Annotated in this window: 77 protein-coding genes (2 of these 77 cut by a window edge); 29 read left to right on the top strand and 48 right to left on the bottom strand. The window is 34.9% G+C overall.

All coding sequences use genetic code 11. The features are described 5' to 3' along the window. The 7 genes from ACNC7R_RS10810 to ACNC7R_RS10780 form a co-directional block, all read right to left on the bottom strand. Positions 1 to 852 carry the 5' portion of a GntR family transcriptional regulator gene (locus ACNC7R_RS10810; protein ID WP_417941100.1) on the bottom strand. 159 nt of this gene lie to the left of the window's left edge, so only the first 852 of its 1,011 coding nucleotides appear in the window; it begins with the start codon at positions 850 to 852; its stop codon lies off the left edge, out of view. Between the two features lie 225 nt (positions 853 to 1,077). Beyond that, positions 1,078 to 2,103, bottom strand: a complete 1,026-nt coding sequence (locus tag ACNC7R_RS10805) for a glycoside hydrolase family 43 protein (protein ID WP_417941099.1) — start codon at positions 2,101 to 2,103, stop codon at positions 1,078 to 1,080. A 30-nt stretch (positions 2,104 to 2,133) separates the two neighbouring features. Next, a complete protein-coding gene (locus ACNC7R_RS10800; protein ID WP_417941098.1) occupies positions 2,134 to 3,567 on the bottom strand; it encodes an MFS transporter in 1,434 nt (477 codons plus the stop codon). 529 nt (positions 3,568 to 4,096) lie between these two features. Next, positions 4,097 to 4,591: a hypothetical protein gene (locus tag ACNC7R_RS10795; protein WP_417941097.1), complete on the bottom strand. Its 495-nt coding sequence runs from the start codon at positions 4,589 to 4,591 to the stop codon at positions 4,097 to 4,099. A gap of 199 nt (positions 4,592 to 4,790) precedes the next feature. Beyond that, entirely contained in the window at positions 4,791 to 6,197 is a 1,407-nt protein-coding gene (locus tag ACNC7R_RS10790; protein WP_417941096.1) for an efflux transporter outer membrane subunit, read from the bottom strand. A gap of 18 nt (positions 6,198 to 6,215) precedes the next feature. Continuing rightward, positions 6,216 to 9,383 (bottom strand): efflux RND transporter permease subunit, encoded by a 3,168-nt coding sequence (locus ACNC7R_RS10785; protein ID WP_417941095.1) that lies wholly within the window; start codon positions 9,381 to 9,383, stop codon positions 6,216 to 6,218. A 5-nt stretch (positions 9,384 to 9,388) separates the two neighbouring features. Then, entirely contained in the window at positions 9,389 to 10,543 is a 1,155-nt protein-coding gene (locus ACNC7R_RS10780) for an efflux RND transporter periplasmic adaptor subunit (RefSeq protein ID WP_417941094.1), read from the bottom strand. A 266-nt stretch (positions 10,544 to 10,809) separates the two neighbouring features. On the opposite strand from ACNC7R_RS10780, the gene ACNC7R_RS10775 reads away from it, so the two are divergent. The 5 genes from ACNC7R_RS10775 (at position 10,810) to ACNC7R_RS10755 (ending at position 14,964) form a co-directional block, all read left to right on the top strand. After that, positions 10,810 to 11,853, top strand: a complete 1,044-nt coding sequence (locus ACNC7R_RS10775; RefSeq protein ID WP_417941093.1) for a sensor histidine kinase — start codon at positions 10,810 to 10,812, stop codon at positions 11,851 to 11,853. Further along, positions 11,853 to 12,584, top strand: a complete 732-nt coding sequence (locus ACNC7R_RS10770) for a LytR/AlgR family response regulator transcription factor (RefSeq protein ID WP_417941092.1) — start codon at positions 11,853 to 11,855, stop codon at positions 12,582 to 12,584. The genes ACNC7R_RS10775 and ACNC7R_RS10770 overlap by 1 nt, the downstream gene beginning before the upstream one ends. Next, positions 12,572 to 12,895, top strand: coding sequence for a DUF3861 domain-containing protein (locus ACNC7R_RS10765; RefSeq protein WP_417941091.1), 324 nt, complete (start codon positions 12,572 to 12,574; stop codon positions 12,893 to 12,895). The genes ACNC7R_RS10770 and ACNC7R_RS10765 overlap by 13 nt, the downstream gene beginning before the upstream one ends. A gap of 216 nt (positions 12,896 to 13,111) precedes the next feature. Further along, entirely contained in the window at positions 13,112 to 14,482 is a 1,371-nt protein-coding gene (locus ACNC7R_RS10760) for a GH1 family beta-glucosidase (protein ID WP_417941090.1), read from the top strand. A gap of 83 nt (positions 14,483 to 14,565) precedes the next feature. Then, the gene (locus tag ACNC7R_RS10755; RefSeq protein WP_417941089.1) at positions 14,566 to 14,964 is read left to right on the top strand and encodes a hypothetical protein; all 399 of its coding nucleotides are present in this window, start codon (positions 14,566 to 14,568) and stop codon (positions 14,962 to 14,964) included. Positions 14,965 to 15,012: 48 nt separating this feature from the next. Here ACNC7R_RS10755 and ACNC7R_RS10750 read toward each other — a convergent pair whose 3' ends face one another. Beyond that, positions 15,013 to 15,456 (bottom strand): helix-turn-helix domain-containing protein, encoded by a 444-nt coding sequence (locus ACNC7R_RS10750; RefSeq protein WP_417941088.1) that lies wholly within the window; start codon positions 15,454 to 15,456, stop codon positions 15,013 to 15,015. Positions 15,457 to 16,688: 1,232 nt separating this feature from the next. Here ACNC7R_RS10750 and ACNC7R_RS10745 point away from each other — a divergent pair. Together ACNC7R_RS10745 and ACNC7R_RS10740 are read left to right on the top strand one after the other, a co-directional pair. Beyond that, the gene (locus tag ACNC7R_RS10745; RefSeq protein ID WP_417941087.1) at positions 16,689 to 17,276 is read left to right on the top strand and encodes a Crp/Fnr family transcriptional regulator; all 588 of its coding nucleotides are present in this window, start codon (positions 16,689 to 16,691) and stop codon (positions 17,274 to 17,276) included. 100 nt (positions 17,277 to 17,376) lie between these two features. Then, positions 17,377 to 18,357 (top strand): SMP-30/gluconolactonase/LRE family protein, encoded by a 981-nt coding sequence (locus ACNC7R_RS10740; RefSeq protein WP_417941086.1) that lies wholly within the window; start codon positions 17,377 to 17,379, stop codon positions 18,355 to 18,357. A 60-nt stretch (positions 18,358 to 18,417) separates the two neighbouring features. Here the strand turns inward: ACNC7R_RS10740 and galA are convergent, their stop codons facing one another. From galA to rhaT, 13 genes are all read right to left on the bottom strand, one after another. After that, on the bottom strand, positions 18,418 to 21,246 hold the full coding sequence (gene galA, locus ACNC7R_RS10735) for a beta-galactosidase GalA (protein ID WP_417941085.1): 2,829 nt from the start codon (positions 21,244 to 21,246) through the stop codon (positions 18,418 to 18,420). Positions 21,247 to 21,587: 341 nt separating this feature from the next. Then, the gene (locus ACNC7R_RS10730) at positions 21,588 to 22,346 is read right to left on the bottom strand and encodes an IS5 family transposase (RefSeq protein ID WP_417941084.1); all 759 of its coding nucleotides are present in this window, start codon (positions 22,344 to 22,346) and stop codon (positions 21,588 to 21,590) included. Between the two features lie 125 nt (positions 22,347 to 22,471). Next, positions 22,472 to 24,079: a family 43 glycosylhydrolase gene (locus ACNC7R_RS10725; RefSeq protein ID WP_417941083.1), complete on the bottom strand. Its 1,608-nt coding sequence runs from the start codon at positions 24,077 to 24,079 to the stop codon at positions 22,472 to 22,474. A gap of 160 nt (positions 24,080 to 24,239) precedes the next feature. Then, the gene (locus tag ACNC7R_RS10720) at positions 24,240 to 24,671 is read right to left on the bottom strand and encodes a DUF3997 domain-containing protein (RefSeq protein WP_417941082.1); all 432 of its coding nucleotides are present in this window, start codon (positions 24,669 to 24,671) and stop codon (positions 24,240 to 24,242) included. Between the two features lie 72 nt (positions 24,672 to 24,743). Beyond that, entirely contained in the window at positions 24,744 to 25,898 is a 1,155-nt protein-coding gene (gene uxuA / locus ACNC7R_RS10715) for a mannonate dehydratase (RefSeq protein ID WP_417943165.1), read from the bottom strand. 26 nt (positions 25,899 to 25,924) lie between these two features. Further along, the gene (locus ACNC7R_RS10710; protein ID WP_417941081.1) at positions 25,925 to 26,743 is read right to left on the bottom strand and encodes an SDR family oxidoreductase; all 819 of its coding nucleotides are present in this window, start codon (positions 26,741 to 26,743) and stop codon (positions 25,925 to 25,927) included. Positions 26,744 to 26,766: 23 nt separating this feature from the next. Continuing rightward, complete coding sequence (locus ACNC7R_RS10705; protein WP_417941080.1) at positions 26,767 to 27,354, bottom strand: LutC/YkgG family protein; 588 nt, start codon at positions 27,352 to 27,354, stop codon at positions 26,767 to 26,769. Continuing rightward, entirely contained in the window at positions 27,344 to 28,747 is a 1,404-nt protein-coding gene (locus ACNC7R_RS10700) for a lactate utilization protein B (RefSeq protein WP_417941079.1), read from the bottom strand. Before ACNC7R_RS10700 ends, ACNC7R_RS10705 begins: the two co-directional genes overlap by 11 nt. A gap of 104 nt (positions 28,748 to 28,851) precedes the next feature. Further along, positions 28,852 to 29,592, bottom strand: coding sequence for a (Fe-S)-binding protein (locus tag ACNC7R_RS10695; protein WP_417941078.1), 741 nt, complete (start codon positions 29,590 to 29,592; stop codon positions 28,852 to 28,854). Between the two features lie 235 nt (positions 29,593 to 29,827). Continuing rightward, positions 29,828 to 31,189, bottom strand: a complete 1,362-nt coding sequence (locus ACNC7R_RS10690) for an FGGY-family carbohydrate kinase (RefSeq protein ID WP_417941077.1) — start codon at positions 31,187 to 31,189, stop codon at positions 29,828 to 29,830. A 120-nt stretch (positions 31,190 to 31,309) separates the two neighbouring features. Next, positions 31,310 to 32,584, bottom strand: a complete 1,275-nt coding sequence (locus ACNC7R_RS10685) for a TIM barrel protein (protein ID WP_417941076.1) — start codon at positions 32,582 to 32,584, stop codon at positions 31,310 to 31,312. 220 nt (positions 32,585 to 32,804) lie between these two features. After that, the gene (locus tag ACNC7R_RS10680; protein WP_417941075.1) at positions 32,805 to 34,946 is read right to left on the bottom strand and encodes a bifunctional aldolase/short-chain dehydrogenase; all 2,142 of its coding nucleotides are present in this window, start codon (positions 34,944 to 34,946) and stop codon (positions 32,805 to 32,807) included. 24 nt (positions 34,947 to 34,970) lie between these two features. Beyond that, complete coding sequence (gene rhaT / locus ACNC7R_RS10675; protein ID WP_417941074.1) at positions 34,971 to 36,041, bottom strand: L-rhamnose/proton symporter RhaT; 1,071 nt, start codon at positions 36,039 to 36,041, stop codon at positions 34,971 to 34,973. A gap of 286 nt (positions 36,042 to 36,327) precedes the next feature. Between rhaT and ACNC7R_RS10670 the strand changes: the two genes are divergently transcribed. From ACNC7R_RS10670 to ACNC7R_RS10635, 8 genes are all read left to right on the top strand, one after another. Continuing rightward, complete coding sequence (locus ACNC7R_RS10670; protein WP_417941073.1) at positions 36,328 to 37,368, top strand: GntR family transcriptional regulator; 1,041 nt, start codon at positions 36,328 to 36,330, stop codon at positions 37,366 to 37,368. A gap of 163 nt (positions 37,369 to 37,531) precedes the next feature. Next, positions 37,532 to 38,125: an RNA polymerase sigma-70 factor gene (locus tag ACNC7R_RS10665; protein ID WP_417941072.1), complete on the top strand. Its 594-nt coding sequence runs from the start codon at positions 37,532 to 37,534 to the stop codon at positions 38,123 to 38,125. Positions 38,126 to 38,198: 73 nt separating this feature from the next. After that, on the top strand, positions 38,199 to 39,308 hold the full coding sequence (locus tag ACNC7R_RS10660; RefSeq protein ID WP_417941071.1) for a FecR family protein: 1,110 nt from the start codon (positions 38,199 to 38,201) through the stop codon (positions 39,306 to 39,308). Between the two features lie 10 nt (positions 39,309 to 39,318). Continuing rightward, positions 39,319 to 42,678 carry a SusC/RagA family TonB-linked outer membrane protein gene (locus ACNC7R_RS10655; protein WP_417941070.1) on the top strand — a complete coding sequence of 1,120 codons (3,360 nt, stop codon included), beginning with the start codon at positions 39,319 to 39,321 and terminating at the stop codon, positions 42,676 to 42,678. A 4-nt stretch (positions 42,679 to 42,682) separates the two neighbouring features. Further along, complete coding sequence (locus tag ACNC7R_RS10650) at positions 42,683 to 44,143, top strand: RagB/SusD family nutrient uptake outer membrane protein (RefSeq protein ID WP_417941069.1); 1,461 nt, start codon at positions 42,683 to 42,685, stop codon at positions 44,141 to 44,143. Beyond that, positions 44,130 to 45,614, top strand: a complete 1,485-nt coding sequence (locus ACNC7R_RS10645; RefSeq protein ID WP_417941068.1) for a hypothetical protein — start codon at positions 44,130 to 44,132, stop codon at positions 45,612 to 45,614. Before ACNC7R_RS10650 ends, ACNC7R_RS10645 begins: the two co-directional genes overlap by 14 nt. A 4-nt stretch (positions 45,615 to 45,618) precedes the next feature. Beyond that, a complete protein-coding gene (locus ACNC7R_RS10640) occupies positions 45,619 to 46,767 on the top strand; it encodes a cytochrome-c peroxidase (protein ID WP_417941067.1) in 1,149 nt (382 codons plus the stop codon). Between the two features lie 314 nt (positions 46,768 to 47,081). Continuing rightward, complete coding sequence (locus tag ACNC7R_RS10635; RefSeq protein WP_417941066.1) at positions 47,082 to 48,683, top strand: ELWxxDGT repeat protein; 1,602 nt, start codon at positions 47,082 to 47,084, stop codon at positions 48,681 to 48,683. A gap of 112 nt (positions 48,684 to 48,795) precedes the next feature. Here the strand turns inward: ACNC7R_RS10635 and ACNC7R_RS10630 are convergent, their stop codons facing one another. The 3 genes from ACNC7R_RS10630 to ACNC7R_RS10620 all read right to left on the bottom strand — a co-directional run bounded on the left by ACNC7R_RS10630 (position 48,796) and on the right by ACNC7R_RS10620 (position 56,898). Next, positions 48,796 to 50,646, bottom strand: a complete 1,851-nt coding sequence (locus tag ACNC7R_RS10630; protein ID WP_417941065.1) for a rhamnogalacturonan lyase — start codon at positions 50,644 to 50,646, stop codon at positions 48,796 to 48,798. A 313-nt stretch (positions 50,647 to 50,959) separates the two neighbouring features. Then, complete coding sequence (locus ACNC7R_RS10625; RefSeq protein WP_417941064.1) at positions 50,960 to 53,155, bottom strand: hypothetical protein; 2,196 nt, start codon at positions 53,153 to 53,155, stop codon at positions 50,960 to 50,962. A 116-nt stretch (positions 53,156 to 53,271) separates the two neighbouring features. Next, the gene (locus ACNC7R_RS10620; RefSeq protein WP_417941063.1) at positions 53,272 to 56,898 is read right to left on the bottom strand and encodes a DUF4450 domain-containing protein; all 3,627 of its coding nucleotides are present in this window, start codon (positions 56,896 to 56,898) and stop codon (positions 53,272 to 53,274) included. A 291-nt stretch (positions 56,899 to 57,189) separates the two neighbouring features. On the opposite strand from ACNC7R_RS10620, the gene ACNC7R_RS10615 reads away from it, so the two are divergent. The 3 genes from ACNC7R_RS10615 to ACNC7R_RS10605 all read left to right on the top strand — a co-directional run bounded on the left by ACNC7R_RS10615 (position 57,190) and on the right by ACNC7R_RS10605 (position 63,064). After that, positions 57,190 to 58,467 carry a rhamnogalacturonan acetylesterase gene (locus ACNC7R_RS10615; RefSeq protein ID WP_417941062.1) on the top strand — a complete coding sequence of 426 codons (1,278 nt, stop codon included), beginning with the start codon at positions 57,190 to 57,192 and terminating at the stop codon, positions 58,465 to 58,467. Between the two features lie 20 nt (positions 58,468 to 58,487). After that, on the top strand, positions 58,488 to 61,343 hold the full coding sequence (locus ACNC7R_RS10610) for a glycoside hydrolase family 2 TIM barrel-domain containing protein (protein WP_417941061.1): 2,856 nt from the start codon (positions 58,488 to 58,490) through the stop codon (positions 61,341 to 61,343). Between the two features lie 215 nt (positions 61,344 to 61,558). Continuing rightward, positions 61,559 to 63,064, top strand: coding sequence for a rhamnogalacturonan acetylesterase (locus ACNC7R_RS10605; protein WP_417941060.1), 1,506 nt, complete (start codon positions 61,559 to 61,561; stop codon positions 63,062 to 63,064). Between the two features lie 172 nt (positions 63,065 to 63,236). On the opposite strand, the gene ACNC7R_RS10600 is transcribed toward ACNC7R_RS10605, so the two are convergent. From ACNC7R_RS10600 to ACNC7R_RS10585, 4 genes are all read right to left on the bottom strand, one after another. Then, positions 63,237 to 63,413: a histone H1 gene (locus ACNC7R_RS10600; RefSeq protein WP_031453507.1), complete on the bottom strand. Its 177-nt coding sequence runs from the start codon at positions 63,411 to 63,413 to the stop codon at positions 63,237 to 63,239. Between the two features lie 197 nt (positions 63,414 to 63,610). After that, positions 63,611 to 64,978: a sulfatase-like hydrolase/transferase gene (locus tag ACNC7R_RS10595; RefSeq protein ID WP_417941059.1), complete on the bottom strand. Its 1,368-nt coding sequence runs from the start codon at positions 64,976 to 64,978 to the stop codon at positions 63,611 to 63,613. Between the two features lie 30 nt (positions 64,979 to 65,008). Continuing rightward, positions 65,009 to 67,450: a glycosyl hydrolase 115 family protein gene (locus ACNC7R_RS10590; protein WP_417941058.1), complete on the bottom strand. Its 2,442-nt coding sequence runs from the start codon at positions 67,448 to 67,450 to the stop codon at positions 65,009 to 65,011. A gap of 94 nt (positions 67,451 to 67,544) precedes the next feature. Continuing rightward, positions 67,545 to 68,873 (bottom strand): glycoside hydrolase family 28 protein, encoded by a 1,329-nt coding sequence (locus tag ACNC7R_RS10585; RefSeq protein WP_417941057.1) that lies wholly within the window; start codon positions 68,871 to 68,873, stop codon positions 67,545 to 67,547. A gap of 304 nt (positions 68,874 to 69,177) precedes the next feature. Here ACNC7R_RS10585 and ACNC7R_RS10580 point away from each other — a divergent pair, with 304 nt between their 5' ends. After that, positions 69,178 to 72,078 (top strand): sugar-binding domain-containing protein, encoded by a 2,901-nt coding sequence (locus tag ACNC7R_RS10580; protein WP_417941056.1) that lies wholly within the window; start codon positions 69,178 to 69,180, stop codon positions 72,076 to 72,078. Positions 72,079 to 72,260: 182 nt separating this feature from the next. On the opposite strand, the gene ACNC7R_RS10575 is transcribed toward ACNC7R_RS10580, so the two are convergent. The 11 genes from ACNC7R_RS10575 to ACNC7R_RS10525 form a co-directional block, all read right to left on the bottom strand. Continuing rightward, a complete protein-coding gene (locus tag ACNC7R_RS10575) occupies positions 72,261 to 72,416 on the bottom strand; it encodes a hypothetical protein (protein ID WP_417941055.1) in 156 nt (51 codons plus the stop codon). Between the two features lie 46 nt (positions 72,417 to 72,462). After that, on the bottom strand, positions 72,463 to 72,666 hold the full coding sequence (locus tag ACNC7R_RS10570) for a hypothetical protein (protein WP_417941054.1): 204 nt from the start codon (positions 72,664 to 72,666) through the stop codon (positions 72,463 to 72,465). Between the two features lie 204 nt (positions 72,667 to 72,870). Beyond that, complete coding sequence (locus ACNC7R_RS10565; RefSeq protein WP_417941053.1) at positions 72,871 to 74,223, bottom strand: glycoside hydrolase family 88/105 protein; 1,353 nt, start codon at positions 74,221 to 74,223, stop codon at positions 72,871 to 72,873. A gap of 33 nt (positions 74,224 to 74,256) precedes the next feature. After that, positions 74,257 to 75,540, bottom strand: coding sequence for a DUF4861 family protein (locus tag ACNC7R_RS10560; protein WP_417941052.1), 1,284 nt, complete (start codon positions 75,538 to 75,540; stop codon positions 74,257 to 74,259). A gap of 18 nt (positions 75,541 to 75,558) precedes the next feature. Then, entirely contained in the window at positions 75,559 to 76,641 is a 1,083-nt protein-coding gene (locus ACNC7R_RS10555) for a PKD domain-containing protein (RefSeq protein WP_417941051.1), read from the bottom strand. A 58-nt stretch (positions 76,642 to 76,699) separates the two neighbouring features. Continuing rightward, positions 76,700 to 77,014, bottom strand: a complete 315-nt coding sequence (gene rhaM, locus ACNC7R_RS10550; protein ID WP_417941050.1) for an L-rhamnose mutarotase — start codon at positions 77,012 to 77,014, stop codon at positions 76,700 to 76,702. A 115-nt stretch (positions 77,015 to 77,129) separates the two neighbouring features. After that, positions 77,130 to 78,149 carry a family 43 glycosylhydrolase gene (locus ACNC7R_RS10545; RefSeq protein WP_417941049.1) on the bottom strand — a complete coding sequence of 340 codons (1,020 nt, stop codon included), beginning with the start codon at positions 78,147 to 78,149 and terminating at the stop codon, positions 77,130 to 77,132. 136 nt (positions 78,150 to 78,285) lie between these two features. Further along, positions 78,286 to 81,918 (bottom strand): T9SS type A sorting domain-containing protein, encoded by a 3,633-nt coding sequence (locus ACNC7R_RS10540; RefSeq protein ID WP_417941048.1) that lies wholly within the window; start codon positions 81,916 to 81,918, stop codon positions 78,286 to 78,288. A 311-nt stretch (positions 81,919 to 82,229) separates the two neighbouring features. Further along, the gene (locus ACNC7R_RS10535; RefSeq protein WP_417941047.1) at positions 82,230 to 83,744 is read right to left on the bottom strand and encodes a sialate O-acetylesterase; all 1,515 of its coding nucleotides are present in this window, start codon (positions 83,742 to 83,744) and stop codon (positions 82,230 to 82,232) included. Positions 83,745 to 84,022: 278 nt separating this feature from the next. Next, on the bottom strand, positions 84,023 to 85,564 hold the full coding sequence (locus ACNC7R_RS10530) for a RagB/SusD family nutrient uptake outer membrane protein (protein WP_417941046.1): 1,542 nt from the start codon (positions 85,562 to 85,564) through the stop codon (positions 84,023 to 84,025). A gap of 1 nt (position 85,565) precedes the next feature. After that, complete coding sequence (locus ACNC7R_RS10525; protein ID WP_417941045.1) at positions 85,566 to 88,709, bottom strand: SusC/RagA family TonB-linked outer membrane protein; 3,144 nt, start codon at positions 88,707 to 88,709, stop codon at positions 85,566 to 85,568. A gap of 421 nt (positions 88,710 to 89,130) precedes the next feature. Here ACNC7R_RS10525 and ACNC7R_RS10520 point away from each other — a divergent pair, with 421 nt between their 5' ends. The 4 genes from ACNC7R_RS10520 to ACNC7R_RS10505 all read left to right on the top strand — a co-directional run bounded on the left by ACNC7R_RS10520 (position 89,131) and on the right by ACNC7R_RS10505 (position 97,949). Next, positions 89,131 to 91,932 (top strand): glycosyl hydrolase, encoded by a 2,802-nt coding sequence (locus ACNC7R_RS10520; RefSeq protein ID WP_417941044.1) that lies wholly within the window; start codon positions 89,131 to 89,133, stop codon positions 91,930 to 91,932. A gap of 19 nt (positions 91,933 to 91,951) precedes the next feature. Beyond that, positions 91,952 to 93,076: a glycoside hydrolase family 88 protein gene (locus ACNC7R_RS10515; RefSeq protein ID WP_417941043.1), complete on the top strand. Its 1,125-nt coding sequence runs from the start codon at positions 91,952 to 91,954 to the stop codon at positions 93,074 to 93,076. 111 nt (positions 93,077 to 93,187) lie between these two features. Continuing rightward, positions 93,188 to 96,154 (top strand): glycoside hydrolase family 2 protein, encoded by a 2,967-nt coding sequence (locus ACNC7R_RS10510; protein ID WP_417941042.1) that lies wholly within the window; start codon positions 93,188 to 93,190, stop codon positions 96,152 to 96,154. Then, entirely contained in the window at positions 96,138 to 97,949 is a 1,812-nt protein-coding gene (locus ACNC7R_RS10505; RefSeq protein WP_417941041.1) for an alpha/beta hydrolase fold domain-containing protein, read from the top strand. Before ACNC7R_RS10510 ends, ACNC7R_RS10505 begins: the two co-directional genes overlap by 17 nt. Positions 97,950 to 97,996: 47 nt before the next feature. Here ACNC7R_RS10505 and ACNC7R_RS10500 read toward each other — a convergent pair whose 3' ends face one another. From ACNC7R_RS10500 to ACNC7R_RS10485, 4 genes are all read right to left on the bottom strand, one after another. Further along, a complete protein-coding gene (locus ACNC7R_RS10500; RefSeq protein ID WP_417941040.1) occupies positions 97,997 to 100,396 on the bottom strand; it encodes a glycoside hydrolase family 31 protein in 2,400 nt (799 codons plus the stop codon). A 196-nt stretch (positions 100,397 to 100,592) separates the two neighbouring features. Continuing rightward, positions 100,593 to 102,497 carry a 1,4-alpha-glucan branching protein GlgB gene (gene glgB / locus ACNC7R_RS10495; RefSeq protein WP_417941039.1) on the bottom strand — a complete coding sequence of 635 codons (1,905 nt, stop codon included), beginning with the start codon at positions 102,495 to 102,497 and terminating at the stop codon, positions 100,593 to 100,595. A gap of 354 nt (positions 102,498 to 102,851) precedes the next feature. Next, positions 102,852 to 104,132, bottom strand: coding sequence for a glucose-1-phosphate adenylyltransferase (locus ACNC7R_RS10490; RefSeq protein ID WP_417941038.1), 1,281 nt, complete (start codon positions 104,130 to 104,132; stop codon positions 102,852 to 102,854). Beyond that, complete coding sequence (locus ACNC7R_RS10485; RefSeq protein ID WP_417941037.1) at positions 104,122 to 105,549, bottom strand: glycogen synthase; 1,428 nt, start codon at positions 105,547 to 105,549, stop codon at positions 104,122 to 104,124. The genes ACNC7R_RS10490 and ACNC7R_RS10485 overlap by 11 nt, the downstream gene beginning before the upstream one ends. 132 nt (positions 105,550 to 105,681) lie before the next feature. Between ACNC7R_RS10485 and ACNC7R_RS10480 the strand changes: the two genes are divergently transcribed. The 6 genes from ACNC7R_RS10480 (at position 105,682) to arsB (ending at position 109,859) form a co-directional block, all read left to right on the top strand. Continuing rightward, positions 105,682 to 106,545 carry an alpha/beta fold hydrolase gene (locus tag ACNC7R_RS10480; protein WP_417941036.1) on the top strand — a complete coding sequence of 288 codons (864 nt, stop codon included), beginning with the start codon at positions 105,682 to 105,684 and terminating at the stop codon, positions 106,543 to 106,545. Then, complete coding sequence (locus ACNC7R_RS10475) at positions 106,532 to 107,203, top strand: endonuclease III domain-containing protein (RefSeq protein ID WP_417941035.1); 672 nt, start codon at positions 106,532 to 106,534, stop codon at positions 107,201 to 107,203. Before ACNC7R_RS10480 ends, ACNC7R_RS10475 begins: the two co-directional genes overlap by 14 nt. Before the next feature lie 88 nt (positions 107,204 to 107,291). Beyond that, entirely contained in the window at positions 107,292 to 107,618 is a 327-nt protein-coding gene (locus ACNC7R_RS10470) for an ArsR/SmtB family transcription factor (protein ID WP_417941034.1), read from the top strand. Positions 107,619 to 107,674: 56 nt separating this feature from the next. After that, positions 107,675 to 108,148: a DUF6428 family protein gene (locus ACNC7R_RS10465; RefSeq protein WP_417941033.1), complete on the top strand. Its 474-nt coding sequence runs from the start codon at positions 107,675 to 107,677 to the stop codon at positions 108,146 to 108,148. 18 nt (positions 108,149 to 108,166) lie between these two features. Further along, the gene (locus ACNC7R_RS10460; RefSeq protein ID WP_417941032.1) at positions 108,167 to 108,796 is read left to right on the top strand and encodes a low molecular weight phosphatase family protein; all 630 of its coding nucleotides are present in this window, start codon (positions 108,167 to 108,169) and stop codon (positions 108,794 to 108,796) included. A gap of 1 nt (position 108,797) precedes the next feature. Then, a complete protein-coding gene (arsB, locus tag ACNC7R_RS10455) occupies positions 108,798 to 109,859 on the top strand; it encodes an ACR3 family arsenite efflux transporter (protein ID WP_417941031.1) in 1,062 nt (353 codons plus the stop codon). Positions 109,860 to 110,321: 462 nt separating this feature from the next. Here the strand turns inward: arsB and ACNC7R_RS10450 are convergent, their stop codons facing one another. The 5 genes from ACNC7R_RS10450 to ACNC7R_RS10430 form a co-directional block, all read right to left on the bottom strand. Continuing rightward, positions 110,322 to 110,741: a hypothetical protein gene (locus ACNC7R_RS10450; RefSeq protein ID WP_417941030.1), complete on the bottom strand. Its 420-nt coding sequence runs from the start codon at positions 110,739 to 110,741 to the stop codon at positions 110,322 to 110,324. 15 nt (positions 110,742 to 110,756) lie between these two features. After that, on the bottom strand, positions 110,757 to 111,536 hold the full coding sequence (locus tag ACNC7R_RS10445; protein ID WP_417941029.1) for a hypothetical protein: 780 nt from the start codon (positions 111,534 to 111,536) through the stop codon (positions 110,757 to 110,759). Between the two features lie 178 nt (positions 111,537 to 111,714). Then, the gene (locus ACNC7R_RS10440) at positions 111,715 to 112,878 is read right to left on the bottom strand and encodes an IS4 family transposase (protein WP_417939790.1); all 1,164 of its coding nucleotides are present in this window, start codon (positions 112,876 to 112,878) and stop codon (positions 111,715 to 111,717) included. A 107-nt stretch (positions 112,879 to 112,985) separates the two neighbouring features. Further along, positions 112,986 to 113,372, bottom strand: a complete 387-nt coding sequence (locus tag ACNC7R_RS10435; protein WP_417941028.1) for a group II intron maturase-specific domain-containing protein — start codon at positions 113,370 to 113,372, stop codon at positions 112,986 to 112,988. A 590-nt stretch (positions 113,373 to 113,962) separates the two neighbouring features. Next, positions 113,963 to 115,343, bottom strand: the 3' portion of a protein-coding gene (locus ACNC7R_RS10430; protein ID WP_417941027.1) for an N-6 DNA methylase. The gene runs 917 nt beyond the window's last position; 1,381 of the gene's 2,298 nt are visible here — the last part of the coding sequence; the start codon falls outside the window, past its right edge; it ends in the stop codon at positions 113,963 to 113,965.

Here is a 115,343-nt window from a genome sequence, read left to right as displayed (position 1 = left end):
CGACAAAAAACCAACATCCTGACCAGGCTCAAACTCTTTTTCTTTACATTGTTCTAAAAAATGCCCTAAAATCCGGTCACTGATACTTATATAAGCGATTCCTTTTTCAATATCAAACTTTTTCGGATCAGTAATAATTTCATTTTTAAAATTAAAATCGGTACAAAATTTCTTAAAACTCTCCAGTGTTTCTTTTGGATGATTCGTGTAATCCGGATAAACAAAACAGATGCTTTTATATTTTTTAAACAAATCAACAGCTTCTTTTAATGTATTGTAAAATGCTTTTCCGAAATCCTGAAAAACATAATTGTTTTCTTTTTTTGAATGAATATTCCAGTCAATCAAAAGCAATTTATCATTCGAAATGGCCGATAAAATTGTTGATACTTCTTTATCATCAAAATTCATTACCACATATTTATAGTACTTTCCGACACTATTATTAATGATAGTTTTAAATACTTCAATATTATAATGATGAAATTGTACATCAGTAATAATATTGTCTGGTAAATTATTCACAAATGAGTGATATAAAACCTCCTTATATGCTTTGAAAGTATCTAATACTAAAAGCACTTTTCTGGTTTCGCCTGAAACATAATAACCTTTATTCGGAACAGAATCAATTATTTTCTGATCTTTTAAAATTGAATATGCTTTAAAAACAGTGTCTCTTGATAACTGATTTTCTTTACAAATTGCATTTACTGACGGAAGCAAATCTCCTTTCTGTAAAATATTTTCTGCAATCGCATTATTTATGCCGTTAACCAATTGCTGGTATTTCGGAATATCACTATCATGATTAATTACAAATACAAACTTCTCCTCTTCTTCGTTTAGCATACTGTTCCGTTCTGTTCTGGTATGCTAATTTAGTCATTTTATTAATTTAAAAAAATATTTTGAATATAATTTTTTAATACAAATAGAATTTATGCAAATAATCAAAAAATTATAACAACTCAAAGCATATTTCATGCTTATTATTCCTCGAAAAAGAAATCTAAAATATGCTTTCAGTTGTACTTAACTAATAGTAAATTCGATTAGAATTATAAAAATCAAAATTTACATTTCTTTTCCGTATGGATCAATGGTATTTATCGAACCATCTTCATTATACGTAATTTCAGCTACTTTTATCGATCTCAAATGAGTAATACCTTTTGAAAGACTAGAATCATGATAAAAAAGATACCATTTCCCTTTCACTTCACAGATAGAATGATGAGAAGTCCATCCAATTACAGGATTTAAAATTCTTCCCTCATATGTAAATGGTCCATAAGGATTATCACCTATTGCATAACATATAAAATGAGTATCACCAGTAGAATATGAAAAATAATACTTACCATTATATTTGTGTATCCATGGTGCTTCAAAAAAACGTTGCTCATTATTTCCTGCTAATAATACATTACCATTTTTATCAAGAATTTTAATTTCTCTGGGAGTCTCGTTAAATTGAGTCATGTCATCACTAAGCATAGCAACTATTGGTCCTAATGCAGGTTCATTTTCACTTGGTTCTTCATTTTCTTCAGAGAATTTATTGTTTCGGTATTTTTGAAGCTGTCCACCCCAAATGCCACCAAAATAAAGATAAAACTTTCCATCTTCGTCTTCAAAAACTGCAGGATCAATTGAATAACTGCCCTTAATTGCTTCCTGTTCAGGAATAAATGGTCCAGTAGGAGAATCGCTTATAGCAACTCCAATCTGGAAAATTCCGTCAGCACGTTTGGCCGGAAAATACAAATAATATTTGCCAGTCTTGCAGGCAGCATCAGGAGCCCACATTTGTTTCTCAGCCCATGGAACATCTTTCACATGCAATGCAACTCCATTATCAATTACTTCCGAATCTATACTTTCCATAGAAAACACATGATAATCCTCCATACCAAAATGATCCCCGTTATCATTAAAAGGAATCCCGGCATCAATGTCATGCGATGGATATATGTATATTTTTCCGTTAAATACATGTGCCGAAGGATCGGCTGTGTACATATGTTTAACTAATGGTTGTGATATGGCAATTTTATTGATTACCTCAAAATTAATGTGTTCAATGCTATCCTCAGGCATATTTCTTTTGTTTTAAATAATAGTATAATTTTATAGTCTTCTTTGTTTTAAATCAGCCTCGATCTGTACCTCCATTTTTTTATCAATCTCATAAAAAAACAATAATCCTACACCAATTAAAAAAGGTATTGCCGGAAAAATGCTTACAAGTAATTTAATACCGTTAATGGCAATATCTGTTTGTTGTGCTGAATTTGGAACATATTCAAAATGTCCTAAAAGTGATGTTGTTAATGCGCCTCCAATACTTAATCCTGCTTTTAATCCCACCATCATTGCCGAAAATATAATCGCTGTTGCACGACGGTTGTTTTTCCACTCAGAATAATCAGCTACATCTGCTATCATTGCCCAAAGTAGTGGAATAGTAGTTCCGTAGAAAAACCCATGAAAAATCTGAGAAAAAAACATCAGACTCACTGAGGTTGGAGAAAAGAAATAAAAGGCAATAACAAATAAGGTAGAAATAAATAAAAACAGTCCAAAAACATTCCTTTTACCATATTTGTCAGCAAATCTTTTTGATAATGTAATTCCAACTATCATAAAAATAATACCCCCTGCATTAAACAAACCAAATCCGGCAGAAACAGGATCGTTGCCAAAGGTATTCAGCCCAATTGCCGAAAGAAAATCTAAGATAGGCTTTATAAAACTGGCGAGTTCTTGTTTGTTTACATAATTCTCAAAGTAGTATACATAAGAACCTCCTTTGATGGCTAGTGTTATAAAAACCAACAAAGTAAGAGACAGCATAATGATCCATGGCTTGTTTTTCGCTAAATCTAACAAGTCTTCCTTTACACTTGATTTTTGTTCTGGTTTTGGTAGGATTCGCTCTTTGGTAGTTACAAAAGTTATGAGCAGCATAATAGTTCCAATTATGGCTAAGGCTGTCATTACTTTTTCAATACCAATTGCTTTATCTCCGTTTCCGGCACTTTTAATGATACCAAGCATAAAAACCTGAACAAAGAACTGAGCAAACATCACAGCAACAAAACGATATGAAGACATACTGTTTCTTTCTCCCATATCTCCTGTTATGACACCACTTAAAGCCGAATAAGGCAAATTATTTGCTGCATAAAACAATAAAAGAAATGAATAAGTCAGAATTGCATAAATTACTTTACCCTGATATGAAAAGTCAGGTGTTGTAAATGCTAAAAGAGCAATAACCCCTAAAGGAACAGATGTCCATAAAATCCAGGGACGAAATTTCCCCCATTTTGTATGGGTTCTATCAGCAAGTGCACCGATTACCGGATTAAACACAAAAGCTGCAATTAAGCCTACAATCAGCATTATTATTGATGAATGTGTTGGAGATAATCCGTATATATCTGTATAAAAATAAGCCAGATATGTCATTAGGGTCTGAAAAACTAAGTTGGCTGCTAAATCACCCAGACTGTACCCTATTTTTTCTTTAATAGATAATTTTTGAGAAGATAAATTCATTATTTTAATTGTGTGGTTATATACTGGTTAGTTTAGTTTTAAAATATGGTTTAAATAATAGTTTGATATTTAATTTGGCGCTAAAGTAATAATAAAAACAATCGGTTGTGTAAAATATTTAAAAAATATATTTTTATGACAATTTGTTATTTAAATAACTTACAAGCAAAAATAAAATTTTGCAATTGACTGCATACACAAATTAATTACCTGTAGAATTTAAAAAATATAAATAAGCTTTTTAAAAGTCAACTCATTTAGTTTTTGAAATTAATTCTGAGATTTTTCCAATCAGCAATACTATATTCTGTAGATTTCAAAAACGAACTATTTCCAACAAAGATGGTATTTCAAATTATATTAGCCAAAATCTTAATTTTATAAAGAAAGAAAATATTGTGATAAGTAAATTTATTTTGCAAAATAATTTATTTTAAACCCTCTAGCATATTTCTCGTTAAATTAACAAGATTAGAAATATAAACAACTGCGCCTCCAGTTTTGGAGGCGCTATTATTTAACTATTTAATTAATGCTTCCCATGCCCATGAGAATGGTCGTGATCATTTTTAGAATTTCCTTTTTCTTTACCATTTCCGTTATTATGCCCAGAAGACTTATATTTTCCTTCAGACTTATACCCTTTATCCGGTTTCGAACCTCTGTTTTTTTGAGGTTTTCCAACATATCCTTTTGGATAAGCTGCTCTGTGTTTAGAATGATAACTGTAAGGTTTACTTCCTTTATAATCTCTTAAAACCACTTTATAGCCTGAATAGAAATCGTAATTTCTGTATCGGGCAGGTACTCTTCTCTCCCTAACCCAGACTCCATTATCAAGATAAATATATTGGCTTTGAGTTACATCATAATAAATATCAATATCTGGTAAATAATAATACCTGCTGTCATCGTACCCTACCGGTCCCCAGTTTGGAGGTGTACCAATATTAACATTTACTGAAACCTGCGAATGTGCCAAAACACTCATAAAAAGTGCTAAAGCGAATGCTATCTTCTTCATATTTTTTGTTTTAAAAATTAATTTCATTTAATGAATTAAACTAAATTAGTGCCAAAATTTAGATATATCATCTTTATGTATATAAAATCACTGAAAAATCCACGTAAAGCACTTTTCAGTCGACATACATAAATAAAAAGCGTCCAGAATAATGAGACGCTTTTATTTGATATTTTAGTTAATGATGATAATTTAACTTTTATTTCCAGCCACCACCCAAAGCACGATATAAATCGACCAATGCTTGTAACTTTTGTAAATTATCATTGATACCACTTAATTGAGCAGCCAATAAATTCTGTTCTGAGGTCAATACATCTGTATAATTCGTAGCCGAACTATATTCTAATAATTGTTGTGTATAGTCAACTGCTTTTTCTAAAGCTTCGATTTGTTTCGCTCTCGAATCTTCTTTTTCAACTGCCATTTGATATGCATACAAAGCATTTGAAACTTCACTTCCTGCTTTTAATAAACTCTGCTGAAAGTTATTATATGCCTGCAATTGCTGTGACTGAGCAGTTGTTAATCTCAATTTATTTTTCCCTTGATTAAAAATCGGCTGTGTTAGTCCTGCAATAATCGAATAGAAAATAGAATTACTAAAGAAATCTTTCAATTCTAAGTTAGAGAATCCGCCACTTGCTGTAAGCGTTAAACTTGGATAGAAATAGGTTCTTGCCAAATTGGTTGATTCGAAAGCAACTCTGAAATTAAATTCTGCCTGACGAACATCTGGACGATTTTGTAACAATTGAGAAGAAACTCCAACTGCAATATTTTCAGGAACAATCTGTGAGCCTAATTCGCCTCTGTCAATTGGTCCAGGCGCTTGTGCTAACAAAATGTTGATTGCATTTTCAGTTTCACGAATACTGCGTTTTAAATCTGGAATCAAAACTTCTGCTGCGTGCTGGTTGGCTTCGCTCTGAACGACAGCTGCACCAGTTACGATGGCACCTTCTTTTAAATCTTTAATTGTTTCAACGTTCTTAATACGGCTTTCCAAAGTTTCCTGCGTAATTTTCAATTGTTTATCATACGCAAGCAGTACGAAATAGTTATTGGCAATGTCCGAAATCAATTGTGTCTGAACTGCTTGTTTTGCAGCATCGGTAGCTAAATAACTGGCTAAAGCTGCTCTTTTGGAACTGCTCAGTTTTCCCCAGATATCAGCTTCCCAGGAACTACTTACACCTAACTTATACGTTGTAGTTAACGTATTGATATTGATTCCAGCCGGAAAGTTAAGCCCTGCTTCTGACTGCTTTGTGTGTGTGGCATTAGCCTCCAGCTGTAACGTTGGATAGTAGGCTAACTTACTCTGACGCAAAGAAGCTCTAGCCTGAATGATGTTTTCGATAGCATTTTTCAGGTTCAGGTTTTGATCTAATCCTTTTTGAATTAAGGTATTTAGTTTCTCATCTTTAAAAACACTCTGCCATGGCGTATCGGCAATTGTAGTCGTGTCTGCCGAAACTTGATCCCGATACAATTTATCTGTCGAAAGTTTTGTCGGACGTTCGTATTTTTTGGTAACGGAGCACGCACTTAAAAGTACGGCTGTCATTACCATAAGAATATATTTATTTGAACTATTCGTCATCTTTGTTTTAATTAAATTTTACTCTTTCTGAGCTTCTAGTAAATGAATTTCTTTATCATCGTCATCGTCTTCATAATTTTCCTTTGGAGGACCACTCACTCTTTCTTGTAAGGATTGGAAAATGATAAACAGAATAGGAATAACAAATACCCCTAAAATCGTTCCGATTAACATACCTCCTACTGCTCCGGTCCCTATCGATCTGTTACCTACAGCACCTGCTCCGGTTGCAAACATTAACGGAACCAATCCTAAAATAAAGGCGAATGAAGTCATCAAAATCGGACGTAAACGTGCTACTGCTCCTTCAATTGCGGCTTGTAAAATGGGAAGTCCTTTTTTTCTTCTGTCCAAAGCAAATTCGATAATCAAAATACCATTCTTCGCCAGAAGTCCAATAAGCATAATTAAGGAAATCTGCAGGTAAATATTGCTGTTGAGTTTAAATATAATCGAGAATAAATACGCTCCAGCCAATCCAAACGGAATTGAAAACAATACCGCAAACGGAAGAATGTAACTTTCGTACTGCGCACTCAACAAGAAATAAACGAATACCAGACACAGAATAAAAATAAAAATCGTTTCGCTTCCTGATGCCAGCTCCTCACGTGTTAATCCTGAGAATTCATAACCGTAACCAGCTGGAAGATTTTCTGCGGCTACTTCCTGAATGGCTTTAATGGCATCTCCAGAACTGAAGCCGGGTTTTGGCGCTCCAGTAATCGCAATAGACGTAAACAAGTTAAATCTCGATATTGACTCTGGTCCAAACACTCTGGTCATTTTTACAAACTCTGTAATTGGTGCCATGTTTCCTGCACTGTTGCGTACAAAAATTTTATTTAATCCCTGCGTATTGGTTCTAAACTCCGGTGAAGCCTGAATCATAACACGATATTGTTTCCCGAATTTGTTGAAATTCGAAGCGTACAATCCACCATAATATCCTTGCATAGTTGATAAAATCGAGTTTACCGAAACTCCTGCATCTTTGGCTTTTGCTAGATTAATATCCATCATATATTGCGGAAAACCAGGGTTAAATGGTGTCGTTGCATATTGTATTTCAGGACGTTCAGCTAATTTAGCTAAGAATTCATTATTAACTTTATAGAATTCGGCAGTGGTATGTCCGCCTTTATCTTGTAATTGGAATTCGAATCCACCACTTTGTCCAAAACCTTGAATAGTTGGAGGGGAAATGAAGAAGATATTAGCTTCACGTATACCGCTTGTTTTAGCAAAGAGCTGCCCAATTACATCGTCAACACTTAAATCACGTTCGTCCCATGGCTTCAATTTTACGATAACCATACTATACGCACTACCCGCACCGGCTGTAAAGTTCTGCCCAACGATACGAAGTGTGTTTTTAACTCCTGGAATGGTTTTCGCTATACTGTCAACTCTTTTAGCAATTACATCAGAACGCTCCATCGAAGCAGATGGCGGTAAACTAATGTTTGCAAAAACAGTTCCCTGATCTTCAGAAGGTACGAAAGCAGAAGGTGTAGTTTTCATCATATAAACCAATGCCAATCCAGCGATCACGATTGAAGCTAAAGCAATCCATTTTTTTACAGAAAGGAAACTTACAGAACGTTTGTATCTTTCGGTAACATTATCAAATGCCAGGTTAAATGAGGTATAAAAACGCTGTAAATAGCTTTTATGTTTATGATCGTCAGCATGTGGTTTCAATAAAAGCGCACATAAAGCCGGACTCAAAGTCAAAGCGTTTATAGCGGAAAGAATAATCGCAACAGCCAGTGTAATACCAAATTGTTTATAGAAAACTCCTGTTGATCCTCCAATAAAAGTTACCGGAATGAATACGGCCGCCATTACCAATGTAATCGAAATAATCGCTCCCGAAATTTCGTCCATTGCATGAATCGTTGCTTTTTTAGCCGATTTATATCCGTGATCGAGTTTAGCGTGTACCGCTTCTACTACCACAATCGCGTCATCGACCACAATACCAATTGCCAGTACCATCGCAAAAAGCGTTAATAAGTTGATCGTAAACCCGAACAGATTCAGGAAGAAGAATGTACCCACAATCGCAACCGGAACGGCAATTGCCGGAATTAAAGTCGATCTAAAATCCTGAAGGAAAATGAATACTACGATGAAAACCAGAATAAAAGCTTCAATCAAAGTATGGATTACTTTTTCGATAGAGGCGTCAAGGTTTTCGTTAACATCCACAAGAGTGGTATATTTAACTCCTTTTGGAAAATTCTTTGCCGCTTCTTCAATTAACTTTTTAGAATTATTAATTACGTCACGAGCATTCGATCCCGGAGTCTGGCTGATCGCCATTGCAGCTGATTCTACACCGTTTGTTTTAATAGTCGAAGCATAACTTAAAGATCCTAACTCCACTTTAGCCACATCTTTAAGACGAAGCATCTGTCCGTTGCCTATTGATTTGATAACGATATTTTCAAATTCCTGAGCACTCGTTAAACGTCCTTTGTATTTAATTACATATTGAAAAGCCTGATTTCCGTTTTCACCAAATTTACCGGGTGCTGCTTCGATATTCTGTTCTGCTAAAGCAGCAGAGATATCACTTGGAATCAGTTTGTATTGCTGCATTACGTCTGGTTTCAGCCAGATTCTCATAGAGTAATCTTTGGCACCAAAAACGTTTACATCTCCCACCCCTACAACACGCTGAATCTGCGGTACCAGATTGATTTTTGCATAGTTTTGTAAAAACGTCTGATCATACGCTTGGTCTTCACTATATAAAGAGAAAATCAATAAGTTACTACTCTGGCTTTTGGTTACAGTAACCCCAGCCTGAGTTACCTCTACAGGTAATAAACTGGTTGCTCTCGAAACCCTGTTCTGAACGTTTACCGCTGCTAAGTCTGGATTGGTTCCTACTTTAAAGAAAATTTTAATCGACGCATTACCATCATTGGTTGCAGAAGAAGTCATGTACGTCATGTTCTCTACACCATTAATTTGTTCTTCCAGCGGAATTACGATACTTTTCAGTACCACATCGGCATTAGCTCCAGTATAACTTGCTGCCACGTTTACAGTTGGCGGTGCAATATCCGGATATTGAGATATCGGAAGCTCAATTAATCCTAAAACACCTAAAATGACAATAATAACTGATATTACCGTCGAAAGTACGGGTCTTTGTATAAATTTTTTAAACATTTTTTTTATTTTAAATCGGCGTAAACTATTTGTATGCTCTGATTATTGGCTTTAATTTCAGTTCCTTCCTTTAGAGAAGCTACTCCTTCTAATACAATTTGATCTCCTGCATGTAAACCGCTTGTCACGACGTAATAATTGCCTGCAGAATTGTCTAGAACTGTGATATTGGCATTTTTAGTTTTTCCGTCTTTGCCAACTACTACTGCAAATATTTTATCCTGAAGTTCAAATGTGGCACTTTGAGGAACAATAATCACATCTTTAACTTCGTTCGGAATTCTTACAGTAGTACTGCTTCCGCTTCTGATAACTCCTTTTGGGTTTGAAAAACGTGCTCTAACATTTACAGTACCTGTTTCGGTATTAATTAATCCATTTACGGTTTCGATATGCCCTTTTTCATCATAAGTAGAACCATCAGAAAGCAATAAAGAAACGGCTGGCATTCTTTTTAATTTTTGGTTTAATGAAGCTCCTCCGTCTTTAGTAAAATTCAGTAATGTTTTTTCATTCATTGCAAAATAAGCATATACATTTCCAATACTAGAAACTGTAGTTAAAGGCTCTGCCGTGTTTGAACTTACCAAACTTCCTAAACGAAACGGAATAGAACCTACAACTCCGCTTACCGGACTTGTAACGGTTGTATATCCTAAATTCGTTTTAGCGTTTACCAAAGCAGCATTTGCCTGAGCTAAAGCAGCTACAGCCGACTCATACTTATATTGTGCTGATTCTAATTCATACTTACTAATGATTCCTTTTTCAACCAATGGTCTCACTTTATTTACACCCAGTTTTGCCGCACTTAAATCAGCCTGAGCACTTTTAATACTTGCTGTTGCGGTACGAACCTGCTGCTCATATTCTGGAGCACTGATTTTAAACAAAGGCTGTCCCGCTTTAACAACGGCACCTTCATCTACAAAAATTTCATCAATGTATCCTTCGACTCTTGGTCGGATTTCAATGTTCTGCTGTCCCTGAATACTTGCTGGAAAATCGCTGTTCAACGTAGCTGATTCCAACTGTAAAGTCACAGTCTTATATTCCTTAATCTGCGGTGCACCTCCGGCCTGAGCCGATTTATCATTTTTACCACATGATGCGATAAGAATTGATGCTGTAAGGATGCTAAAAAATGATTGCTTATTCATTTGTAATAATATGTAATTATCGATTATATACAGGCAAAAGAAATAAAATATCACACGCGAAAAATTTCAAATAGACGAATACGGAAAGACAATCGATAAAGATATGGTGACACACGATGGGGTTTTTAAAAAAATTAAACAAGTGTTTAATTTTTAAACTCATCGGTTCTAAAATGGTTTTTAAAGACTAAAATTCTGCGTTGAGCGATTGGTTCTAAATCAAATGTAAATAAAGTGTAATATTGTCAAAAAAAGTAGAATTCGTAATGGCATCAAACCTATACAGACCTTATTTATTTATCGGATTACACATTCTTGGCTGGTTTTTATTGGGATTTATCATGTTGTTTTATATCCCCTTAACCTGGAATGTAGTGCTTCCGTCCATTTTTTGGCTTTGGCAGATTATTATCTTGGTTATGTTAATGGCTATATTTTATACTAATGCAAAAATTATAGTTCCAAAAACCATCATTAAAGACAACACTTCGCCTTTTTTATTTTGGGCTTTTATGGTCATTTTTGCGTTACAGCTTATCGCTTATGTGTATACTTCGCAAACCGATCTTCACAATAAAATTACAGCAATTTTAGGATTCAAAAAGTACCGAAATCCGTATTTTGACAATTATGTTTTCATGCTTGCACTTTTAGTTTTAGGAATAAGTACAAGCTGGGCGATGTTGCAGCATTGGCAGAAAGCAGCACAATACAAACAAAAATTGGAGCAAGACAAAACAGCTGCCGAGCTGGCAATGCTGAAAGCACAGATAAATCCGCACTTTTTCTTTAATTCGTTAAATAGTATTTATTCGTTAACATACACCGATATTGAAGATTCGAGAAATGCGCTTCATACTTTAAGCCGTATGATGCGTTATTTATTGTACAGCACAGAAGAAAGAACAACCTTATTGAAAGAAGCCGAATTTATAAAGAATTTTATTTCGTTAATGAAGCTCCGTGCCAATAAGAAATTAACGATTACGACTAATATTCCAGAAAAAATCAATGATTACCCGATTGTTCCCATGTTATTATTACCTTTAATAGAAAATGCTTTTAAACATGGTGTTCATGCTACGGATAAAAGTGAAATTCATATCAGATTAAGCCAAATTGGAAGTCACTTGGATTTTGAGGTAGAAAATACTTATTTCGAAAAAACGGCTCTGCCAGATGAAGGAGGAATTGGTTTAACGAATACAAAACGAAGACTTCAGTTGATTTATCCGCATAAACATACTCTTATATCAGGTATCACCAAAAACGGAATGTATCATGTAAAACTGCAACTAATTTTAGACTAATGATAACATTAAAATGTATAGCAGTCGACGACGAACCTCTGGCATTGAAACTGGTACAGACTTTTATTGAACAAACGCCTTTTTTGGAATTAACTGCCAGTTGTGACAATGCGGTTGAAGCCATGACTTTGATTAAGGAAAAACAGCCTGATCTTGTTTTTCTAGATATCAATATGCCCAATTTAACCGGAATGGAACTTGCCAGACTTTTGCAGGAACAACCGACACAAGTACCCAAAATTGTTTTTACAACCGCTTATAATCATTATGCGATTGAAGGTTACAAAGTAAATGCAGTCGATTATCTTTTAAAACCTTTCAGCTACGAAGAGTTTTTGCGTGCTGCCAATAAAGTACTTCAAATTACAACCGAAACTTCAACACAATTTCAGTCTGTTACAGCAGATGACGAATTTATCTTTTTAAAAGTTGAATATCAATGGGTTCGTATTTCACTTAAAGATATTTTGTACATCGAAAGTTTAAAAGATTACGTAAAAGTACATCTTGACGATTCGCAAAAAGCCATTATGTCATTGATTTCCTTAAAAGCTTTGGAAGAAAAACTGCCTTCAGCCAAATTTATGAGAGTACACCGTTCGTTTATCGTAGCGCTTGACAAAATCAATGCGATTACCAAAAATTCAATTTTAATTGGCAAAACAGAAATTACGGTTGGTGAACAATACAAAGAAACATTTAAAACCATTGTAGACAAATGGTTGAAATAAAACAGAATACAATTATCATGGAAAAAAGAGCAAACAAATATTATCTGACTTTAAGTCTTAAAGAATATGCAAATGGTGAGAAAGAACCTGCAAAAGAACTTGGAATTGAGTTTGAAAATCACGATGAAATTTTTAGCATTATTGAAAAAATAAAAAATAAAAACTTATTTGAAGATGAATCTGATGCAACACAATTTGCATTAGGTTTAAAATTATTTGGGCAAATAAAATTAAAACACCGAAAGAATCCTCTTTTTGATGAAATTAATGAAGCGTTCCCTGTCTTTATGAAAAAACTGAAAAGCTTATAAAACAAAAACATATCATAATCAAGATTCACAACACTTAACTATTTAATAACAATACATTTACCGTTAATTTATATTTCTTTGCTTAATTTGATCAAAACAAATATTATGAAATTCTTCGGTTTAAATTTCCTTATATCCTTTAAAGAATGGCTTTTTCGAAGAGCTATGCACTCATCCTTTATTCATTAATTTTCAAAATAAAGAAAATACATCTGAATGAATAAATTAGATAAGTCATTTTTAAATAAAAGCCAATTTGGTGATGACTTTTTTTGGGGTGTCTCTACTGCTGCCTTTCAAATAGAAGGAGCACATGATAAAGACGGAAAAGGCCCTTCAATATGGGATGTTTTTACCAGCCAAAAAGGCAAAATCAAAAATGGACATGTTGCCATCAATGCGTGTGACTTTTATAATTGTTATAAAGATGACATCAGTTTAATCAAAGAATTAAACATCCCTAACTTCAGATTTTCTATCAGTTGGTCTCGTATTATGCCTACTGGTCTTCATCCGGTAAACCAATCAGGAATAGATTATTACAATAAGGTAATTGACATCTTACTTGAATTAGAAATTGAACCCTGGATAACACTTTATCATTGGGATCTGCCCCAGGCTCTTGAAGCAAAGGGCGGATGGACTAACCGGGAATGCGCCTTATGGTTTTCAGATTATGCCGATGTATGTGCAAGCCATTTTGGGGATAGGGTTAAAAACTGGATGGTTATAAATGAGCCTTCAGTTTTTACAGGTGCAGGATATTTTCTGGGGATTCACGCCCCGGGGAAAAAAGGCATAAACAATTATTTAAAAGCCATACATCATGTGACAATGGCAACTGTTGCTGGTGCAAAAAAACTAAGGCAATGCATTCCGGATGCTAATATTGGTACTACGTTTTCATGCACTCATATTGAACCATTCTCTGAGAAATCAGCAGATATTAAAGCTGCAAAACGTGTTGATACCTTATTAAACAGAACTTTCATAGAACCAATTTTAGGACTTGGATATCCTCAGCAAGATCTTCCGGTTCTTAAAAAACTCAATAATTATATTCAGGGAGATGATTTAGATAATTTAGCCTTTGACTTTGATTTTATTGGTATTCAATGCTACACGAGGGAAATCGTCAAATCATCCTTACTCACTCCGTATATTGGTGCAGAATTAGTAAGCGCTGAAAAAAGAAATGTAATATCGACTGAGATGGGTTGGGAAATTTATCCTCCTGCACTTTATCATATCCTAAAAAAAATTAATTCATATGATGGAATTAAAAAGATTATAATCACCGAAAATGGAGCGGCATTTCCTGATAAAGTTACCAATGGAAAAGTATATGATATTAAACGAACCCACTATATACAAGATCATTTAGAGCAATTACTTAAAGCAAAACAAGAAGGTTGTAAAGTAGAAGGCTATTTTGTTTGGAGTCTTACTGACAACTTTGAATGGGCTGAAGGTTATAATGCAAGATTTGGATTAATTCATGTTGATTTTGAAACTCAGAAAAGAACTATTAAACACTCCGGAATTTGGTTTCGTGATTTTTTAGAAAATGGTACTAAAATTATATAATCAGGACTATAAATTATATAATACTGTAAATCTGATTGATTCTTAAATTTATTCCTTATTATTTAAATTTAAACTAAGAATGAATGGATACATCAGTACAAATTTTCTGGCTTTTTATTCTGGCTATTCCTATTGCATGCGTGAGTTGGACAGTTACGCATGAAGAAGTTTTTCGTGAACCCAGAGAGTGGTGTGTGAATCGTTCTCAAAAAGATAAGAAACTTTTTAAAAGAAAATTTTTCTATCTGTTTACCTGCGAATATTGTTTTAGCCACTATATTACATTATTTTTTATAATTCTTTGCAACTTCAGGCTTTTGTTATCAGACTGGAGAGGATACATTATTGCAGGATTCTCACTTGTGTTTGTAGCTAATGTATATATGAGTTTCTTTGCCCTTCTGAGACAGACAATTAAAAAAGAAAAAGTTGAAATTAAAAAAATTGAAACTGATACAAATGAATTTCAGGATCAGGCATAATTAGCATAAAAGAAGACTTGTATTAATCAATAGCTAAAACACTTATTTTCAATTGTTTTGAATAACAAAATCTGCTTTATCTTCCTTTTTTTGTTTAATTACTTTAAAATATTCCGATGGTGATTTTCCAGTGTGCTTTATAAAAGCTCTGAAACAGGTTGTTCTTGATTTAAATCCTGATCCCCAAGCCATACCCTCAAGAGATAAATCTTTCCACTCCGGATCATTAATCTTTTTATTAAAATATTCTATTCTCTTGAGATTTACAAAATCCTGAAAATGAAGATTAAATTCTGAATTGATCAAACCAGAAAGGTGATGTACAGATATACCGGTTTCATCTGACAAATCGCGAATTACAAAATTTTTTCTTAGAAAAAGCTGTTTGTCATTTAATACATTATTCAATTTTGTAAGATATTCTTCTTTTTTTTCCTGAGTCAGTTCCTTAATTATTTGCAGACCTTTTTTATTTTCAACTGTTTTTATCATTTGGAAGTCGTTTTTTATAAAATCCAAAGAATCAAATGACCAATTCGAATCGTAAAATAATTGTGGCCTAAAATAAAGCCATCCTACTGTAAAGATAAGTACTGATGATATTGCAACACAACATAAAAAATCTATCTTATCAAGCTTATTATCAAAAAAATAATGCAAAAAAAATGTTGAAAACAAAAACAATAGTACTAAGTTATAAATCCTTATCCAGCTTAATAGTTTTCTTTTATTAAAATGATTTTCTTTTATTTTCTTTAAATCATAGTTTAAAATCATCATGGTCTGAAAAAATGCATATAACAACCAAATCGTCAGACTCAGTATTGAAAAAGGACTCTCAACCTTATTAGAAAAAATACTGATTATCTGCAAATTGAAGGAGCCTCCAATCCATACAAAAACTGTCAGACCAAAATATATCAGGAAAGGCATAAAATGTAACCAGTCATATTTCTGAAATAATTTATCTGAAAACAAAACGCACCGGATGTATAAAAAAGCAGAAGGAGCTACCAAAAAAATAAAGGATTTGGTAATCCCAAATAAACCTGGCAAATTTTTAAATGTACTTGAAAACAAAGAAAAATTGTAGATACTCGCGACAGCCAGACTAAATAAAAATAATCCTAAGAAAAAGCTTTTTGAGTAATTGTTTTTTGAAAAAAGAACCATAAAGGAAGTGGCAAAACCAATTATTACTGCCAAAAAAAAGAAAAGTGAAAGTAAAATATCAATCATAATAGCTATTTAGTTTAATATTTTTTTAGTTTCATCCAAAACAGTTCATACCATATTGAAACAACCGTATTATAATGAGGCCTATTCTACAACAAAGATTTTCAAGATCTTTATCTTTACTATTTAACAGTTTGTCAATGTTTCTAAAATGAAGCGAATACTAATAACTCTGACGATCTTCAATTAATTATAATTTAGTTTGAATTTTGAATAGACAAAGTACTATGCTCAGTTATACTCAACAAAAAAAACATAAACACCTAAAAAACAATAAATTATAAACAATCAAAGATAAATATTTATATTTAACCTACAAGTAAAAAAGAATAAAATTCTTACTTATTTTTAATTCCAATAAATTTTGCCATACACAAATTTTTGATTTTATTAGAAAATAGTAAGAGATCATTTATTTTGAATTGACCAAATTAAAAGTTCGGGCAGATCCTTTTATGAAATTTAAATTTACATTTTATCTTTGCTAAATGAAAGAGCTGCAACCCGTAATAGATTATGTTTCGAGATACGTTGATTTAACCAATGAAGAGAAAAAGCATTTGTCTGGCTTTTTAAAGATCAGTAAAGTCAAGAAAAGACAATTTATTGTTCAGCCCGGTTTTGTCTGCAGACATAAGAGTTATGTGGTTAAAGGGGCTTTCAGAGGTTACCTGGTTGATCATGATGGAAAAGAACACACACTTTCATTTGCAATAGAAGACTGGTGGATTTCTGATTACAGCAGTCTGATATATCAGGAACCAGCCACATTGTTTGTAGAAGCTCTTGAAGATTCAGTTCTTATTCAGATCGAATACGAAGACGAGCAAAAATTTCTAAAAGAGATTCCGAAGCTTGAAAAATTTGAACGCATTATTACCCAGCGCTCATTGGCTTTTCATCAAAAAAGGCTTTTATCCAATTTAACTAAAACTGCTGAAGAACGTTATGATGAATTTATGAGCAAATATTCCGCAATTGCTCAACGCGTTCCTCAATATGCATTGGCTTCTTATTTAGGTTTCAGCACCGAATATTTAAGTAAAATACGCAATCGTAAAATTTCAAAAAGTTAAACTGGTTCAACCTTATTTCCTAAACCAGTTCATTTTTATTTCTCTTATTCTGTCCCAGTTTTGCATAGTCAATACCGACAAATAATTTAAATTAATAAAAATGAAAACTACTATTTTAATTACAGCATTTTCGCTTCTTTTTATGGCTTGCGACAGCGAAAAAAGATCAGGAGAAACTTCCGTTTCCCTTAAAAGTAAATATATCGTTACAGATTCAGGTCTTTATCCAGAAGGAATTGATTACGATTCCAAAAACAAAAAATTCTTATTTAGCTCTTTATATAAAGGAGCTATTTATGCCATGAATTCAAAAGGCGAAGTATCTTTTTTTACTACTAGCAGTAAACTCGTTTTGCCTACCGGCGTTTACACTGACGAAATTCGTAACCGACTTATAGTAGCCAATGCCGATTTGGGGATTTCACAAAAAAGCACAGAAGGAAGTGCGGGATCAGTTGCTACAGTTAGTATTTTTAATCTTACTTCGGGTGAATTAATAAAAGAAGTTAATTTAAAGAATTTTACCCCAAATGCGGGTTCCTGCCCGAATGATATTGCGGTTGATAGCAACGGGAATATTTATATTACCGATTCTTTCTCCACGATTCTATATAAACTTGATATTAATTACAATGCTTCCGTATTTAGAGAAAACACTTTATTTCAGCCCAAGCCAAATGAATTCGGTTTAAACGGAATTGTTTTTCACCCCGACGGCTATTTACTGGTGGTTAAAACAGATACTTCTAAATTGCTAAAAATATCGCTTACTGATCCTAAAAACATTACAGAAGTAACAGGAATAGCATTTAATGCTCCTGACGGAATAGAATTAGACAAAAACAACAATTTAGTTATTGTAGAAAATGGTTTAGGATTAGGTAAAACATATACTTTTAGCAGCACAAACAATTGGTCGAGTGCATCTAAAATAAGTGAAACCAACATTGGAAAAGATGAATTTCCAACCACTGCTGCTTTGGCTTCTGACGGCAATGTATATGTTATTAGCTCTAAACTAGGTAAATTATTGTCAGGAGATAAGAGCCAGTCAACTTATGCCATTCAAAGGGTAAATTAAGTTTTTTTGTTTCAGGTTTCAGGTTTCACGTTACTATATCGTAAATCTTGAAACCTGAAATTACTTTTTCAAAACTAAATTCCCCGCATTTAAACCATTGGCTGTAGCCGATAAAACTACTTCATTGGCATTTTCGTCTTTTTGGATAATAATCTGAGCATATCCGTTAAAAAGCTTTCTTTTCCAACCTTCAGACGGAGTAATTACCTGAATAATTCCCGGATCAGTATTCATCACATCCCATTCTTTTATTTTTTGTAAAGGCGTTGCAATAATCTGAATGGTATTTATTCCCTGCATTAAAACATTGCTATTTAAAACATACTTTTGATCATCTTCTGCACTGGCAGCAATTTTATTTCCGTTTACAAAAACAACTACATCTGTGCCTATTTTTTTATAAAAGAAATTCACAGTATTTGATTTTTGATCGTTTCTTAATTCAAATTTACCGCGATACACATAAGCCGGAGCCTGATTTTTATAATCACGGTCTTTAAAGGCTTCTTTCCAGCTGTTATTATCAGAATATGATAGATTTGTAGTATTAGTACTTGTTGAAGCTAATTTCTTTTCCTCAAAATTCGTAATCGGTACAAGTTCTACAACATCAATAAATTGGTCTTTTTCTAAAGAAGTCGGATTGCCATTTCCAACACCTAGAATCTTTCCTCCTTTTACTGAAAATGTAATTTCATGATTCGCTGTTGGTACATGTAATCCCTTTTTGTCTGTAGTTTCAACCGTCACAACTACTACATTTCCATTAGGCTGATTTTCTTTATCAGCAGAAAGCTTTATACTTTGAGCAATCTCAGTAGTTTTTCGAATCTCCGAAAGTACTTTTTTACCGTTTTTATATCCTGTGGCTTGAAGAATTCCCGATGCATATTTTACTTTCCATTCTAAATGGCTGTTTTGCTCCATTTTCTTTTTACCGAGACTTTTTTTGTTCAGAAAAAGTTCGACTTCATCACAATTTGAATGTACCCATACATCGATTTCTTTACCTTCCATTCCACTCCAGTTCCAGTGTGGCACAATGTGTAAAACCGGTTCTTTTCTCCACCATGATTTCAGGTAAAATAGATTGTCTTTTGGGAAACCGCAAACATCCATCATTCCAAAATAAGACGAAACCGATGGCCATCCGTAAGGCGTAGGTTCGCCACGATAATCAAAACCTGTCCAGATAAACATTCCGGCTAAATAGGATCTTTCGGCATAAAACTTCCATCCCTCTTCAATGCTGTAAAATGTCGGTCGCGGTTTTTTGTCGTAAGCACTTTTATAATGTTTGGCTTCGTCATCAAAATATATACCTCGTGTTGCAAACGTAGAACCCTCTTCTGTTCCCATTCCCGGCTGTTCTTTGAATTGATTTCGATGCGCATCGATATCTCCATTCCCCAGATAATTATAGCCCATAATTTCAACCACTGACGATATTCCGCTTTTAAAACCGCTGCTTATTCCAACCGTAACAGGTCTTGTCGAATCAATACTTTTTGTAAATCCCTGCATAATATTCGTAATACGTTCGCCAACAATACCGCCTTCAATATTCCATTCTTCATTTCCAACCGACCAGCAAAAAATACTCGGATGATTGCGGTCTCGTTCAATCATTCGCTTCAAATCATTTAGATGATAATCGTTAATTCCCATCAAACGGGTTTCGTCAATAACCAACATGCCAAGTTTGTCACAGGCGTCAAGCAATTCTGGTGTAGGCGGGTGATGAGAACAACGATAGGCATTCGAACCCATTTCTTTCAGTTTTTTGATTCGGTAATATTGCAGTTCATCCGGCAAAGCTGTTCCAATTCCGGCATGATCCTGATGATTGTTCGTTCCTTTTAATTTTACAGGTTTTCCGTTAAGGAAGAATCCTTTCTCAGCATCAAACCGAATTGTGCGGATTCCGAAAGAAGTTTCATAGCGGTCAATTAATTTGCCTTCCTGTTTAATTTCAGTTATCAAGCGATATAAATTCGGATTTTCGATATCCCATAATAATGGATTATTGACTTGTAATTTCGAACTGTAATTGGACGTTTTATAAAAATCCGGAGCAATAACATTTTGGGAAATGTTTGTAATTTGTTTTCCTTCAGCATCTAAAATACTTTGTAGAATTTCAATTTGACCTTTATAATTCCCTTTATTTTCAACAGAGACTTCAGCGGTAACTTCAGCATTGTTTTCTTTTATTTCGGAGGTTACATAAGTCCCATTTGCAATGACATGAATTGGATTTGTTTTCTTGAGATATACATGTCTGTAAATTCCTGCGCCTTCATAAAACCAGCCTTCTTCCATCGAAGCATCAACGCGCACAACAATCGTATTTTCTCCGCCATAATTTATATAAGCGGTAACATCATATTCAAATCCGTTATAGCCGCTTTCTTCAGTTCCGAGATAATAGCCATTGAAAAACACTTTTGAATTTCTAAAAACCCCATCAAATTTTAAAGAGATAATTCGCCCCTTATCACTTTCAGGAATATTGATTTTTTTTCGATACCAGCCGATACTTTTTTCAGGAAAACCTTTTCCGGTGGTTTTAAATCCATGGCTGAAACTGCCTTCGTTACTAAAAGCCTGCTCCACTGCCCAATCGTGCGGAAGATCTAATTTTCGCCACGCACGATCATCAAAATTTTGAGCTGCAGGGCCATCTCCGTATCCGGTTTTGGTTAAATAGGAAAAATATCCTGTCGCATGATTAAAATCTTTATGAGTATCATATAAATGACCAAACGAAAAACGCCAGTCTTTGTCAATTAAGATTAAATCTCTTTCAGTTTGTTTTTGTGCTGAAATACAAAAAGATATTGAAAATACTAAAAAGAGAAAAAATCGACTAAGAGCAATAGATTTCATAAATAATTCCGGTTAATTTGATAGTTGTGTAAAGTTTATAAATATATCCTTTTTGGATTACCGGAATCAATAGTATTTTATCAAAGTTTAATGAATTTTAGTGATTAAAACGACACCATTTCTTTTTTTGCAATAATTTTTCAAGAAGCTAATTCCCGCTATCCGTTGCAAACGTAGTTCACTGAACTCAAAATTTAAAATAGACATATAGTGAAGTATTCTTTTATGGTCACCCCGACACAAAAGGATTTTCACTTCTATTGGGGCTAGGACAATTGTTTCCATAAGAACATTTACAGAAATGACAATATTACGTATTATTTAAAGGATTAAGAGCCTGTTTAAATTTTATTCAATAAATGTTTAATAGCGGCTAATTTGACCAGGTTTTCAGCAGAATCAATTAATAGTTCATAATTTCTGCATAATCTTCTATCGTTGTCAAACCATGCAAATGTTCTCTCTACCACCCATCTTTTGTGTATAGGCTTGAAGCCTGATTTTTTATCATCCGACCTCATAACTACTTGAATTATATAGCCAAAATTGTTTTTAATTTGTTCTATAATTTCACCTCTATAGCCTCCATCGGCAAGGATAACTTTTACAGAACAAAGTAAATCCTTTAGGGTTCTGATCAATAAAAATACTGCTTTGCTATCATGAATACTCGCTACCGTTACCATAATGGCTAATAAAAAGCCATTTTTATCAACGACAACGTGTCGTTTTATACCTTTTATTTTTTTATTTCCATCAAAACTTTTTAAAGAACGATTATTTCCCCAACGAACGCTTTGGCTATCCATTATTCCTAAACTGGGTTCTGCATTTTGTCCTTTTTTACTACGGACTCCTTCTCTTAACTTAGAAAGTAATAAATCAAAATAATCTAAATCAGCCCATTTTGAATAGTAATAATAAACAAGCTGCCATTTTGGAAAATTACTAGGTAGCATTCGCCACTGACAACCACTCTTAATAAGGTAGTTGATCGCATTCCAGATGAAACGCAAGCTGTGTTTACGTTTTCTATCACCTAATTCTAATGTTTTTTTTATAAATTGCCACTGAGTTTCTGTTAAATCGGTTGGATACATCTTATTTGTAGTTTGGTAGCACAAAAAGAATAATTCCAATCGGTTTCTTTAACTCATAAAGACTTTTTTTTTTACATTTTTAAACAGGCTCTAAAATTCGTTGAAAACGGATAGAATACAAAAGATTATTCTCTAACAAATGAAATATCATCAATTTGACAAGAAGCATTTGCAGTACCATCAGCCAGAAAACCAATCTCTACTTTTCCTAACTTAACAGCTATATTTTTTATGATTATAGTTTTCCATGAAGCATTTTCTTCTTTTAGATTGTATGTTAGTCTTTTACCATTACTTAAAGCATACATTGTTAAGTTTGCAAAACCTCTCGTATTTCTAACTTTGGCTGTAAGCGTATATAATCCGTCTTCTAATTTCACGTAAGGTGAAGAAGTTATCGTTTGAAACGTTTTTCTTTTAAAATTAATCTTATCGGTAATATTTAGGCTTTTTTCACCAATTACGATCTTTCTGTCACTTTCGGAATTAAAATAATTGATTACCGGAGAAGTTAAAGTATCCAGACTAATTTTATTCCCCTCAATGATCTCATTCGTCCAGCCTGTCAATTCTGTTTGCACGGGTTTAACAAGACTTGGAATATGTCTCCGATCCGCTTCAAAGCTGCCGTTTTTGACATAATTATTATCCTTAGCTACTTTCCATTCGCCTGTTTTAGCATCAATATTCCAAGAGTTAAGTGAATTGAAATAAGGTGTTTTTCCATCAAAAGACATCGGACACCATTGGTTAAACCCTAAACCATTCCCAGCAAAATTAGCCCAGCGATCGCCACAATATACTATGGTTTCCTGCTTGCTTCCTTTTACAGAAAAGAAAAAACCAGTTTGTGAGATATGGGCAAAATCATCAGAAGAACCGTTTGTTATCAGCATATCATTTGTAGGTAAATAAGGCCCTCTGATATCATCGGCAACTAAATAATAGGCAAATGAAGCATCCCATCCATAAATATTGGAAGCATACATATAGTACTTGTTTTGGTATTTGAACATGCAATTTCCTTCACGACTTTCCCCTTTAAAAATCTGCGTACAGTCCAGAAGATTTACTTTTCCTTCTTTTACTCCAATTTCAGAAACATATATTTTGTTTCGTCCTTTACCGTAAGAATAAATTAAATAGGACTTTCCGGTATCTTCGTCACTAAATACGGTTTGATCGCCAGTATTAGTGGTTCCGATCATTTTCTCCATATTTATTTTCTGATGCCAGGTAAATTGCCCTGTTGGAGAATCTGAAATCATGATCAATACTTCAGTATCATGCTGAACAAACATGGCATATTTATTCAGCTCTTTCACATAAGCAACTCCTAAACGGCCAACCCAGGTTTTACCGGACTTATTCACATCGTCTTTGGTTACTACATCTCCTTCAAAAGTCCAATTCACTAAATCAACTGAACTGTAACAGGTAACTGATTTAAAAGTAGCATTGGGTAAAGTAATATGTGGAGCATTTCTATACATATTCGCTTCTTCATACTGAACACCATACCAATAATATTTTTGCACTCCATCAACCGGCTTAGAAAATTTAAAAACACCTCCACCCTGACTATTTAATGGCTGTCCGTCTTTTGTATTCCAGAAAACATCATTTTTGATATTACCACTCTGTGCATTAACATTACTGATAATACTTGTACTAAAAATTGAAGCCAACATCAAAAACGATATTATAGCAGTATGTGATTTTTTAACTTTCATGTTCCTAAATTTTTTAATGTATTAAATACAAAAAAGTCATATGAATTCATCTAAACCAGAGATTTTCCTACTCTTTAAATGCACTCATATGACTTATACTTCTTTGAAATTTATAATATTTCAGTCAATATTTTTCTGGACTACGATGTTACCAGCAGTTTTAATATTCATAAACATCTATTAATTTTATATTCCGTGGAATTTTCAATGAATCTAATTTCATTAGGAATTGCGAGTAGCTTAATTTTTTTAAAATTTGCTTTTTATCAGAATCAATTATCCAATAATCATATCGGTCTTTATCAGAAGTTTTATTATCATCAATGTTGTCATAAGTTTTTTCATCTTCCGATTCAAGACGTTGAGCAATAATATAATTTTCAAAAACATTCAATTTAACCACCTTCAAAGGAATTATTTCTTCATCGTCACTCCAACCTTCTTTAGGAGAAATACATATATCTTCAGAGGAAGCTCTATTGAGAGTATAATTATCTGTCAATGGTTTTTCAAAATCCTGAATTCCAGGCCCGCAACTTTGAATTAAAAATAGTAGAAATACTGACAGTAATAAATAATTCGTTCTTATCATATTGGCTTTTTAATCAACCATTTATAAATTATTTTCTATAACTAAAATAATCAAATACTTGCGAAATAAAATTTACAGCGATCGAATAATCCCTTCTTCAAGCCCTCTCAACTCGGCTAAACCTCTTAATCTTCCAATCGCAGAATAACCCGGATTGTTTACTTTTCCTAGATCATCCAGCATTTGATGTCCGTGGTCAGGACGGAACGGAATTGAAACATTATGCTTTTTCTGAATCAGCAATAATTCTTTCATTACAGCATACATATCTGTATTTCCATCTAAATGATCAGCTTCAAAGAAATTTCCTTCTTCATCACTACGAACATTTCTCAGGTGAATAAAATGAATTTTATCATCTAACTTTTTGACCATTTCCGGTAAGTCATTCGTTTCCTTAGCTCCTAAAGAACCAGTGCAAAAACAAATTCCGTTTGATTTATAAGGAGCATTTGAAAGAATAAAATTATAATCTTCCATTGAATTTACTATACGAGGCAATCCTAAAATATCAAAAGGAGGATCATCCGGATGAATGGCTAATTTTACTCCAACTTCATCAGCAACAGGACAAATTTCGTTTAGAAAATAACTCAAATTGCTTCTTAACGCATCTCTGTCAATATTGTCATAAGCTTTCAAAGCATTACGCATCCATTCAACCGTAATCTTTTTTTCGCCAGGAATCCCGAACATTACCGTATCTGCTATTTCTTGTAATCGTTGCTCTGTAATCGTTGCAAAACGTTCCTTAGCTTTGGTTACAATATTTTCAGGAAAACTATTTTCGGCATTTTCTCTTTTTAAAATATAAATATCAAAAATCGCCAGATCTACCCAGTTGAAATACAAAGCTTCAGAACCATCGGGCATTTTATAATCTAATTGTGTTCTTGTCCAGTCATTTACAGGCATGAAATTATAGGTAATAATTTTGATGCCACAAGCTGCAACGTTACGGATGCTTTGCTTGTATTTGTCTATATATTCCTTAAAATTACCGCTTTTTGTTTTAATATTTTCGTGAACCGTAATACTTTCCACAACATCCCATGTCAGGCCGTATGCTTCAACTTCAGCTTTTCTTTTATTGATTTCTTCAACTGTCCATACATCTCCGTGAGGAACGTGGTGCAGAGCCGTTACAATTCCGGTAGCGCCGGTTTGTTTTATATGCTGTAAACTTACCGGGTCATTTGGTCCGAACCATCTCCAGGTTTGTATCATTCTGTTCATACTTTCTTTCTTAAAAATTATACACCACTAAAAATTGTAAAACCACCATCTATAGTTACTCTTGAACCGGTAGCAAATTTTGAAGAGTCGCTTAACAGCCAAATTAAAGCTCCAATTAATTCGTCAGGATTTCCAAAACGCTTGTAAGGTGTATTTGCTATGATTAAATTGCCTCTCTCTGTTAAACTTCCATCAGGATTAGTCAATAATGTGCGGTTTTGCTCTGTTAAGAAAAATCCGGGAACTATAGAATTCATTCTGATTTTATCCCCATATCGTTTTGCCAGTTCCACAGAAAACCATTTGGTGTAAGAGTCAATAGCTGATTTAGCCAGACTGTATCCCAAAACTTTCGTAACAGCCTGTTCTGTTGCTACAGATGAAATGTTTACGATGCTACCAATACTTTCATTATTTTTGATTACTTCACCAAAAATCTGAGTAGGCAAAAGTGTTCCGAATAAATTCAGGTTCATCACTTTTTGTAAAGCATCCATATTTAGTTTAAAAATATCCTGATCTGACTGAATAACAGCATCCGGCATATTTCCACCAGCAGCGTTTACCAAACCATCAATTTTTCCGTATTTTAAAAGAACAAGATCACGTGCTTTTATCAGATCACTTTCAACCGTTACATCGGCAATTAGGGCTATTGCCTCTCCTCCATTTTTAACAATCGATTCAACTCTCTCATTGGCTACTTTTTCGTTTCGTCCCAAAACACCAACAATACCACCTGCTGCAGCTATACCGTTAACAAAGGCTTCACCTAGAACTCCGGTTGCCCCCGTAACAATGATTACTTTTCCTTCTAATGTAAAATCTGTTTTCAATTTTTTATAATTTTTTTAGTTTTTTAATCCAGCAAAAATACAATTAATCCTCTTGCGCCGTGTGCGCCCAACACTAAAGATTGTTCAATATCTGCTGTTTTTGAAGGTCCTGCAATAAAAGTCCCAAAACCGTACTCCAGATTATCAATTTTTTTGTAAGCTTGGTGCATCATTGGCAATATGTCAATTCTATTAACGACAATAGCTAAATATTGCGCAATAAAAGGAGCAACTCGCTGTCCTAATAAATCATCTGTTACCCAGAGTGCACTGTTTTCTGCAACACCAAAATGAGCTTTTACAATTGCTAATTCAACATCTTGGAGTGTATGAGGATCATCATTTTTCCAATCCAGCGAAGCTACTTCAGCAAGTTCGGGAATGGTTGTAATTATTCTTTTGTCAAGCGCATAATTATTTCTGATAAAATCTAAAATTTCACTATAGTTAGCCACTTCAACACTTTCTCCACCAATGTTTTTCAAAACTGTTTTATAGGTTTCCAAAATATTCGGGTTTTCTGACCCCAGAACTTCTAAATCAGGCAAATCAGTCACAAAATCGGGCTGATTTTGTTTTATCTTTTTTAATATTTCAGCTTTACTGCTCATTATTCTTAGCTTTAGATTCACGTGAATTTTTCTTATACCATTCTCTAAAAGACTCTTCGGGAACAGCTGGCATTTCACGCTGGTCATACCATTTGTTCATCTTATTATTTACTACCGAAGGAACATTTTTCATCATGAATCTTCCTGATTTACCCGCGATATTGAAAATCGTTGGATTTGCCAAAACAGTTGCCATCGTTTTCATCGCTACTGTTTTGGCAGTTGGCGTATGACCCTCTTTAACCAATACCTGGCGCCACTTATACAATTGATCGTGAATATCGATTTTTACAGGACACACATTCGTACAAGAGCCACAAAGTGTACTGGCAAAAGGTAAATCAGCATTTTTGCTCATGTCAAGATTAGGAGCTAAAATAGAACCTATTGGTCCTGCAACCGCATTATGATAACTATGACCGCCACTTCGTCTGTAAACAGGACAAGTATTCATACAAGCTCCGCAACGGATACATTTTAAAGAATTTCTGAAATCTTCTCTTCCTAATTGTGTGCTTCTGCCGTTATCCACAATAACAATATGCATTTCTTGTCCATCTCTTGGTTTTTTAAAATGGCTTGAAAAAGTCGTAATAGGCTGTCCTGTTGCACTTCTGGCTAATAATCTTAAAAAAACACCAAGATGTTTACGCTGCGGAATCAGTTTTTCGAATCCCATGCAGGCGATGTGTACGTCTGCAAGGTGCGCACCCATATCAGCATTTCCTTCATTCGTGCATACTACGAATTCTCCGGTTTCTGCAATAGCAAAATTTACCCCGGTTAAAGCAACTTTTCGGGTTAAGAACGTGTTTCTTAAACTTTGGCGTGCAGATTCGGTTAAATATTGCGGATCAAAATTACCTTTTTCAGTCCCCAAATGTTCATGAAAAGTTTCACTTACATCTTCTTTTTTAAGGTGAATTGCCGGTAAAACGATATGACTAGGTGGTTCTTTACGAAGCTGAACTATGTATTCTCCTAAGTCAGAATCGATAACTTCGATACCTTTTTCTGCCAGATAATCATTCAAATGGCATTCTTCGGTAAGCATTGACTTCGACTTTACCATTTGCTTCACATCGTGTTTCGCCATTATAGCATGTACGATTTCATTATGCTCTTTTGCATCGGCTGCCCAGTGAACAGTAATTCCGTTTTTTTGAGCATTTGCTTCAAATTCAATCAAATAATCATGAATATTGGAGAGTACATTATGTTTAATTTGTGAAGCCGTTTCCCGTAGCTGTTCCCAACCTGGAATCTGGTGTGCGGCCCTGTCACGTTTTTCACGAACAAACCAAAGTGTTTCATCATGCCAGTTAACCCGTTCAGCATCTTTGTTGAAACGTGTTGCGGCTTCGCTATGTGGTATTGTTTTTTCTGAAGACATTTTTTTAATAATTTTGGAAGAATTAAATTTAGCAATGGATAACAGTTGTGAAGTAATTAGTTCAAAATAATAACTATTAACTAATTATTTTAAATTTTCTAAATCTAAATTTCTGATGAGTTTAATATCTCAGCAATATGAATGGTTTTAATATGGCTTTTTTGTCTTTTCAGAATGCCCTCCAAATGCATTAGACAAGACATATCACCACCTGTAATATAATCAACACCGTGTTTTTCGTGATCTTTGATTCGGTCCTGCCCCATCTTTACAGAAACGGCTTCTTCCGTTACGCAAAAAGTACCTCCAAAACCACAGCATTCGTCTTTTCTACTCAATGAAACTAAATCAAGACCTTTAATATTACTAAGTAATTGTTCTGGTTTAGAGAAATGAGGCTCATTCAATTCTGTCATCTGCGAAAGCTTTAGACCGCGTTGTCCATGACAGCTCTGATGTATGCCTACTTTATGCGGAAAATTACCTTCGATATGCTCTACTTTAAGTACATCGGTAATAAATTCGGTCAATTCAAAAACCTTTTTGCGTATTTCCGCGGCCAGTACTTGCTGTTTTTCATCATGCAAATGATCTTTCACATGTAAAACACAACTTCCTGAAGGACAAACAATATAATCAAATTCTGAAAAATTGGCTATAAAGTTAGCATCACAGCCTTTGGTTAAATGTGCATAACCACTATTTGCCATAGGCTGCCCGCAGCAGGTTTGCTTCATAGGGAAACGGACATAGCATCCCAGTTTCATCAATAACTCATAGGTTGCAATTCCTACTTTAGGATAAAATTGGTCAACGTAGCACGGTATAAAAAGTCCAACTTTCATATTCTTGGTAATTATAATTTTTTCGCACAGATTTTTCTCATTTTTGTCATCCAGACGAAGGAAGAATCTTCGCAAGCAACTCCGTAAAGAAAATCTCCAATCTTTGTAGAGTTACTTGCGAAGAGTGCTTCGTCAATTCGCTTTCGCTCGTGTCCTCGTTCCTCTGAATGACAAACTACACTAAAAAAAGGATAAAATCTGCGGAAAACAAAAATCCTTTAATCTGTTACTTATCTTAATGTTTGTAAAACTTCAAATCAATTAAATCATTCTGAATCGGTTTAGGATTCCAGTTTTGGTGAATTGCTAAAGCTGCACCTAAAGCACTAGCCTGAGCCATTGAAGCCGCATAAACTTCTACATCTGGGAAAGCCTCTGCCAGTAAATTCATGAAAATTGAATTTTTACTAAAACCACCATCTACAAAGATTTTCTTTACAGGACTGTTATGAATCACTAAATTAGTTGAAAAAACCTGTTGTTCGACAAGATCCAGCATTAATTGATGATAAGCAATTTCATAGGTTTTAAAAGTCGATAGATCTCTTTTTTGAAAAGGGCATTCCTTAAGAATATCAAAATCATACTTTTTCGGATAAACAATTTGAAAATTTACCGCTCTCAGATTCGATACAACTTTTTTATCATAATAGACATTTTTAAAAGTATCAAACGGCACGTTAAAATGCTCTGCGAGTCTCTTTGCCTGCACTTCATGTTCGTTACCCGAAAACAAACGAGCCGCCTTAACAGGTTTTTCGGTGTATTGCATGTAACACAAACAATCATTTTTAAGCTCTTCAAACGTTAAAGGTTTATTGTTAAAAGGATTCAGGGAAATACTCCAGGTTCCTGTTGACAATAAAACAAAAGGCTCTGTAAAATTGATCGTATAGGGAATAATTGCTGAGGAACTATCGTGCAACCCAATCCCTACAGCCAAATCATTTTCTTTTTTAATAACATCTCTTCCGGGATGAATTGCTGGAAGTTTTTCTTTTATCCCCTCATTTTTGAGCCACCTGTGGTACTTCATCTTTTTAAAATTCCAAAGATTTGTATGACAACCAATACTTGTGATGTCGGTATAAGCTTCTCCTGTTAAAAGAAAACTTAAGTATTGAGGTAAATGCAGGCAGTATTTTACTTTTTCAAACAATTCAGGTCTTTCTTCTTTTAGCCTGTAAATCTGCATTCCGGAATTAAGGCTTCCTAAAACAGGAGAAGCTGTTTTTACTGCAAAAACTTCTTCTCCTTTGTATTTTTTGTAAAAACCATTTTTCAGTTCTTCGGGATAATCTTTCAGGTAATTGTATAAAGGTGTCAAAGCATTGCCATCTTCATCAATATAAACGAAACTAGCTCCATAAGTACTGAAATTGATAGCTTTCAGAACATAGTTCTTTAGTTCTTTTATTTCTGATAATCGATCGTGAATCCACTCTTTTAGTACATCAATATTTTCGCAGGGAAAACCGTCTTCATCAACAGTTTCGTCCAGATTTACTGATTTTTCCCAAACGATTTTATAATTTTCATCAAATAAAAACACTTTTTTGTTGGTTTTACCAATATCAAAAATTGCAACTACATTCATTTGTTTTAGTTCTGAGTTATGGGTTATGAGTTATGATTTTTACTAAGATTCCAAAGTTATTCGTCCATATATCTAAAAATCAATATAAACAACGATAACTCCTCAACTTATAACTTATAACTACAATCCTGTGGCCATCGTTTTTAATCCTCTCTCGCCAATTAGGTTTCCTCTAACGTCAAGGCTACGGTACAATTCAACCGGGTTTAAAGCTGCACCTGAACGCAAACGAGCTTCAGCAACCAAAGCGCGAACATCGGTACGGAAAGCATTTTGAAGAATTTCCTGCGCTTTTACCACATCATTTTCTTCCTGTGCAATTTCTAATGCTTTTCTGTCAACTGAAAGTGCCTGAGCATAAGCGATCATAATCGCTTCAACAGACTGCAATAAATCTTCTAATGGATCTTTTACGTTGTGTGAAGCATCAATCATCCATCCTAAATCTTTAGCATGATTCATTCCGCGAGCGTCCATACCTTCAACCAATTCATTGAAAATCAAGAATAACTGGTAAGGCTTTAAAGCTCCTGCAGTTAAATCGTCATCACCATATTTTGAATCATTAAAGTGGAAGCCTCCTAATTTATTATCCATCAGCAAGATCGAAACAATCTGCTCAATATTAGCATTTGGCAAATGGTGTCCTAAGTCAACAAGTGTTTTTGCTTTATCACCTAATTTCTGAACGTATGAATAAGACTGTCCCCAATCAGCAACTGTTGTAGAGTAAAAGTTAGGCTCAGCACATTTGTATTCTAAAAACAATTTCCAGTCTGATGGCAATGCATCGTAGATTTCTTCTAAACTTTCTAATGTATTTTGGTATGCTTTACGGAAGTTCAATTGTCCTGGGAAATTAGAACCATCTGCTAACCAAACAGTCAACGAATCAGATCCTAATTCGATTCCATGTTTAATCACTTCAATATTATGAGCAATCGCCTGTTTACGAACTGCTTTGTTTACGTTTTGTAAAGAACCATATTTATAAGTATGCTCCGCATTTGCCTGATCCTGGAAAGTATTTGAATTCATAGCATCAAACTTCAATCCATGTTGTCCGGCAAGCGTTTTGATCGCACTATAATCTGTTGGGATGTCCCATGGAATATGCAAAGAAATGGCTCCAGAAGCATTGTTTAATTTATGAAGCAAACCTACATCTTCGATTTTTTCTTCTAAAGAACGAGGCTCTCCTCCACCTGCAAAACGTCCGAATCTTGTTCCTCCTGTTCCTAAAGCCCAGGATGGAATTGCAATTTGAAAATCGATTAACTTTTGAATAATAGCTTCACTTTCTGCAATTTCTGAAGCTGTAAAAACCAATTTATTCTGATGTTTTTTTAATAAACCATCATTATGAGATGCGATAGTGTTTGATTGAATTAACATACTTATTTATTTTTAAATAGGGTTGACAATATAAAGCTATTTCTATAAACCAAACCCATGTTATAGGTTACTTTTTTTGTGTTTTTTTGTTTGTTTTTAATGTGTTTAGGAAATTTATTTATAAAATACGATTGTCATAAAAAATCTAACGTCCGACCGAAATCGAACGTTAGAAAACAAAAACCACTTTGTTAAATAAACTTAAAAAAAACTAAACAACTTATCTGTAAAAGCCCATTGTTACTCCGCCGTCTACATTCAGAGCATTACCTGTTGATTTATTCAACAGACCTCCTACGAATGCAAAACATGCGTTTGCAATATCATCAGGCAATATAATTTCATTTAATAAGGTACGTTTCGCGTAGTAAGCAGGCAATTCTTCAACGGTAATGCCGTAAGCTTTTGCACGACCTTCAGCCCATCCTCCAGACCAAATATTAGAATCTGAGATTACAGCGTCAGGATTAACTGTGTTTACACGAATTTTGTCAGCACCAAGTTCAGCAGCCATTAAGCGTGTTAAATGCGCCTGAGCTGCTTTTGCAGAACCATAACCAGGATTGTTTGGACCCGCTACAACAGCATTTTTAGAAACAATATTTACAATATCTCCACCAAAACCTTGTTTACGCATTACTTCGATTCCGGCTTTAGAAACGATAAACTGTCCTTTCACCAAAATATCATATAATCTGTCCCACTCCTCAAGAGTATGTTCGGCAATTGATTTTGAAATACTGATACCTGCATTATTGATGATAATATCAGCACCACCAAATGCTAAACAAGCAGCATCTAATGCTTTTTCGGTACTTACTTCGTCAGTAACATTTAATAGAGTACTGGAAACAGCATCTTTACCAAATGATTTGATGAATTCTGATTTTGCACCTTCTAAACGCTCTTCGTTAATATCGTTGATTACTACACAAGCTCCCTCTTCAGCAAATCTTTTAGCAATAGCTTTACCAATTCCGCCAGCAGAACCAGTAACTAAAGCTACTCTTCCTGAAAGTGCTTTTGGTTTTGGCATACGCTGCAATTTAGCTTCTTCCAGCAACCAATATTCAATATCAAAAGCTTCCTGGTGTGGCAAAGAAGTATATTCAGAAACAGCTTCTGCACCTTTCATTACGTTAACAGCGTTGATATAATATTCAGATGCTAAACGCGCCATTGTTTTATCTTTGGCAAACGTAAACATACCCACCCCAGGATATAAAATTACAACCGGGTTTGGATCACGCATTGCAGGCGAGTTCGATTTTTTACAAGCATTGTAATAGTCTTTGTACATCGCTCTGTACGCTTCAAAGGCAGGAGTTAATTTTGCTTTTACTGCGGCTACATCTGATAAATCTTCGTTTGGATCTAATTCTAAAACTAAAGGACTGATCTTAGTACGCAAAAAGTGATCCGGACAAGATGTTCCTAACGGAGCTAATTTTGACAAGTCATTAGAATTGATGAATTCCAAAACTCTTGCATCATCCGTATAATGACCAATCATCTGACGCTCTGAAGAACAGAAACCTCTTAATATCGGAGCTACTTTTGCTGCTTTTAACTTGCGATCCGCTTCCGGAAGGCTGTCAATTTTTTTACCACCAAAAACAGGACGTTTTTTTCCGTAGTTGCTTTCTAAGTATTCAGCACATTTTTCTATAACTTCCAATGTGTTGATATAACTTTCGTAAGCAGTATCGCCCCATGTAAATAAACCATGAGAACCCAACATGATACCACGTAATTTTTTCCCTTTTTTCTCTGCTTCTTCTAAACAGCTTCTCAATTGAAGCCCTAAATCGAAACCAGGACGTTGCCATCCTACCCAACCGATTTCTCCGTCGAATAATTCTTCTGTGATTTTTGCTCCGTCTTTTGCTGCAGCAATTGCAATAGCCGCATCAGGGTGCAGGTGATCAATATGTTTAAACGGCAAGAAACCGTGTAAAGGTGTATCAATAGAAGGTGCTTTTGAAGCTAAGTCAAAAATACAGTGGTTAAACAATTCAACCATTTCATCTTCAAACTCAATTCCTCTGTACACATTTTCAAGATTGCGTAATCTGTCTAAGTACAGTGCCGCACAACCTGATTTTGTCAATGTCCCGATATCTCCACCAGAACCTTTAATCCACATTACCTCAGAGCTTGCGCCTGTCAATGGGTCTTTATCTGTAATTTTAACTGAAGTATTTCCTCCTCCATAATTAGTAAGTCTTAAATCTGCTCCTAATAAATTAGAGCGATAGATAAAAAGAGCTACTTCATCTCCTGCTAGTGCTGCAGCTTTAGCATCGTCCCAAAGATAGCTTACATGCTGAAAAGTCATATTGTTTGTGTTTATATTTGACATTTTAATATATTAATTAATTGATTATTATAAAGAGTTCCCAATCCCGACCACGACGATAGATAACATGATAAGTCCGATGCCTAACATAAATGTGTTGAATGTTTTTTTAGTTACACCGGTCCATTCTTTCAGATAGAATCCCCAGAAGTTTGCGGTAAGTATAATAGTTGACATGTGTAAAATCCATGAGCTTGCACCGTTTCCTAATTTACTTTCCCCCATTCCGTAAAAGAAAAACTGAAGAAACCACATGGTACCTGCGATAGCAGAAAAAAGTATATTTTTTGAAATAGGTGTTTTAGTATCTGTATAATTACTAAAGGTTTTATTTTTTAAATTAAGATAGATACACCATATAAAGTTTGTTGTTAATCCGCCCCAAAGTATAACGATGTAACTAACATTATTCTGGAACAGGAATTCTCCCTGATTTGGATGCATTAGTTTCCATGCTTCATTAGCTGCATCGGCCATTGGTTTCGCTGCTTCAATTCCGAAATTAAAGAACGAACTCAGAATACCGGATACAATAGCAATGATTAAACCTTTTACTAAACTAAAATCTTTGTCTTTATCTTCGTGACCTGTTGCAAAATCTTTTTCTTTTAGCATTCCTGCTTTTCCTAAAATGGCAATCCCAATGATACATATAAGTACACCAGCCAAAACCATTTGTCCACCTGAGTTAGCAAACATATCACTAATTGATTCCTTACCTTCTACTGCGTTGAAATTATAATAGATTGGCGGAATCAAAGCACCAAAAGCAGAACAAAATCCTAAAGTGATCGAATTACCTAATGACATTCCTAAATAACGAACACCCAATCCGTAAGTCAATCCTCCAATTCCCCAAATCAATCCCATTGTGTACGCTAAAACTTTAACTGACGGAGCGGCTGTAGCAATAATTTCAGTAAAATTCGGAATAGTCAAATAAGCAGCAATTGGCGGAACAATCAACCATGAGAAAAAACCACCTATTAACCAGTAGCTTTCCCAGGCCCAGTCTTTAACTTTTTTAAAAGGCATATAAAAACTGCCTGACGAAAATCCTCCAATGGAGTGAAAAATAATTCCGAGTAATGATTCCATTTAATTCTTTTGTGGTTTAAGTTGATAGTTATTTTGGTTTGGTAAAATAAGAGAATGTAAAAAAGAAAACTATCCTGTACTATCCTTTCTCTACTTTATATTTATATTAAATCATAAATTATTGCGATAAGATTGGTATTCATGCTTTTTTTAAATTTAAAATTCATATTTTAGCGAACGCATGAATATTTAATATCTTTTAATGCTTTTTGAAGAAAATTATTACATATTATGCAATTTACAATCCAAACTCTGATATATAAAGAGAAACTTTACTAAACCAACCATGATTAAGCTAATTAAAATAGATGAAGATTCAAGAGTACCTAAGTATAAGCAAATTGTAGATTCTATTCTGCAAAATATTGCTAATGGTAACCTGAAAATAAATCAAAAGATTCCCTCGATAAATAACTTCAGTGAAGAGTTTTATATGTCCAGGGATACAGTTGAGAAAGCTTATAATATTTTAAAAGAGCGTAAAATTATTTCTTCCATAAGAGGAAAAGGATACTATATTACCCGAACGAAATTAGAATCGAAAGTCAATATTTTGTTCCTGTTTAATAAACTGAGTGCGTATAAAATGAAAACCTACAGCTCTTTTATTAATACATTAGGAGCAAATGCACATGTGGATTTACATATATACCATTGCGATGAAACTTTATTTTTAAATCTGCTCGATAAATTTGAAGGTGCATACGATTATTATGTTATTACGACACACTTTAAAACAGATGAATTAAAACATTTGAGTTTTACAGATGAAGTTGCAAAAGCAATCCAGAGAATCCCTCAGGATAAGCTTGTAATCATGGATAACATAAAAATTGGATTAGGAAGTGAGGTCATCAAAATATATCAGGATTTTGAAAATGACATCTATAATGCCTTAAAAGAAGGACTAACTAAAATAAATAAATATAAAAGACTGATTTTGGTTTATCCTGAGAAAGCGGTATATCCTTATCCAAGAAGAATTTTACATGGTTTTAGAAAATTTTGTGTTGAACATGAAATAAATTTTGAAATATTAAGTGAAGTTTACGATGATATGATCCTTAAAAAAGGAGACTTATTTATTACTATAGAAGAATCTGACCTTGTTAATCTAGTAAAGCAAATCAGGGACGAAGAATATGTATTAGGAAGCGACATTGGTATTATTTCCTACAACGATACGCCGTTAAAAGATCTATTAGGCATAACAGTTGTGTCTACTGATTTTAATAAAATGGGGGAAATTGCTGCCAGAATGATTTTAAATAAAGAGAAAGGAGAAATAAAAGTACCATTTAATTTTATTGACAGGAACTCTATTTAGCTCATCATTAAATTTATTTGTGAGACAAAACCTTTACGATAATTTTTTAAAACTTATTTCTTTTATTTAGAATTAATATAAATAATATTCTATCTTTGTCACCAGCTTCTGGTTTAATACCACAAAGGAATAACCAATCCTTAACCAGAATTATAATAAATAGATGAATATTACTACAAGCTTTGAATTGGAAACTTTTGAATCTTTTAAAAAAGGAGAAGAAGCTGCATTTAGCTATTTTTATCATAAATATTTTCGCAGGATTGCTTCTTTCTGTGTTCAATTTGTTTATGATGCCGACGAAGCGGAAAACCTCGCACAGGAAGCTTTCATTAATTTATGGCAAAACAGGAAAAACATTGATTCTATAAACGGAATACAATCGTTTTTATACACTTATGCTAAATCTAAGTGCCTAAATTTAATTCGTCATAACAAAGTAAAAGACAAATTTACAAACGACTTGCTCAACCAAAAAGAACGGGAACTTGATATTGAAGTTTTAAATTCAATTCAGTTTGATAGTTTAGAATTAAATGAATTAGAACGATTAATTCAGGAAGCCATTAACGATTTACCTCCAAAAACCAGGGAAGTTTTTATCAAAAAACGTTTCGAGAATAAAAAAAATGCAGAAATCGCAGAAGAAATGCAGGTAACACTAAAAGCTGTAGAAGCCCATATGACAAAGGCTTTGAAGATTTTGAAAGTAAAATTATCGGACTATACCTACCTTGTATCTTATCTTTATTTGTAATAATTAAAAATTAAACATAGGGTTTTTTATTTCTGAAGTGTACTCATAATAGCGAGAAGTTTAAAACTCAAAAATGACAACAGAAATAATTTATAAGTATCTGAATAATGAAGCTTCAGAACATGAAGTTCAAACACTATTTGACTGGATTGATATATCTGAAGAAAATAAAAGGCATTTTATAGCTATAAAAAAAGCCTGGGCTATTTCTTCTTTATCAGAGGATATTTCAACAGAAACAGTCCCAATAATCCAGATTAAAGCAAAGAAAAAATATTCTGCTTACTTAAAATACGCTGCAGTCGTATTTTTACTACTTAGTTTAGGCAAAATAGCTTTAATTTATACGAGCAGCCAACTTTCTGAAAATTCAAAAGAAATTGTTCTTGAATTAAGCAATGGTCAGACAGAATATATCACAAAAAACAATCAAAGCAACTTAGTTAATGACAGAGGCGAATTGATTGCTAAAAAACTTCATAGTCAGATTATTTACTTTGGAAAAGTAAAAGATGAGAAAGTTGTATACAATTCTCTTAAAGTACCTTACGGAAAAACATTTAAAGTGACACTTTCAGATGGGAGTATTGTAAAACTAAACTCTGGAACCACTTTACGTTATCCAGAACAATTTGGAATTAATGGAAAGAGAATCGTTTATTTAACTGGTGAAGCTTTTTTTGAAGTAGCCAAAGACAAAGAGCATCCTTTTATAGTTAATGCCAATGAAGCCGATATTGAAGTCTTAGGTACTAAATTTAATGTGAGCGCTTATCCTGAAACCCCAACCATTAATAGTGTTTTAGTCGAGGGAAGTATTCGGATGTATGAAACTGAAAACCCATCAAATGCTGTTTTGCTGCAACCAAACCAAATGGCTACGTGGCAAAACAATTCGAGAAAAATTACCACAAAATCTGTTGATCCTTCTTTTTACTCAGCCTGGACAAAGGGTGAACTTACATTTAATGATACTCCATTTTCGACCATCACTAAAATAATTCAGCGGACTTATGATGTTGAGATTATTAATAAAAATTCGGATTTGGCCAAACAGAATTTTACCGGTATAATTAAAATCAGTGAATCGAGTGTCGAAAACATTTTAGAACTCCTAAAACGTGACACCCCGTTTGAATACTCGATTCAGCAAAACACCATTACCATAACCAACCTTCCATAAACCATAAAACATGACATTTACGAAAAAAAATTCAAGAAAAATTATATTTTTCTTAGCTCTTCTCTTATTCTGTTTTAAAGGTTTTTCGCAAAAAAAGCCGATTACGTTACATTTCAACAATGAACCTATAAGCCTAATTATCAAGTCTATTGAAGACCAAACAGACTTCAGGATTATTTACAATGCAAAAAAAATTGATACAGATCAAAAAGCCACTATCAATGTGAATAATGCTTCCTTAGAAACTGCTTTGACAAAATTATTCAAAGGCAGAAATATTTCTTTTTACATTCAGAAAAAACAGGTTTTATTAACGAGTTCTGCTCCTACTTCAACAGATAGTTCTGATGAAACAGAAAGAACAATCAAAGGATTAGTACTAAGTTCCAAAGACAGCTCACCACTTCCTGGAACTACAGTAATGGTAAAAGGAACCGGAAGAGGTGCCATAACCGATTCTGATGGACGATTTATCTACCGGTTAAGAGAAAAAGACATTAATAGTGTTGTACTTCAGGTTGTCCTTTTAGGAATGGTAACACAGGAACTGGAAGTTGGTAATAAAAATAATTTTACTTTTTATATGGAAGAAGCCGTAGACGAACTAAATCCGGTTATTATTACATCTTCTTACGGGACAAAAAAACTAAAAGAAGAAATTGTTGGAAGTATTTCGACTTTACAAGCAAAAGATATTGCAGTCGAACAAGCTACTGAAACAATCGACAAAATGATTACGGGACAAATCGCCGGGGTATTAGTAGAAAATACTACAGGCGTAGGTGGTCCGGTAAAAATAAACATTCGTGGACAGGGAACTTTATCTTCTTTAACAGGAGCAATTACCGGAACTTCCTCTCAGCCCTTAATAATTATTGACGGCGTTGTTATGAGCGAAGAATATGCAATAGATAGTGGTTCTTTTGATGGATCTGGAGATTCAGCAGAAAATTTAGCCAACCCATTAATGAAAATTGCTCCGGAAAATATCGAGTCAATTTCTGTTTTAAAAGATGCTGCAGCTGTTGGTATTTATGGTGCTGATGGTGCAAACGGTGTTATTCTTATTACTACTAAAAAAGGTAAAAAAGGTAAAACACAATTTGGCTTCTCTAACCAGCTAGGAATTTCTTCTGCTATAAACAGAATCAAATATTTAAGTGGAGAACAATATACAGAGCTTAGAAATGAGTTTCTGAAAAATACAACATCAGATACAAATTTTACTCCTGTTGCTTACAATGGTGTAAACACCGATTGGTTTGAATTATTAAACCGAACCGGGGTTTACAATAAATATAATTTTAACGTTTCCGGATCGACTTCGAAATTTTCTTACAGAACCAATGTGAGTTATTTGAAAATTGACGAGCCACAAATGGGAAATGAAACCAAGCAATTAAATGCCGGTATCAATCTGGGGTTTAATTCCGGTAAATGGGATATAAACCTGATGTTAAATCCAAGTTTTGTTCAAAAAGATGCTCCAAATATATTTTATGGTTTTGCCTATTTACCAACAAATGCGCCGTACAATGCTGATGGCTCTTTTGCCGGTTTGGGAGTGAGTGGTCAAACGAGAGGAAATCCTTTGGCAGCTATTGCTCAAAATACAAATATAACAAAGACTTATGGTCTTTTAGGAAGTTTAAATTTATCATACGAATTTAACAAATCGATAAAATTGGCCACTCTTTTTGGTATGGATTATACAGATAAGGAACAAGATCGCTACTTCTCTGCCGAAAATGAAAGCGGTCAGTTTAACGGATCTTTTACACTTGATGGTATTCTTTATCCGGCATGGGGACGTCGTCTTATAAATCTAAGAAATTCAACCAAATGGAACTGGCAGGGACAACTTTTGTTTAATAAACAATTGGGAGAAAATCATACTGTTGATGGTATTGCAGGTTTTGAACTTTCTGAAGACAAAGGCAATTTTAATTATAAGGCCGGAGTAGGATTTGTAAATCCAAATCAGATTAACGATGTTACCGATGCCATTAGAGATGATGATCCGACAACTCCTTTAGTTAATGAATCAACCAATGGGCAAACTTACAGAAGCGAGATTAGCTATAACTCAAGAGTTTCATTATTATCCCAAATAAACTATAATTATAAAAAACGTTATTATGTACTTGGAAATTTTCGTCGAGATCAAAGTTCTGTATTTGGTGATGATACAGATGTTGCTTATAATGGCGGTGCCGGTATCAGCTGGATTACCAGCAATGAAGATTTTTTTAAATCAAATACATGGATTGATTTCTTAAAATTTAAAGCCAGTTATGGTACTACTGGTAACTCAAGAATTGGTTCTTATCGTTCAAAAGGTTTGTATAACATCAGTCAAAATGGTTACAATGGTGCAATTGGAGCTACGACCGGAGATGCTCCAAATGGTAACTTACGCTGGGAAAAAAACACAAAATTTAATGCAGGATTTGATTTTAATATTTTTAACAGAATCGAATTGACTCTAGAATATTACTATGATAACAAAAGTGATCTGATTACCACAAGGGACATTCCAACAGAAACGGGTTATAACTCTATGCAATTAAATGCTTCGAGTATGTACAATAAAGGTTTTGAAATTACTACAAGAATAAAATGGATAAAAAACAATACTTTTAAATGGACTACAGCTTTTAATATTTCTACAATAGAAAACAAAGTAACCGATTTGAAAGGTTTAGGAAGTGACTATTCCCTGGCAAATCTGGCTTTGGCTCAAAAAATAGGTTATAGTACTACTACTATCTGGGGAATAAAGTGGGTTGGGATTGATCCTGCGACAGGACGGAATCTAATTGAGAAAAACGGCAAAATATACGACGCTAATACTTATAATGATCTTTATACTATAGCCGACTGGGAACCTATTGGTGATAAACAGGCGGATGCCTATGGCGGTTTTTATAATAATTTTACTTTCTTCAATAACCTGAGTTTATCTGTCAGGGGAGATTTTCAAATTGGAGGAGAATTTTTAGCTTCAAATCTTCTTATTGATCAATACAATAACACGTCAAATAGAAATTTATCTGTAAATGCATATGATTACTGGAGAAATCCTGGAGATAATGTTTCGCAGCCGGCAGTAATGCGCTCTCCTATTATAGCAAACTTAACCAAATATCTGTATGATGCTACTTATATCAGAATCAGCAATATCAATTTGAGTTATAATGTTCCTCTTAAAAAATCTTTTTTAAGTTCCCTAGCTGTATTTATCGATGCATCTAATGTGGCTTATTGGTATAAAGAAAAAAGTCCAAAAGGAATGAACGGAATCAGGGAATATAGTTACATATATCCACAAGCCAGAACGATTTCTATGGGAGTTAATGCTAAATTTTAATAAAATGAAATATTCAAAATACATCGCCTTATTTTTCCTGATTTTTTCATTACAAAGCTGTAGTGACTTTTTAGAACAGGAACCAGGAACAAAAACTTCTATCGAAGAACTTTTAGAAAATAAAAAAGGAGTATTAACCGCATTAACTGGTTTGTATACAGAACTTGAAGCTAATCTAAGAGGAGAACGTTTTGCTGTTTATGCAGATTTACAAGGTGGTAATTTAAAATTCACGCCTATTGCAACAGGTACTAATCGCGGACAAATAACCCCTGCAACCAATACCCAAAAAGTGTATTCCTTTGAAGACGATGCTTTGGCTAGTGATTTTAGTTCATTTTATAATGACGGTTATGATATTATCAATCAGGCTAATCTCATTCTAGAATTTACTCCTGCACTAACCGATGCAACAGAAGCAGAAAAAAAACAGATTATGGCCGAAGCAATGACCATTAGGGCGTATATGCATTTTCTTTTGTCTTTGGTTTACAGTCAGGATTACGGATATACTACAGACGCATCCCATTTGGGAATTGTGTATGTTACTAAATCTATAAAAAAAGGACTTCAGTATCCTGCCAGAGAAACTGCTGCAGGTACATACAATCTAATTGTTAATGATTTAAAAACTGCTATTGCGAATTATTCAAATGAATCGCTTCTTAAAGGTCCTTCTTATTCATTGTTCAGTCGTAATAGTGCAAAAGCATTACTTGCGAGAGTATATCTTCAGAAAAAAGACTGGATCAATGCTTATGAAACTGCAAATGATGTGATTACTAATTCTGGTGTGGTATTAACAACAAAAGAAAATCTAGTTGCCGAATGGGAGAAAAAAGATCTTCCTATATCTGAAATTTTATTGGAATTTTCTATATCAAGAGATTCGGAAGGAGTAGTTGGAGGATCGATGTCAAAAAATTTTGGTTATAGCTCGCCTACCAGTTTTGAAAAATATGTTGCTTCAAATGATTTAGTTAATTTATATGAACCTTCGGATTTAAGAAAACAATTATTTCTTGAAAAACCACTTTCAACCTTGATAAACGGTGTAATTGGTGATGCAAATTACAACTTTACAAAAAAGTTTCAGGATAATCCGGGTTATGTTGCTTTCAGATTGAGTGAAATGTATCTAATCCGTGCCGAAGCTGCTTTAGAAACCAACAGATCTGATCTTGCAATGGAAGATGTCAACATAATTCGTGCACGTGCTAATGCAACATTAGCTACAAATACTGCAAATATTAAAGAAGATATTCTTTTGGAAAGAAGAAAAGAGCTTTGTTTTGAAGGTCATCTGTTTTTTGATCTGGTTCGAAACCATAAAGATATCTTCAGAAACGACGGTTGTATTTCTAATAATTGCAGGATGAGCTATCCTTCCTTAAAATTTGTATTACCAATACCAACTTTCAATACTAATCTTAATCCAAACCTTCAAAAAAATGAATCTTATTAAGACATTTGCTATATTTATAATAGCTTCGCTGGCTGCTTCTTGTTCAAAAGACGATTACAAATTGGGTTCTGATATAGACCCTTTTGTAAGGTTTAATTTTTTGGTGAACAGCAACAACATCCCTTTAGAATATCCGGCTGTCAACGGAAGCTTAGTGTCACAGTCCAATTATGTAAATAGTGCAATCAGGACTTTGAAAATACCTGTCGCACTCACTGCACGCTCTTTAAAAAATCCAGTCACTGTTAATTTTAGTGCTACTTCATCAACAGGTAACATTGACGGTTTTAAAATAAACCCGGTTAGTGAATTAGTATTTCAGGGTGCAAAACTTACTGATACTATTTTTATTTCTTTTGACAAAAGATGGGCTTCTAATCAAAGTATTTCGCTGAAATTAGAATCCGCTTCAGACCCGGATGTTCATATAGGAAATTTAAATACGGAACACTTAGATGATACTTTCAAAATTGATTTGGCTACCGTTAGTACTAATTACACATTTCCAGTAAATCAACATATCCTTAAAGGAGAACTTGGAGAAAAGTTTGATTTTACAGTGAGCTTGCCAAATGGTTATTTTCCTTCAGAATTAGAAAACCTACAAATATTCAAATTTCAAAATGGTTTTGAATATTCTTTGACTCACGATTCTTTTCAAAATGACAAAAATTCAGTAACCTATCATTTTACACTTTTAGAAGATTTACAAAACGATGATGTACGTTTTCAGAGTAAAATTAATTTAATAACAACTTCAAATTACAGAGCTACAGGAAACACAAGTTTTACCATTGTAAAACCTCAAAAATCTAAAAGCGACGTTTTAACCAATCCTGCATCCAAATTTTATGATTTAAACGTTTCAAATTATTTGACATATGGAGTGAACTGGTTTGACAGAAATGGTTCCTGTGTATGGCAGGCTTTTAATGCGCAGACTTTTCCTATTGTAGTTACCAAAGATGATCCAAATGCTATTTTATATAGCGACAAAGGTACTACAAATCCTAATGATGATGTTTATCACGATGCTTTCAAAATAGGTTTTCGTTTAGCTACAGGAACTAATACTACGAATTCCTTTAATTTAAAAAGATGGTTTACTAATGCAAGTAGTTCTGCCACAAATTCTCCAGGTTTTAATATAAACCCTGCCCTTGAATTTTTCCCTGAAAACGGAAATAGTAAAACCAATGGCACTGTCTTGGTAATACCTCAGGATATTACAATTACTGCAACAGGAGGAACAATCGAAAAACCTGCAAATAGTTACAGCATTTCTATTGAAGGAGAAGGAACTTATAAAGAAATAAGTGCAGGCTTATTTGAAATTTCTTTCGAACTGAAACTAACTAATCAAGAACTATTTGGAGGAACTGTCACGGGTAAATACAAAATTTATAATAAGAACACTTTTCCAACGGCAGTACCACTAAACGAACCTTGTCGAACAGCAATTACATTATAGCATTATGAATTTAAAAAAAATAATTGTTCCAACATTACTATTATTAGGATTAACAGCATACAAAAGTGTCAAAGAACCTGATTATATTGATATTCCCGAATTACGAAAGCTATATTCCAGCGGAGATTACACAAAATGGCCAGCTGCTGAACTGCATGAAAGCATAGACAAATCTAAATTTCAGGATATCGGTGTGCTTCCTGCAGTTCCTTATCCGGCTTACAACCCCTATTCCAAGGAAAAAGAAAGTCTGGGCAAAGTATTATTTTTTGATCCAAGATTATCCAACAGCGGACAAATTGCCTGTGCTTCATGCCATAATCCGGAATTAGGATGGACCGATAACCTGACCCGTTCTTTTGGTCATAACCGCCAGACCGGAAAACGAAATTCGATGACCATCTTGAATTCGGCTTATGCAACTTCTTTATTTTGGGATGGTCGTGCTAAGAGTTTAGAAGATCAGGCACAATTTCCTGTAGGTGATCCTTTAGAAATGAACGAAAAACTTACGATTGCAGTAAGCAAAATTGGAAAGATAAAGGGTTACAACCCGCTTTTTGAAGCTGCTTTTGGAGACAAAAAAGTTACGCTCGAAAGAATTCAGTATGCTATTGCTACATTCGAAAGATCCATCAACAGTCCGAAAAGTAAGTTTGATCATTTCGTTAGCGGGAAATCAGACGCTTATACCGATCAGCAGGTAAAAGGATTGCACTTGTTCAGAACTAAAGCACAATGCATTAATTGTCATAATACACCTTATTTCAGTGACAACCAGTTTCATAATGACGGACAGGTTTTATTCGGAACCAAAAATGAAGATTACGGGCGTTACAATGTTACGAAAGACGTAAAAGATATTGGCAAATTCAGAACGCCTACGCTTCGTGAAGTGGTGAACACCAGACCATGGATGCATCATGGGCATTTTCCAACTTTATTGGATGTTGTAGAACTTTACAATTTAGGCAACCCTTCTCCTGTTCAGAAAAAATACCTGGGAACACCACGTGATTCTTTAATCCCAAAGGTAGATCCAATGCTTAAAAAGTTAAGCTTAAGCAAAGAAGAAATGAGTGACTTATTGGCCTTTATCGAAACTTTAAGTACGCCAACGAGAAGAATTATGGCTCCGGATCTTCCAAAATAATTTTAGTAAAATTTAATATCGAAACTATTATGAATGAATTAATTGCCCCATTTGAAACAGGTTTATTTCTATATCAACTTTGCGTTTTATTATATCTGATCCTAACTCCTCTTGCAATATTCTATATTATAAAAGACCGACATAAATTTAAACAACCTTATGTTTTGATTTTTCTTGTTATTGTCTTTCCGCTTATTGTCTCAATACCCGCAATAATCGCGTTAAACATCAAAAAAGTAAAAGTATAAACTCTTTATAATTTCATTAAAAAAATTCAACTCTTTATACGTACATTAATTTGATACCACTCAAATATGAAAAACAAATACCTTTTTTTATTATTAATATCCGCCCTGTCGTTTGGGCAAATTAGTCAGGTGAAAGACATAAATCCCGGAAGTGCTAATTCTTCAACTCCAACAAATCTATTCGATTTTAATGGAACTTTATTTTTTAGAGCTACCAATGGAGCAAATGGCGTAGAATTATGGAAATCTGACGGAACTGAGACAGGCACAGTAATGGTTAAAGATATCAATACCACAACTAGTGCTGCATCTAACTCAAATGCAGCAAATTTTACTGCATTTAATAATCAAATCTATTTTACAGCTTCAAACGGAACAACTGCTAATGGTTCCGAACTTTGGAAAACAGATGGTACCAGCGCTGGGACAGTTATGGTCAAAGATATAAATGCAGGAACAGCAAACTCAAACCCACAGCTATTTACAATAATTAACCCAACAACCATGCTTTTTTCTGCTACTGACGGTGTTGGAGGCGTTGAACTTTGGAAAACTGATGGTACAGAATCAGGAACTGTAAATGTGATTGATCAGTCAGGTACAGGCAATAGTATAAGCTGGATTGAAAACCTGAACGGGAATGGAATTTATAGCCAATTGGTTGTTACTACAACAGGAAGAGAATTATACAAATCAGACGGCACTCCTATTACTTCGGGCAATATCATAGACATCAATTCGGGAACAGGACATGGTGTTGGAACAACTTATTTCAAAAATGAAAATACTATTTATTTTCAGGGAAATAGTGGCACAACTGGTTTTGAACTATGGAAAACTGACGGAACAGCTCCAGGAACTTCGTTAGTAAAAGATATAAATCCAGGAACGAATGGTTCTGCTCCTATTCGTTTTGCTAATTTTGGTAATATTACTTTTTTTAGAGCAAATGGTCCAAATGGCGTAGAATTATGGCTAACTGACGGAACAGAAGCTGGAACAATAGAAGTTGCCGACATTAATCCAGGAACAGGTAACTCTACACCTGATCAGATTCAATCAGTAAATGGCGTACTTTATTTCTTCGCTTCTGATGATGGTACTAATTATGATTTTTACAAATATGATAGTTCTAAATTAACTAAACTGGCTGATTTTAATGCACCAACATCAACTGCTACCGTTGATTATATTGAACTAAACGGAATAGTATATTTTACTGCTGATAGCAATGCCGATACTTTAAGAGAATTATGGCAAACTGATGGTACTTCAGCAGGTACAATTTTAGTTAGTTCTCTGGTTTCAGGAAGCATTAATCCAACAGGAGTTAGCAGTTTAACGAAAATAGGAAATAAACTGTTTTTTGCAGCTACCGGAAATGACGGACAGGAACTTTTCACCTACACTCCTCCTACCCTTTCTGTAAAAGATCAGGATAAGTTAGAAGTTGTGGCGGTATATCCAAACCCTTCAGATGGAAATTTCTTTATCAATAATGCTGATAATGAAACTGTAAAATACGAAGTGTTTGATATACTAGGTAAAAAACAAGCTGCCGGCAAAACAAATGGCAATTCACTTCATTTAAATTTAAAAACGGGTTTGTACATTTTAAAACTGACTAAAAACAGCCAGACTTCAACAACTAAAATTATTATCAAATAGTTGTATTTTTTAATATAAACAGGTTTGTTTTTGCCCCAATAAATCACAAACCTAAAAAGTCCGTTTCATGAATTTGAAATGGACTTTTTTATTGTTCTTTTGATAGAAACTATCACTTTTTAGTAACCAAAATAATATTAGGTTTTGGAGCCGGCTGCATACCGCTTCCGAAATAAAAACCGGTATGGGGTGGCTGATTGTAGCCTACATTTTGCCAGGCAATACTCAAACGATATTGAGGATCATGCATTAAAGTATATTGTTTTACATCTGTTGGAATGGTAGTCGAATAAATTCGTAATTCGGTATTGTCAGCGCTTCTTAAAATTAGTTCTTCCCGCCAGTCACCAATTAAATCTGCAGAAAGCGCCGGAGTTGATTTGGTGCCGTTATTCGACACGGCTCCAAAAGCAGTAAACAATCTGCCTTTACCATATTTGTCAATATAATTCGAGTTTAAAAGTTCTCTTGAAGTATCTCCATCCCAGTAAATCAAAAAGTTAATTGATTTTGGAGCATCTCCAATTTTATTACCTTTCATATCATATAAAAACGGAGAGCCTGACCACCAGCACTGTGCTCCTTTTCTTGTCGGATCGATATTATCTGCCACTCCCCTGCCAACATCTTCGTTCAGAGAATCGGTAAACAAAACTTTCCCGTCTGCTGCTGAAAACACAGCTACACCAGGACCAGTTGTTTTATTTTCGATTTCATGGATTCCAAATGCTTCTAAACCCGGAATATCAGGATCAAGATCGGAAACATGCAAGGCATCACCGTGTCTGAAACCTGTTGTGTATAATCCTTTACCATCATCATCTACACACATCGCTCCGTAAATAATTTCATCTTTTCCGTCATTATCGACATCGGCCACAGTCAATCCGTGATTTCCCATTCCGGAATACGGATTATCAGCATCTTTACTGTCAAAAACCCATCTTGAAGTCAGCTTTTTATTTTTAAAATCGAAGGCTGCTAAAACAGTTCTTCCGTAATATCCGCGACACATTACCACGCTTGGATGAATTCCGTCCAAATAAGCAATACAGGCCGTAAAACGGTCGATCCGGTTTCCTTTGGTATCATTCCCTCCGCTTCCACCATGTCCGCCCCAGCCTGCCAAATCACCACGCTCCGGAATATAATCTGTAGTTGTAACTAGTTTTCCTGTTCTTCCATCAAAAACAGAAAGATATTCAGGACCTTTTAAAATCTTTCCGTAAGTTCCCGATTTTGGATCTCTGTCAACCCAGTCTTTTGAAGCATCTCCCACAACATTGCCCTCACTGTCAGTGGTGCCATCAGCCGTTTTACAAACCAATTCTGCAATTCCGTCACCGTCCAGATCATAAACCATAAACTGTGTATAATGCGCTCCTTCACGAATGTTTTTGCCCAAATTAATCTGCCATAAAAATTTTCCGTCTAAAGTATAAACCTGAAAAATAGGTGGATCAGTAATGCCGGTATGCGAATTATCATGTCCTTTTCCGGTCATGTGTACCACTAAATCATATCTTCCGTCTCCGTCTAAATCCCCTGTTGAAAGATCATTTGGAATATACCCTTCGATGGGTTTTATCGCAATTGATAAATAATCCTTTTCCGGACTTGAAGCCGGAATCGTAAAACTTCCTCTGTCTTCTGTTTCCTTTCCTTTTAGAAGCGTTTTTACAAACCAGGTATTTTCCTCCTGAGGGTTTGCTTTTGTATCTAAAAAATTGGTGGCACCGGTAATGAGGTTTTCGTTTAATTTTATTGCTTTCTTTGAGCCGCTCTTTCGATATAAATTAAATGCCATATCATCAGTATCTGTTCCTAAAACACGCCAGCTTACAAAAAAATGGCCTTTGTCCTTTATAGCAATGACGCCGCGATCTAAGTTCTCCATTTGTCTTTGTGCAAACAAAATTGAACCTGACAAAAAGAATAACGTTACTAAAATTTTATTTTTCATGATTGGTTTTGGTTGGTAAAGTTTGATGTTTAGACTAATTTTAGGGGTTAGGGTTTATTTTGTAAGACTATTAAATATGTAAAAACATTATTAAGTTTCACGCAGATTTAAAAAGATTCAAGCAGATCTTTTATTTTTCTTGTCATTTCGACCGGAGGGAGATATCACATTAGAAATTCCGCAAAGAAATGGTCAATTTTTGTCGAGTTACGAGTGCGATTTCTCCTTTCGTCTAAATGACATAACCAAGCTTACACACTAACTTTTCGATAGTAAAACTTAGTACCTCAGAACCTTAACATCTTCAAAAAAATCAAAACATCTTCTTAAATCCTTCGCTTCTGACTTTCCATGTCCCGTCTTTAGGAAACCCTGGGTTTTCAATTGTATTTCCCTCCCAACCGGCGCACATCATGGCAACAGCTGTTAACAAACCTCCATTACCCGGAAGATAAAGCGTTAATCTTGGCGATTGGTAATTATGTCCGTTTTTTAGATAGGTATTGGTTACTACATTCATAAAAAGCGCATCAATTGCTTTTTCCGGCATTTGCAAACGGGCTGCCGACATTGCCGTCATCGGGAAATCCCAACCCCAGGTTTTGTCCCATGACCAGGTATTCCAAACCAGATTAAACGTATTTTTCATGATTTTTTTATCTAAAAGAGACGTTTCCGGAAGCATTCCGAAAGTTCCTAAAACCGATGGATGATCTGTTTTAAATTCAGGATTGGTATACGAGTCAGTAGCGCTTTCTGTGGCTAAATAAACATCATTAGCAATTGGCAAAGCCGATAATTTAGCCAAAACCGTTTCCCATTTCTCAGGTACTTTTTGATTTAGTTTTTTCTTCCAGCTAATAGCTGTTTTCAAAGCCCAGTTCCAATATGCTAATTCATAAGTTGGATTAAAAGTTTCGATGGCTTTGAAACGTTCCTGCGCCGGAATCACGCCAGGTCCTAAAACGTAACGATCATTTTTAGCATCATAATTGGCGAAAGAAGCCATGAAATCAGCAGTTGCAAAAACACGTTCGCTGTATAAATTTAATGTTGCTATAGTTGGTTTTGCCTGATAAATCAAATCGGCATAGGTAATAAAATGCGGCTGCTGCCAAATTAAGAATGCCCCTACTGAAGACGGACTTTCATTGCCATCATAATCTGTCATTTTTTGCCATCTTGCCCCTTCAAAACCTTGTCTTTTAGCGATATTTTTAGCCTTATTAAAAACTTTCTCATACCACGGAAGGCTTTTTTCTAATAATTCTGGTCTGTCCCAAAGAGCAAAGTGAACTCCGTGCCACCAATGCATTTCTAAGTGTGGTTTTCCGAACCAGCTGTTGTAGGTTAAACCGGTTTCCTGTGGCGGAACTTTTCCGGTACATTGTAATTTAGTCAGATATTGCGAAAGAATCACACGACGCTCCAATTCAGGTGCACGTTTATCTGTACTCCCTGAAAAATCAACTGCTGCTCCGCTTTCCCAAAAGGATGCCCAGCCAGCGATACTGCTTTTATCAATCGCTTCAAAAGAAGGAGTTACAGATTTGTTTTTTTCTGTTTGAACGAACGAACAACTCAATTCGATTGTATTGCTTTTTGAAGGTTCTAGAACAAAATAATGCTTTGCTTTTTCTTTAATCGATGCAGTGCCTCTCCATTTCAAATTAATATCATACGAAATACTATCCATTATATGTGTAATGGTCGCTTCTGATTTATTTTTGATTTTTAGATTACTTTTATAATCTTGTTTTCCGCCCCATTTTTTCCCCATCTCAGTCCCCGCAATAGCAACCTCTGAAATAGCTACATCTTGTTTTTCTTCCCATTTCGTACCCATATCACCCCAGAGTCCAGTTGGGAAAGGGATTCGGACACGAATTTTCAAACGCCCTTGCTGAATTAAATCCGATTCTATTTTAAATCCTAAAGCATCTTTTGTCTGATCGCAAGCCGTGATTACTTTCACAGGAGTGCCTTCTACCTCAAAATAGCTCTCAATTTTTCCGGTCCATAAATCCAGCTTTTGATTAATGGCTTTAATATCTTCCGGTTTTACCAAACTGCCGTCTTTTTTGGTGATTTCAAAACCTATATTTCCCAATTGCAATAAATGCGGGTTTTGACGAAACCATTCGACTGCTTCTTTTTTTCGTGCAGGTTCTTTAATTTGTGTTGAATACGAAATCTTACGACCATACTGATCGACTTCTCTTAAAGTCTCTGAAAACTTATAATTCTCCGTATTTTTATAACTGTCCCAACCCCATTCCGATTGCGTTCCGAGTGGTATTCCATTTTGGTATTTTTCAGGAAAACTCTGCAATCCTGTAGCATCAACCGTAAAAGCAAAAGTACCATTTCCAACGGTTAAAGAAGCTAAAGTATCTATTGCGGTAATTTGGATATTATGCCTTGTTACCAACGCTTTCCTGTCTATTTTTTGCTGTGAAGAAACAGAAAAAGAGAACACCAAAAAGGATAAAGAAAGTAATTTTTTCATATTGCAGTTTTAAAATTTTAGTATTGAAATTGACATCGTTATCACCGTTGATGTTGATATTGCCATTGATTTTTAAAATTGTTATTGACAAATTATCTAATTTTCAAATTAACTCATTATCTAATTAGAGTTATACCCATCAGCCCAATAACCACATCATTTGCAATCGCTTTCAGGGTAAGACTTTTCAAGGTTTTATTTTGGTTTAAAGGCAAATCCAGAATCGTTCCTGCCCCGCCATCAATTCCAAAATTAGAGTAGCCTTTAATAGTTGTAAAATCTTTAAAGGTTCTCGAAATTTCACCTGATTTCAAATATACTCTTGGCGGTTTTGGTGCATCTATTGCAAACGCAAGTCCATCCATAAAATAATCTTGTTCGATTGGCCACCAGTTTTCAGGGTTTTTTAATTGTAAAATTTCAGAGGTTCCGTCTGTGTAATTTACTTCAATTTCTCCATTTACAATACGGCTTTGCATTGGATTAGTCGTTCCGGCTACCATAAAATAAAGATGCGAAGCCTTTCCGGTTAACGGAACACTAATACTTTTAGGAAAATTATCCCACTGCGATGTAAAAATGATATTTTTAGAATTTGGGTCAGATGGCGTTTTAAATACAATACCTTCAGGAGTAGTAATTTGTCCATTTGTTTTCGCTTTTTGACGTAGTCCTGAATCGTCCAGTTTTACCGAAACATTTGGATAACACCAATTTCCGATTCCGTTTTTTGGAAGCTGTAAGGTTACTGACTGTGGTCTCGGAGACAAATATTCCTGATTAAAAACATCTGTTACTTTAGAATTAAAAAACGAAGAAAGTGAAACCGTTTCCTGCTTTTTTGAATTGTTTAACGGTATATCCCAGTTTGTAAAAGTTACTTCTTTTATGGTATTAGAACCCGAATTGACTAAGAATTTATTTGTTCCCGGCACAAATTTTTCAAGCTGAATAACAAGTATTTCTTTCTGATTTGGACCTAAAGAAATCTTTTCCTGATTGTCTTTTGCGGAAGCATCAAAAACTACATTTCCTTCGATCTTGTTTTCCGAATTATTTTTCAGGGTGATTTCTACATTGTTATTTTTTAACTGAATAATTTCTGATTCAATTGTAGGTTTTAAATACACTTCAACTGGCTGCCACCATGTTAGATCTCCTTGTTTTAACTGAATAAAAAATGTTTTAGACTTGTTTGCGTATGCAATTGCCTGAAACGATTTATTGGTTTTTGAAATTTCATTCAAAATAGACTGCGGATCATAAACTGAAACAATTTCCGCTTTAGTGGTTGTTATGCTAAAAGATTCTCCTGCTGTTAATGAAGTAACGGTTTTGATATCTTCTAAAACATCCCCTTCCCAGTTAATTTTCACATCATAAGAAACATTATAAGGTACTTCAATCGCAATTTTTGGTGTTCCGATACTTTCGGGAATATTCTTCCAGCTAACCGTTTTTCCATTAACTGTTATATCCTGAATTCCGTCAAAAGGTGCATTTACAACCAGTTTCAGATTCATTTTGGCTGTAAAATGATTTTTTATAAGATACGAATCTGTTTTGTTTTCTCTTTTAAAATCAATTGAAATATCCGGAATCTCTAAAGCTGCATGATTCCATTTTGAAGGAAATCCAGGCTGAATCGTCAAAACTCCGGCCAAAGCATCTGGCTGAATGCCAAAAAGCCCTTCTACCAAAGTTCTCGACGTCATTCCGATTGGATCTGCAAAATCACGGTATAATTCGCCTCTCATCGCATCCTGATACATAAGCTGTTCAAAACCACCCGGAGAAGCACCAAGATACATACTTTCGATCAACACACTTTCCCACATTTTGAATGCTTTTTCTGATTGTCCTCCCTGCCAGAAAGCCAGCGACGTATGTAATTGTTCTGCCAGAGCCACATTATTGATAGACCACGTATATGGTTGCCAATTGGTCGTACTTATCGTGTAAAGATCCGTTTTATCAAGTCCTTCTGCTGAAATAGGGATATGCGGAATCTGTTTGTCCACATAACGCAGCATCTGATAACTCTCAAACGGATTCGATAATTCGGAATCAATAGTGTGGTAAATACTCCACACACCCGGAACATCATGCAATAATCTGTTTCCAAGAGCATCTTTATATTCTGCAAAAATGCCTTTTTTTGGAATCCAGAGCTGGTCTTTCGAAGCTTTTAAGATTTTATCTGCCTCTTTAAGGAAAGGATTTCCATCCACCTGAATTCTTTTGGCCACTTCGGCAACCGTTTTATTTGCGTAAAAGTTATAAGCCGAAGAATGAATCACACCGCCGCCACTGTATTGCAGCGCGTCACTCGCCCAGATAGTCGCATAGGCATCATAAAGTCCGTCATTGTCTGAATCGAAATTTCTTTTTTCCCAATTCAAATGCCTTTGAATCGTGGGCCACATTTCTTTCATAAACGAGGTATCTCCCGTCCATCTAAAATGTCGCAGCATCTGATCGAAAAAAACCAGGTTCATATCATAATGATGTGCTACTGTATTTTTGTTCGGGTTTCGGCTGATGTAGCCACTACTGAACATAGAAGTTCCCATAACTTCTTTCTGGCGGGCAAAATTGCGAACGGTATCCAAAACAACGGGGCCGTTTTCAGGAGTGATAACCTGTGAATTGCTGTAACTTGTAAAATGCGTTTTCGCACGGTCATGCCAGCCCAAAGGATCGGCCGTATAAGCACCACGCCACGCATTCAGGTACATGCGCCAGGCAATAGCACCGTGAAGATAGGCTGGGCTTTCCCAAATTCCGTCTGCTGCAATGGAAAGTGCTGCGCCTAATGTATTAATATAAGGATCCGGCGTTGTAACCTTTACTCTATTTGCTAAAAGATGTGTTTCCTGAACCGATTTATCATACAATTGCGATAATCCTTTTTGAGAGACATCTGATTTTAATTCCTCGCTTGAAAAGAGCCAAAACATTTCGCTTTTTGAAATAGCACTTTTTCCTGTAACAAGCGTTAGATTTTCAGGACTTGAAGTGTATAATTCCAAAGGTGTTTTTTGTCGTTTTGGATTGGCCAACTTTATATCAGAACCCGGAAAATAGCCCGTTAGTTTTTTATTGTTACCTGTTTTCTCTTTATTGCTTTCAGAACCGTATTCCAGTAAAAAAGACTGTTTTTTTAGCGTATATTTATTATTGGTACAATATTCAGGCTGTAAATAAAACACAGATTCAGGATCGGCACCAATATCGCCGTCACGACTGAATTTTTTCCCCGTTGCACCACCGTATGCCCAGACTAAATTTATCTTTTTGGATACATTTTCGCCTAATACTTTTACAATAAAGCCTTCTTTTTCTTTTAAGGCAACTACTTTTACAATCAGTTTTCCGTTATCTAAAATAGGGTCTTGAATTTCGTAGTGCATCGTACCCAATACATATTTTGTATCAATTTTTGAAGCCTCAGTAATCCATTTGCTATCTTTGCCATTTATTAAACCCAGCTTAAAATTTCCGCCCATTCCTGGCATATACATCGCAAATTCAGGCAAATCTCCTGTTTCAACTCTAAAACCTGTATTCGAACCATAAAGCGCCCTGTTGAATTTTCGGGTACCATTCTTTAACACAAAACTATTGCCCTCAGGAGCATAATGGATTTTGCGCACAACTTGTTTTTCCTGGCCTATAGTTAGCAAAGGACACAGCAATAATAAGCCAATAAGAGTCGGGATGGAATTGTTTTTGGTTTTCATAAAGTTTAGATGATCAGAAGGCACATAATCATTATTAAACATATATTAATTTTGATAATGCAATCGCAATTTCTTTGTTTTTTTATGGTATTGCATCCTGTACCTACCTGATTTTCTCAATATCATAATTTATATTCTTTCATTTTTTTAACATCATAGTACAGGATACTATATAAATAAGTAACCGTTAGTTTTGATTTTACAATAATTTTAAAAAAGAAAAACTTGATAAAATTAAAAACTTCCTTCTGTCTGTTTTTTTACTTGGTAATACAGCTAAATCTATTTGCTTTGAATGGTAATTCTTTAGCTGAAATTAATCCAAATGATAATACTGAAAGTCAATTGTTTAATTTTGGAACTGCACTAAAAAGTAAACAAGGAATAGCTGTAAACACACCTTTACTATATGATGATGCTAAAGGATATGGTTTTGATCTTAATTCGGATTCGAATGTAAAAATCAATCCGAATACATTTTCTGCGATTAAACCAACTTACTTTTCGGTAAAACTTCCCGAAGGAAATTACCAGATTGAAGTCGTTATGGGAAGTGCTGAAAAAGCATCAAATATTACCATAAAAGCGGAGTCACGAAGATTAATGCTGGATCAGCTTTTTATTAAAAAAGGAAAACCGGTAACCAAAATTTTTAATGTAAATGTGAGAACTCCAAAAATTGATGACACCCAAAATGTTTCATTAAAAGACAGGGAAAAAGACATTTTAAACTGGGACGACAAACTTACATTAGAGTTTTTAGGAGAAGTTGCCATTCAAAGCATAAAAATTACGCCAAAAGACAATTTAACTGTAGTTTATCTTGCCGGAGATTCAACCGTTACCGATCAGGATGTAGAACCATGGGCGTCGTGGGGACAGTTTATAACCCATTATTTTGATAATACCGTTGTAGTTGCCAACTATGCGGTTTCAGGTTCAGCATTGAGTTCTTTTAAGAGTGGAAATCGTTTAAAAAAGATTCTTTCACTAATCAAAAAAGGAGATTATTTATTTGTAGAATTCGGGCATAATGACGAAAAAATAAAAGGCGAAGGAAATGGTGCCTGGGGTTCTTATTCTACTCTTCTAGCCGAATTTGCTCAGTCGGCTAAAGACAAAGGAGCTATCCCGGTTTTGGTGACGCCTACGCAACGCCGTGTTTTTGACGAAAACGGTAATTTAAAAGAAACTCACGGTGATTTTCCTGCTGCGATGCGAGACGTTGCACAAAAAAATAATGTCGCACTTATCGATATTACCAAAATAACAACAGAATTATACGAAACCTGGGGCGATGAACCTTCCAGAAAAGCTTTTGTACAATATCCTGCGAATACTTTTCCGGGACAGGTAAAAGCTTTGGAAGACAACACGCATTTTAATAGTTTTGGAGCAAATGAAATTGCGCTTTGTGTTGTAAAGGGAATTCGCGAATTGGATATTCCGTTGAAAAAACAAATTCAAAAAGAAGTTCCAAATTATAATCAAAAGAAACCAAATTATATTTCAGACTGGACACTTCCGATGAGTGACCGATTTGAAGTTACTAAACCAGATGGCAACTAACCACTATAGAAAATCTATTTATGTTACTAAAAAACACCCTTCAAAACTTTACAATCGCCGCAATTGCCTTATTTTCTCTTCAAAATAGCACCGCACAGCAAACCGATAAAGTTTACTTATCCGGAAAAGATTTTGAACATCCTGTACAATGGGATTTCTTTTGCACCGGAGGCAATAACAGTCAGAAATGGTCTAAAATAAATGTTCCATCCCAATGGGAATTAGAAGGTTTTGGCGAATATACGTATGGAAGATGGTACAAAGAACTGAACCAGAAAGAACCAAGTAAGGAAGAAGGTTTGTATAAATTTGAATTTGATATCCCTGCTAATTATAAAGACAAAGAGGTTCAGATTGTATTTGGTGGAGCGATGACAGATACCGAGGTAAAAGTCAACGGAAAACTGGCCGGAGCCATTCATCAGGGTGGTTTTTATGAATTCAAATATGATATCTCATCATTATTGAAATTCGGTTCAAAAAATACTTTAGAAGTTCATGTCTGGAAACATTCAGCCAATAAATCAGTAAACGCAGCCGAAAGAAGAGCCGACTGGTGGTTGTTTGGCGGAATCTATCGTCCGGTATGGCTTGAAGTTTCACCTAAAACACATATTGAGCATATTGCTGTAAATCCAAAAATGGATGGTTCAATTACAGTTGCTCTGAATCTTAAAAATATTTCTAAAAATGTTACTTTAGAAGCTACACTTAAAGGTTCAAATGGAGAAAATTTCCAAACTTTTACTTTTCCGATAAAAGCAAAAAGCACCAAGGAATCAATAACAGCGCAATGGAAAAACATCAAACCATGGAATCCGGAAAGTCCAAATTTATATAATCTGGAACTGGTTTTAAAACAAAACGGAAATACCATTCATCAATATGATAAACGAATTGGTTTCAGAACTTTAGAATTCAAAAAACAAGACGGAATTTATGTAAATGGAACCAAAATCGTCATGAAAGGAATCAACCGTCATTCATTCTGGCCTAAAGGCGGACGAAGCACCAGTAAGCGCATAAGCGAAATGGACGGTAAACTACTGAAAGACATGAACATGAATGCCGTTCGTGGGCATTATCCACCAGACACTCACTTTTTAGAAGTTTGTGACTCTTTAGGCCTTTTTGTTCTGAATGAATTAGCAGGCTGGCAAAACTCGTATGATACAGAAACGGGAACTAAATTGGTAACCGAAATGGTTACACGAGATGTCAATCACCCATCAGTAATTATCTGGGATAATGGTAATGAAGGCGGGTGGAATTACAACGTTGATAAAGTTTTTGAAGATAATGACCCGCAAAAAAGAATCGTGATTCACCCTTGGGCTGACTTCAATGGCTGGGATACCCATCACTACCCAACATATTTAACCGGAATGCATCGTTTTAATAACGGTGAAAATGTATTTTTCCCAACCGAATTCATGCACGGAACCTATGATAACGGTCACGGAGCTGCTCTTGAAGATTTCTGGACACGTTACAAACAAAGTCCATTGTTTGCAGGAGGCTTCATGTGGGCTATGCTGGATGAAGCCGTATTTCGTTCTGACTGGACCGGAGATGCAAAATTCGACTCAAAAGGTTCTTTAGCTGCGGACGGAATATTAGGGCCAAACCGTGAAAAAGAAGGGAGTTACTATACTGTAAAAGAAATCTGGGCACCGATTCAGTTTCAGCCAAAACAGGTTAATGCAGATTTTGATGGCTCTTTCTTAATTACAAACGACTACCTTTTCAGTAATCTGAATTCCTGTAAAATGGAATTTAAAGTCCTGAAATCTGACAATAACATTCTTTACACAAACGGAACTTCGACAGCAATCAGCTTCGGTAAAATTGAAATTCCAAACATTGAACCGGGTGAAACACGTAAAATTAAATTCGATGTTCCGTCTAATTTTGCTGAAGGAGACATTTTATCTATTACAGCTCATGATCAGTTCAATAAAGAAATCTATACCTGGACATGGCCTATCCATAAAGCAAAATATTATGCTGCCAAATTTTTAGCGGTTCAGAATACAAAAGCAAAAGCTTCAGGTGTACAAACAGCTAACGAAATCACTTTAAAAGGAAGCGATGTAACGGTAACTTTTGATGCTTTGACAGGAGAAATTTCTTTAGTTAAAAACGGAACAAATACAATTCCGCTGACAAATGGCCCTCGACCGATTGGAATGAAAGCCAAATTAAAAGACATTCAGGTTTCACAGGAAGGTGATAAAGCCGTTTGTACCGTAAATTACACCGGAGGTTTGTCTTCTATTAAATGGATTATGGAACCTGATGGAAGATTTAAAATGGAACTGATTGCATTGAAAAATGCTTCAGGCGGTGAAGGTTTTGACGGTGCTTTTTTTGAAGATAAAATCAGCGCATTCGGAATTACTTTTAGTTTTCCGGAAAAAGGAGTTACCGGAATGAAATGGTTTGGAAGAGGTCCTTATCATGTCTGGAAAAACAGAATCAAAGGAACTACTTATGGTATCTGGGAGAAAGATTACAACACGACTATAACGGGCGAAAGTTTTGAAAATCTGGTTTATCCTGAGTTTAAAGGTTATCATGCTAATTTATTGGGTGCAAACTTAAAAGCGGGTGCATCATCATTTAAAGTTTTCAGTGAATCCGATAATTTATTTTTGAGATTATTCACACCAGATTTGCCTAAAAATGGTTTTCCCGGAAGTTATCCACAACCAACATTTCCGGAAGGAGATATTTCATTTATGTATGAAATTCCGGCTATGAGAGATTTTAAACCTTTAGAACATCAGGGACCTGAAAGTCAGCCAACCAATATTCGTATAAAAAGCGGAGATGATGGTATCAAAATGAATTTATGGTTTGATTTTAGGAAGTAAAAATTTGTTTCAGGTTTTGTTTCAGGTTTCAGGTTTTGCTCTTAGCCTATAATTTATGCTCATAGTTTTGTCATTCTGAGGAACGAAGAATCCCCGCGACAATTAGCCATAACGATTTTCAATCTTTGTAGAGTTACTTACGAAGATTCTTCGTTCCTCAGAATGACAAACTGGACAGAATTACACAATTCACAATTTACAATTCACAATTAATTATGAAATCGATTAAAATAATTACAATAGTACTTTTAGGATTATTATTTTTCAATTTTACTCCAAGACAAAACAATAAACCCACTGTTTACACCGTAGGCGACTCAACCGTAAAAAACGATCGCGGCGACGGATCCGGCGGGCTTTGGGGCTGGGGAGATTATATTGGACAGTTTTTGGACACTACGAAAGTTAAAATCGAAAATCATGCTTTGGGCGGTACCAGTAGCAGGACTTTTCAGGATAAAGGATTGTGGACAGCAGTTTTGAATAAACTTAAAAAAGGTGATTACGTGCTGATTCAGTTTGGACATAACGATGACGGACCATTAAACGACACACTCCGGGCAAGAGGAACCATCAAAGGCATTGGATCAGAAACCCAGGAAATCGACAATATGATTACTAAAAAGCATGAAACAGTTCATACTTACGGCTGGTACATTCAGAAATTAGTTCAGGAAGCCAAATCAAAAGGCGCTATTCCGATTATCTGTTCTCCTATTCCACGAAACGACTGGAAGGAAGGAAAAGTGCCCCGAAACGACAAATCATACGGATTATGGGCTAAACAAATTGCAGAAAAAGAAAAGGTAACTTTTATCAATCTGAATGAAAAAATGGCTGTTGAAATGGAAAAACTGGGCGAACAGAAAGTAACCGGAACTTATTTCTATAAAAAAGATCATACACATCCCTCTGCGAAAGGAGCCTTATTGGCGGCTTCATTAATTGTTAATGAACTGAAAGTAAGCAAAAATTCCCTAAAAAAATATATTTTAAAAAATCCGAAAATTGTACTTCCGGCTAAGAAAAGAGTGTTTTTAATTGGCGATTCAACGATGGCAAACAATGGCGATAATCCCAATGCTGTTGGCTGGGGAGTTGCATTTCCAAAATATTGCGATACTACCAGAATTGAAGTAATCAATAAAGCCCGAGGCGGCAGAAGTACACGTACTTACACCAAAGAAGGATTATGGGATGAAGTTAGAAATCAATTGGAACCAGGAGATTATGTCATGATTCAGTTTGGTCATAATGATGCCGGAGCAGTTGATAAAGAAAAATTTAGAGGTTCATTAAAAGGTAATGGAGATGAAAATCAGATTGTCGTTCGTGACAGTATAACCGAAACCGTTCATACTTTTGGCTGGTACATGCAAAAGTTCATAAGGGAAAGCAAAGAAAAAGGCGCTATACCGATTGTTTTAAGTCAGACGCCAAGAAACGAATGGCCAAACGACAAAGTAGAACGCAGAACCGATACTTATGGAAACTGGTCCAAAATCGCTGCTGAAAGAGAAAAAGCATTTTATATTGACCTGAACGAAATTGTAGCCCAAAAATACGAAGCTCTAGGCATAGAAAAAGTAAAACCGTTTTTTCCGAAAGATCATACGCACACAGGAGCTGAAGGGGCTGCTTTTAATGCACTTACAGTAGCTGAAAGTCTTAAAAAAATAAAAGACTGCGGACTGAGGCAGTATATTGAAATTTCGAAGTAAGTTATATGGTATCTGTAAAATGTTAGATGTAAAATGTTAGATGTAAAATGTTTTAGGATAGTGTCGAATATAAATTATGTGAACGGAGAATTTGCAGTTTTTCACTTTTCACTTTTAATGCATAAAAAAACCTCGTTTAAATTGAACGAGGTTTTTTGCTTCTGTAAGAATATTATTTTTTTGATTCTTCGATAGAAACTTTTCTGAACTCTTTTAAAAGTTTTTCAATCTCTAAAGATGATTTACGTGCTCTTGCGCCTGCTGCTTTAACACCTTTTTCAGATAATGATTCAGATTCTGTTTTGAATACTTCTAATTCAGCGTTGATTTTTACTAATAGATCTTTCATGCTTATATATGTTAAATTAAGTCGCAAAAATAAAAGTTTGCTCTATAGATAACGTAAGTTTAGTGTTAAAATTATCACAGTTTTTCCGCATTCAGTTACTATTCTTTTTTTTACACTTTTTATCCCTAAAAACCAGTTAATTAGAAAAACAAAAACTTTATAATTTATAAATATCAATACAACAGAAGCGCTCAAAACTACTTAATTTTCTCATAATTCACCTTTTTAGCATCTTCTTTAAATTGATTTTCCAGAGCAATTTCCATTTTTTCAGCTATAGACTTCTCTTCCAGTATCCTGTTTTTCTTTTCCTCCGGGTCTTTTTCAATATTATAAAGTTCTAAATCAGCAGGAGCATTAGCATGTCTGGTTCGGATTATTTTCCATGGCTTTTTAATTAAAGATTCCTGTAAATGACCTCTAACATAAATTTCCTGACCAGCAATTTCTTTATTTTCTAAAACTGCTGTCCAGACATTTTTACCTTCAATACTTTTTGGAAGATTATGATCTCCTGCTAATGACAAAATAGTTGGTAATAAATCTATAACCGAAATGTAATTATCATTTTTATATTTCTTTAAATAATCTTTCCAGTAAAATAGACAAGGAACCCTTATAGCTCCTTCATAATTTGAAGTTTTCCAGTCCCTGAGCGGTGTATTATCTCCGAGAGTAGTATTAGATGGATGAATGCCGTTATATTCGTTTTTAGAGTCCCAATCCTGCATAGCACCATTATCGCTCATAAAGATTATCAGCGTATTTTTATCCAGCTTCAGCTGCTTCAGTTTTTCAAGCAATATCCCGATACTATGATCCATGTGGCTCATCGCCGCAGCGTAATCCCTTCGCGAGCTGTTATTTATCGAATTCATGTAGGGATCTTTCCATTTTTGTTCCTCCTGCAAAGGAAAATGCGGTGCACTGTAAGCTACCTCTAAAAAGAAGTTTTTCTTTGGATCTCTTATTTCCGAAATCCATTTAATGGCTTCATTGGTAAGCAAGTCTGTTACATGCCCTTTTTCCTCTATAAATTCACCATTTCGATACCAGGTTTTATCTCCATTTTTATATAAATGAGTGTACTGGTCTAATTGCCCATGAAGAAAACCATACGAATAATCAAATCCATACGCTTTTGGTCCACTGCTCGGCTGCAACCCAAGATGCCATTTTCCTACAAGTACTGTCTGATAGTTGTTTTTATGTAATAGCTTTGGCAATGTCGGAATTGAATCCGGGAGTTTCAACTGACTTTTATCGCTAATCGGAGCTACGATTCCCATACGGCTCGCTGGCTTTCCGGTAAACAAACTCGCTCTTGAAGGAGAGCAGGTTGGATTGACATAAAACCGATCCAGTTCTACCCCATTTTTGGCTAAAAAATCAATGTTCGGAGTCTTGATTTCCGAACCGTGATAACCAACATCATTCCACCCCGCATCATCAGCAATGATCAAAATGACATTCGGTTTTTCCAGTGAAGCCTTTTCATTCTTCTGACTATACGAAACTGAAAAACAAAACGATAACAGTACTAACAATTGCTTTTTTGTATTCATATTTTTTATCATTTTAAAATTTGATTCATCTTAGATTTTAGTAGTAACAGTGATATAATCCAATACAATTCCTGTCTGATTTACAGCAATAGTAATCGTATGTTTTCCTTTAGTAATCGGAACAGGTAACTTTACAATGGCACTATTTCGTAATACATTCTCTTTCCATGTTTTGTCACGGTCTTTTGTATTAATTGCAAATAACTGCCCTTTACTTGCATCTACCTGTACTTCAATCTGATGATCGAAATTATTTGCATGAGTTGGAAGTAAATGAATTTCTATTTCATAATCACCGGTTTTTTCAGTGTCAAATTCATAGGAAACCGAAGGTCTTTCAGCAAAATAAGAATGTTTAAACGGAAACAAAGTAACCGAATTATTACTATATCCTAAACCGTTTATTTTTTCCCATTTATAGTTTTTTGCAGCTTTATTTACAACAAAACTATTTGCATTAATTGTAATAGTTGGTTTGGAACTTGGTTTTGCAGCAACTTCTTGTGAAATAGCTGGCACTTTTATCGAATCAAAAACCGGCAAATTTCTCGGATGCATGGACATCATTTGGTTCCATTTCCCTTTACTTAATCTGTTATTGTAATATACTGTAAGCTCTTTGATTCTTTCATAAGCTTTTGCCGATAAATTCAGATAATTTTCCTTTTGCTCTAAATCGATTGTCATAGCAGCCAGATTCCAGTATAAAAATTTGTGGTTCATATAGGCAGCTGCTTTAATTGGGTAAGTTACCAATTGAAAATAAGCGTCTTGTCTTTCATCAGGAACCATTTGACCTTTATCCACAGCAACGGCAGATTGCCAAATATCCACCTCATTAATTAGATTATCGTAAACTTTTATTCTTTCCAGGCATTCTTCTTCCGTAAAATCAGAAAGCTTAATTGGCGTAGTTGGTTCAGTCTGGCTCCAACCCATATATTCTGGCTTTCTGAGAAATGCTAATCGGTAATATTCTTGAAAAACAGGGTCTAAATATTCTGCAATTTGGGGAGAAAACTCTCTGGTAAGCCAATCTTTCAGGTAGTGATTGATTCCATCCGATTTTATACTATTAATATCCCACGCTAAATCCAGAAAAAGTTCTGTGTTGTATTCTGCGGGTTTTATATCCCCTACATTTACAATCCACATTTTTTTTGCCCCATTTTCATACGCTTTGGTCATTTCGTACCAGATTAAGCCCGGCTGTGTTGTGCTCAGCCAAAGATAATCGTGCGGTCTTCCCCAATAACTGATGTGGTAATAAACACCGCTTCCCCCTACCCTTTTTTGCTCTTCTTCATTGCTGAGACGACGAATATACCCGTAATTATCATCTGGCCAAACGAGTGTTATATCATCCGGGACTCTTAGTCCGTTGTCATATAACTCTAATACTTCTTTGTACGGAACAAAAGCCTGAGGAATCTCTTTTAACGGTTTTTTAAAAGTGTTCGAAAGCATCTCACGCTGATTTAAAATGATTTTTTCAACCATCTCAATTGATTCTTTAAGATCTTTAGCGCCTTCCATTTTACTGTCATGAACACCACGCATACCTAAGGTCATAATGGTTTCATTTTGAGCCGATTTTAATTCACCCAATCGGTCCTGCCAGTATTTATCTACCTGTGTTTTATTGGTAAAATAATTGTACTCTCCGTGAATATTGGGTTTCCATTCATCAACATTATTTCGAAGCATTGGTTCAGCATGGGAAGAACCGATAACGATATGGTACTTTTGAGCCACTTCCTTATTCCCCGGAAGGGTAAAAAAACCTTTTGTACACGGATGCATTGCGGGCCAGATGGTGTTGGCTTTTAAACGTAATAATAATTGAAATATCTTTTCGTAGGTTTTGGGTCCGATGTTTCCGACTTCCGGTTCGAATGTTTTCTCAGCCCAAGGCTCAAGTCCCCAGTCTTCATCATTTAGAAAAATCCCTCTATATTGTACTGATGGCGATGAAATGATGCCTTTTTGAGGAAGCTGCAACGCAAGTTTTTCTTTTTTTATCGGATGGACATCTGCCCACCATTTCCATGGAGAAATTCCCAGACGCTCTGTGATCTCAAAAATGGCATAAACTGTTCCTCTTACATCACTTCCAACTACCAAAAGATTTTCTTTTTCTTTTTTGATTAAAAATTTCTCCCACTGACCAGACAAATCATTTGATTTTGACTTAAAAAAAACAGACGAAACCTGTCCGATATACATTCCTTTTTTCGAAATGGTCTGATCCGGAATAATTTCAGGTCTTTTACCGGTGATTTCTTTTACATTATCAGCCAGTTCATTTACAGCCCAGAGAACTAATTCGTCTGTATTTTTATCGATATAAATTGTAGTTAACTGATCGGAATCTGCAATTGAAAAATGAACTGCGTTTTTATCCTGACTGTACATGTTGTTACTCAAAAAAATAAGCAATAACAGCAACCTTGCAAGTATATTTTTGTTCATATTTAAGTTTATTTATCTAAAAACAAAAGTTCAAAGCTTACAACTGATTACGTTACAACTTTGAACTTCTGCATCTTTAAATTATTAGAAAAAATTACTCCACCAACTGCTTGTTTAAAAGCACATTCTTTAAGGTAATTCCGTCTACAATACTTTTATCTATAGCTGTTTTTGTTGCTTCAATATTCAGGTTCTCAAATGTAAAATTAGACAATCGAACATTTGGATCTTTTTCGACATTAAAAAACGTATCTGATTTCATATCGATATTTTTTAAAGTCACATGATCACCATAAGACAGTGGAATATCAGGACGTCCCTTTAAATCAAAAAATTGTTTCCATGCCAGAACAACCAAACAGTTTTTTGCTGTTCCCTTAATATCCTCAACTCTGATATACTCGTATCTCTGAGGTGTATCAGGTCTCATTTTCAGCCATAACATTCTGGTTGCACCTTCAATGGTACAATTGCGCATGATGACGTTTTTGTTGTGAATAGATTCGCTTCCGTTTGTTAAAGCAGAATGGCAAAATCCGTATGTACAGTCTTCAATAATGATATTAGCATTTCCTCCATTATTTTTGTCCTGATCTGCATAAGGACCTTTTCCTCCTTTTAAGGCAACTGCATCATCATTTACCGACATATAACAGCCTTTTATCAAAACATTGGTACAGATATCAACATCAATTGCATCCGTACTTGGAGCTTTGATTTCTAAATGAGGAGAGAAAATATACACATCCAGCAATTTCACATTATTACATTTGTAAAAATGATTCGTCCAAAAACCGGAATTGATCAATTTTACATCCTGAAATTGTACATTATTGGAATTCCATACAAAAACCAGTCTTGGTCTTGACACTTCAAGATTGGTACATTTTGGATTGATTTTTCGTCTTGCCCAGAAAGCTTCATAGTATTTATAACCATTTCCGTTGATTGTTCCTTTTCCTGAAATAGAAAAATTATCAACACCATACGCATTGACCAAAGCCGGAAAATAATCAAGGTTCTGACCTTCCATTCTGGATGGCATAATGGGATAATTGGCAATATTATCAGAACCTTTTAGAGTTCCTCCTTCAGCAAGATATAAACTTGTTTTTGGCTTGAAAAACAAAGCCCCGCTAAGGAAAACTCCTTTTGGAATCACAATTACTCCTCCACCACTTTTCGCTGCTTTATCAATAACTTTTTGAATCTCTACGGTTTGAATTTTGGTACTGTCTTTCGTTACTCCAAAATCTGTAATGGTATATTGTTTTCCTAAGTCTTTCATCTGAAGTTTGGTGTAATCTTTAAACCAGGGTGTAATAGCACTTCCGTCGGGAAAGGTATCGTTTTTATAATTTTGAGAAAATGCAGGCTGGGTAATTCCCAAAATGCAGATTGCTAGTGTCAGTAATCTTTTCATTGCGTTTTTTGGTTTTTAAATTTTATGAGGTATAATTATAATTTGGCTGATAGAATATACTATGCTGCTTATCGACAATTTTAATCTTCGTGATATAAGAATTCTTTTTCTTAAATATTTAAAAATAAAATAATTATTTCAGTTTATTTTTAAAATTCTGATTCATATTTCATCAAATTTATTCTATTCTATTTTTTTTTGTATCCTGTACTATCCGTTATAATTGTTAAATAAAAAAGACAGGATGCTGCAGGATAAGACTTATGCCCTATTACTTTATTTTTACTTTTGTAAAATCCTTTTCATGATAAAGAAATATACCTACATCTGCTTGTTAATGACTGCTTTATTTACTCTAAGCAGTTTTAAAAATGACAAAATTAATCTGGATGGCAGCTGGCATTTTGAGATTGACCGGAATGATGAAGGAGTAACCCAAAAATGGTATAGCAGAAAACTGTCTGATGTTATAAAACTTCCCGGTTCTATGGCCGAATTTCTAAAGGGAGATGATATCACACTAAAAACAAAATGGACAGGCTCGATCTATGACAGTTCTTTCTATTTTATTCCACGATTGGAGAAATACCGCCAGCCAGGAAATATACACATACCGTTTTGGCTGACACCTGCCAAACATTATGTGGGAGCGGCATGGTATCAGAAGGAAGTGAATGTCCCTGCAGACTGGAAAGGCAAACGAATTCTCCTTCATTTAGAAAGAGCCCATATAGAAACAAGAGTCTGGATAAATGATAAAGAAGTGGGATTGCAAAACTCATTAGTAGCACCACATGTTTACGATTTAAGTACATTTCTTTCACCGGGGAAACAGCGTATATCTATCCGGATTGATAACCGTATTACTAAAATAAATATGGGTCCCGATTCCCATAGCGTTACGGATCACACACAGGGAAACTGGAATGGTATCATTGGTAAAATAGCTTTAGAATCATTATCGCCTGTTTATATTGATGATGTTCAAATTTATCCGGATATAAAAAACAGAAAAGCACGTGTAAAAATCATTTTAAATAATAGCACAGCAAATGAATTTAATGGAAAGTTGTCCTTGTCTGCAAAAAGTTTCAACAGCCCAAAATCAGACCAGACCAAAGAAATTACCAATCAGGTGACTATTTCTGGCGCTGACAGCAAAATTATTGAAATAGAACTTCCGTTTGGAAAAGACATGCTGACCTGGGATGAATTTGATCCGGCTTTGTATCATCTGACCGTAAAACTAAATGCTAAAGGAATACAATCAGAGAAAAATATCCAGTTTGGGATGCGGGAATTTAAAATAAAAGGAAATCAGTTTTTGATTAATGAAGTACCCGTATTTCTTCGCGGAACCGTGCATAATTGCGAATTTCCAATGACAGGTTATCCCGCCACCACAGTAGAAGCCTGGGATAAAATTTTTAAAACGATCAAATCTTATGGTTTAAATCATGTTCGCTTTCATTCGTGGTGTCCGCCCGAAGCAGCCTTTATTGCAGCAGACAAAACCGGAATCTATTTGCAGCCAGAAGCACCAAGCTGGCCCAATCATGGTCCAAAAATAGGATTAGGTCAGCCGATTGACCAATTCTTGTATGATGAGACCATACGAATGACAAAAGAGTATGGCAATTATGCTTCGTTTACGATGTTATCAGCCGGAAATGAGCCTGCAGGAAAACAGGTAGAGTATCTGAATGCCTTTGTGGATTTTTGGAAAGCCAAAGACAGCAGAAGGGTTTACACCGGAATGTCGGTTGGAGGAAGCTGGCCTGTGGTTCCAAATGCGGAATACCAGTTGCGTGGAGGTGTACGGGGTTTGAACTGGAATAAATTACCGGAAACCGAATCAGATTTCAGCGCCGGAATTGCTCCTTTTAAAGTGCCATTTGTCGCACACGAAATCGGCCAGTATTGTGTTTTTCCAAATTTTGAAGAAATACCGAAATACAAAGGAGTTTACAGGGCTAAAAATTTCGAAATGTTCCGCCAGGATCTTGCAGATCACCACATGGCCAATCAGGCAAGAGATTTTTTAAAAGCCTCAGGAAAACTGCAGGTGTTATGTTATAAAAACGAAATTGAAAAAATGCTGAGAACTCCCGGATATGCCGGATTTCAAGCCTTAGGATTACAGGACTTTCCGGGTCAGGGAACCGCTTTAGTAGGTGTTTTGGATGTTTTTTTTCAGGAAAAAGGATATGTAACTTCTCAGGAATATAAGCGATTTTGTAATGAAACAGTTCCGTTACTGAAAGTCCCAAAATTTGTTTATACCAATACTGAAACTTTTAAGGCCGAAATAGCGCTTTTTCACTCAGGCAAAAATCCTTTACAAAATGCCGTAATTAGCTGGACGATTAAAAATGAAAAAGGAAACATTCTTTCCGGGGGTAATTTTAACGCTAAAACTTTTGGGAATGGGAACGGTATTTTGGTTGGAAATCTGACTTTTCCATTAGCAGAAATAAAAGAAGCATCCAAACTGAATCTTGAAGTAAAAGTCAATAATACTCCTTTTGCAAACGATTGGAATTTTTGGGTATATCCTGAAAATAATACGGAAATAACTTCCTCTGTTTATTACACCCCTGTTTTAGATGATAAAGCTAAAGAGGTGTTGCAAAATGGTGGGAAAGTATTTTTAAATGCATCAGGCAAGGCTGTAAAAGGGAAAGAAGTAGAAATGCACTTTCTTCCTGTTTTCTGGAACACTTCGTGGTTTAAAATGCGTCCTCCACACGTTACCGGAATGCTTATTCAGGATACAAGTCCTGCGTTTGCCAGTTTCCCAACTAGTTTTCATAGTGACTTGCAATGGTGGGAAATTCAAAACCGCTCTCAGGTGATGAATCTTGAAGATTTTCCGGCAAATTTCCGTCCGCTGGTTCAGCCTATCGACACCTGGTTTATGAACCGCAGACTGGCATTAATACTAGAAGCTAAAGTGGGTAAAGGAAAAATTATTGTGAGCAGTGCCGATTTAGGCCCAAATTTAGAAAATAAACCTGCTGCAAAACAATTGTTTATTTCCTTACAAAAATACATGAATTCTGATGCTTTCGCCCCAAAAGAAGAATTGAGCTTTGATGTCTTAAACGATATTTTCGTGAGTCCGTCAAAAGAACAATTCAAAACGTTTACCAAAGACAGCCCGGACGAGCTGAAACCAAATTCTAATCAGAATAAAGTGAAATAGTGCTATAATTGAACCAATAAAAATATTTCAATTTAAACTTTTAATAGTTATAGTTAAATAATTTATATACAAATAAAAAGCGTTTATAAAAATTAGTTTTACAAACGCTTTTTTGATATTGAAATATTATAACGTTTTACTAATCGAAAACAAACTTTTGGTTATTTAACTTTTCGTTTTAGTCATTCTTTCGGAACATTCACAATACAGATATTCATGGTACGATTATCTTCAGAAAGAAATACCAACTGAATCTGGATTTTCGTTCCGTTCCTGTCAAAAGTGGGATAAACATGGTCGGCTGCTGTTGTTTTATGTCCTGTCGTCTGCAGCATCATTTCATTTGTGTTTCAATCAATTATAGACTTCTGCAAAAATCATCTCTCACTGCCCATCTGCTGTCCATTGAGAGTGTGTTGGATAGGTTTTGGAATCTCCTGTAAATTTTGTGGTTAAGAAAATTAATTCCTGACCTGTAACGGGATGTTTCATTATCTTTCTTTCTGATGGCAACTGGTTGTCAATCTGACTAAAAGCTACTATAGCAACAAATAGACAAAGTAAATTTAATGTGGATTTTAATCTCATGATATTTTCATTTTGAGAATGAAGAATTACTAACTTAATTAATCTTGCAAAGACTCTAAGTTTTCATTTTGGCGTTAATTTGGCTAAAGCCTAAGAAGAAGAAGTTTTTAACCTCCAGCTGAACTGGAGGGAATTAAATTTTATGTGAAATTTCAAACTTTGGTAAAACTTCTAACTTTTTACAAATAACATTTAACTGAATCCTTATTTATGAAGATTGTCCTTTCCTTCCACTTTTAATTGTATTGCACTGTCGTTTATCTGAAACTGATTTTCCTTCAACAATAAAATAACCTCAGCACCAGCCAATAAAACCGGGCCATAACCGTGAGCAGCAAAAACATTTATCGGACGATAATAGTAAAAAGCAGGGTCAAATCCCATTCCGGTACCTACACAGGTTCCTTCTACCTGACCTTTGTCGTTTACTTTTGAGGCTACTGCATTCCAGCCTAATAAAACAGCCGGACCGTAGGTCATTTTATCAACATAGCCACGATTAATAGCTCTGGCAATTGAATACGTATAAATGGCAGTAGCAGAAGTTTCGAGATATGAATCATTTCTATCCAGTAACTGATGCCAAAAACCGGTACCATGCTGATACTGTACTAATCCTGCAATGTGTTTTTGCAATTGTGACAGGATCTGCGGATACCCAGGATGATTTTCAGGTAAAACTTCAAGTAATTCTACCATAGCCATTATAGCCCAGCCATTTGCCCTTGCCCAATGAAACTGTGGATGAACTTCCATAGACTCCACCCAGCCGTGCATGTAAATTCCTTTTTGATCGTTAAACATTCTTTTAGAAAACTGATTCACTTGTTTTACAGCATCATCAAAATATCTACCATCTCCGGTGTAACTTCCCATTTGAGCCAAAGCCGGTACACTCATAAACATATCGTCTAACCAAAGTGTATTGTCCTGTGGTCTGTTTCTGGCCAGAGTTCCGTCTTTTAATCGAAACTGCTCCTTACTGATAAAATGGATGTAATTGTTTACCAAAGGATCAATATTAGCTTTTAAACCGTCTTTTTTGGCTTTGATAAAAGCTGCACAAAGCGCTCCGGCAAAATCTAATGCTTCGGGATGGAGCGTTTTAAGCATGTCTTTATCTTTGATATTTTTTTCCTGGATAATTTCGGCAACATCTGCGATTAATTGTATTCTCTTATTCGAATAATCTGCAAAATATTTTTCACCTGTAGCCTTAGAAGCCAAAAGCATTCCGGCATAGGTAACACCCCATTCATAACTGGTCAGTCTAAATGCTCCTGGTTCAAAAATGATGTCTTCTTTATTTTTTTTATAATCAGTAATTTCAGCCTTTGTTGTGGCATTTATAATTTTAGAAGCCGAATTTTTATCTAAGAAATTATAAACCCTGTCCAAAACCGCTTTTATGTTTTCCTTTTGCGGAATAACATAAGGTGTTGGATAATCAGGCTGCATTAAATGTAATGGTGTGGTAGCATCATTAGTCTGGGCATTTGCAAAACTGCAGGCACCAAAAAAAAGTAGAGTTATGATTTTAGTCGGTTTATAGGTCATGGTCAGCTATTTTTAGTTAGTAAAAGTGTTTTATTATTTGCCTATTTGAACCTCTATTTTGGCAGAAAGCTGTTTCGCCAGAGTGGTTACATAATTACTGAAATAAGCAGAATCTTTAAAGTTTTGATCTGCGCTCAGCTCCCAGCCTGCGATTGGGTAATAACTAATTGGCTGATTGTTTTTTGTACTGACTTTTATCAAATAAGAATTGGTTAATTTGCCAGTCTTAGGAGCTTCAATATATCCTTTATAACTATTTTTCGGAATAATTATAGCCGTTCCCAATATCCATTGTCTTTCGTACGTTAATTTATCATGCTGAATAAAACAAACATAATCTCCCGAATCAATAACCTGCAACGGATTTTGATTGTTGATGTTCGAAAGCGCAATAACCAGCGTTTCGTTCCCTTTTAACCCGTTTAAAGAAACGGTGTTTTTATAGCCATACATTCCCGGCCAGATTGAAGCAGTTTCCTCTACCTGATAATTGTTTCCTGAAGCCTGCCAGTTTTGATATTTATAACTTAAAACCGAATTTACCGGGCCTTCGCTTACAATTTTGAAAGTCGTTTTTTCAACATTATTTATCGTATCATTGATCAGAATCCCAAGTCTGTTGATTTCATCTCCCACAAGTAATCCGTATCCTCCTAATCCGGCTGAAGTGCCAACAGGAAAAATATCCCTGCCCCAGTCGTGCATCTGATGATAATTATCTTCTACAGCTCCTGTGCTGCTGATTCCAACATTTTCTGGTGTAATTATAGGATTTCGTTTACCAAAAACATCTTTGCTGTTTCTTCCATCCAGATAATGCCTGAAACCTACTTTATCATTTTCCCAGGTTGGCCCATCAGTCTGGTATTTTTGAAAACCTAGTTTTTTATACACCTGATTCGCCATTAAAACTTCTTGGGTCGCTGGCTGTACCGACAAGTTTTCAGCTTCTCTTTTCCCGAATCTGGCACTCGTTTTTACGATATATTTCGGATCAGTTTTGGTCCATTTTAATTCAACTATTTTCTTTTCTTTGGCTACAAAATCGGCTACAAAAAATAATTCATCCCATTTTCCGTCGCCATCTAAATCATTTACCTGAGCCGGAATAGTATCTGAATTTTGCAATATTATTGGAAAAGATTTTTCGATTTCCTTTGCTTTAAGCGTAATTCTTTTTATTGAAACTGCCTTTTGTGGCAGCGCCAAATCTGAATTATTGGCTAAAACAATTTTAGCTGATTGTGATTTTTGCGCTTTACAACTTAAAAAAATCATAGCCGATAACGCAATTGAAAAACAGAATTTTGATTTCATCATTTTAATTTTTTACTATTATTTGACCGCAACATCCCAGATTTTTGACAATCTTGATTTTCCTTTTGATCCTGAAACATCTAAAACTACAACATATTTTCCGGCCTCTTTATATTCATGAACCGGATTTTTTTCTGTCGAAAAACTTCCGTCTCCAAAATCCCATTTGTATGATTCAATTTCACCCTCAGACTGATTAATAAAAGCTACTGCTCTTTTATTTTTATCAATTACGTTGAATGTCCATTTTGCATTTATATCTTTTTGGAATTGTTTTTCTAAAGGCATTAATTTAAAAGGAAGGCTGTAAGAAGCATTTCCATACATTTTATGTTCTTTTGAAAGATTCCAAAAACCATTATTTGTTTCCTTATTCACATCATCATAATCGATAACTGCCCAGCAGAGACCGATATTTTTATTTTCTTCCAATATGGATTCTACTGCTCTGGACACATCGTTTCCTGCATAATCAAAAGGAGTAATCCAGAATTCTAATGTCAGTTTTCCTGATTCTCCCGCTTTGAAATTATAATTGGTTGCAGCATTTGCATAAGGCAATTCTTTGATCCAGGGCTGGCTACCCCAAACGAGAGTCCAGTCTTTTCCTTCTGCAGGAGTAAAAATATGATAATTTTGAGCATGAACTCCGTGATAAGAAAAATAGGCATCCATTGTATTTGTCAATGCCGGATTAGGATGAAACCTGTCTATAAATGGTCCGCCCGACTGATCGGCGTCAACAATCACTTCAAACGTATCATTGTGAAGTCCCGGCAACGAAAAATCCCAGTAATCATCATACGCTTCATATAAAAAATACAAGCGGTTCAGTCCTTTCACCCAGGCAACCTTAACGCTTACGTCTAAATTTTCAGGATTTGCTTTGACCTGTTTTCCGCTGTCTTCCCACAACTGATCCATTCCAACAGTATAACTTTCAGGAACCATTTTCCAGTCATCCACCTTTCCGTCTATCGTTGGAATTTTATTCGCCGGAAACTGAAAAACTTTAAAAGTCCTGATGTCTTGTGACCAGCATTGAAACAACGTGCAAAATAGTATCGCCCAAAAAAATGTATTGTTTGTATGAACTTTCATAAGTATAATTTAATTTTTACTCGGATTCAAAGCTGCTTTTTGAATAATCGGAGGAATATCAATCTAAATGAAAAACCTCCTTCAGACCAATAGCAACTGGAGAATTATCCGGATTGGTTTCCATAATATCACCCATATAGGCCCACCATTTTTTAACAATCGGATGATTTGGCAATAAATCAAAATCGAAGTCGTCACTTATTTTTTGAACAGCAAAAAGTATCAGTGTTTCTTCATCCAGAAAAATACTGTAATCCTGTATGCCCGTTTCAGAAAGCAGGCTTGCCAGTTCAGGCCAGATTTCATCATGACGCTTTTTGTATTCAAGTTCAAATCCCGGTTTTAATTTCATTTTGAAAGCATTTCTTATCATAATTTTTTTTTTAAGACATTAGTATTTACACAATAAAAGCAAACCAATTTCTAATTTTAAATTTTATTCAAATTTTTTATAAAAATATAATTTTAAGAATTTTAAAATAATTTAATTAATGTTTAAGATTAATATATACTGGTTTATCACGATCACATAAAATTTCTCCATTGTTATATTCTAATTCGGCTACCTGTATGGAACTTCTTCTGGTTTCTAAATTATCAATTCCTTTGTTTTCAGCTGTTCTTCCCGGATGGGTAAAGTAAAACACATAAGCCTTGTCACCATTTATAACGACATCGGCATGCCCTCCAATTACTTTGTCATCTGTTCCTGTCCCGGGATTTTGAAGAATGTTTTTCTCCTGTCGTTTCCAATTTATAAAATCATCTGAAGAGAAAACAGCCAGGCCTCTCCACGGATCTGTAATCATCCAGTTTTTTCCTTTCCAGCTAAATATTTTCGGTCCCTCTCCTCTGTCTTTTACTACTTTTTTTCCGCTGTCTGTCCAATGATACAAATCTTTACTGTCGGCATAATAAATTGATTTTCCATCATTTTCATTATTGTAGTACATACGCCAGTTGCCGTCAGGCAATTGAAAAACAGAAGCATCAATACAGCGTTCTGAAGCCAGTTTTAGTTGTGATTCGAATTTCCAGTCAATTAGATTTTTACTGGTTAAATGCACAATATATCTAGAATGTTTCCAATCTTCAAAAATACCTGGAACAATTGTTAAGTACATGTGGTACTTGTTTTTGTGTTTTATAACCTCAGGAGCCCAATACGTAACATCCTTAATTGTATAACCAATATTGCAATTGGTTTTATATTTCCAATGTGTTCCGTCTTCTGATTCGGCAATACCAATGGGAGTTCCATGTACCCAGCTTACACCATTTCCATCCATATTAGCCCTTCGGTTGGTATAAAACATCAGCCATTTTTTATCCTTCTTGCTCCAGATGATAGTGGGATCTGCAGCGCCATCAAATATGGGATCTCGATATAATGGTTTATCTGCAATTTCATTATTTACTTTTTGAGGAGCATTCTGGGCAAAAATGTGAAGGCAAAATAAAAGTTGTAAAAAAACTATTCTTTTGAAGTGAATGAGGTAAAATTTCATGGAATAAAATATGGTCGTTGCTTCAAATTTATTTATTTATTCTTCGAATAGTATCCTGTGCTATACTGCTGTTTTAAGAACATAAAAAGAAGGTTTATAAAACTGAAAACCTTCTTTTTTACAGTTACTTATATTATCATTTTTCAATTAAAATTTTAAGTGTTTTTGTACCTTCTTCACTAATTACTTTTAGAAGATAAACTCCCTGATTACACTTAGGAATAGTAAACGCTTCACTTTGCTCATTTCCGGTAAGTTCAACCTCTTTTTTTACTAAAAACTGTCCCGTAATATCTGAAATTACAACAGTAGCTTTAGCTGATTTAAAGCCATTAAAACGAATATTAAATTGCCCCGAAGAAGGATTCGGATAGAGCTGTACTTCTGCGTTTACAGAAGCCGTTTTTTTAACTCCTAAATTCGAAATGCCTTTTATAATAATATTTGATACCGGAACCGGAGCCATATCATATCCTAAGAAAAAACCCGGATGAGGCGGCTGATTATAACCTGAATTTTGCCATGCAACTGCCACTCTGTATTGAGGATCATGCATTAAAGCAGGAATTCGGTAATCTGTAGCGATATTGGTCGTAAAAAGAATCAGGGCTGTATTGTCTGTACGACGAAGAATAATTTCCTCTCTCCAGTCACCTAAAATATCTCCGATAAGTGCCGGATTTTTTTTAGTGCCATTATTATGAGAAACCGGAGCTGCCTGATAAATGGTAAACAAGCGGTTTAGAGATTTAGTAACGGGGTTCCATTTATCCATAATGGTACCGTCAAGCAATTCGCGTCCTAAATCACCATCCCACCATACAGCAGCATTTACAGACTGGCTACCATTTGTTGGTCTGTTTGTACCAATTTGCCCATCCTGTACATTATACAAATTTCCAGATGAACTCCACATTTCATAGCCTCTGTGGTTTGGATCAATATCTGCAGCCAAAGCACGACCAACATCTCCTGTGGTCACAGCTCCGAAAATCATTTTACCGGTTTTGGCATCGTTAAGCCTGATTCCGTAAGGGCTATATTGGCCTTCTGATTCGAGACACTGCCAGATCTCCTGACCAAGACGATCCGGATCCATATCCGACATGTGAAGTGCATCTCCATGTCCCTGACCATAAGTCCAAAGACGTTTTCCATCATCATTAATAGCACTTGAACCATTTATAACTTCGTCCTTTCCGTCACTATCGACATCACCAATGGTCATTTGATGGTTACCCTGACTTGAAAAAGCATTATTAGCCGGATTACCCGGATCTTTACTGTCAAAAATCCAACGAAGCGTTAATTGCCCATCACGCCAGTCATAAGCGGCACGCATTAATTTATCATAATAACCACGACCCACGATCAGACTTGGACGTGCGCCATCTAAGTAAGCTACTGCAGAAACAAAACGATCCTGACGATTTCCATAATTATCTCCCCAGTGAGTAGTATTTCCTCTTGCCGGCTGATATGGTATTGTTGCCATTGCTGCCCCTGTCAATCCATTAAAAACAGTCAGAAATTCAGGACCTGCCTGTACCCATCCTCCCGAATTTCTATGATCTACAGATGCGTTACCAATCACAACTCCAGTTCCATCAATGGTTCCATCAGCTGTTTTCAGAATTATTTCAGCTTTTCCGTCTCCATCAAAATCATATACCATAAACGGATTAAAGTGCGGTCCGGCATTTACATTTTTACCTAAATTAATACGCCAAAGCAAAGTCCCGTTCATTTTATAGCAATCGAAAATTTGTTCTCCTGAAAAGCCTCCTCCATTATCATTCAATAAAGTTGGATCCCATTTTAAGAAAATTTCATATTCTCCATCTCCATCTACATCACCAACGCTTGCATCATTTGCAATATAGTTGTAAGCTGTTCCGTCAGGAATAGTTCCTCCAGGTGGAATTTGTAATGGAATCGACAACTGATTATTTGCCCAAACCGATACAGGAGTTGTTACTGCACCTTCAATACCACCTATAACTGTTTTTATTGTGTAGCTTGCATCTGTTGTAATATTATCAATATAATTTGTTGAAGTTGTAATCGGAAATGAATTGATTTTTACATTATCCCTGTAAACATTAAAAGCAATATTTTCAGGATCATTACCTAATAATCTCCAGCTAATAAACACCTCATTGGCTGTTTTACGAAGAGCAACAACACCTCTATTCAAAAACTCCATCTGCTTAGGTGTATTGACTACCGCATCAGGTAATGCTAAGGTATTAAATCTGATGTTCTCTCCATAAGTAGTACCTCCATTAATTGCATAAGCTCTCATATAATACAACGTTGCGGGCGAAAGTCCAGAAATACTTACCGAAAAACTGCCTGTACCTGCAGTACCTGAGATAATTTTGGTGTTGGCTACCGTTGGATTGCTACTCGTGCTGTAAACAATTCCTCTTTCTGTAACTGCTGTGCCTCCGTCAGAAGTGATATTTCCACCTGATTCTGCTGTTGTAGAAGTAAGATTTGTAACTGCACTTGTAGTTAAAACCGCGGGCGGCGGAGCCGGCACATAAGTTCTCACAATAGGAGTTACAATGCCTCCTGTATTAGCTTTAGTGTAAGAGACATAAGGATACAGACTGCCCGCAGCAATTGTTAAGTTACCAACCGGTTCATCAATTCCTCTTATTACTGTTGGATCTTTCATTTCTGTCCATGCAGTTGTACCGGCAATCTGTTTAAATACACGAGCAGAATAGGTCGGTGTACTGCTCACATTATCTATGAAAGAACAATAAAGATTACCCGAAACATCCTTAATCAAACTTAAACTTGGCGAATCTCTTGAGGCTATTCTTGTAGTAGAACTCCATGTAGCGGTAGCTTTATTGTATTCAATAGCTGTAGCCCTATTTGAATCGGCTGTATTAAAATAGACGATAACAGGGTTGCCGGCAGCATTTATTACCATACTGGTATGACGAATACCAGCTGTTATGGTTGGAGTAATGTAATTCCATGTTCCACCGCTAAACTTATAAAAAGCCATAGTTCCGGTAGAACTTGTAGCTGTTGTTAAACTACAAAATACCAGCCATGGTACATCTGTTTCGTCTATTGCGAGACTTACTCCTACAGCTATTTGTGAAAGATTCGTTGCAGTATTTAAAGGAATTGTACCTACCGTAATCCACGAAGTTCCATCAAATTTTTTGACAGTAGGAGTTAATGAAGCTCCTTCTCCAAAAGCAATATAGGGATTGTTATCCGAGTCAAAAGCTAAGGAACATCTTGGCGTTGAACCATATTGCGAAACACTATTGGTAACTGAACCAGTCGAAACATAGAGGTTGTTAGTTTCATTATTTAATGGTTCCCATGTATCGGCAGCAGCATTATAAATCTTAACCGCTAATTTATTTCCATTTTCAACATCAACATAAGTGACAAATAGTCGGTTAGTCTTATCCAGTAAAATTCTCAAGAACGAAAGGTTAGTTCCGATATCATTTCCTACTTGTTCCCAGTTTCCTGTGATAGTGCTTCTTTTTTTTACTTTTGCAACGAGTCCTGTTGCCTCCCTGAAAACGACATAAGGAACATCATTCAGAACTGCAATAGAAGGATAAGAAGAAACATCCGAAGAAACCTGTGATTCATTACCCAGAATATTCCAGTTTTGTGCAAACGAATCATAAACATTCAAAAAACTAAAAAGTGTAATTAAAATAATTTTAAAGAATTGCTCTCGAAAGTGAATTGGTTTAAATTCAAAAAGTACTTGTCTTTTCATAAATGGTTGGTTAAAAGGTTAGTACTATTAAAATTATCTGGATAATTGTTTAATAGTATCCTGTTCTACCCTGCTAATTTTCTGTAAATTAGCTTTTTACATTCTATTATTGACAACAAAACCAAACCAATCAACTGAAAATCAAACAAATAAAACCCAGCTATTTATTTGTTATAAAATTAATTATTGCATTTTTAATTACTAATCTACAATCAAATTGACATTCAGTGGATTTGTATTTTATCCAATAAAAATCCCGGTTTATTTTTAAGCAGAAATAAACCGGGATTCAAATTATTACAAGACTTATTTTAGTTTTCAACATCTGTACGAAAAGGTGATGCTGGTAAATTTTCGGCATTGAATAGATTAGGATCAGGCACTGCTTTCCAGGCAAAACGAACCGATTTTGGATTTTTTACTTTTTCCGAAGAAACGATAATAGTCTTACCATCAATTTTTGCAAAAGCAGAATGATAGATTTTATCCTCTCCTGCAATTTCAAATTCCTTCAAATTCTCAGTTGTTTTTTTGAATCCTGAATCTACATAATCAAAAAAGAGCTGAATCTTGTCTTTTTTGATTTTCATGTGATTATAAATAGGCCCTGAATACACCAATTTATCTTGGCTGTATGTTTTTGCGAAAGCTATAAGTGCGAGTCTGTGCCCTACCGTTTGTTTATCTATAGGATGAATGTTATTTGTATCCCCAACATCAGTCGTAACGGCCATTCCGCTATTGGGTATTACTTTTAACGATAATAATTGCGATTCCCTGATTTCCGGAGTTTGTCCTTTGTGAGGTGTAATCTGTACGTAATAAAAAGGGAAATCACCCTGCTTCCAGTCGTCTCTCCAGTTTTTTACCATAGCAGGAAATAAAGTCTGATACAATTTTGCCTTTCCCGAATTACTTTCGCCCTGGTACCAAATTACCCCTTTGATGGTGTAATTTATCAGCGGATGCAACATTGCATTATAAAGTACATAGGATGTTTTATTAGCTTCTTTTTTAGGCTTTTTAAGTTCGGTTTTAGACAAATCATTATTATTGGTCAACCTTTCATTTTTCAAATTCAAATAATAATTTTCCAGTTTTTCCTGATATAGTTTTTCGTTTTTAGCATCTTCTTCCAAAATAGTTAAAAACTCGGGATTTCCTTCCAAAACATCCTGAGAAGTCCAGGCTTCTGCTTTTGTGCCACCCCAAGAAGAGGAAATTAGACCAATCGGAATTTTTAATTTCTGATATAACTCTCTTCCGTAAAAATAAGCAACAGCAGAAAACGTTTTTATTGTCTCAGGAGAGCATGCTGCCCATCTTCCGGTAACATCGTCAAGCGGTTTTGGAGAAGCATTGGTCAAAACTGTAAAGAATCTGATATTAGCATAATTTGCATTTACGATTTCTTCTTCATAATTCTTAACCCCGGTTTTCCAGGTACCTTCTTCTTTTCCAACGGGAAAATACATATTAGACTGACCGGAACAAATCCAGACCTCGCCAATAAGAACATTATTAAGTACAATTTTATTAGAAGCGTTAATGGTTATGGAATATGCTTTTTCACTTCCTTGCGGAGTATCAACTGCAACTTTCCAGTTACCTTCTGGATCTGCAATAACTTCTTTTGAAGCATTTTGCCATCCTAACTGGATGTTTATTTTTTCGTTTGGAGATGCCCATCCCCATAAATTAACTTTTGTATTTTGCTGTAAAACCATATTATCACTTACCAAAGCAGGCAGTTTAACCTGAGCACTTATCGTAAATGAAAGGATCAAAAAAATTAAAACTAAAAACTGATTTCGTATGAAATTCATGGGTTCAAAATTTACGATTATAAGCTTAAAAGTAAAAGAGTAAAACAATATAGCTATCCTGTGCTTCCCTGTCTGTTACAGATTATAAAAACAAAAAAAGGGCTATCCGAAAAGTAAAATAAATTGTTATATTTCTTCATTTAAATGATAATTTAGCATAAAAAAACTTCCAAAAAGAGTTTTTATGATATATAGTTGATAAAAACCCCTGAAAATTATTAATACTTTTCAGGGGTTTACTTTTCGGACTCTAAAAATAAAAATAGAGGCAAATTTATTTAATCATACCCTAAGTTTTGATCATACAACCCAGGTACAGCAAGTATCTCCTGTAGCGGAATGGGATAAAGTAACATATTAGCATTGATAGTTCTAATCTTATTACCAGTATCCTCAGCTGCTTTCCATGCATTCATAATTGTTATAGCCTTACCTGATCTGATCAAATCAAACCATCTTGTTCCTTCTGAAAAGAACTCTTTTCTTCTTTCATCAAATAATTGATCTAAAGTGATATTTAAGGCATTTTCTGGTACACCCGCTCTTGTTCTTACCTGATTTACAATTGCATCTACATCAGCCTGAGTACCGCCACCTCCATGAAGTGTACATTCGGCCATCAGCATTAATACATCTGTGTACCGAATTACCATAAAGTCTACACCCCAGTCTTCACGTCCACCAGTTCCGTATCTGGTTGCATCAATATATTTTTTGAAAACAGGAAGCGTATAACTTCCTTTGTAAGTACCGGATGCCACTGTATAACTTGTTGCAATTCCAACTGTTTTTCTATTATCATTAGCTTCAAACATATTTAAGAATCCTGTTGAAATTGGTCTTGGCTCTAAAGATCCTTGCTGTGTATTTATCCCTATTGATGCAAAATAAGGCTCATAACCAACTTCAACCATGAAATTTCCTCCCACAGAGCCTGTTAAACTTTGTGTATAAGGAATCGTAAGAACATTTTCTTTGTTTGCAATACCTTCATCTTTAAAGATTTTGGCATAATCTGTACCAAATGCATACAAACCACTTGTTTTAATATCATTTAATTGTTGGTATGCCTTATCCCATTCGTTTAAACCGAGCATAGCTCCATCAATACCGTAAGTCGGACTTGAACGCGTCATGTAAACCAAACCTAATAAAGCTTTTGCACCATATTTAGTAACCCTTCCAAAATTAGCTGCATCATAAGATGGATTAAGATCTGGAATTGCAAGTTCTAAATCAGAAAGAATCAAGTTATAAATATCCTCAACCGGACTTCTTCCAATCTTTGACGCTTCTTGAGCTGTCATCGTTTTGGTAATTAACGGAACCCTACCAAACCATCTTAATAAATCAAAATAACAAAAAGCTCTTAAAAAACGGGCCTCAGCAGTAATTGAAGCTTTATCAGCAGGATTTGTAAAAATAACATCCCCCTTTTCTGCAATTTTTTCTAATAATTGGTTCGCTTTATAGATGGCATTAAAATTACTCACATACGCTTCTTTTACATACGTATTAGAACTAATAGAGGTATAAAAACTATTAATTCCTTCCCAATCTCTTGAAGCTGTTGTCAATGCCAGCAAATTATCTGATCTGGTTTCACTTAAATTTAATACTCTATTTGCATAACCATAAGTTCCTGTTCCATGAAATGCAACCGAATAAACTGCGTTTCTTGCCTGAATAAAATCTCCGGGTGAAGCATAAAAGTTCTCCTCAGTTCCTTGCGATAAAGGAATCTGGGTCAGTTCATCCGTACAGGAAAATGTTCCCAATAAAAGCAAGTTTGCTGCTAATAAATAAATATATTTTTTCATTTTAATTAAAATTAACGTTAAGACCTAAAACGATTGATTTTGCTAAAGGTGCACCTCCATAATCTACAGGAACTGCAAAATCATTATTTGAACTTCCAGAGGTATTTACCGCTTCAGGATTAAAACCTCCCTTGTATTTATTCCAATAGAACCAGTTTTCACCTGTTATATAAAGCCTCATATTATCTATTCTTTTTAAACTTTTAACAGCATCTTTTAGATTATATCCAAGTGAAATACTTCTTATACTAACATAATCTGACTTATACATCCAGTCAGAATTTGCCTGATAACCAAATGAGGTCTTCCAGTTACCTCTCACAGCCGGATCAACATTTAATGCATTTTCTACAGAGCCCATTCCGGTACGATTAATTGCTCTTCCTGTCAGCCCATAAACTGTTCCTCCATTTTGACCTTGTACTAATATACTTAAATCTAAATCCTTATATTTGAAAGTATTTGTGATGCCCCAAGTGTATTTGGGAGTTGGATTTCCTAAATCAACACGATCTTCAGTATTTATTTTACCATCATCATTCTGATCAACATACCTAGGATCTCCTAAAACTAATTTATTACCGCCAATAGTGGTTCCTCCTGCATCAATATCTGCCTGTGTTATAACACCATTTTGTTGTAAACCAAAAATCATATACATAGGTTTTCCTACTTCTAATTTTATAAATGGAACTCCAGCAGCAAAATCATTATTTATTTCAATTTTAGTCTGACCAGGCCCTAATGCCACAACTTTATTCTCGTTATGACTTAGATTTGCGGATGTTCTCCATTCAAAATTAGGAGTCTTTACGTTTACAGTATTCAATTCAAATTCCCAACCCTGATTTTGTACTGCTCCAACATTGGTAAGATAACTTGTAAATCCTGATGCAGCAGGTACAGGAAGTCTAAGTAATAAATCCGTATTCTTTTTTCTATACATATCGAACGTTGCAGAAACTCTATTTCTTAAAATTGACAAGTCCAATCCGAAATCAACACTTTTGGATTGTTCCCAATGCAATGATGGATTCCCTATGGAATTAACACCTTGTCCGATTCCATTTGCAGCACCAATTGAATAATTAAATGATGCTAATGTTGAATATGATGAATAACTTCCTATATTATTACTACCATTAGTTCCTGTGCTTGCTCTTAATTTTAAATCACTTAGCCAATCCACATTTTGCAAAAAGAATTCCTGCTTAACTCTCCATCCTAATGATAGAGAATAAAAAGTTCCCCATCTTTTCTCACTTCCAAACTTAGAAGAACCATCTCTTCTAACACTGGCAGAAAGCATATACTTTTCTTTAAAATCATATTGAATCCTACTGAAATAAGACAATAAAGTATTTTTTTCTGCATTAGTAGAACCAAGCGAACCTGTTGGAAGTGTTTCTATCGTTGAACTATTATAAAGTCCTCCGGAAGAAAGATTTGATCGCGTAATTTTATAAGAACTAAATGACTGCCCTAAAAGAACATTAAAACTATGATCCCCTAAAGATGTATTATAATTTAAAGTATTCTCATTTACAATATTCAGCCTTCTGTAAGTATTGTATGCTCCACGGATACTTGCCTGAACATCATTAGGTGTATAGCTTTCAAATGTATTGTCAGAATTGTCAAAGTTTATTGTACTTTTCAACGTAAAAGATTTTGCAAATTTATAATCTGCATAAGTTGATACAATATTTCTATACATCGAATTTTTACCTGTTCTGGCCAAAGCATTAAGCATATTTGTTGTACTACTTCCCCATGCATATCGGGTTGTATATTTCTCACCAGCAGCATTCGGGGCACTTTCAAAAACAGGGGTTGCTGTTAAAGCCTTAAACAAGGTATTATCTTTTCCTTCAACACCCGGATCATTTCTTTCAGAATAAGATGGAGAAAAATTAATCCCTATTTTAAAGCTTTCAGATAATTTAAAATCTATATTCGCTCTTGCAGAAAACAAAGTATAATCTGTACCTACAATATATCCTGTATTTTTTTGATAATTTGCAGAAACATAATAATTAACCTCATCGGTTGCTCCTGATGCGGATAATTGATAATTACTAAACTCTCCTGTACGAAAAACCTTGTCCTGCCAGTCTATATAATCTAATCCTGGATGACCTGGCATATCCCATCTCTCGTCATATAAATATGTAAAATATCTGTTATTACTTTGAGTAAGCGGAGCTGACGGATTTACCGCATTATACGCTGCAATACGCTCAGCATTTGTTTGATTAGCAGAAGCACCTACAATCCCCGAACTCACCCATTGACTGTCAATCATTGTTTTTGCTCTTTTAATCCATCCCTCAGCAGATAACATATCAACTCTGTTAGCTTCTTTGTTTATACCCCCATAAGTGTTGAAAGTATATTTTGTTTTTCCCTTTGTCCCTTTTTTTGTGGTAATCAAAACAACACCATTTGCTGCTCTCGAGCCATAAATAGATGAGGCAGCTGCATCTTTCAATACTTCAATAGAAGCAATATCATTTGGATTCATATTATCTAAAGGGCTTCCATTAGAAAAACCTCCATTCGCATTTGATCCTTCTGTGGAAAGTGGAAAACCATCAATTACATATAAAGGCTCATTACCAGCAGTGATTGAACCCGCACCACGAATTTCAATACTAAAAGGCTGACCTGGTAAACCAGTAGTTTGTTTAACACGAACACCTGCAATCTGACCAACTAACCCCTGATCGACTCTTGAAATTGGTCTTTCTGTAAAACTTTCTGTTTTAATACCTGATATTGCTCCTGTAGTTAATTTTTTCTTTTGTGTCCCATAACCGATCACTACCACTTCATTTAAACTGGAACTTTCGTTCTCTAAAACAACATCATAATTATTGGTGGATCCAACTTTTAATTCTTTTGAGACAAAGCCTACGAAAGAAAAAACTAAAGTCTCTCCTGATGAAGCAGATATTTTATAACGACCATCAAAATCTGTAGATGTGCCTCGATTTGTACCTTTAACTAATACATTCACACCCGGTATAGAGAGCTTGCCAGAATCAGTCACCAATCCTGTTACCTCTTTACTCTGCGAATAACCGTATGTATGCAATAATGCAAACACGGCAATAATTAGCAGTAGATTAATTTTGTTTTTCATAAAAAAAGTTAAATTAGTTAATAAATTAGTTCACTCAAATTTATCCAGAAGAGTACCCTACAGCATCCTGTAGTATCCTGTTAACTTTCAATACATTATGTTTTTAATTAATTTTTAATTAACAAGAATCTCACAACTTATTGATTAGCAAGAGCAAATACCAATTAAATTTGAATTATAAAAAAAACTATAACTAAATTATTTTTTATAAAATCAATAATTTTTACGAAAAATAATAATAAATCAAAAAAAACATAGTTTATTAATTTATCCTTAAATTATTATTAATAATCAACAACAGGATGCAACAGGATAGCAATTTGATAATAGCTTTTTATTTTTACTCATTTAGTATTTCACCTTTACCTGAATATATTTAAAGTAGCTATTTTCTTACAAACACTAGACATACATAAACATAATGAAACATACTAAAACACTACTTGGCTTTTTATTTGTTTTTTGTTTTGTACTTAATTCGTTTTCCCAACAATCAAATACAGCTCTCTGGCCAGAAACTAGTAGTATAAATCAGCCTTGGACACGTTGGTGGTGGATGGGAAGTGCGGTGGACAAACCTAACTTAAAAAAGAGTTTGGTCGATTTTCATAAAGCCGGAATTGGCGGTGTCGAAATTACCCCTATATATGGCGTAAAAGGTGAAGAAAACAATTTCATAGATTATCTTTCTCCAAAATGGATGGAAATGCTCGATTACACTATCCATGTTTCAGATAGTCTTCATATGCAAGTTGACATGGTTTTAGGAACCGGATGGCCTTACGGCGGTTCTCACGTTACCCTGCCCCATGCAGCCACAAAACTGATTGTCGAAAAATATCAGCTAAAAAAGAACGAAACAATAGATCGTTCTATTAAACTTGAAGATACTAAGGAAAAAACGCCGACTGAACTTTTATATGTAGTTGCATACGGCAGCGATGGAAGTTATGTCAATCTAACAGATCAGTTGAAAAATAAAAATTCAAAACTGAACGATAAAGGTATTGAAGGAGCTTCTGTAACCTTACCGAATACCTTAGAACCAAACAAATTAAAATGGAAAGCAAAAAAAACAGATTACACTATTTATGCTGTTTTTAGCGGCAAAACCGGCCAAAAGGTAAAAAGAGCAGCTCCGGGAGGAAGTGGCTATACTCTGGATCATTATTCTAAAGAAGCTTTAAACGCTTATGTAGTACCTTTTAACAATGCTCTAAAAGGACGAGAGGGAAAAATCAGGGCTATTTTTAATGACAGCTATGAAGTTTACGGAACTGATTTTACGCCAAATTTTTTCGAAGAATTCCAAAAACGAAGAGGATATGATCTTAAAAAGCAATTGCCTCTTTTATTAAACGAATCTGACAATGAAATAGGAAACAGAATAAGAAGTGATTATAGGCAAACCATAGCCGACTTATTACTGAATAATTTTGATAAGCCGTGGACGCAATGGGCGAATTCAAAAAACTTCAAGACCAAACTTCAGGCACACGGATCTCCTGGGAATTTAATTGATTTATATGCTTCTGCGGATATTCCTGAATGTGAAACTTTTGGATCAATGCCCTTTGATATTCCGGGTTTCAGACGTGAAAAAGACGATATACGTGAAGGCGATGCTGATCCGGTAATGCTTAAATTCTCTTCATCAGCAGCACATATTTCAGGAAAAAATCTGGTTTCATCCGAAACTTTTACATGGCTAAGAGAGCATTTTAAAACTGCTTTATCCCAATGTAAACCTGAAGCTGAAGATTTAATGCTAAATGGTGTCAATCATATTTTTCTTCATGGCTCTACTTATTCGCCAGAAAGAGCTGCGTGGCCAGGATGGAAATTTTATGCTTCTGTAAATTTTAATTCAAATAATAACATTTGGGAGGATGCTCCTTCCCTATTCTCCTATATTTCTAATTGTCAGTCCCTGCTGCAGCAAGGAAAATCAGACAATGAAATTTTACTTTACTGGCCTATTTTTGATACCTGGGATCAATATCATAAAGGAACTTTATTCTTTCAGTTCAAAATACATTCTTTAGATGAATGGCTGCACGGAACTGCTTTTTACAACACAACAAAGGAGTTAATGAATAAAGGCTACGGAGTCGATTTTATTTCCGATAATTTTATTGCCGAAGCCAGGGTTCTAAACGGTAATATCGTTCTTCCTGGCGGAACTTTTAAATCATTGATTATTCCGTTCTGTAAAAAAATGCCCCTTAGCACTTTGCAAAAGCTGATTGAATTACAAAAAGCCGGTGGTAAAGTAATTTTTCAGGGATTACCGGAATCTGTTCCCGGTTTTAATGATTATAAAAATCAGGAGACAAAACTTCAGTCTGTTCTGGCTGAAAACAAAGAAGCTGTAAAACCGGTTTCGAATATTTTTGAAACATTAGAAAAGGCGGAGATATATCCTGAAGCACTTGTAAATACAGGTCTAAAATTCATTAGAAGAAATATTGACGGCGAAAAAATATATTATCTGGTCAATCATACTCCAAAAAAGATCGATGGTTTTATTCCATTAGAAATTGGCAATAAAGAAGTAGTCATTTTGGATCCGTCAAACAGAAACTTCGGAAATGCAGTCGTTCAGAAAACAGCAAAAAACACTTTGGTAAAAGTCAAAATAGAGCCGGGACAATCATACTTCCTGAAAACTGAAAATACTGCTTCGCAAAAAAAATGGAACTATTACGAACCAACCGATGATGCAATTGTATTAAAAGGAAACTGGAAAATTAATTTTGATAAAGGCGGTCCAATATTACCTCCAAGTGCTACGATTTCGAATCTGGAATCATGGACAAAACTTGGTCCGGAAGCCGAAGCATTTTCCGGATCGGCAACCTACTCACTTGAATTTGAAAATCCAAATGCTAAAACAGAAACATGGAGTTTAAATTTAGGCGATGTCCGCGAAAGCGCCAAAATCTGGTTAAATGATGAATTTATTGGAACGGCCTGGTCAGTCCCTTATAAATTAAATATCGAAAAATTAAAACCCGGAAAAAATACTCTGAAAATTCAGGTCACAAATCTTTCTGCGAACCGAATTCGGGATAAAGAATTAAAAGGCGAAGAATGGAAAATTTTCTATGAAATCAATATGGTAGACAAAGACTATAAAAAATTCGATGCCACAAAATGGAACCCGATGCCTTCCGGATTATTAGGTACCGTTACGATCACAGCTTTAAAGAAACAAAATTAATTCCTATAAAGATACAAAAATGAGAAAATTACTTTTATTGTTTGTACTATGTCTTTCATATACGAACACTACAAACGCGCAGCAGCCATTTGATAAAAAATTAGTATTAAAGCAAATGATTCTGGCGAATGATTATTTCATGCAAAAATGGCCGGAAACTGGTAAAACAATCATTACCAATAAAGAACGTCCAAGCAATATCTGGACACGTGGCGTTTATTATGAAGGATTAATGGCGTTACATGAAATTTTCCCTAAAGAAGCCTATTACCAATATGCATACGACTGGTCAGAATTTCACAAATGGGGTTTTAATGGCGGAAACGTAACCCGTAATGCAGACAATTACTGTGCAGCCCAAACATATATTGATTTATACAATTTAGAACCGGATGCTAAAAAACTAAAAAACACCAAAGCCAACATCAACATGTTGCTGAACACGCCTCAACTAGACGACTGGTCATGGATTGATGCTATTCAAATGGGAATGCCGGTTTTTGCAAAATTGGGTGTTTTAGAGAAAGACAACCAATACTTCGAAAAAATGTATCAGATGTACATGTATTCAAGAAACAAACACGGTGATAACGGTCTTTTTAACCCAAAAGACGGTTTGTGGTGGCGTGATGCCGATTTTGATCCTCCTTACAAAGAACCAAATGGTGAAGATTGTTACTGGAGCCGCGGAAATGGCTGGGTAATTGGTGCTTTGGCAAAAGTACTGACAATAATTCCTAAAAATGCGCCTCACAGAGAGCAATATGTAAAAGACTTAAAAGCAATGGCAGCAGCTTTAGTTCCCATTCAAAGACCTGATGGATTCTGGAATGTGAGTTTGCATGATCCAACCAATTTTGGCGAAAAAGAAACTTCAGGAACTGCTTTATTTGTTTACGGAATGGCTTACGGAATAAACAGCGGAATTTTAAAAAAAGAAACGTATTTGCCTGTAATCGAAAAAGCATGGAACGCCATAACCAAAGATGCTTTGCATGATAACGGTTTTTTAGGCTACCTGCAATCTACAGGAAAAGAGCCAAAAGACGGGCAGCCGCTATCCTACGATAAAATCCCTGATTTTGAAGATTACGGATTAGGTTGTTTTTTACTGGCCGGATCAGAAATTTATAAGATGAAATAATGTGGGCGTGCCCCTCCCGAAAAGGTCGGGTCGGGCTATACGTTCCCGCTTCCCGATAAAAAATCGGGAGAGCTCCACTTCTATCCCTCACGCAACCAACCAAAGACCATCATGAAAAAAATACTCTTTTGTCTTGTTTTGATATTTCTCAATTCAGGTCTTTTTTCACAAGAATTTAAAAGAGAAAAATACAATTTCAATTCCGATTGGAAACTAAAAACAGGAGATTTTCAAAATGCGGAATCTCCTGTTTTTGATGATACCAACTGGAGAAAAGTTACACTGCCCCATGCCTACAACCAGGAAGAGGCTTTTGAAAAGGATATTGACCACCATACCACTGGAATCGTATGGTATCGTAAAAAATTCAAACTTCCAAAGGGAATCAAAGACAAAAAGATTTTTATCGAATTTGAAGGGATTCGTCAGGGTGGTGTTATTAATGTCAACGGAGAAAAAATAGGGCTTCATGAAAATGGCGTAATGGGGTTTGGTTTTGATATTTCTAAAATTGTAAAACCTTTTCCTGAAGAAAACATCATTGCTTTAAGAATTGACAATGACTGGAAATACAGAGAAATAGCCACAAACACTACCTATCAGTGGAATAACATGAATTTCAATGCCAATTATGGCGGAATACCAAAAAACGTTTTTCTTCATATTACAAATAAATTATACCAGACACTTCCGCTCTATTCTAACCTAAAAACTACTGGAGTGTATGTTTATTCATCTGATATAAATATTCAGGAACAAACTGCTATTATTCATGCTGAATCTGAAATTCGTAATGAATTTAATATAGAAAAAAAGGTAGAATACAATGTCGTTATTGAAGATATCCAGGGTAAAACAATTGCTTCATTTACCGGTGAAAAAGCAAACCTTCTTCCTAATGAAACAAAAATTATTAAAGCCAGCAAACTCATTAACAATTTACATTTTTGGAGCTGGGGTTACGGCTATTTATACAGAGTAAAAACTATTTTAAAAGTCGATGGAAAAATCGTTGATGAAGTTTTGACAAAAACCGGATTCCGAAAAACAGATTTTAAAAATGGTGAAATCTGGCTAAATGACCGTGTTCTTCAGGTAAAAGGATATGCGCAAAGAACCAGCAACGAGTGGCCGGCTATCGGAATGTCTGTTCCGCCATGGCTGAGTGATTTCAGTAATAAATTAATTGTAGAAGGGAACGGAAACTTAGTGCGCTGGATGCATGTTACACCCTGGAAGCAAGATGTTGAATCCTGCGACAGAGTTGGCTTATTACAGGCAATGCCCGCCGGAGATGCTGAAAAGGATGCCAAAGGCGAACAATGGAAGCAGCGTGTCAACTTAATGCGCGATGCTATCATTTACAACCGAAACAACCCAAGTATTATTTTTTATGAGAGCGGCAATGAATCTATCAGCGAAGAGCATATGAAAGAAATGAAAGCCATTCGAAATCTTTATGATCCAAATGGCGGACGCGCAATTGGCTCCCGTGAAATGCTCGACAGCAAAGAAGCTGAATATGGCGGGGAAATGCTTTACATTAATAAAAGTGCAGGAATCCCTTTATGGGCAACCGAATATTCAAGAGATGAAGGCCTGCGTAAATATTGGGATGAATTTTCTCCTCCTTTTCATAAAGAAGGTGCTGGTCCTCTATATCGGGATAAACCTGCCGAAGATTACAATCACAATCAGGACCGTCATGCCATCGAAAATATTACAAGGTGGTATGATTATTACAGGGAAAGGCCTGGAACAGGAAAAAGAGTAAATTCGGGTGGTGTTAATATTATTTTTTCCGACTCCAATACGCATCACAGAGGTGAATCTAATTACAGGACCAGTGGCGAGGTAGATGCCATGCGTATTCCTAAAGACGGATTTTGGGCACATCAGGTAATGTGGGACGGCTGGGTTGATATCGAAAAACACCATACTCACATTATGGGACACTGGAATTATGCTGATAAAGTGGTCAAAAATATTTATGTGGTTTCAACAGCTTCAAAAGTAGAACTTTTCATTAACGGACTCTCGCAGGGTTTTGGAAAACAAAGCAACCAGTTTCTCTTTACCTTTGAAAACATTACTTTTAAAGAAGGTATTATAAAAGCGATTGGCTATAATGAAAAAGGAACTATTTTGAGTGAAGACTCCAAAATAACTGTTGAAAATCCCACAGCAATCAGACTAAAATTAATTACGCAAAAACAGGGACTTTTGGCAGATGGTGCAGATGTAGCACTAGTTGATGTTGAAGTGGTCGACAAAAACGGAAATCGCTGTCCTATCAGCAATGACATGATCACATTTTCTGTAGAAGGTCCGGTGACCTGGTTAGGTGGAATAGCACAGGGTCCAAAAAATTATATTCTTTCTAAAACGATTCCGGTTGAAAATGGCGTTAACAGAGTTATGCTACAATCCATGATAAAAAGTGGAAAAATAAAAATTTCGGCCACAGCCAAAGGATTAAAACCTGCAGAAGTGAATTTTGAAAGTAAAACGATAAAGACTCAAAATGGACTTTCTACCGCAATTCAGGGTATTAATTTAGCGTCAAATTTAGAAAGAGGTCCTACTCCTAAAACACCGTCATACACAATAAAAAGAAATCCTGTTGCTATAGTAAGCGCTTCATCGCCTTCTAATAATAATGAGACATTTAAAAGTTATGATGATAACGAGTTGACGGAATGGAAAAATGATGGGAATATAAAAAGTGGTTCCATAACCTATACATTGTCAAAACCGTCAATGGTGGACGAATGTGTAATTAAATTGACCGGATGGAGGTCTAAAATCTATCCAATTCGTATTTTAGCAGGTGATAAAGAAGTTTTCGAAGGAAATACAACGCAAAGTTTAGGCTATATCACTATTCCTTTAGAACCGGTTTTAGCTGATAAAATAACAATCGAACTCATCGAATCTAACACAGAAAAAGATGGATTCTCTAAAATTGTTGAAGTCGAAGCAAACAAAGATTTGGATTTATTTAAAGACCCAACAGCAGTAAATACAAAAGGACAATTACGCATTGTCGAAATAGAATTTTATGAAAAAATCAAATAATTTAAACAGATTTAAGGCAGCCTTATTTTGTATTTCTTTAGGGGTGAGTCTTTCTGCTTTCTCGCAAAAAAAGGAAATTCCGTTATGGGACAAAATCCCTGATGCGATTGAAAACAAAGAATATACAGAAAAAATAGTGACTAATAAAGATGGCATTGCTGTAGATGTACGCAAAGTAACAGTACCTACACTAACAGCTTATTTTGCAGATCAGGAAAAATCAAATGGAACATCAGTCATAATATGTCCGGGAGGCGCTTACGGAATGCTGGCCATTGACAAAGAAGGCTATAAAGTTGCCGAATGGTTTAACAGCTTAGGAATTAATGCTTTTGTTTTAAAATACAGATTGCCGAGCGATTTGATTATGAAAAACAAAACTGTTGCGCCTTTGCAGGATGCTCAGGAAGCCGTTCGTATGATTAGAAGAAATGCTGTAAAGTGGAAACTAAATCCTAACAAAATTGGTTTTATGGGATTTTCAGCAGGAGGACATTTGGCTGCAACTTTAGCGACACATTATGCCGATAAGGTTTACACTCCCTCTGATACAACAAGTGCAAAACCTAATTTTTCAATTTTAATTTATCCTGTAATATCGATGCAGGAAGGTGTTACCCATCAGGGTTCAAAAGATAATTTGTTAGGCAAAAATGCACAAGGCGAAATAGTCGATAAATATTCCAATGAAAAGCAGGTAACAGCTTCAACACCAAAAACCTTTTTAGTACATGCTACCGATGATAAAGCTGTCTCTGTAGAAAACAGTATTAATTATTATCTGGCTTTAAAAAAAGAAAAAGTTTTAGCAGAAATGCATTTATATGAAAACGGAGGTCATGGTTTTGGTCTTGGCGTAAAAGGTACTAATGCATACTGGCCTGAAACCTGTAAAAAATGGCTGGCTGTTAATAACTATACTTTAAAATCTGATGTTTATGTATTCACTTATTTTAAAGGTAATGGAGAAGACGGACTGCATTTAGCGTACAGTGAAGACGGTTACAAATGGAACTCTTTGAAAAATGATACATCTTTTTTGACGCCTGAAGTCGGAAAAGACAAACTTATGAGAGATCCTTGTGTAATAAAAGGCGGAGACGGCTTATACCACATGGTCTGGACGGTAAGCTGGACCGATAAAGGTATTGGCTACGCTTCTTCAAAAGATTTGATTCACTGGTCAAAACAGGAATTTATTCCGGTTATGGCACATGAAGAAAAGACAAGAAATACGTGGGCTCCTGAAATTACGTATAATGAAAAATCTAAAACCTACATGATTTACTGGGCTTCTACAATTGACGGAAAGTTTTTAGAAACTAAATCGGAAGAAGAAAAAGGATACAATCACAGAATTTATTATACCACAACCAAAGATTTTAAAAAGTTTTCTAAAACCAAATTACTTTACGAACCTGGGTTTAATGTCATCGATGCTTCTATTGTAAAAACAGACAAAGGTTACACCATGTATTTAAAAGACGAAACCAAAGTACCGGTTCAGAAAAATTTAAAAGTAGCGACTAGTAAAAAATTAGAAGGCCCATATACAAAAGCAAGTGAACCAATTACAGGGAATTACTGGGCTGAAGGGCCTACTGCTATTCAAATAAATAATGAATGGATTGTGTATTTTGATAAATATACCCAGAAAAAATATGGAGCCGTAAAACAAACATCCAAAGGCTGGGAAGACATTTCTGATCAGGTTAGTTTTCCTAAAGGCACACGTCATGGAACCGTGATTAAAGTTTCTGCATCTGAAATTAACGCTTTAAAGGAGTTGAAATAAGTGGTACTAAAAAAAACAGCGAACTAATTTTTTAGTTCGCTGTTTTTTTATTCTCCAATAAGATGAAGTTCATTAAATTCTTTTTCAACGATTAAGAAATGGTTCGTTTCAAAATCAGTTACGTTAAACTCAATTTTTTCATTGTCAATTTCAATTTCGGTCACTTTAAAAGGCAATCCTATAAAGTTGATTTTGTACTTAGTGTATGGCGTTTCGTATTTGCCTTCTTTGTATAGTTGGATAATAGCCTCTTTTTCTTTTCCGATTGTTCGTAAAGATAAAAAACTAAAACGGCCTTTTTTATAATCATAACCATCCTGGGCATCTTCATAAACTTCTGATTTTTCCTTGCCGATTTTAAAATAATAATCGAGTATTAATTCATCAAATTCTAATTCTCCAACATATTGCTGAACCGGGTATTTCGGAATAATAGATCCCGCTTTTACGAAAACCGGAATTTCATCAAATTTAGAATCGACCCAAACCTCACGACCGCCAATTGCGAATTCATTTGTCCAATAGTTATACCACTCTCCTCTTGGAATATACATACGTCTTCCTAAAGCATTAGGCTCCAGAATTGGACAAACTAATATGTGATTCCCGAAGATAAATTCATCATTGCGATAATGCGTCTGAGTGTCATCCTGATCATAATATACCAGAGGTTTCAGCATGGGAACACCTTCCTGAATATACTGCCAGAACATCGTATATAAATACGGTAACAACTGATAACGCAGATTTACAAATTTTCGTGTTATATTGATTACTTCTTCATCAAAAGCCCATGGTTCCTGATTTCCGTGATCCCCAGAAGAATGAGTTCTGCAAAAGGGATGAAAAACACCTAACTGAATCCAGCGGGCATACAATTCACCTGTTGGCTGTTCGGCAAATCCTCCAATATCAGATCCAGTAAAACCCATTCCGGAAATAGACATTCTCTGGACCTGAATGTTAGCAATCCATAAATGTTCCCAGGTAGCTACATTATCTCCTGTCCATGAAGATGTATAACGCTGAGCTCCTGAATAAGCTGATCTGGTAATTACAAAAGGACGCTTTGGATACACAAATCTTTTCACACCATGATAAGTAGCTCTCGCCATTTGAGTACCATAAACATTATGTGCCTTTCTGTGACTGCATGGATTACCATCATAAACATGGCGAACATCCATTGGGAAAGTTTTATTCGGAACCTCCATAACGGCAGGCTCGTTCATATCATTCCACACTCCTTTTACGCCAATTTCAGAAATTAATTCTTTAAATAATCCTGCCCACCATTCCCTTACTACAGGGTTGGTGAAATCAGGAAAATTACATTCTCCCGGCCAGACTTTTCCTTTCATATAAGGTCCGTCTGCCCTTTTACAGAAATAGTCTTTTTCCAGACCTTCCTGATAAACCCAGTACTTTTTATCAATTTTGATTCCCGGATCAATGATTACTATCGTTTTAAAACCATCTTCGGCTAATTCAGCAACCATTTTCTTTGGATCAGGAAAATAATCCTTATTCCATGTAAAACAACGAAAACCGTCCATATAATCAATATCCAGATAAATGGCATCACAAGGGATTTTAAGTTCCCTGAATTTTGAAGTGATTTCTTTTACTTTACTCTCCGGATAATAACTCCACTTACACTGATGGTATCCTAAAACCCAAAGCGGCGGCAATTCCGGCTTACCGGTCAAATCAGTGTAAGTGGTAACTACATCCTGCATTTGAGGCCCGTAAACAAAATAATAATTCATTTCGCCACCTTCACTCCAAAAACTGGTTACGTTTCTTCTCTCCTGACAAAAATCAAAAAAAGTACGGAATGTATTATCAAAGAAAATACCGTAAGATTGTTTATTATGAAGGCCAATATAAAAAGGAACTACCTTATACAAAGGCTCCTGATCTTTATGATAAGCATATTGGTCTGTAGCAAAATTTTCTACTCTTTTGCCTTTTAAATTCATTTGAGTAGCTTTGTCGCCAAGACCGTAAAAACATTCACCATCTTTTGATGCTTTACTCATTTTTACAATATTTCCGCCATATTCGTAGCTTTCCTCCCAATGAAAACCAAGTTCGTCCTCCAGGATTAAAAAGTCATTTAAATCATAAATAGACAAACGAAGATCTGCCTTTTTGATTTTACATTTTACTTTACTAGTTCTAATTTCAAAATGATTTTCTTCTTCGGTAACATTCAGAAAATTATAACCATGCAACTGACTTTTATCAATCGCATACGAAAAATCATTACTAAAATAGCCCTTTGTAGTAAAACGAAAACGAATTAAGCTGTCCCTGAGAATGGTGACTTTTAGAATTACATTGTTATCTGTATTGAAAGAAATGGAATCGCCCTCATGTTCATACGAAACTACTTTTGATGGAAATAAATTACCCTTGTATTCTAGTGCGGTATTTGTAATCATATGATTAATGGATTAAATTTAATGCTGTCTTTAATATCAAACTTACAAAAAAACTTAGTAACCCCCTATAAATAAAAGGTTTATTAACGAAAACGTTTTTTCTGAATGAGTGATAATTTAGATATCAAAAAAAAATCGATTCAGTAATTTAGAACCTTAAAAATAATAAAATCACAGCACACTAACAGATATAGATTTACACGAAAGAATAAACTGTAACACTTAAAGGCGGCAAAATTAATTCAACTGAAAAATCTCTTCCATCATAAGGAGAAGATTCTATTTTTAATATACCTGAATTTGCAACCCCGCTTCCTCCGTAAAGTTTGGAATCACTATTAAAAATTTCCTTCAGGTTTCCTTTTTTAGAAATTCCAATTCTGTAATGCTCCCTTATTACCTGAGTAAGATTACAGACAATAACTAAAGTATCGTCAGGGTTATTTCCTTTTCGGAGATAAGATATAACCGCATTTTGATGATCTGAATAATTAATCCACTCGAATCCTTCTCCGCTAAATTGTTTTTCATACAAAGCCGGACTCGACTTATACAACTGATTCAAATCTCTAATCAGATCTTTAACTCCTGCATGATAATCATATTTTAATAAATGCCAGTCAAGGCTGTTTTGAAAATTCCACTCGGCAGTCTGTCCGAATTCTGCCCCCATAAATAACAGTTTGGTTCCAGGATGTGTAAACATATAACCATAGAGCAGTCGTAGGTTAGCAAATTTCTGCCATTCATCACCAGGCATTTTATAGACAATAGATTGTTTTCCATAAACCACTTCGTCATGTGAAAAAGGCAGCATGAAATTTTCGGTAAAGGCATAAGTCATCGAAAAAGTCAAATCGTTTTGATGGTATTTCCTGTAAACCGTTTCTCTCTGAAAGTATTTTAAAGTATCATGCATCCAACCCATCATCCATTTCATTCCGAAGCCCAAACCTCCTGTGAATGTAGGTCTGGAAACCATTGGAAAAGAAGTACTTTCTTCTGCAATGGTTTGAACTCCGCTGAAATTAGCATAAATAACTTCATTAAACTCCTTTAGAAAACTAATAGTCTCTAAGTTTTCATTTCCCCCATAAATATTAGGTTCCCATTCTCCTTCATTTCTGGAGTAATCCAGATACAACATCGAAGCTACGGCATCCACCCGTAAACCGTCAACATGATAATTTTGAAGCCAGAAAACCGCATTACTAATTAAAAAAGCACGAACTTCATTACGCCCGTAATTAAAAACAAGGCTTTTCCAGTCGGGATGATAGCCTTTTCTTCGATCTGGGTGTTCATACAAATGCGAACCGTCAAAAAATCCTAAACCGTGTGCATCATCTGGAAAATGTGACGGAACCCAGTCCAGAATTACTCCAATACCCGCCTGATGCAGTTTATCAACCAAAACCATAAAATCCTGAGGCTTCCCAAAACGGGAAGTTGGAGCAAAATATCCAACCAACTGATAACCCCATGAAGGATCATAAGGATATTCCATAACAGGCATAAACTCAACATGAGTAAAACCTGTTTCTTTAACATAAGTCACCAAATCATCTGCAAGTTCTAAATAGGTTAAAAACCTATTGTCACTACCCCGTTTCCAGGATCCCAAATGTACTTCGTAAACTGAATAAGGTTTATCTAAAGCATTATGTTCCTGACGCGACTGCATCCATTTTTCGTCTTTCCAGTTATAATCTAAATCCCAGACTACTGAAGCGGTATGAGGTGGTTTTTCACAGTATAATGAAAAAGGATCTGCTTTTTCGGTTGCAATTCCGTCAATATGAGATTGTATTTTATATTTATAAAGAGTTCCTTTATCTAAATTTGGAATAAAGCCTTCCCAAATACCTGATGAATCCCAGCGTACCTGAAGCATGTGATGACCCTGAGTCCAGTAGTTGAAATCCCCGACAACTGAAACAGATTGAGCTGTTGGCGCCCAGACAGCGAAATAAATCCCTTTTACTCCGTTGACTTCAACTAAATGTGCACCGAGCTTTTCATATAACTTAAAGTGTTTTCCAGCTTTGAATAAATTGATATCAAAATCAGTAAATAGAGAATACGTAATAACGTTGGACATATTTTTTTTAGTAATTAGTACTTAGTTTTTAGTCCTTAGTACCTTGTGATTAGTTTTTAGTAATAATTTTTAATCGTGATAATTTAGTATAAAAAATTAATAATCTTTTTTAAAGATATTAAAATGAATAATTCCTAATTAACTCCTCAAACACATTTTAGCACTGTTACACACTTTTTATGTTTTTTATCAGACTTCCAAGTCCAATTAAAATTTTCCAAATGTTACGATTGCTCCAATTATGGAAACAATAATTTTGAGATAGTTTTGTATATTGTTATATTGTTGCGTTTTTTACTTTCGGCTATTTCAAATTTTGGGTTAACTTAAGGACTAATTACTAGGGACTAAACATCAATCTATCCTGAAATTATCCGGAAGAATTGCTCCTTTTTTAATCACAACAATACCGTCCTTTATAGTGTATAAATCATTAGTAAAATTTTCTAAATGCTTACCTCCGTTGATATGAACATTGTTTCCTATACGAACATTTTTATCAACTAGAGCATTTTTTATGAAACAGTTTTCCCCGATTCCCACATGTATTTTATTATTTAAAGTATCACGGTTCATTTCATCCAGATCCTGGTAAAAATCATTACCCATTACATAAGAATGATGAATTACGGTTCCGTCACCAATTCGGGATCGGATGCCTATTACCGTGTTTTTGATTTCCTTCGCATTGATAATGCATCCTTCTGAAATTAAGGAATGATTTATATTTGAATTTCTAAATTTCGAAGGCGGCAATAATCTTGGCCGGGTAAAAATTTTATTTTCGCTATCAAACAAGTTAAATTCAGGTATATCAGCAGTAAGACCTATATTTGCTTCAAAAAAGGAATCGATGTTTCCGATATCCGTCCAGTAACCTTCGTATTGATAACTTAGAATTTTATGCCTTCCGACAGCCTGCGGAATAATTTCTTTTCCGAAATCCTTAGTATCCGGATCAGCCATTAAATCTTCGAGTAATTGACGGTTAAAAATATAGATACCCATCGAGGCGAGGTACTTTTTACCTTTTTCATGCATCTGCTGACTCACTTCAGATTCCCATTCCGGCAAAAGTGAAGCATTAGGCTTTTCAATAAAAGCTTCAATAAAACTTTCCTGATTGGTCTTTAAGATTCCAAATTCAGGAGCATCTTTAGCATTCACCGGCAGCGTAGCAATCGAAATGTCAGCATCCGCTTTAATATGAGCATCGAGCATTTCATTGAAATCCATTTGGTATAACTGGTCTCCGGAAAGAATCAAAGCATACTCGAAATCATGTTTTAAGAAATGTGACATACACTGGCGTACAGCATCAGCAGTTCCCTGAAACCAGGTTGGATTGTCCGGAGTCTGCTCTGCCGCTAAAATATCAACAAATGACTGGCTGAAAATACTGAAATTAAACGTGTTTTTAATGTGAGCATTCAAAGAAGCCGAGTTAAACTGGGTCAATACAAATATTTTAAAAATATCTGAATTGATACAATTAGAAATAGGAATATCAACTAATCTATATTTTCCGCCAATGGGAACAGCAGGTTTAGACCTCGTCTCTGTTAACGGATACAAACGCGATCCCTGACCACCTCCTAAGATAATTGCAACTACTCCTTTTTTGTTAACTTTCATTTTTCTGAATTATTTGGTTATATATTTCGATGTATTCTTGGCAAACTCTTTCCCAGGAATGATCAGTAGCCATTCCTTTTTTTATTATTTTATCAAACCCGGTTTTATCATCATACAGATTTACAGCACGATTAATTGAATAACAGACATCCTCAACAGACGCCTGATTATGGCAGATTCCATTTCCATCATCGCCAAAATCAATTACGGTATCTTTCAAACCTCCTGTTCTTCTTACAATCGGAACTGTTCCGTAACGCAGTGCATACATTTGGTTTAATCCGCATGGTTCTACTCTTGAAGGCATTAGTATAAAATCAGAACCTGCATAAATTAAATGAGCCAGTTCTTCATTATATCCGATGAAAACATTGTAATTTCCTTTGTAATCATTTCGTAAATCCAATAATTGTGTTTCAATATCAGGATTTCCGGATCCTAAAATCAGGATATTGATATTTTTAAAATGTTCCGAAAGAGCTACAGCTGCAGCCTGAGGCAAAAGATCACCGCCCTTTTCATCGAATAATCTTCCAATAAAACTAAACAAAGGTTTTGAAGAATCTAACTCAAATCTTTCACATAGCTTTTCCTTGTTGTTTTGTTTTCCAAAGCCAAAATCATCAATAGAATAATGGGATTCCAGCATTTTATCTGTCAAAGGATTCCATACTTCAAAGTCTATTCCGTTTAAAATTCCTTTTGATTTGCTTCGCATTTGATTGAATAACGATTCAAGTCCGTTTGCCGAAACATTAATTTCATCGAGATAACTCGGAGAAACTGTGGTCACGGCATCAGCGCATTTTACGCCTACTGCTAGTGAATTAAGGCAATTATCCCATTCCAGAAAACCTGCATGACGCAGATCAAACTCCGGGATATAAGACATTTTATCATGACCAAACCATCCCTGATACAATCCGTTATGAATCGTGATAACAGTTTTGACCTTGCTCAAAACTTCATACTTATAACTAAACTGCAGCATAAACGGAATCAGTCCTGTATGGTGATCGTGACAGTTAATGACGTCTGGAATTATATTCTCAGCCAAAATCCAGTCTAAAGTGGCAATCTGAAAGGATAAAAAACGTTCTATATCATCTTCATATCCATAAACATTCGGGCGGTCAAATAATTCCTTAATTTCAATCAGATATAATGCATACCCAAGTTTATCAGTTGCTTCTTTTAGAACAGTATAAGGAAACGTAAAATTGCCTAAAACAACAGCGCCTGAATATACTGTTTCAAAATTATTTTCGCTTTTAAACTTTGTATCGTATGCAGGAACCACTACTTTTACCTGATGTCCTGCACTTTGCTGATACTTTGGCAATGCCCCAACAACATCGGCTAATCCGCCAACTTTGGCCATTGGGTAACATTCTGCACTAATATGAAATATTTTCATTTAAGACGACTGTTTTATAAAATTGGCACTTAATTAAATTAATACGTAAATTGTTAATATTCCGTAATTTTATGCTTTTTAAATTTAGGAAAAAACTTAGTATAATTAAGCTCCAAAATAAAAATTATCATTATGCCAAAAAAAACACCAAATCCTGTAAAATCCTTAAAAATCCCATTATTTATTATTATTTCTGCGAAAATATGCGCGTTTATTTCAAACAGACTGGTAACAGCTTATGCAGCAAAACTTTTTACAACCCCCATAAAACATAAAATTCCGAAAAGAGAATTAAAAATGGACTCTGAAAGCATCCAAAATGTAATTCCTGTTCCGGCAATTAATAAAAGCATCACGATTTACGAATATGGCAAAAGCGACAGGAAAACATTACTGGTTCATGGATGGTCGGGACGCGGAACACAATTATTCAAAATTGCAGATTCACTTTTAGAACATGGATATTCAATTGTGAGTTTTGATGCTCCGGCTCATGGAAAATCCAAAGGTAGCACAACTATAATGTCTGAATTCATCGCCTCAGTTTTAGAAATAGAAAAGCAATACGGACCATTTGAAATTGCAATGGGTCATTCTTTAGGTGGTATGTCTGTATTGAATGCCATTAAAAACGGTTTGAATGTAAAAAAAGCTGTTATTATAGGCAGTGGCGATGTTGTACAGGATATTTTAAATGAATTTGTTTCGAAATTGAGATTAAAATCCGAAATTAGTAATCGCCTCCGTGATTATTTTGAAAATAAATATCAGCTAAAAATGGATGACTTCTCGGCGTATCAGGCTGCTAAAAAAATAGCCATTCCTGTTTTGGTGATACATGATAAAAATGACCCGGAAGTTCCTGTAAAAGCTGGAATTCATATTCATGAAAACCTTCAAAAAGGGAGTTTATTTTTGACAGAAGGCCTTGGTCACCGAAAAATATTGGGAAACCATGATGTCATTAAAAAAATTATTGAATTTGTACTTAATTAAAACTGCCGTGAATTTATTTGAAGAAACAAGAAACTGGGAACAGGATTTACAACCTATTTTAAAGAAATATAAAGGCAAGAAACATCCTTTAGACTATAAAAACACGTATCAGTTACTGGTTATGGTTGTGTTATCAGCACAGGACTCTGATGCAAACATCAACAACCTCGCTCCTGCCCTGTTTGCTGAATTCGCTACCTTAAAAAGTCTTTCAAAAGCAGATTTAGAAAGTTTTACGCCATACGTCAGCAAAGTTCGGAATCACGCTACCAAAACCAGCTGGCTTCTTGAAATCGCCAAAACGATTCAAAATGATAAAGATATTCCACTTACCCTAAATGGATTAACAGCTTTGAAAGGTTTGGGAAGAAAATCTGCAAATGTAATCTTAAGAGAAACCGGTCAGCAGGCAGAAGGTATTATTACCGATTTACATGTGATTCGTGTTGCTCCAAGACTTGGTATTGTAAAAGAAAGCAAGGATGGTAATAAGGTCGAGAAACAACTGATGGAAGTTTTACCCAAAAAAATCTGGTCAGAAGTTGGTATGGCTATCTCATTTCACGGAAGGGAAACCTGCAGACCAAAACCTAAATGTGAAGAATGTATTTTGAAGGATATTTGCTATTATTTTCTACATCTTAAAAATGGAATTTGATTAATCTATCTCTTTAAATATAAAAAATATCACCATTAGTTTTTTTTAGAAAATATTTATCGTAATATTGCAATATAAAAATAAAATAATGGGAGCTACTAAAACAGATCATTTTACCGATAAGCAAAATCAGATTGCTATGATTGCAAAAGCGTTGGGGCATCCTGCCAGAATTGCCATCATTGAGTATTTATTAAAAGTTGACACTTGTATCTGCGGTGATATTGTAAATGAACTTCCTCTTGCACAGCCTACTGTTTCCCAGCATTTGAAAGAATTAAAAAATGCGGGAATCATTAAAGGAAACATAGAAGGCAATGCTATTTGTTATTGCATTGATGATAAAACACTTACTCTCATAAAAGATTATTTTTCTAAAATCATTCTAAAGCTTACAGATCAAAAATGCTGCTAAAATATTTTTTAACACACAATATCGCAATATTGCAATAAATAATTAATATTCACATTATGAAACTATCAGAAATCAAAACACTATTGAATACTGTAGAAACAGTAAATTTTCAATTGCCAGACGGTAATTTCGTGCCAGAACATTTTCATGTAACCGAAGTTGGTCTGGTTACCAAAAACTTTATTGACTGTGGCGGAAATGTCCGCAAAGATTCTGTTGCAAACTTTCAGTTATGGGACGCTAACGATTTTGAACATCGCTTAAAACCACAAAAATTACTTCATATCATTGAACTTTCTGAAAAAATTTTAGGAATTGAGGATTTTGAAATTGAAGTGGAATATCAGGACAACACTATCGGAAAATATGATTTAGGTTTCAATGGAAAAGATTTCTTATTACTGAACAAACAAACGGCTTGCCTTGCTCAGGATAATTGCGGAATTCCTGCTGAAAAACCAAAAATAAAATTATCCCAATTAAATAATGACAACACTAATTCCTGCACTCCAGGCGGAGGATGCTGCTAATTATTCCATTAAATTAATATGTCAAATAAAGAAACATTATTCACTGCTATAGAAAAAGTTGTATCAGAATTTAATTTTAAAAAAATTACTACTGAACGGAAAGATATTTTACAGTCTCTCATCGATTTCATTCAATTGAAAGTCAATAATCAGGAGGATGTCAGGCTGAATTTCATTTGCACACACAATTCCAGAAGAAGTCATTTGTCGCAAATATGGGCGCAAACGGCTTCATATTATTATGGTATAAAAAATGTATATTGCTATTCGGGAGGAACAGAAGCAACAGCAATGTTCCCCAAAGTGGCACAAACTTTAGCAAATACCGGATTTAAAGTTCAAAAACTATCCGAAGGAAACAATCCGGTTCATGCCATTAAATTTGCTAAAAACCATGCCCCAAATATCTGCTTTTCAAAAAAGTATGATGATGAATTTAATCCTGAAAGTAGTTATGCAGCCATTATGACCTGCTCACAGGCCGACGAGGGCTGTCCGTTTATCGCAGGAGCTGAAAAACGGATTGCGGTTACGTATGAAGATCCAAAAGCTTTTGATAACACTCCTTTGCAGGACTTTAAATACCAGGAACGCAGTCTTCAAATTGCTACTGAACTATTTTATGTTTTCTCCCAAATAAAAAAATAAGATGACTATGAATCATTGTACGCCAATTGCAGAAAGAAAAAAGCTGTCTTTTTTAGATCAATTTCTCACATTATGGATATTTATTGCCATGATAATTGGCGTTGCTATTGGCTATTTTATTCCGTCAAGCGGAAATTTCATAAACTCGTTTTCCAGCGGAACTACGAATATTCCGCTGGCAATTGGGCTTATTTTAATGATGTATCCGCCTTTGGCAAAAGTAAAATATGAAAATATCGGAGAAGTTTTTAAAAACACCAGAATCCTTGGTGCTTCATTATTCCTGAATTGGATTGCGGGACCCATTTTAATGTTTGCACTTGCGCTTCTGTTTTTAAAAGGCTATCCGGAATATATGATTGGTTTAATACTGATTGGTTTAGCGCGCTGCATTGCTATGGTTGTCGTTTGGAATGACCTGGCTGATGGAAACCGCGAATATGCTGCTGGATTAATCGCCTTAAACAGTATTTTTCAGGTTTTGCTTTATAGTGTCTATGCGTATATTTTTATCACTATTTTGCCTCCTTATTTTGGTTATACAGGATTTGATATTGATATTAGTATTGGACAAATCGCTGAAAGTGTGGCTGTTTATTTAGGAATTCCTTTTGCTCTTGGCGTTATAAGTCGTTATAGCCTGATAAAACTTAAGGGAGAACAATGGTTTCAGAATAAATATGTTCCGTTTATCTCTCCTGTTACTTTGATTTCTTTGTTATTCACGATTGTGATCATGTTTAGCTTAAAAGGAAAATTGATTGTTCAAATTCCGATGGATGTACTTCGAATTGCGATTCCTCTGGTGCTTTATTTTGCTGTTATGTTTATCATTAGCTTTTTTACCGGAAAGTATTTTGGTGCTGATTATTCGAAAAGTACGGCAATTGCTTTTACAGCCACAGGAAACAACTTTGAACTGGCGATTGCGGTTGCAATAGGTGTTTTCGGAATCAACAGCGGACAAGCCTTTGCTGGTGTTATTGGTCCTTTAGTAGAAGTTCCTGCTTTGATTGCGCTTGTGAATGTTGCTTTTTGGTTTAGAAAGAAATATTATTCTTAGGCTGACAATTAATGTTATTTCAGCGGTTTGAAGAATAAAACTGGCTTCATTAAACAAGAAAACACTCATTTTATATAGCTAATATTCTTCTAAGTTTTACCCTCGTTTTTAACACGAGGGATTCTTTGCTTGATTTACTGTTCGATCAAGAAAACCTCTGTGCGCTTTCGTAAATCTGGGCGTTCGGTTTTTGAGGAACTAATAAATCGTTTTGAACGTACTATCTCGGTATTGGGCAGAAGTCAAAGTTCTTTTTAATATGATGATCAAAAGTGAGGCAAAACACTTAAAAAACAAACTTAAAAACGACTTCAAAAAAAGAGGCGTGATAGCCTCTTGAAATTCTTCTGACTCCTTTATCGAAAACCCCATAGTAGCGGAATCTCAGCGGTTTCGTTCAACACGGGCTTCATTGTTCGTGCTTCGCACGCAACGAATCCCTTGCTGTTGGGCGATGTTTTTTTATTCGTCTTCTATTTTTGTATCAATAAATTCATATTCAGAATTCTCAAAACTTACTCCGACTTTTTTAGCTTTAAATTTAACGTGATTATCATCGATAAAAGTGTAAGTGTAAACATCAGTTTTACCCGAATTGAAATGTAATTCGTGAAATTCTCCATTTTCAATCCACCATTGTCCTTTCTCAACAAAGCTTTCAACTTCTCCATTTTCAACTGCTGTAAATAGAAGCAAAAAAGTACCATCTTCAAATCTATGTTGAATCCAATACTTGACAAGTCCTTTTCTTTGATTATCGTTTTCCGAACCTTTCCAACTTCCAAACATTTTATTGTCTAGTTTGTTTGCTTTAGAATCTTTTTCTTGTGCGTTTGAGATAGTGATTATTCCAAAAATGGCAATTAATAATAATTTTTTCATAAGTTTATTTTTGGTTTATTTAAAATGGATTGTTAACGGTACTTTGCTATTGACAATTTCTCCCATACTTTTAGCAGGAATCCATTTAGTTTTTAATATAAATTCTTTTAACTTACTCGTAAAGTATGAAGAATATTTATAATTTTTTTTGTTTTGAAAAGTTAATTCAATATCTATGTCTGTAACAGTTCCGTCTTTGTGCAAAATGAAATCAGCTGAAATCCAAGAATAAGAATCTTTTTCCTTTCTAAACTCAAAATCTTTCGGATATTCAGCAATTTTAAAAAAGTCATTTTTATAATTTTTAAAAAAGTCTGAATAACTTTTATCATTTGGATATCTGGATAAAGTATCGCATTCCTCAAAGTCATAGATTTTATTCGGATTATTTTTTACATATTGTTTTTCCGCAACAGTTCGCAATGAGTCGATAAAATTTTTTCCAAATCGTTTGTCTATTTCTTGTGCCATTTTTTTTGCGTAACAATTCTGTAATTCACCTGGAACTGTACAATAATACAAAGCAGAATCGATTCTAATATTGTATTTTGAAAGCAACTTATTCATTTCCTCATTACTTCGATATTGAACTACCATTCCGAAAGAATGAAAATACGTTAACTTATTTTGTTTAATATCTTTTTCAGCATTTTTAGTTTCTACTTTGCAAATCGAATCCCAATATTTATTTTCAGAATCAAGTTCAACTCTTTGTTCTCTTGATGCTTGATTTTGAGATGTTGATTTTCCGCAACTAATAAATGCAAAAAGTAATATGTAATAAATTATTTTCATTTCTCTCATTTTTTCGGTCAAAATATCGCCCAATCGAGTCACGCAATGGAATTTCACCCTTACGTTCTCACGGAACCGTGCTTGAAAGTCTCCCTTCACACGGCTCTTCATAGTATTAAATTACACAAATGTACTTACATTTATGGATGTACCAATAACCAATGTCACTAGTGTCCACTTAAAATAAGTTAAAAACCAACTGGTTAGTATTATGTTCATTGATATTATTGTAATCTGATTTCATAAGTAGTTCATTTATAGATGTTTTATCGAGTAATGATGCGGATAAAATTTGTAGAATTTCGTAGGTTGAGCGATTGATTTTTAAATCTTTTGCTATTATAGAGACCAAGCAGTAAGTCACAATTGCTACATTAATTTGAATACGAACAGCATTTTCTGTTGTTCCCCAAAAGGTCTTAACTTTTAGGTGCTGTTTTATCCATTTAAAGAACAATTCTACTTGCCATCTTTGTTTGTAGAGTAGTGCAATATCTTGAGCTGATAATTCAAAATTATTGGTCAAAAAGACTAACATTTTTTTATTTTCAGTATCGAAAAATTTTACTTTTCGTATCTTTTCTGGATAATGTTTTGAGGTATAAAAACCTTCTATTTTACCGATTTGGTCATATTTAATTCCAGTGGTTTTATCAATTTTTGAAGAATACATTCTTTTAAATTTCACGTTAGATTTTGCTCTAACTACAAAATAAGCATTAGCTTTTGTAATTCGAAAAAGTCGATCATAATCAACATAAGCACGGTCAAAAATATAATAAGCAAATGGTTCATAATCTATTACATCCATTGCCTTAACATCGTGTACATTTGCTTCTGTAATGTGAATAAATACCGGGATTTGCGTGTTAATATCAAAGAGAGTGTGCAATTTTATCCCTGCTTTAGTTTTTCGAAAGTGAGCCCAGCAAAATACATTCAAGCATAGATCAATTGTTGAAGAATCAAAAGCATAAATATTGCCTTTTATTTCAAAGGTATCATTGCTTTTTTTATCTTGGGCAATCAATATTAAATGATTGGCAAACTCTTCAAATATTTTATAATTACGATTTTCATTAGCTTTGGATAAATTACTACGAGTTACATTTTTGCCAAATCCTAAATGATATGATTTTGATTGATGTGCTTCTATAACAATTATCAAATCCCTTAAACTTTCTCTTGCTGAAAGTTGACCAAAAAGCATACATAATAATTGATTCCAACAAGTAAAATGTTTGACCGATTTATTGCCAGAATATTTACTAGTTAACCTGTCAAAAACACGTTGAGGAAGAAATTCAATCAGTTGAGAAAAGACATATTTACCGTGATTCATATTCGTAATATTGATTTACGAACATAATAATCATTTCAAATCGTCACGCTCTAAAATGACTCTTAAAATACAGATTTACAATAATTTCAAAGAACTTATTTTAATTTTTAGTGGACACTAGTGAACCAATGTACGAATAAATCGGGTTTTTCTTTGTACTTTGTTTTGAGGTATCTAACCGCTGCCTTTTTGTACAATCCTTTTTCCCATTTTAGCCATTTTAGTAGTCGCTCATTGAGTTGTCTCCATAGATTTTGAAGGTCGTTTTTCCTAAATTTGTGATAATAATTGATAATTCCTCTCAAGATTGGATTCATCATTTTGGCTATCTCCTCTAGGGTTGTTCGCCTTTTGTGGATTTTCAGTGTTCTGAATTTTTCCATCAAACTGTTCTTCGACTTTTGACTCACGTAAATGCTCGGAATGATTATTATCTTATCCTCACTTTTGACCGCACTCGGACGAATGGTAAAGTCTAAAAAATCAAATTCCAATCTGGCTCGTTTGCAACCAGTACCTCTTTACTTATAGAAACTAAATAAAGCGTTTACAACGCGGTTGTTTAGATGAATCACCTACAAATTTACAATACACTTTTGTTATTAATAGCCGCGTTACAAACGCTACAATTTATCTTTTTAATTTATGTAGATACTCGTTGAAAACGAGCACTAGAGAGGGAATAGTACAAGAAAAACTCCAAGTTAAAGTGCTTAAAAAAGTAGAAAAAAAAGCGTTTTTACCTAAATGTCCTTTTTGCAAAATAGGAAACGTACACCCAATAGCAGTTTTTGACCAGCGTGGTCCACCTGCTTGGTATCTTGGCGGTAGCCAAAACCCAATTCCCCGTGAAAGTTAATTTTACGGGTAAGGGAATTTATGCCCTAAGGTGAAGGAAAACACGACAAAACCATCTTTGAAACCACTTCAAAAAAAAAGGATACTAAATCCTCTTGAAATTCTTCTGACTCCTTTATCGAAAAAACCATAGTAGCGGAATCTCAGCGATTCCGTTCAACAGGAGTTTCATTGTTCGGCTTGCAGCCGCAACGAAACTCTAGCTGTTGTGCGTTCGTTGTTTTTTTTAGAATTCGCTTAGTTCAAATAATTTATTCCTAAATTCATCAATTCTTTCAAAAACTGAATTTCCAGTATCTTTAATTTCTTTTTTTGGACAATCAATTTCTAATCTTTCAAGTCTTGATTTAATAGCCATTCTTCCGTAGAAAAAGCGCCATTTTTGAATATTAATTTGAGTAGCAAACCATAATAATTCATTAAATGACATTTTATATTTCGGTAATAAAACTCTAACGGAGCTTCCACCATTTCCACGAGCCATAAATCTCCAAGGTTGAACATAAGCCTGACCAAATGCTGTAACAGTTATTGCTCCTTCTTCAAAAATTTCAGATTCATCATCAGAAACCAATCTTATTATACTATTGGTAGAATCACCACTAGAAATGTATGGACAATTTCCTTCAGAGTAGTTTTTTTCTCCAGAAGACTTTCCATTTGCAACAACAAAAAAATCAGTTAATACACCTTTTCTACCATACGGAAGAATTTCTGAATCATTTATATTTTCAGGAAAATCTTCTAAAACTTCATCAGCAAGTTCAGGAATTGAAGAAACTGCTTGAAACAATGATAAGATTAATGTTTGTTCCTGTTTTTTTAGTTCTAATTCAGTAATTTTAGGTTGTGGTAGCCATTGTTGAGGACTGAATTCTTGACCGTCAATTATTTTTAAAGCACTAATTGTAGTTGCTAGGTCTGATTTGAATTTAACATTGTTTTTAAAATTTTCAAAAGCATTTAAAATTTCTTCAAGTTGAGAACCTTCGCATTCAACTCTTTTTCCTTTTAATTTTACATATCCATCATTCCAAATGCGTCCCATAAAAACTTTTTCGCTTTCAGTTTGAGGAATATGTGCCTTAGCAATAAAAATAGAAGTCGGAGCTGCGGTCGGATAAAATAAATCTTCAGGCAAACTAATTACTCCTAAAATCGAATGATTTTGAACTAGTTTTTGTCTCCAAACTTTGTTGTCATCATCAGCAAAAATTCCAGCTTTAACAACGACAGCAATTAAACCACCAGGTTCAAGAGCATCTAAAGCAACATCGATAAAATCTCTTTCTGGCTCTTCATCTTGTGAAAAAGGTGGATTTAAAAAAGCTCTTGTAAATTTACCTTCTATTTCAGATTTATTATCGAAGCAGCTACCATTTTCAATATGACTTTTTCCATCTCCACGGAAAAACATATTCAAAGTAGCTAATGCCCATACCGTTGGATTTGTGTCAAAACCATAAAGAGATTGCTTAATTTTAGAGATAGCTTTTGGACCTTTAGCTTTTGACATCATTTCGTCAAAGGCTGCAACCAAAAATCCACCAGTTCCACTAGCAATGTCAATTACTCTATCTCCTAGTCTTGCACAAATTAAATCGACA

Source organism: Flavobacterium adiutor, assembly GCF_048282555.1.
Lineage (GTDB): Bacteria > Bacteroidota > Bacteroidia > Flavobacteriales > Flavobacteriaceae > Flavobacterium.
Note: the sequence above shows the minus strand (reverse complement) of the source record. Positions and strands in the feature narration are given on the sequence as shown.

What these genes read in the sequence shown, in the direction of transcription:
- ACNC7R_RS10790 (WP_417941096.1), bottom strand. Translation starts at nt 6,197, where the DNA reads ATGACGAATAGTTCAAATAAATATATTCTTATGGTAATGACAGCCGTA.
- ACNC7R_RS10755 (WP_417941089.1), top strand. Translation starts at nt 14,566, where the DNA reads ATGGATACATCAGTACAAATTTTCTGGCTTTTTATTCTGGCTATTCCT.
- ACNC7R_RS10530 (WP_417941046.1), bottom strand. Translation starts at nt 85,564, where the DNA reads ATGAAAAAATATATTTATTTATTAGCAGCAAACTTGCTTTTATTGGGA.
- ACNC7R_RS10730 (WP_417941084.1), bottom strand. Translation starts at nt 22,346, where the DNA reads ATGTATCCAACCGATTTAACAGAAACTCAGTGGCAATTTATAAAAAAA.
- ACNC7R_RS10650 (WP_417941069.1), top strand. Translation starts at nt 42,683, where the DNA reads ATGAAATATTCAAAATACATCGCCTTATTTTTCCTGATTTTTTCATTA.
- ACNC7R_RS10700 (WP_417941079.1), bottom strand. Translation starts at nt 28,747, where the DNA reads ATGTCTTCAGAAAAAACAATACCACATAGCGAAGCCGCAACACGTTTC.
- ACNC7R_RS10600 (WP_031453507.1), bottom strand. Translation starts at nt 63,413, where the DNA reads ATGAAAGATCTATTAGTAAAAATCAACGCTGAATTAGAAGTATTCAAA.
- ACNC7R_RS10485 (WP_417941037.1), bottom strand. Translation starts at nt 105,549, where the DNA reads ATGAAAATATTTCATATTAGTGCAGAATGTTACCCAATGGCCAAAGTT.
- ACNC7R_RS10725 (WP_417941083.1), bottom strand. Translation starts at nt 24,079, where the DNA reads ATGAAAGTTAAAAAATCACATACTGCTATAATATCGTTTTTGATGTTG.
- ACNC7R_RS10660 (WP_417941071.1), top strand. Translation starts at nt 38,199, where the DNA reads ATGACAACAGAAATAATTTATAAGTATCTGAATAATGAAGCTTCAGAA.
- ACNC7R_RS10510 (WP_417941042.1), top strand. Translation starts at nt 93,188, where the DNA reads ATGAAAAAAATACTCTTTTGTCTTGTTTTGATATTTCTCAATTCAGGT.
- galA (WP_417941085.1), bottom strand. Translation starts at nt 21,246, where the DNA reads ATGAAATCTATTGCTCTTAGTCGATTTTTTCTCTTTTTAGTATTTTCA.
- ACNC7R_RS10800 (WP_417941098.1), bottom strand. Translation starts at nt 3,567, where the DNA reads ATGAATTTATCTTCTCAAAAATTATCTATTAAAGAAAAAATAGGGTAC.
- ACNC7R_RS10595 (WP_417941059.1), bottom strand. Translation starts at nt 64,978, where the DNA reads ATGAATACAAAAAAGCAATTGTTAGTACTGTTATCGTTTTGTTTTTCA.
- ACNC7R_RS10565 (WP_417941053.1), bottom strand. Translation starts at nt 74,223, where the DNA reads ATGACCTATAAACCGACTAAAATCATAACTCTACTTTTTTTTGGTGCC.
- ACNC7R_RS10680 (WP_417941075.1), bottom strand. Translation starts at nt 34,946, where the DNA reads ATGTCAAATATAAACACAAACAATATGACTTTTCAGCATGTAAGCTAT.
- ACNC7R_RS10490 (WP_417941038.1), bottom strand. Translation starts at nt 104,132, where the DNA reads ATGAAAGTTAACAAAAAAGGAGTAGTTGCAATTATCTTAGGAGGTGGT.
- rhaM (WP_417941050.1), bottom strand. Translation starts at nt 77,014, where the DNA reads ATGATAAGAAATGCTTTCAAAATGAAATTAAAACCGGGATTTGAACTT.
- ACNC7R_RS10445 (WP_417941029.1), bottom strand. Translation starts at nt 111,536, where the DNA reads ATGAAAATAATTTATTACATATTACTTTTTGCATTTATTAGTTGCGGA.
- ACNC7R_RS10555 (WP_417941051.1), bottom strand. Translation starts at nt 76,641, where the DNA reads ATGAAAGTTCATACAAACAATACATTTTTTTGGGCGATACTATTTTGC.
- ACNC7R_RS10585 (WP_417941057.1), bottom strand. Translation starts at nt 68,873, where the DNA reads ATGAAAAGATTACTGACACTAGCAATCTGCATTTTGGGAATTACCCAG.
- ACNC7R_RS10515 (WP_417941043.1), top strand. Translation starts at nt 91,952, where the DNA reads ATGAGAAAATTACTTTTATTGTTTGTACTATGTCTTTCATATACGAAC.
- ACNC7R_RS10535 (WP_417941047.1), bottom strand. Translation starts at nt 83,744, where the DNA reads ATGAATTTCATACGAAATCAGTTTTTAGTTTTAATTTTTTTGATCCTT.
- ACNC7R_RS10785 (WP_417941095.1), bottom strand. Translation starts at nt 9,383, where the DNA reads ATGTTTAAAAAATTTATACAAAGACCCGTACTTTCGACGGTAATATCA.
- ACNC7R_RS10775 (WP_417941093.1), top strand. Translation starts at nt 10,810, where the DNA reads ATGGCATCAAACCTATACAGACCTTATTTATTTATCGGATTACACATT.
- arsB (WP_417941031.1), top strand. Translation starts at nt 108,798, where the DNA reads ATGACTATGAATCATTGTACGCCAATTGCAGAAAGAAAAAAGCTGTCT.
- ACNC7R_RS10705 (WP_417941080.1), bottom strand. Translation starts at nt 27,354, where the DNA reads ATGAGCAGTAAAGCTGAAATATTAAAAAAGATAAAACAAAATCAGCCC.
- ACNC7R_RS10480 (WP_417941036.1), top strand. Translation starts at nt 105,682, where the DNA reads ATGCCAAAAAAAACACCAAATCCTGTAAAATCCTTAAAAATCCCATTA.
- glgB (WP_417941039.1), bottom strand. Translation starts at nt 102,497, where the DNA reads ATGTCCAACGTTATTACGTATTCTCTATTTACTGATTTTGATATCAAT.
- ACNC7R_RS10560 (WP_417941052.1), bottom strand. Translation starts at nt 75,540, where the DNA reads ATGAAATCAAAATTCTGTTTTTCAATTGCGTTATCGGCTATGATTTTT.
- ACNC7R_RS10500 (WP_417941040.1), bottom strand. Translation starts at nt 100,396, where the DNA reads ATGATTACAAATACCGCACTAGAATACAAGGGTAATTTATTTCCATCA.
- ACNC7R_RS10635 (WP_417941066.1), top strand. Translation starts at nt 47,082, where the DNA reads ATGAAAAACAAATACCTTTTTTTATTATTAATATCCGCCCTGTCGTTT.
- ACNC7R_RS10645 (WP_417941068.1), top strand. Translation starts at nt 44,130, where the DNA reads ATGAATCTTATTAAGACATTTGCTATATTTATAATAGCTTCGCTGGCT.
- ACNC7R_RS10575 (WP_417941055.1), bottom strand. Translation starts at nt 72,416, where the DNA reads ATGATGCTGCAGACGACAGGACATAAAACAACAGCAGCCGACCATGTT.
- ACNC7R_RS10470 (WP_417941034.1), top strand. Translation starts at nt 107,292, where the DNA reads ATGGGAGCTACTAAAACAGATCATTTTACCGATAAGCAAAATCAGATT.
- ACNC7R_RS10695 (WP_417941078.1), bottom strand. Translation starts at nt 29,592, where the DNA reads ATGAAAGTTGGACTTTTTATACCGTGCTACGTTGACCAATTTTATCCT.
- ACNC7R_RS10655 (WP_417941070.1), top strand. Translation starts at nt 39,319, where the DNA reads ATGACATTTACGAAAAAAAATTCAAGAAAAATTATATTTTTCTTAGCT.
- ACNC7R_RS10780 (WP_417941094.1), bottom strand. Translation starts at nt 10,543, where the DNA reads ATGAATAAGCAATCATTTTTTAGCATCCTTACAGCATCAATTCTTATC.
- ACNC7R_RS10460 (WP_417941032.1), top strand. Translation starts at nt 108,167, where the DNA reads ATGTCAAATAAAGAAACATTATTCACTGCTATAGAAAAAGTTGTATCA.
- ACNC7R_RS10795 (WP_417941097.1), bottom strand. Translation starts at nt 4,591, where the DNA reads ATGAAGAAGATAGCATTCGCTTTAGCACTTTTTATGAGTGTTTTGGCA.
- ACNC7R_RS10505 (WP_417941041.1), top strand. Translation starts at nt 96,138, where the DNA reads ATGAAAAAATCAAATAATTTAAACAGATTTAAGGCAGCCTTATTTTGT.
- ACNC7R_RS10620 (WP_417941063.1), bottom strand. Translation starts at nt 56,898, where the DNA reads ATGAAAACCAAAAACAATTCCATCCCGACTCTTATTGGCTTATTATTG.
- ACNC7R_RS10665 (WP_417941072.1), top strand. Translation starts at nt 37,532, where the DNA reads ATGAATATTACTACAAGCTTTGAATTGGAAACTTTTGAATCTTTTAAA.
- ACNC7R_RS10520 (WP_417941044.1), top strand. Translation starts at nt 89,131, where the DNA reads ATGAAACATACTAAAACACTACTTGGCTTTTTATTTGTTTTTTGTTTT.
- ACNC7R_RS10640 (WP_417941067.1), top strand. Translation starts at nt 45,619, where the DNA reads ATGAATTTAAAAAAAATAATTGTTCCAACATTACTATTATTAGGATTA.
- ACNC7R_RS10685 (WP_417941076.1), bottom strand. Translation starts at nt 32,584, where the DNA reads ATGTTAATTCAATCAAACACTATCGCATCTCATAATGATGGTTTATTA.
- ACNC7R_RS10745 (WP_417941087.1), top strand. Translation starts at nt 16,689, where the DNA reads ATGAAAGAGCTGCAACCCGTAATAGATTATGTTTCGAGATACGTTGAT.
- ACNC7R_RS10545 (WP_417941049.1), bottom strand. Translation starts at nt 78,149, where the DNA reads ATGAAATTTTACCTCATTCACTTCAAAAGAATAGTTTTTTTACAACTT.
- ACNC7R_RS10805 (WP_417941099.1), bottom strand. Translation starts at nt 2,103, where the DNA reads ATGCCTGAGGATAGCATTGAACACATTAATTTTGAGGTAATCAATAAA.
- ACNC7R_RS10525 (WP_417941045.1), bottom strand. Translation starts at nt 88,709, where the DNA reads ATGAAAAACAAAATTAATCTACTGCTAATTATTGCCGTGTTTGCATTA.
- ACNC7R_RS10765 (WP_417941091.1), top strand. Translation starts at nt 12,572, where the DNA reads ATGGTTGAAATAAAACAGAATACAATTATCATGGAAAAAAGAGCAAAC.
- ACNC7R_RS10540 (WP_417941048.1), bottom strand. Translation starts at nt 81,918, where the DNA reads ATGAAAAGACAAGTACTTTTTGAATTTAAACCAATTCACTTTCGAGAG.
- ACNC7R_RS10580 (WP_417941056.1), top strand. Translation starts at nt 69,178, where the DNA reads ATGATAAAGAAATATACCTACATCTGCTTGTTAATGACTGCTTTATTT.
- ACNC7R_RS10670 (WP_417941073.1), top strand. Translation starts at nt 36,328, where the DNA reads ATGATTAAGCTAATTAAAATAGATGAAGATTCAAGAGTACCTAAGTAT.
- ACNC7R_RS10740 (WP_417941086.1), top strand. Translation starts at nt 17,377, where the DNA reads ATGAAAACTACTATTTTAATTACAGCATTTTCGCTTCTTTTTATGGCT.
- ACNC7R_RS10450 (WP_417941030.1), bottom strand. Translation starts at nt 110,741, where the DNA reads ATGAAAAAATTATTATTAATTGCCATTTTTGGAATAATCACTATCTCA.
- ACNC7R_RS10690 (WP_417941077.1), bottom strand. Translation starts at nt 31,189, where the DNA reads ATGAATGTAGTTGCAATTTTTGATATTGGTAAAACCAACAAAAAAGTG.
- ACNC7R_RS10465 (WP_417941033.1), top strand. Translation starts at nt 107,675, where the DNA reads ATGAAACTATCAGAAATCAAAACACTATTGAATACTGTAGAAACAGTA.
- ACNC7R_RS10750 (WP_417941088.1), bottom strand. Translation starts at nt 15,456, where the DNA reads ATGATAAAAACAGTTGAAAATAAAAAAGGTCTGCAAATAATTAAGGAA.
- ACNC7R_RS10610 (WP_417941061.1), top strand. Translation starts at nt 58,488, where the DNA reads ATGTTACTAAAAAACACCCTTCAAAACTTTACAATCGCCGCAATTGCC.
- rhaT (WP_417941074.1), bottom strand. Translation starts at nt 36,041, where the DNA reads ATGGAATCATTACTCGGAATTATTTTTCACTCCATTGGAGGATTTTCG.
- ACNC7R_RS10630 (WP_417941065.1), bottom strand. Translation starts at nt 50,646, where the DNA reads ATGAAAAATAAAATTTTAGTAACGTTATTCTTTTTGTCAGGTTCAATT.
- ACNC7R_RS10760 (WP_417941090.1), top strand. Translation starts at nt 13,112, where the DNA reads ATGAATAAATTAGATAAGTCATTTTTAAATAAAAGCCAATTTGGTGAT.
- ACNC7R_RS10625 (WP_417941064.1), bottom strand. Translation starts at nt 53,155, where the DNA reads ATGAAAAAATTACTTTCTTTATCCTTTTTGGTGTTCTCTTTTTCTGTT.
- ACNC7R_RS10440 (WP_417939790.1), bottom strand. Translation starts at nt 112,878, where the DNA reads ATGAATCACGGTAAATATGTCTTTTCTCAACTGATTGAATTTCTTCCT.
- ACNC7R_RS10570 (WP_417941054.1), bottom strand. Translation starts at nt 72,666, where the DNA reads ATGAGATTAAAATCCACATTAAATTTACTTTGTCTATTTGTTGCTATA.
- ACNC7R_RS10590 (WP_417941058.1), bottom strand. Translation starts at nt 67,450, where the DNA reads ATGAACAAAAATATACTTGCAAGGTTGCTGTTATTGCTTATTTTTTTG.
- ACNC7R_RS10770 (WP_417941092.1), top strand. Translation starts at nt 11,853, where the DNA reads ATGATAACATTAAAATGTATAGCAGTCGACGACGAACCTCTGGCATTG.
- ACNC7R_RS10605 (WP_417941060.1), top strand. Translation starts at nt 61,559, where the DNA reads ATGAAATCGATTAAAATAATTACAATAGTACTTTTAGGATTATTATTT.
- ACNC7R_RS10720 (WP_417941082.1), bottom strand. Translation starts at nt 24,671, where the DNA reads ATGATAAGAACGAATTATTTATTACTGTCAGTATTTCTACTATTTTTA.
- uxuA (WP_417943165.1), bottom strand. Translation starts at nt 25,898, where the DNA reads ATGATACAAACCTGGAGATGGTTCGGACCAAATGACCCGGTAAGTTTA.